This is a genomic window from Novosphingobium sp. RL4, assembly GCF_035658495.1.
Lineage (GTDB): Bacteria > Pseudomonadota > Alphaproteobacteria > Sphingomonadales > Sphingomonadaceae > Novosphingobium.
Genome location: NZ_CP141945.1, coordinates 114,893 through 230,235, shown reverse-complemented (window position 1 = coordinate 230,235; position 115,343 = coordinate 114,893). Strand labels below are relative to the sequence as shown.

Here is a 115,343-nt window from a genome sequence, read left to right as displayed (position 1 = left end):
GGCCCGTTGTTGCGGGTGCCGCCTCCGTTTCAGACGCCCAAGGCATCCTTGCTGATGGCGTCCTGTTCAATTCGGAGCCGGGTTTCGAGGGGGATTATCACAAGGCTGATATCGATTTCAGCGGCGCCGCGCGGTCGCTATCACAAATGGGAAACAGGGGAAGTGGGGCGATGCATATCGTCCCGCGTCTGCACGGATCGCCCAGCCATATCACGGATATGAAACATGCGTCCCCGCCGGCCGATCGGTATCGGGCGTGCCGGCCCCGTGCCACGGCTCTTGCGTGAAAAAGCCTGAACCATCGGAAGAGGTGATCGTGACGACCAGCGGCCAAGCCACCCTGTCCCAGCCTGAACAACCGGCAGCCATCGGCGCATCGCGCGGCGGGCTCGACGCGCTTTTCGCGCCGCGTTCGATCGCACTGGTCGGCGCGTCCGACGATGCCGCGCGTATCGGCGGGCGGCCGCTCAAGTACCTCCGCGCGAGCGGGTTCTCCGGCCCGGTCTATCCCGTCAATCCCAAGCGCGAAACGGTGCAGGGCGAGCCGGCCTACGCTTCGCTTTCGGCCTTGCCGGAAGCGCCGGACCTTGCCCTGCTGGCCGTTCCGGCCGCTGCCACGCGGCAGGCGGTGGAAGATTGCGTGGCGGCAGGCGTGAAGGCGGCGATCGTCTTCGCGGCGGGATTTGCCGAAATGGGCGAAGAAGGGCGGGCCGAGCAGGCGCGGATAGTGGACATAGCGCGGGCGGGGGGGCTGCGGCTGCTGGGTCCGAACTGTCTTGGCGCGGCCGATTCCTCGATCGGTTATTACGGCACCTTTTCCGTCATGCTCGATGACGGTTTCCTGGAGCCGGGCCCGGTTGCCATCGTTTCGCAGAGCGGCGCCTATGGTTCGCATATCGCGCAGCTTGCGCGGTCTCGCGGGCTGGGCATCAGGCACTGGATCACCACCGGGAACGAGTGCGACGTGGACATGGCGGAAGCCCTGCGCTGGGTGGTGGACCGCGAGGGCGTGAAAGTGGTCATGGCCTATGCCGAGGGCGTGCGGAACCGCGCCCTGTTCTTCGAGGCGCTGGATGTGGCGCGTCGGCGCGGTATCGGCGTGGTGCTGCTCAAGGTCGGTCGTTCGGAAGTCGGCGCTCATGCCGTGGGCAGCCATACCGCTGCTCTGGCGGGGTCGGACGCGGTCTTCGATGCAATCTGCCGCCAGTTCGGCGCCCACCGTGCCCGCAGCACTGCAGAGCAGATCGACGTTGCCTATGCCCTTGCCCGGGCCGGGGTGCCGGAAGGCGACAAGCTGGGCATCTTTTCGATGTCGGGCGGGCTGGGTATCCAGATGGCGGACGACGCGGATGAGGCGGGCCTTGCCGTGACCCCCATGCCCGAGGCCGCACAGGCGGAGCTGAAGGCCTTGCTGCCCTATGCCTCGCCGGTAAATCCCATCGACGCGACGGCGCAGGCGATGACCGACTTGCCGTTGATGACCCGTTACATCCGCACGGTGATGGAGCAGGGCGGATACGATATCTTCGTGGCCGTTCTCGGCACCGCGCCGGCTCTGCCGTCCTATTCGGTGCGCCTGGCCGAAGCGCTGGATGCAGCGGCAACGGGGCATGACGGGATCATCAAGGCCGTCACCATGTCGGCCCCGCAGGATGTCGTACGCCGTTATGAGGAGCGTGGTTTCCTCGTGTTCGAGGACAGCGCGGCGCTAACCCGCGCGCTGGGAGCGCTTGTGCACTTCCGGCGGAGTTTTGCCCGGGCGGCCAGCCATGCAGAGCCTGTTCCCCCACTGCCCTCGCCAGTAGAAGCCAGCGGCGCGCTCTCCGAACATGGCGCCAAGCGGGTGCTGGCGGCAGCCGGGATGACATTCCCCGATGAACGGCTGGCCGGCGATGCGGACGACGCCGTGATCGCGGCGCGGGCGATCGGTTTTCCCGTCGTGCTCAAGATCTGTTCGCCCGATATCGCGCACAAGACCGAAGTCGGCGGTGTGGCGGTGAACGTGAAGGACGAAGCCGCCGTTCGTGAGGCTACCGGCCTGTTGATCGAAAGGGCAAGGGCAGCCGTGCCGGGAGCGCGGATAGAGGGCGTTCTGGTGGCGCCGATGATTGCGGGCGGCGTGGAAGTGATTGCCGGTGTCAGCCTGGACCCGACGCTCGGTCCGGTCGTCATGTTCGGTCTGGGCGGTATCCTCGTCGAAGTGCTCAAGGATGTTTCGTTCCGTGCCGTGCCGTTTTCCGCGGATGAGGCGAGGCGGATGATTGCCGAAACCAATGCCGGCAAGGTGTTGCAAGGGGTTCGCGGCGCGCCGCCGTCCGATATCGACGCTCTGGCGGAAACGCTGGCGGCGCTTTCGCGGTTTGCCGCTGCCAACCAGGACCGGCTTGCCGGGGTCGATATCAATCCTATCAGGGTCATGCCAGTGGGTGAAGGCGTGGTTCCGCTTGATGCGTTGGTGCTGCTCTCGCGATGAGCAGTCGTCTGCTCGACCGCGAGTTCCTCGATTTCCTGCTGCATGATTGGCTGGATATCGGCGAAGTGCTGGCGCAGCCGCGCTTCGCGGCACATGGTCGTGAAACGGTGGATGCGGTGATCGACCTTTCGGAAGAGGTCGCGCGGGACATGTTCCTGCCGCACTTCAAGGAAGGAGACGCCGAAGAACCCCGGTTCGGACCGGACGGCGTGCAGATTCACCCGCAGGTTGCCGCAGCCTTGGGGGAATATGCCCGGCTCGGCTTCTTCTCCGCCGGTTTCCCGGAGCACCTTGGAGGTCTCGGCCTGCCGTTCTTGGCCGCGAGCGCATCCTTTGCCTGGTTCGCCGCCGCCAACATCGCCACATCGTCCTATGCAATGCTGACTGTGGCCAACGCGCGGCTGATCGCATCGTTCGGCAGCCCCGCCCAGGTCGAAGCCTTTGCCCGGCCGCAGATCGAGGGCCGATGGTTCGGCACGATGTGCCTGTCAGAACCGCAGGCGGGGTCCGATCTCGGCGCGGTGCGGACCCGCGCCGAATTCCACGGCGAAGACGGCCTCGGCCGCCGCTACCGCCTGACGGGCTCGAAGATGTGGATTTCCGGCGGTGAGCACGATGCCGCGGACAACATCGTCCATCTCGTGCTTGCGAAGGTCGCGCGGGAGGACGGCTCCTTGCCGGATGGAACGGGCGGCCTGTCGCTGTTCATCGTCCCGCGCGTGCTTCCCGATGGTTCGCGTAATGAGATTGCGGTGGCGGGGCTCAATCACAAGATGGGCTATCGGGCGATCCCGAATTGCCTGCTGGCATTCGGCGAACAGGAAGGTGCGGCCGGCTGGCTGGTCGGCGAGGAGGGGCAGGGCCTGCGCCAGATGTTCATGATGATGAACGAGGCGCGCATATCTGTCGGACTGGGGGCGGCGGCCATCGCGTGCCGGGGCTTCGGCCATGCGCTGGGCTATGCGCAGGAGCGTCTGCAGGGACGAATGCGGGGCAGCGGGTCAACAGGCGCGGTTCCCATCATCGCGCATGCCGACGTGCGACGGATGTTGCTGGCCCAGAAGAGCTATGCCGAAGGCGCGCTGGCCCTCTGCCTGTTTGCCGCCCGCCTGGTGGACGAGGAACACGATCCCGAAAGTGCGGCCCTGCTCGCCCTGCTGACACCCGTCGTGAAGACCTTTTCGTCGGAGTTCGGGCTGGAGGCCAATGCCCTCGCCATGCAGGTCCATGGTGGCTACGGCTACACGCGGGATTTCGATGTCGAGCAACTCTATCGCGACAATCGCCTGAACCCGATCCACGAAGGAACGACCGGCATCCAGGCGCTTGACCTGCTTGGCCGAAAACTGCTGCGCGGCGGAGAAGGCGCGGCGGTGCTGACGGCCCGCATCGCCGCAACCGCCAGAAATGCTCGGTGGCTGCCCGAACTGGCGGCGATGGGCGATGCGCTGTCGGCGGCATGGCATGCGATCGAGGCGGCGCTCGATGTGCTGCGCACGATGCCGCAGGAGCAGGCCCTGGCTCGGGCGACGCCGTTTCTCCATGCATTCGGGCACGGCGTTGTCGGATGGGTATGGCTGGATCTTGCGATAGCCGCGCGCGCGGCCTCGCCGCGTCTGCAGTGCGGCACACTGGCGGCCTGCCGGTATTTCTTCGATTGCGAGATACCGCGCATCGCCGCATGGCTCACGCCTTGCACGGCTTCGTCGGACCTGTTTGCGGTGGAGGCCGACTGGCTCTGATGGTGCGGGGCGGCCCAAGCCGCCCCATTCGCGTCAGAGAATACCGTTGGCCAGGCCACCGTCCACGGTAATCATCTGTCCGTTGACGAAGGCGGATTCCTCGGATGCCAGCCACAGTGCGGTATTGGCGATATCCTCCACTTCGCCCAGTCGTCCGAGCGGAATGCGCGCGGCGCGTTCGGCCAGCGCCTCTGCATCCAGCATCGACTTGACCCCTTCGGTCGCCACGGTGGCCGGCGCGATGGCGTTCACCCGGATGCCTTGGGCACCCAGCTCGACCGCAGCGGCACGCGTCAATCCGCCGACGCCCGCCTTGATGCCGCAGTAGAGCAACGCGTTCTTCATGCCCTTGAGCGCCGAGACCGAGGCAATGTTGATGATGGAGGCTCCCTTCGCGCTCATGTGCGGCGCGGCAGCCTGGATCATCCAGACGATCCCGTCGAACCCGACGCCGGACATGCGGGCCAGTGTCTCGGGAGCGATATCGGCTATCGGTTCATAGCGGTTCCACATCGCGCTGCTCACCACCACGTCGAGTCCGCCCAGCTCGTTCACGGTGCGGCTGACGGCGGCTTGTACCGCCTCTCGATCCGATACGTCACAGCCGACCGCGATGCCGCGTCCGCCGCGTGCGACAATCCCGTCCACCACCGTCTGCGCCCAGTGCTCCTTGAGATCGAGCACGGCAACCGCAGCTCCCTGCGCAGCGTAGAGTTCGGCGATAGCCCGTCCCAAACCGCGCGAGGCGCCGGTTACGAGAGCTACCCGTCCTGAAAGTCTTTCCGACATGATCTTCTCCGTCCTTTCCCCCGGCGCTTAATGGCCGGCGTGGGCGCGGCCAAAGCGGGGCGCAGGGCAGGGCGGCTTATCGCATAGGTGATAGGCGGCAGCGGACGGCACCCGCGATTGAGGGCGTCTCCGGCAAATGCTTGGCCCTTATTTCACGACCGTACCACGAAGCCGGCCCGAGACCGGAAGCCATGGGAGAACGCGCAGATGCCATTGCCATCGAGGATCATCGTCATCACGGGCGCAGGAGCCGGGATCGGCCTTGCCACGGCCCGCCTTTTCGCCTCGCGCGGGGATATCGTGGTGCTGGCGGACCGGGACGAAGGCGCCGTATCTAAGGCGGCGCGGGCACTGGGGGCGCCGCATTCCGCCCTGGTCATGGATATGGCGGAGGAGAGCAGCATCGTTGCGGGAATCTCGGCGGTTCTCGCGCGGCATGGCCGGGTGGACGTATTGGTCAACAATGCCGGGATCGTCGATCCGGAAGGCCGGTCCGCGCTTGATATCGACATGGCAACCGCCGAGCGCCTCCTGCGGGTCAACCTGACCGGAAGCTATCTCGCCGCGCGTGAAGCGGGCCGGGCCATGTTGCGGCAGGGAGAGGGTTGCATCATCAATCTCTCTTCGCTGATCGCGTTTCTGACGATCCCCGGGCGCGCTGCCTATGCCATGTCGAAGTCGGCATTGCTGGGCTTCACCCGGGCGCTGGCGTGCGAGTGGGCGCATGGCGGCGTGCGCGTCAACGCGGTGCTCCCGGGCTATGTCGAGACCGAGATCGTCGCCTCTCTGGTGGCGGAAGGCAAAGTCGATACCTCGGCGGTGGCGCGGCGGGTGCCGCTGGGCCGCATGGCCATGCCGGAGGAGATCGGCGAGGCGGTCTACTGGCTGGCGGGAAATCGCTATGTCACCGGCGCAAGCGTGGTCGCCGATGGCGGTTACGGCGTCTACGGCGGTTCCGATGCCGCAGCGACCGGTCCTGCACCGCAAGCTGACCCGCCTTCGCAGCGCGTGGTCGTCATTACAGGGGGCGCGAGGGGCATCGGCGCCGCGACGGCGGATCGCTTCGAAGCCGAAGGCGCCCGGGTCATCGTGCTGGACCGTGACGAGAGCGCTCTTGCCGCGCTGCCGTCCGGGCGCGTGGGCCATGTGCTCGACATTACGGACGGCGAAGCCGTGGAGTCCGCGATCGCCGGGATTGCCGAAAGTCACGGGCGCATCGACGTACTGGTCAACAACGCTGCGATCGCCGACGATTTCCTGCCCACGGTAGACCAGACGCTGGCTGCGTTCGACCTCAGCCTTGCCGTGAACCTCATGGCGCCTTTCCGGTTGGCGCGGGCCGCGGCGAGGGTGATGGCCCGCAATGGTGGCGGCGCAATCATCAACATGTCCTCGATAGCAGCGCGCGGAGGCTTGCCCCGGCGCAATGCTTACTGCGGCGCGAAGGCCGGGGTGGAAGCGATGACGCGTTCCCTGGCCTGCGAATGGGCGGCGAGCGGCGTGCGGGTGAATGCCGTTGCCCCCGGCTATATCGCGACGCCCGGCGTTTCCGCGCTGGAGGCAGAGGGCAAGCGGTCGCTGCGCCCTGTTCGCCGCCGGGTTCCGCTGGGCCGGCTGGGCGATCCTGCGGAGATCGCCGAGGCTATCGCGTTCCTTGCCGGACCACGTGCGTCCTACCTCACCGGAGCGATCGTGCCGGTGGATGGCGGCTGGTCCGCCTTCGGCGACGCCGGTGATGCGGCCGAGGTCGAGTGAACCTTCAATCGCATATGGAATTAACCCGCTCCGCAGGTTCGGAAGCGCGACGGAAGGTGCTGTCCTGCGGTCTGATGGTGGGCGGAACAGAGGATGCTGGAAGATGATCAGACTTGAAGTTGCCGACCATGTCGCCGTGGTCACCATGGACAATGCGCCGGTCAATGCCCAGTCGATGGAGATGATCCACGGTCTTGCCGATGCCTTCGACGAGATCAGCGATCGCGACGACGTGCGCGTCGCCGTGTTGACGGGCGCGGGCAAGTGCTTTTCCGCCGGGGCCGATCTCAAGAACCGCCCCGACCTGTCAGCACCGGGTTCGACCTGGAAGCGGAACCGCGCGGTGCGGGAATCCAGCTATGCGATCATCGAATGCAACAAGCCGGTGATCGCCGCCGTCAATGGCCCGGCTCTGGGCGGCGGACTGGGGCTTGCCGCGAGCTGCGACATCATCGTGGCGTCCGAGAATGCGGTGTTCGGGCTGCCTGAGGTCGACGTGGGCCTGATGGGCGGCGGGAAACATGCCGCGCGTATCCTGCCGCATTCGATGGCCCGCCGCATGATGTTGACCGGCTGGCGGGCGCAAGCCGGCGAACTCTACCGGCGCGGTGTGATCGAGGCCTGCCTGCCGCAGGACGAACTGATGCCCTGGGTCATGGACATGGCCCGGACCATCGCTTCGAAGAGCCCGATGGCAACCCGCCTCGCCAAGGATTCCATGCGCACGATCGAGAACATGACCCTGCGCGACGGCTATCGCTACGAGCAGAACAACACGCACAAGCTTTCGAAGTCGGAAGATTCGAAGGAGGCGATTGCCGCCTTCCGGGAAAAGCGCCAGCCGGTGTTCCAGGGCCGCTAAGGTCGCCCGAAAACGATAAAGAAGATGCGGGAGATCGAGGAAATGACAGCGACGATGACGATCGAAGAGGCGCCGCCAGCGGCATCCGGCCCCAGGACCGCCGGCGCCTACGACTGGTACGTCGTCGCCATTCTCTTCTCGGTTTCGGTGCTCGGCTATATCGACCGGGTGATCCTCAGTTTCCTGGTGGAGGACATCAAGGCCGATCTCTCGCTATCCGATGCGGAACTGGGCGCGGTGACCGGCATGGCCTTCGCCGTGCTTTATGTTTTCGGGGGTGTTTTCATCGGGCGCATGCTCGATCGGGGACGGCGAGTGACGATCCTGGCCGCCTGCATCCTCGTCTGGTCCGTCGCTACGGCTGCGAGCGGCCTCGCCACCGGTTTCGTCACCCTGTTCATTGCCCGCATGTTTGTCGGCGTGGGTGAGGCGGGGCTCAATCCGGCGGCGATCGGCATCATTTCAAGCCGTTTTCCGCAGGACAAGGTGCAGAAGCCGATCGGGCTGTTCACCACCGGGCTCTACGTCGGCGGCGGCATGGCCATGATGCTGGGCGCGCATCTGCTCACCCGGTTTGCCGCAGGCGGGCCATACGACCTGCCCTTCATCGACAGCGCGGAGCCCTGGCGCGTGGTGTTCCTGCTACTGGCCGTGCCGGGGCTGTTCGTGGCGCTGCTGGTCCAGTCATCCGTCAGGGAAGAGCGTGGCGGCGGACAGCGCGCGGCGCCCGCCAAGGGGGAAGCCCTTGCCTTTGCCCGCGCCAACCGCAAGCTCATCGTGCTGCTGGCGCTCGGCATCGTGTCATGGTCGATGAACAACTACGGGTTGCTGAACTGGTACCCGGCGATGCTCATGCGTTCCTACGAAATGACCCCCGGTCTGGTGGCGACCACATATGGTCCCGCCTTCCTGCTGGGCGGCATCGCAGGGTGCCTTGCGGTTCATCCCTATTACAAGTGGCTGCGCTTCCGCTTCGGCGACAGGGCGGCCTACTACCTCAGCTTCTCGTCGATGGCGGTGCTGGCCGTGACCACGCTGGTCGGCCCGATCGTGCCCACGGTGCAGCTTGCAGTGGCGATGTCCTATGTGAACCTGTTCGTGAGTTCGATATCCGTGGCATCGATCTTCGTGCTTATCGTCGCGGTGGTGCCGCCCACCTTGCGAGGGCTCTACACCGGGCTGTACATGGCGCTCGTAAATCTCACCGGCGGGGCATTCGGCTCGGTCATGGTCGGATTGCTCACCGACCATGTCTACGGCGCTCACGGCCTCAATCTCTCGCTGACGACGATGGCGGCGGCCTTCGGACCGCTCGGGGCGCTGTTGATGTGCCTTGCCTCGCGGCAAGGCGGCGCCGGTACACGGATCGCAGCCGATTGACTTGGAACCGGGCTCGGCGCAGTGCTTGTCGTCGCGGGGCGCACGGGCTCTTCGTGAAGGCATGGAGCCCTGATTGTCCATCGATTTCGAGGCGCTCTTCGCGCTTTCTCCCAACCCCTACATCGTCGTTGACCGCAATCTCGATATTGCCTGGCTGAACGATGCCTATTCGCGCTCGACCATGCGGAGCCGGGAGGAACTGACCGGCCTGGGCATTTTCGAGGCTTTCCCGAGCGAGCCGGGGTCGGAAAGTCATGAGATGCTCAAGGCTTCCTTCGAGAGGGTCCTTGAAACGGCCAGTGCCGATGAACTGGCCTTTGTTCGTTACGATATACCACGCGCCGATGGCGGAATGGAGCGTCGCTACTGGAGTGCAACCCACACCCCCCTGTTCGGCAGCGACGGGCAGGTGGCGCATATTCTACAGCACACTGTCGACGTGACCGAACTTCACGGGCTGCGGCAATTGCGGGACGAGAAACATGTCGTCGAGCGCGCCAGGGCAGTGCAGGCCCGTAATCGCGACCTGGCGGCGGAAAGTCAGCGTCTGAAGACGATGTACGATCAGGCACCGGGCTTCATCGCCATCGTCGATGGGCCGGACCACGTCTTCACTATCGCCAACAATGCCTATCGCCAATTGACGGCGGGCCGTCCGATCATCGGCAAGACGGTGGCGGAAGGTTTGCCGGAAGTTGTGGAGCAGGGGTTCGTCGACCTGCTCGACGAGGTCTATCGTACCGGGATCCCCTATATCGGACGCGGTTCCCGGGTCTCTCTGGAGAGCAAGCGGACCGGACGTTTCGAGGATCGATATCTCGATTTCATCTATCAGCCGATCCTCGATGAGCGAGGTTCGGTCGTACAGATTTTCGTCCAGGGTCAGGACGTTACCGAGCAGTTCGAAGCGGTCGAACGGCAGCAATTGCTGATCGACGAACTCAACCACCGGGTCAAGAACACGCTCGCCATCGTGCAGAGCCTTGCCACCCAGTCCTTCCGCGACCCGAAATCCTTTGCCGACGCGAGACTGGTTTTCGAGGGGCGGCTGCGGGCACTCGCCGTCGCGCACGATTTGTTGACCGAACGAAGTTGGCAACCTGCGGAACTGAGCGTGACGGTGCGCGGCACGGTTGCGGCTGCGGTAGGATCGGCCATCGACCGGGTGCGCATCGATGGCCCGTCGGTGCTGCTCGTGCCGCACGCCTCGGTATCGATGGCACTGGCCATGCACGAGCTGGCGACCAATGCCGTGAAATACGGCGCGCTGTCGTCGGTCTCGGGGGAAATCGCGATAAACTGGCGAATTCTGGATGAGGAAGACGGCAGAAGGCTGGTGATCGATTGGCTTGAAAGCGGTGGCCCGATGGTCTCGCCGCCGGTCCGCCGCGGGTTCGGTACCCGTCTGATCGAACGCAGCTTTGCGGCTGACAAGGGCCAGTCGTCGATGGAGTTCGATCCGAAGGGGCTTCGCTGCCGATTTTCGCTCATGCTGCCGCAGGAGCCTGAAGTCGGGGGCAACAACTGAAACAGGAAGTGGCGGCGCTTTCCTTGAGCGCGCCGCCGCTTCCTGAAGGCTGATAGCCTTAACCGGTCGTTCCTTCAGACCATTGTTTCGGGCCGTACCAGCCGGTCGAAAGTCGCGTCGTCCACGAGTTCGAGCTCCAGCGCCGCCTCGCGCAGGGTCTGGCCCTTTGCATGGGCATGCTTGGCGATCTTGGCGGCATTGTCGTAGCCGATCTCGGGCGCAAGCGCGGTCACCAGCATCAGCGAGCGTTCGAGCAGTTCGGAGATACGCGCACGGTTGGGCTCTATCCCGTCCACGCAGCGTTCGGCAAAGCTGGTCATGCCCGTGGAGAGCAGATCGATCGAGCGGATCACCGCCGCGCCAATCATCGGCTTGAACACGTTAAGCTCGAATGCTCCCTGCAGCCCGCCGACGGTAACGGCCTGATGGTTGCCGATGACTTGCGCGGCCACCATCGTCAGCATCTCGCACTGGGTCGGATTGACCTTGCCGGGCATGATCGAACTGCCGGGCTCGTTCGCCGGGAGATCCAGTTCGCCGAGGCCGGAACGCGGGCCTGAACCCAGCAGACGCACATCGTTGGCGATCTTGGTGAGCGCGACGGCGAGGGTGGAGAGTGTGCCGGAAAGCTGGACGAGCGCGTCATTGCTGGCGAGCGCCTCGAATGTATTGGGCGCCTGGACGAAGTTCTTGCCGGTCTGCTCCGCGAGATCGGCGGCGACAGCCAGCCCGAAGCCCTCCGGGGCATTGAGGCCGGTGCCGACCGCCGTACCGCCCTGCGCCAGTCGCAGCACGCCCTTTTCGGCATCGCGGATGCGTTGATAGGCATCGCGAAGCTGCTGCACATAGCCGGAAAATTCCTGCCCGAGGGTGAGCGGGGTGGCATCCTGCAAGTGCGTGCGGCCGATCTTCACGATGTCCTGCCAGCTTTGTGCCTTGGCATCGAGCGACGCGGTAAGCCGGTCCAGCGCGGGCACGAGGTCGTCCTCGATCGACACGACTGCCGCGACATGAAGCGCGGTTGGAAAACTGTCGTTGGAGGACTGTCCGCGATTGACGTGGTCATTGGGATGCACCGGGGACTTGCCGCCGCGCTGGCCGCTGAGGATTTCGTTGGCGCGCCCGGCGATGACCTCGTTGACGTTCATGTTGCTCTGGGTACCGCTGCCGGTTTGCCAGATCACGAGCGGGAACTGGTCGTCGAGCTTGCCCTCCACCACCTCCGCAGCGGCGGCCTCGATGGCATCGGCGAGCCCGCCTTCAAGGCCGTGGGCGCGGTTCACCCGTGCCGCTGCCAGTTTGACGCGCGCAAGGGCGCGCACGATCGCAAGAGGCATGCGCTCGCTGGATGCGAAGGGGAAATTCTCGATGCTGCGCTGCGTTTGCGCACCCCAGTAGGCGGCTGCGGGAACTTCGATTTCACCGATGCTGTCGGATTCGCGACGAATATCCATGGCCGCAGCCTACTCCTCGTTGCCGGGCCGGGAACGTGGCCCTGAGCCGAGTTAGGAGTTCACTGCAAAGGATGCAACCAATTTGCTTTTGATAATCAATATCAAGTTATCGTTTCAAGCAGCATTCGCCACTCCTCTGGCAAGGGCGCCGGCCTACGACTATCGCGATCGACGTAGACATGCGTGAAATGCCCCTCGGCGGCCGCTGCTCCCGAACCTTCCACGAAGATGCCGAGGTGGTAGGTGACACTGCTCGAACCCAGTCTGGCGACGCGGATGCCGACTTCCAGCTTCTGCGGGAACTGCACCGAAGCGGCGTAGCGGCAGCCGGTTTCGACGACGAGGCCGATCGGATTGCCGTTCTCGACATCGAGCAGGCCTGCCTCGATCAACCATGCGTTCACGGCAGTGTCGAACCACGAATAGTAGACCACATTGTTGACGTGGCCGTAGACGTCGTTGTCGTGCCAGCGCGTGGTGATCGGTGTGAAGTGGCGATAGGTTTCGCGCGGGCGCAAGGGTTCGCGGCTCATAGTGCTGCCTCGTAGAGTTGACGCGCATCGTCAAGCGTGATCGGGCGCGGGTTGTTGCGCAGCAGGCGTTCCTGCAACATGGCGTCGGCGGCAAGCCTGTCCAGATCGGCGCGGGAAATGCCCACTTCGGCCAGACGGGATGGCATTCCTGCCGTTTCGGCCATGTTCCGCAGCGCTTCAAGCAGGCCCTGGGCCTGCGCTTGCCCGCCAAGTCCTGCCAGCCCCGGATCGACCAGCGGGCCGAGCTGGGCGTAGAGCGGCAATGCGGCACTCATGTTGAACGCCAGCACATGGGGCAGCATGAGCACGTTGGACAGGCCGTGGGGAACGTGGAACCGGCCTCCGAGAGGATAGGCAAGGGCGTGTACCCCCGCCACCGGGGCATTGGCGAAGGCCACTCCCGCCAGATGCGCGCCGAGCAGCATGGCCTCGCGCGCGGCGATATTGGCGGGCTCGGTACAGGCGGTGAGGAGATTGCCTGCGAGCAGGGTCAGCGCCTCCCGGGCCAGCATGTCTGACAGCGGGTTCTTGAGATGCCGCGAGGTATAGGCTTCTATCGCATGGACCATCGCATCCATGCCGGTGGCGGCCGTCACTGCGCTGGGGAGACCGAGCGTCAACGCGGGGTCGAGCACGGCATTTCCTGCCACCAGCGCGGGTGAGGATACGCCCCGCTTCTCGTCGCCGGGCAGGGTTATGATCGAAACCGGCGTGGCTTCGGAACCGGTGCCGGCAGTCGTCGGGATCAGCACCAGCGGCAGGCCGGTGCCGCGTGCATTGCCCACGCCCCAGATCTTGTCGAGGTCATCGCCCGAGCCGAGCAGATAGGCTGCCAGCTTTGCGACATCCATCGGACTGCCACCGCCGAAACCGACGACACCGGCTGCCGCGATGTCCTGCCCCGCTGCCACGACAGCTTCTAGTGTCGCCCGGGAGGGGTCTGCTTCCACCGCGTCGAAAACCGCGACTGGCCGACCGGAGGTTCTCAGCGCTTCCAGCGCCGGTTCCGCCAGTCCCAGCGACACGATCTGGCGATCGGTGACGAACAGGACCGGGCCGTCGGGCAGCATGTCGGCAACCCGCCTGGCGGTGCCTTCACCGCAGGTCACGCGCGGGCCGTAAGTGAAGCTGAAGGGGGCGCTCATGCGAAGCCTTCCCCGCGCCGGGCAAGGTCGCGCAGCAGGGGCGAGACAGTGAAATCGGCCGGGAGACGGTCTGCGTGGCGGTTAAGCGCCTCGACGATCCTGGCAAGGCCTGTCTCACCGGCCCAGAACATCGGGCCGCCGGTCCAGCGGGGCCAGCCGTAGCCATGGAGCCAGACCACGTCGATATCGGAAGCGCGCTGGGCGATCCTCTCCTCCAGGATTTTTGCCCCCTCATTGACCATCGTGTAGAGCGTGCGCACAACGATTTCCTCGTCTGCAATCTCTCGCGGGACGATGCCCTCGCGCTCTCGAAATTCCTCGATCAGGGCGGTGACGACCGGAGAGTTCGTGCGCTTGCGCTGTTCGTCATAATCATAGAAGCCCGCACCGGTTTTCTGGCCCCAGCGTCCCTGTGCGCAAAGGGCGTCCTTGAGGTTTTCGATCCGGGCGGGATCGCGGTGCCAGCCGATGTCCACCCCGGCGAGGTCGGTCATCTGGAACGGTCCCATGGGCATGCCGAAATCGGTGTGGACCTTGTCCACCTGATCGGGGCTGGCCCCTTCCAGGATCAGGGCCAGGGCATTGTCCTGCCGGGGGATCAGCATGCGATTGCCGATGAAGCCGTAGCAGACCCCCGCAACCACCGGAACTTTCCCGATCCTGCGGCCGAGCGCCATGGCGGTGGCAATCACATCCGGCGCCGTTTTCGCGCCGCGCACCACTTCCACCAGCTTCATCACATTGGCGGGCGAAAAGAAGTGCAGGCCGACCACGTCCTGCGGACGGGAAGTGCTTGCGGCGATTTCATCCACGTCGAGGTAGGACGTGTTGGATGCGAGGATCGCGCCGGGGCGGGCAACCTTGTCCAGCCGTGCGAAAACCTCTTTCTTCACGTCCATGTTCTCGTAGACCGCCTCGATCACGAGATCGCACTGGGCCAGAGCCTCGAAATCCAGGGTCGGCGAAAGTCGGTCCATCGCCGTCTCGACCTGTTCCGGGGTGAGGCGGCCCTTGGCGGCGCTCGCTTCGTAATTGCGGCGGATCACCCCGGTGCCGCGCTCCAATGCTTCGCCATTGGTCTCGACCATGGTGACGGGGATTCCCGCCGACAGGAAGTTCATGGCGATGCCGCCGCCCATCGTGCCTGCGCCGATGATGCCGACGCGGCCGATCTCGCGCAGGGGCGTGTCCTTGGGCAGATCCTCGATCCGTCCGGCGGAGCGCTCGGCAAAAAAGGCGTGGCGCAGCGCGCGGGACTGGTCACCGGCGACGAGATCGAGGAAGAGGCGGCGCTCCACCGCCATGCCTTCGGCAAATGGTAGCGCGGCGGCGGCCCTCACCGCCTCGACACAGGCGGCCGGGGCATGGAGGCCCTTGAACAGTCGGGGGTTGGCCGCCACGAACGCATCCGCGCTTCCCGCTTCGCCGGAGACTTCGCGCAAGCGGGTAGGGCGCGCGGGCAAGCCGGAAGCGGCCAGTTCGCGGGCGGCCGGAAGCAGTTCCGCGTAATCCGCAACCATGTGATCGACGAGCCCGATCCCGGCCGCCTTGGCCGCTGCGATGGGAGAGCCGGAGACGATCATCCGCAGAGCCTCGTCCAGGCCGACGAGACGGGGCAGACGCTGGGTGCCGCCAGCGCCCGGCAGGATGCCCAGGGTCACTTCCGGCAGGCCCAGCTTCGCCTCTTCAAGGGCAATGCGGTAATGGCAGGCGAGCGCGAGTTCGAGACCGCCGCCCAGCGCGGTGCCGTTGATCGCGGCGATCACCGGTTTGGGGCAGGTCTCGATCGCGTCCAGCACATCGGGCAGTTGGGGATCGGCAAGTGGTTTGCCGAACTCGGAAATATCGGCCCCGGCGCTGAACAGCCTGCCCGCGCCGGTCAGGATTATCGCGGTTACCGCGTCGTCCGAGGCGGCACGGGCTACTGCTTCGGAAAGACCCGCGCGCACGGAAGCGCCGAGCGCGTTGACCGGCGGATTGTCCAGGGTGATCTCGAGAATGGTGCCGGAAAGGGCCGTGCGGATCATGGGGAACTCCAGAAGGTAAAGAGCGGGGATCGGGGCAGGAAGGAAGGGCTCAGCCGCCGTTGAACCGGGGCGGGCGCTTCTCGCGAAAGGCGGTCACGGCGTCGCGGTGGTCGCCGGTCTGTCCGAGCAGGGGCTGCATCGTGGCTTCGAAGTCTAGAAAGGTCTCGAAGCTCATCGCGGGAGCTGCGGCGAACTGGCGCTTGGCGAGATGAAGCGCGGTGGCGGGCCCTTCGGCGATATCGCGCGCGAGTTTCATGGCGCGGTCCATCAGGGCATCTCCCGGCAGGACTTCCATGGCAAGGCCGAGCGCGAGGGCTTCTTCGGCACGGACCTCGCGTCCGGAATAGACGATCTCCCGTGCGCGCATCGGATTGACGGTGCGCAGGAAGTGCCAGGCGAGGCCCGCATCCGGAGCATAGCCGATGCGGCGGAAAGTGGCGGCGAAGCGTGCTTCTTCACCGGCGAGCACGATATCGGCGGCGAGGGCGAAGCCCCACGCCGCGCCAATGCAAACGCCGTCCACCGCAGCGATCACCGGAGCGCGGAAGCGGGCTACCGCGCGGGCCATGGCATGAAGGAGATGCATCCGGGCCAGGAAGTCCTCGGGGCCAGTGTCTCCCATTTCGCCGATATCCGCGCCGGAGCAGAAGTTGCCTTCGCTCCCGGTAAGGACGACGGCGCGGACGGAACGATCCGCGTCCAGCGCGGCAAAGGCATCGACGAAATCCCGCCGCATCGCCATGGTGAAGGCATTCTTCGCGCGTGGGCGATCGAAGGCGACAATGGCGACCGGGCCATCGCGGGTGACTGTAATGCTCATGCCCCCGGCTTAGGCTGCCTGTCCTTTCGGCAGGAGGCCAAGTGCGCGGGGGCGGCCATATTCACGGATATGATGGGGCCTTATGCTAGTTTACAACCTGGGGTGCGGGTGCAACGAGCCCGAAAGTACCCCTGGGCGCCTCGAACAGGCCCAGAAAGGCCTTGAGCCGCCCGGCCCGATCCTCGTCCAGCGGATCGACCGGCGGCTTGTTCGTGATCGCGGCGACGAGCTGGGCGTGGGTCATTTCGAGCCGCGGCGCTGCAGGTACGCCCGGCCCGACCGGCTGATGGATCAGTACGCCGCTGCGCACTTCGATGTGCTGCGCTTCCTTCCCGCCATCCAGCGCGAGATCGAGCGTCATCGGCTGCGCGAGGGCGCGTTCCGGGACCAGCCTCACGGCGAGCAGGTTGAGTATCTCGTCCAGCGAAAGTGCGGGGATCGAGCCGGCTACGGAATCGAACCCGGCCTGTTTCACGCCTTCGCGCAGTTCTTTCGCGCCGGAGAGGAAGGCGTTGCGCCACATCGAGCTTGTCGCCTCGTAGCCCTGCTGTTCCAGGCTGTCGGCCAGGGCGAGTTTGGCGGCGCGGTTGTCCGGCTCTGCGAAGACAAGGCGGGAGAGCAGTTCCGATGCCCAGCGATAGTCGCCCCCCTCGATGGCCTTGCGTCCTTGCGCCAGCACCGCGTCCGGCCCGCCCATCGCCGCGACATATTTCGGCGCGGCCGCTTGCGGCGGCAGCGGGTTCAGGTTCGCCGGGTTGCCGTCGTACCATCCCATGTAGCGCTGGTAGACCGCCTTGGCGTTGTGGCTGAGGGTTCCATAATAGCCCTGATTGAACCAGCGATCGGCAAGCGGTGCAGGCAGCTTGAGGTTCTCCGCGATTTCCGTGCCGTTCAGGCCCTGGTTCATCATTCTTACCGACTGGTCGTGCAGGTACTTGTACATGTCCCGGTGAGCAGAGAGGTAGTCCAGGATCTTCGCATTGCCCCAATGCGGCCAGAAATGGGAGGTGATGAGCGTATCCGTACCCGCGCCGTAAAGCCGGATGGATTCGGTGAGGTCGTCCGCCCAGGCCTTTGCATCGCGGACCTGCGCACCTCGCAGGGTCAGGATGTTGTGCAGCGAGGAATTGGCGTTTTCCGCCATGTCCAGCACGCGCAGGCCGGGGAAATAGATCGCCATTTCCGCCGGGGCCTCGGTATTGGGCATGTACTGGAATTCGAGCTGCACGCCATCGATCGTCGCTGTTTCGCCGGTCTTGTGGATTTCGCGCGTGGGCGGGAGCATCCGGACCGTGCCGGTCGCCATGCCGAGGCGGTTGAAGGCCGGGCCGATGCCGTCGCTCACGTCGGCTCTGGCGCCGGTTCCCAGCAGGTGGCCGAAGGCATATGTGGCGCGGCGGCTCATGGCCGGGCCTGCGATCACGTTTTCGGAAATCGCTTCCTTGAGGAATCCGCCGGGCGCGATGATCGGCACTTTTCGGCGCGCGGCTTCTTCGGCGCCGATGACACCCGCAGCGCCGCCGAAATGGTCGATATGGCTATGGGTGTAGATCACCGCGACGACCTGCCGGTCGCCGAGCTTCGCGCGCACGAGGTCCATCGCCGCCTTCGCGCTTTCCACGGTGGTGAGGGTGTCGACGACGATATAGCCGGTCTTCCCCAGCACCACGGTCAGGTTGGCGAGTTCGATCCCGCGCACCTGATAGACGCGGTCCGTCACCTTGAAGAGCCCCGATTGCGACAGGAGCTGCGCGTTGCGCCAGAGGCTGGGATTGACGCTGTCCGGGCGCGGGCCCTTGAACATGTCGAGTTCGGAGAGATCGCGGATCTTGCGGCCGTCTTCCTTCGCGATCACTCTGCCGGGAATGCCCGCGATGAACCCGCGGCTGGCAAGTTCGAAATCCTCCCGGTCGTTCCACGGCAACCGGGATGTGGTTTCCTCGAAGTAGCGCAAGGTGGCGGGCGAGGCGGGTTTCGATTCGGCGGTGCCGGCGTCCTGCGCATGAGCGGTTCCGGCGGCGAAAGCGGCGAGGGAGATCGCGGCAACTACCGCTTTCGAATGTATGCGACGGGTCATGGGCATCCTCTTTGCGACCGGCGCCGGGTGTCGTTCCCCGGCCAGACAGCCGCCGCACTGTCCTCGCGGGCCGGCCACCGGCAAACCCCGCGAGGATCGGCGCGGCGTAATTCCCGGTTGTGATAATGTTTCCGGGGCTCCCGCGTAAGGGGCCGGGGCGAAGGGCGGGTTGCTAGGAGGAGCGGGACCGGATCACCCCGACCCGGGGCCGAGGAACCTGCGCCATGACCAGCCATGCCTTCATCTGCGATGCCGTCCGCACCCCGATCGGGCGCTACGGCGGCGGGCTTGCGGCTGTTCGTGCGGACGACCTGGGCGCGGTGCCGCTGCGAGCCTTGCTCGCGCGCAATCCCGGGCTCGATCCGGCCGCGATCGAGGAAGTGTTCTACGGCTGTGCCAACCAGTCGGGCGAAGACAATCGCAATGTCGCGCGGATGAGCCTGCTGCTGGCGGGCCTGCCGGTGTCCGTCCCCGGAGTGACCGTCAACCGGCTCTGCGCTTCCGGTCTCGAGGCGGTGGGGGCCGCTGCACGCGCGGTGCGGACCGGGGAGATGGAACTCGCTGTCGCCGGAGGGGTAGAGAGCATGACCCGCGCGCCTTTCGTCATGGGCAAGGCCGAAGGCGCGTTCGGGCGTAGCCAGAAGATCGAGGATACGACGATGGGCTGGCGCTTCGTCAATCCCGCGCTCGATGCGCTTCACGGGACCGAAACGATGCCCCGCACCGGTGAGAACGTGGCGCAGCAGTTCGGGATTTCCCGCGCGGATCAGGACGCCTTCGCGCTGCGGAGCCAGAAGCGCGCCGCTGCCGCGCAGGCCGCGAACCGCCTTGCGGCGGAAATCGTGCCGGTCACGGTGCCGGGGCGCAAGCGGGGGGAAAGCGTGGAGATCGCCGTTGACGAGCATCCCCGCGCCGATACCACGGCTGAGGCGCTGGCCAGGCTGAAGCCGCTGTTCGGCCCGGAGGGCACGGTTACCGCAGGCAATGCTTCCGGCATCAACGATGGCGCGGCGGCGCTGGTCATTGCCGGGGAGGCTGCGGCGAAGCGCCATGGCCTGGTGCCGCGCCTGCGCATTTTGGGTATGGCCTCTGCCGGGGTGGAGCCGCGTGTGATGGGCATCGGGCCAGTTCCGGCGACCCGCAAGCTGATGGCGCAACTGGGCCTTTCCATCGCCGATTTCGACGCGATAGAGCTGAACGAGGCTTTCGCCAGCCAGTCGCTCGCGGTGCTGCGCGCGCTTGGCTTGCCTGACGATGCGCCGCATGTGAACGCCGATGGCGGCGCCATCGCTCTCGGCCATCCGCTTGGCATGTCGGGCGCGCGTCTCGCGCTGACGCTGGCGCGGCAACTGGAGGCGGGTGGCGGCAGGCTGGGTCTGGCAACCTTGTGCATCGGCGTGGGCATGGGACTGGCGCTGGCTGTCGAACGCGTTTGACCGCTGCGGCATGGTTGCGCCGGTGGAGCTGCATTGCTATCTAAAATAGCTAAGTTCCGGGAGAGCATCCATGCAGTTCGAGCGCATCAACCCCCTGACCGGCGAGGTCGCCTCCAGTGCGGCAGCGATGACCGCTGCCGAAATGCCGGCCATTGCCGCCCGTGCCGCGGCAGCGCAGCCGTTGTGGGCAGCGCAGGGGCCTGCGGCGCGTCGCGCGGTCCTGATGAAGGCGGCCGATGCGCTGGAGGCGCGCAAGGCCGATTTCGTCGCCGCCATGATGGGCGAGATCGGCGCAACCGCCGGTTGGGCAATGTTCAACCTGACGCTGGCAGCCGGTATCCTGCGCGAAGCGGCCGCCATGACCACGCAGATCGGCGGCGAGGTGATCCCTTCCGACAAGCCGGGCTGCATTGCCATGGCCCTGCGTGAACCGGTGGGCGTCATCCTTGGCATCGCTCCTTGGAATGCGCCGATCATTCTCGGCGTGCGGGCCATCGCCATGCCGCTCGCCTGCGGTAATGCGGTCATCCTCAAGGCCAGCGAGACCTGTCCCCGGACGCATGGCCTGATCGTGGAGGCGCTGGGCGAGGCGGGGTTCCCGGAAGGCGTGGTGAACGTCGTCACCAACGCACCCGCAGATGCCGCAGGGGTGGTGGGCGCCCTGATCGATGCGCCCGAAGTGAAGCGCATCAACTTCACCGGATCCACCGCAGTCGGCCGGATCATCGCGACCCGCGCTGCGGGCCATCTCAAGCCCTGCCTGCTCGAACTGGGCGGCAAGGCGCCGCTGCTCGTTCTGGAGGACGCCGATCTCGACGAGGCGGTGAAGGCGGCCGCGTTCGGGGCCTTCATGAACCAGGGCCAGATCTGCATGTCGACCGAGCGGATCATCGTGGTCGATGCCGTGGCCGATGAATTCGTGGCACGGTTCGCGGCCAGGGTCGCCGGGATGGCAGTGGGCGATCCGCGCGAGGGCGCGACGCCGCTGGGTGCCGTGGTTGACGAGAAGACGGTCGCGCATTGCCGCAGCCTGGTGGAGGATGCCGTGGCGCGAGGGGCGCGCCTTCTGGTAGGCGGCGAAACGACGAACAAGGTTCTCATGCCTGCGCATGTCGTGGACGGGGTAACGCCGGAGATGAAGCTGTTCCGTGACGAGAGCTTCGGCCCGGTGGTGGGCGTGATCCGGGCGCGGGACGAAGACCATGCCGTGGAACTTGCCAACGATACCGAATATGGCCTTTCGGCGGCCGTGTTCACGCGCGATACCGCGCGCGGTCTCGGCATCGCGCGCCGCATTCGTTCGGGCATCTGCCATGTCAACGGACCGACCGTTCACGATGAGGCGCAGATGCCGTTCGGCGGGGTCGGCGCTTCGGGTTATGGCCGCTTCGGCGGCAAGGCCGGGATCGACAGCTTCACCGAACTGCGCTGGATCACCGCCGAGACGCAGCCGGGTCATTTCCCGATCTGACCGCTCGGCTCCAGGGCCCGGCTCGATGCTTGGCGCTTTCCAATCGCGGAAACTCTCGATAGGCTATTTGCGAACAGTTCTCAAATAGCGAGTGAACATGCCGCAGGCCAACGTCTACCGAGTGAGCGAATGGAACGGAAAGAGCGGCGAACGCTGGGTCTCCAACCAGGCGCGTCTCGATGCCATGCTGGAACATTTCGGAGCCGCCGCGATCGAGGCTGCCGTGCCGGTGCCGGGCGAACAGGTGCTGGATATCGGCTGCGGAGCGGGCGCGACGAGCCGCGTGCTCGCCGATCGTGTCGGCCCTGACGGCCACGTCACCGGCATCGACATTTCCGCCGCCCTGATCGAACGCGCCCGTGGGCTTTACCCGGCAGATACAGGGCTCGATTTCGAACTGGAGGATGCGGGCAGTGCCGATCTGGGGGCGGCGCGGTTCGACCTGCTCTATTCGCGTTTCGGCGTCATGTTCTTCGCCGAGCCGGTCGCGGCCTTCACCAATCTGCGTCTGGCGTTGAAACCGGGAGGACGGGCAGCCTTCGTCTGCTGGCGCGGGGCCGACGAGAATGACTGGGTGCGCTTGCCGATGGGGGCGATCAAGGGCATCGTCCCAGCTTCGCCGCCGCCGGAGCCTGATGCACCGGGGCCGTTTTCGTTCGGTGACGGGGAAAGAGTCCGATCGATCCTCTCGCTTGCGGGGTTCACGGATATCGCGATCGCGCCGTTTGACCGCGAAATCCCCTTCGGGCTCGGGACCAGCAGGGAAGGGGCCATCGGCGATGCGGTGGACATGGCCTTCGAGGTCGGCCCGCTGTCCCGCGCTCTGGCGGACGCCGCCCCGGACGTGAGAAAAAGCGCCGCAGCAGCAGTGCGCGATGCTTTCGCCCGGCGTCCGGGCGAGCACTCGGTGATGATCGACGGTGCGGCATGGATCGTGACCGCACGCAACGCATCTTCGTGATGGACAGAAGGGCGCGGCGAAACACCGCGCCCTTCTGTCCGATCAGAAGCGGAAGCGCGTCCCGAGGCCGAAGTAGCGGCCTTCGTAGCGGATGTCGCGCGGGTAGGTCTGGGTCTGGTTGAAGTAGCGGTAGTTGTTGAACGGCTTGCCCAGGATATTGCTGACGTCCGCCGTGATCGTGATTGCCGGGATCACGGTGTAGGACAGGGAATAGTCCAGTCGGGCGATCGCCTTGGTTCCTTCGCCCACGTAGAGATTGCCATTGGCGTCGGGCGAGTAGAAGTTGGTGAACTTCGACCGGTAATTGTACGAAAGACGGGTCGAGAGCTTGCCGCGTTCATAGAACAGCACGGCGTTGTAGCTCCAGTGCGAAACGCCGGGGATGGCCACCATCCTGGTGTCCTGACCAAGCGCGTTGGGCAGTTGGTTCTTTCCGTCAAGATAGGTGACGTTGCCCTGCACCCCGAAGCCGGAAAGCATGCCCGGCAGGAAGTCGAAGAAGCTGTGGAACCCGGCTTCGACGCCCTTGATGCGGCCTGAGCCGGCATTTTCGGGGCGAACCACCTGGATCAGCCCGTAGACCGGGTCCTGCACGTCGCGCGTATAATCGCTGATGAAGCCGTCGAGATCGCGATAGAACAGCGAGACGCCCGCCGCCGCACGCGGGGAGAAGTAGTATTCGAGCGTGGCGTCATAGTTGCGCGAGGTCAGCGGCGCGAGGTCGCGGTTGCCGGCGCGGCCATAAGCGTCATAGCGGCCCGGCGTGCCGCCGGTGTTCTGCGCGCGGGTGATGTTCACGGCCGGATTCAACTGGCCGAACGTCGGACGGGTACGCGTCTTGGTATAGGCCAGGCGGACCTGGAACTTGTCCGTGAAGCGGATGCGCGTGCTGAAGTTGGGCAGCACGTCGACATAGTTCTGGCGCGTTTCCTCGGGCGTCTGCACGCCGTCCACCAGCGATGTGCCCGAATAGCGGCCATCCGTATTGACGATGCGCACGCCGACGAGACCGCCGATCTCCACCCCGCCGATGTCGAAGGCATACTTGCCCTGCGCATAGGCGGCATAGGTCTTTTCGCTCGCATCCCATGAAGCCAGCGGATCGAGCGGAACGTCAACGCTTGACCACCGCTGGATATTGTCGCGGATGCCGGCATCGTTCGGATACATCAGCGCCAGCTGCTGCAATCCGGCAAGCGATATCGCGCGCAGGCCGTCGATATTGCTGCGGACTGCCGAGCGGCTCGGCGCCAGCCACTGGGTGAAGCCCTGCACGCCGCCCCGGAAGGTATTGTCGATGAGCGACATGTCGCCCAGTCCGAGTTCGTTCATCCCGATGCCGAGATCCATCAGGTAGGCATAGCGCGAACCCGAACGCACCGACGAATCCCGTGTCGTCACCCGGCTGCCGACCTGGAGCAGGGGCAGGAAGGGAATGTCGGTTTCCAGCGAGACGTCGCCGCGCCACTGGATGCCGTTGCCCTTGCCCACGTAGATACGGTCGAAGAAGCCGCGGAACTGGTAGTTGGCGGGATCCGTCGCATCGAAGCCGGGAAGTGAGAAGGCCGCGGAGCCCTTCACGTCGAAGGCGGCATCCACCGTCGGCGCGGAAGTGAGGGCGGAGTCCAGGCTCCATTCGGTCTGCTTGAACGTGCTGTCGGTATAGGCGAAGTCGGTCGAGATCGTCGCCTTGCCGGTGGTCCAGACCGCGCCGATCGCACCCTGATAGGTATTGGTGTCGCCATTGACCGTGGAGCGATAGATATCGGGGCGCCAGCCACCCGTCTTGGTCAGGCTGAGAACCTTGTTGGGCTCGTCGGGATCGAGAACGACATTGCTGAGCTGCGCTCCTGCAAAGCGCAGCGAGGTCGCGAAGAAGTCGTTCGCATCACGTCCGCGATAGGCCTGCCACAGGCCATCCACGTAGATTTCCAGATTGGGCGCGGGCTTCCACTGGAGCGACGCATTGATCGACGGGCGCTTGCGGATGCCGCTGTTGTAGAAGACGCCGACCGCTTCCGGGAAGACGAAATCGCGGCCGACCGATTCCGGTTCCACGGTATTGCCGGCATCCGGCGCCAGCACATCGGCGCTGTTCCAGCGCGCTGCGTTGCGGAACTGCTGCTGGGTATAGGCGAAGTTGATGAGCGCGCCGATCTCGCCGATGCCGGTCTGCCAGCGGTCGGTGATCTGGAGATTGGCGTTGGCGGGGTCGTACTTCTTGGACTGGTCGTTGTAAGTGCCGCGAACCGATCCGGCCACTTCGAAGCCCTTGAAGTCGAACGGGCGCCATGTCCGCACGTTGATGAGGCCTGCCAGGCCCGGCTCGATGAGATCGGCGGTGCCGGACTTATAGACTTCCAGCGCGCGCAGGGCGCCGGGAGGGAAGTCCCAAAGCGCCACGCCGCGCGATTCCGCGGTGAAGATGTCGCGACCGTTGAAGGTCGTCGTCAGATCGGGCAGCCCGCGCACGAGCACCTGGTTGGCCTCGTCGCCCGAACGGCTGACCTGGATGCCGGAAACGCGCGCCAGCGATTCCGCCGCGTTGTTGTCCGGCAGCTTGCCGATATCTTCGGCCACGACCGCATCGACGATCGCGTCGGAATCGCGTTTGATCTGGGCTGCGTTGAACAGGCTGGCACGGAACCCGGTGACGATGATGTCTTCCGGCGACACTGCTTCCTTCGCGGCATCGTCTTCCGGAACGGGCTGGACTTCAGGCTTGGCGTCCTTGTCGTTCGATACGGCCTGCCCCCAGGCCGGTGTAGCGAACGCGACGAGTGCGCAGGACAGACTTAGTCTGACTTTATTCACGATTCCCTCTCCCCTGTTCCCCATTGTCGGGGCAACGTCAGCGCAGCGAAGGCGCTAACGTCGGATTATTTATCCGATATCCGGGGAGTTATCGTCGAAGAATGGATTCTACAACAATAAAATAGTCGGACTAATTAAAACTGTTTCCGAAAGGTAATAAGTAGCTCACGTCTTATTTCCGGCGATTGCGCAAACGCGCTCCCTTCCCGCGAAAGGAAGGGAGCGCGTCTGGGTTGAGCCTCAGAAATCCACCGTCGCCGACAGCCAGAGCCGGCGGCCTTCCTGATTGATCGAGTAGGCGGGAGTGTAGACCGTGCTCGTGCCGCTCGCATAAGGCACGTAGACCGCGTAGTCGGTGTCCAGCACGTTGTAGACCGTGGCCGCCAGACGGAAGGCGGGGGTGATCTGGTACGACCCGCCAAGGTGGAACACTTCGTAGCTGCGGAAATCGCCCACCGCTGCCTGCTGGACATTGTTGCCGCGCCAGCGGCCGGAGCGGATCTCGGTCCTGGCCCAGAGGCTCGCTTCTTCGCTGACCTTCCAGCGCAGGTTCCCGTTCAGCATGTGCTTGGGCATGCCCACCAGCGGGAGCCCCTTTTCGCTGCCGCTGAGTTGTTCGGTTTCGGTGTAGGTGTAGTTCACCGAGAGCGAAATCGCCGGTGTGAAGGCGAAGCGGGTGGCCACTTCGACACCGCGGGTCCGGGCCTTGTCGATATTGATCGACTGGCCGAACAGCTCGACATTGGGGAAGTTGCCCACGTCGATGCAGCCCGCTGGAGGGGTGGTATAGCCCGAGAACGTGCAGTTCGGAATGCCGGGTCCGGAGGCGATCTTGTCGTCGAAATCGTTGTTGAACAGGGTGACGTTGCCGCTGAAGAAGCCATGGCTGTCGTAGTAGAGACCGGCTTCGTAGCTGGTGCTGGTCTCGGGCATCAGGTCGGGCGTGCCGATCAGCGGTACGCGGCCCTGGCTGCCGAAACCGATGATGCCGCTGGCGATCTGTTCGACGCGCGGGGTCTTGAAACCACGGCTGACGCCGCCCTTCACGGTCAGGCCATCGTTGATGTTCCAGACCGCATAGGCGCGGGGAGACCACTTGCTGCCGAAGGTGGAATGGTCGTCGTAACGGGCGCCGCCAGTCAGGTTGAACCCGTCGACCACGGTAAGGGTCGCTTCGGCGAAGCCTGCCCACTGGGTGAACTTGAACGGTGCGGGCGCGACGCCGTCCTTCATCTGCGCGCGCCAGTACTGTCCGCCGACCGTGAAGGCAACGGGGCCTGCCTTTCCGGCAAAGCGCGAATCGATGATGTCGTTGCGGGCTTCGAGATTGCGGGCACTCCCGGGCGTCGCACCGGGGGTGCCGTTGGGAATGAGGCGGCCGATCGTCTCGGTATCGTTGCGCGTCAAAGTGGTGTCGAGTGTGCCGAGGCCGGTGCGCCAGCTATGAGCGACCACGTAGTTCGTGCGGTTGAACTGCTGCCTCGGTGAATAGCCGCCCGATCCCAGCGTGCCGAGCTGGCCCTTGCTGTTGTCGTAGGTCTGCTCGTTACGGTCGATCTCCACCCAGAGATCATGGTCGACATGGGGCGTGAAGCTGAGGCGCCCGCCGTAAGTGTAGATATCCGATTCCACCGGGTTGCGGCCAAGCGTGAGCGCAGGATCTCCGGGTATCTCGATATTCGCGCCCTCGCGGTGGAACACGCTGCCGCGCAGGGTCAGGCCGAGAAGATCCTTGACGACGGGTCCTTGCACGAAGCCGTTGATCGACTGGATATTGCCGAACCGATCGTCGCCCTGAACCGTGGTTTCGGCCGATGCCGTGCCGACCCAGCGCGTCCCGACCTTGCGGGTGATGATGTTGACGACGCCGCCCATCGCGTCCGAGCCATAGAGCGTGGACATGGGTCCGCGCACCACTTCGATCCGATCGATCGCGGAGAAGGGTGGCATGAAGCTGGTTGAGGATTCGCCGAAGCCGTTGGGCGTGACGTTGCCCGGGGCGTTCTGGCGGCGGCCGTCGATCAGGATCAGCGTATAGTCGCTGGGCATCCCGCGGATCGAGATGTTGAGGCCCCCGGTCTTGCCGGCCTCACCACCGACATCGACGCCCTGCACATCCTGCAATGCCTCCGCCAGGCTTCCGAAGCGCTTTTCCTGAAGTTCCTCGCGGTCCAGCACAGTGACGCTGGCCGGGGCTACGGTAATGTCCTGCTCATAGCCTGCCGCCGTGACGACGATCGCCGGGCCGGTGTTTTCCTCGGCTTCCGCAGCATGGGCGCCTTGACCTGCAAGGCAGGTAAGAGCGGTGCAGGCGAGCGCGGTCAGGCTGGCTCCGGAAAGGATGCGCGCGCGGCGATAGGACGTGTTCGACAAGACTGATCCCCCTGATGAGTAATGCGAATGCATCGCATTTGCACGGGCCAGTGTGGTCGCTGCTGCAAGCTGTCAATCGGGTCGGATCGGCAAGTCGCTATGGGAAATGAATTATTACGAGGAGCAACATTTCGGCTGCCACCCCGACATGATGCCGCATCGAAGTATTGCAGAAGGACTGTTCGAACCGCTCTTGAACTTCCCTTTTCGGGTTTAGGGTGGCAGCTGTTGAATGGCCCGATGAATTCATGGAAAGCGTTTCGATTCGAAACGGTGCATTAAATGGCGTCGAATTGACCGCGATCGCCCTTGCGTGGAATTTTGCAGTTCGGCAGCATCGTCACGGAAATGCCGCAGAGAGTTCAGCTCCTGCCCCGAAAGTACAAAAAAATGGCCCGAAGGCGTGAAGCCTTCGGGCCAGGAAATGGGGCTGCTCGGTTAGGAGCCGCCTTCGGGTCGCAAGGCTTTTCTAACGGATTGAATCCATATTCCGCGTGACACGGATCACGCACATGCAGCGAATCAGAATTGGTTTGCTGTTCCTCAGGTGCTGTTAAAATCGGTCAGGTCCATGATAGTGGGACGGATGAGGCCGTTCCGGCCTGGGGCAGCAACTGTTGGATATTGAAGAGCAAATCGAGGCAATCGGGGCGATTTTTCGATGCGGCCGGTCATCGGCCGAGTCGCTTTCGCGCGTCCTGATTCCGCAGTTGCTCGGCGCCAAGGAGATCATCGCGCATCAGGGGGAGCCTTCGCAGTACTGCTGGCTGGTGATCGATGGGGCGGTTCGGATCGAGACATTTGGCCTTGAAGGGCAGCGTCAGCAACTCGCCCAGCATGGCCCGGGCGAATTTTTCGGCGCCTATCCGGCTCCGACCGTACATCGCGCGGAAATCGGCACTCTCGCAGAATCGACCCTATTGCGCGCAGAAGCCACAAAGATCGCCGAACTTGTGGCCGCAGATGCGGAAATTGGCGCCGGAATGGCTCGATTATTGGCAAGGCAACTCGATCGGGCGCTGGACCGGATGGTTGCCCGCACGACATACAGCGCGGCCGGGCGCGTCTATGCCGAATTGCTGGCCCTTGCGGATGGCAGGGAACGGATCGCGCCTCCGCCACGCGTGACTACGCTGGCACTAAGCGCCAATACCACTCGCGAGACGGCATCGCGCGCGATCGCGGCGCTGATCCGGCGGGGCATCATCAGCCGTGATGAAGGCCAACTGGTGATCCACGCCCCCCGCATGCTCCATGAACTGGTCTGCTGAACGCGGCCGCCTGTTCAGGCCGACGAAAGCAGCCTGAACAGGCCTATCGCAAAATCGCCCAATGGGGTGACGATGTCTCCGGCAGCCTCGAAACGGTAATCGGGGGCGAGCAGGTCTATGACGGCGATCTGCGGCCAAGGCGCGCAAATGCTTCCCGCGGGCGCCGCCCGTGCGAGCACTATGGCAAGTTCGGCATCTTCCTCCACACCGGATTCCGGCGCGCAGGGGCGGCAATCGAACCCAAGCCGGCTCTCGGGAGCCATGTGCAATATAGCGGCCGCGTGATCCATGGCCATGACGGGATCGCCGAACCGAAGGATCGAGAACCCTTCCTCCGTCAGTTCCGGTGCCCCTACCGACGGGTCGGAACAAGGCGGTAACGGACGTGTCGAGGCAAGGACGGTGCGATCGACTGCTCTGCCGAACCCGGCTCCGCTCGCCGGGACGGAGTAGTCCAGGGTGAGGTCATGGATTTCCAGCCCCTGGGCCCGCCATTCCGCTTCGGCTTGTGCGATCCTGTCCGTTTCCCGGCCGACATGGAGTGCGATGGCCCGCGTTGCGAGCATTCTCGATCGTCGCAGCGCCAGCCCCATCGCGACGCGTGATCCGTTCAGGATCGCGGGAGCAGAGAGGCAGTTCGTCCGGTCAAGCGTTTCCACCAGGTCGGCAGCCTCGATGAGCCGGTCGAACCGCTCGGCCCAATCGCCGCCGTACTGGGAGACGGAGATATGGCGAAAAGCGGGCAGGGAGAGCGGCAGCACGATGTTGAGCCGAGCGCCCCTTGCCTGTGCCATTTCGGCGATGACAATATCTGATCCTGCCGCAAGCGCGCCGAAAACCGCGCCCGGTCGGATATCGTCGAGCAGGACGCCGACTTTCTCGCGGATTTCGTTTTCATCTCCCGGCAGGCCGATGATGCCGCTGAAATAGAGGCTCGGCGGCGGGCGGAGATGATCGAAGAGATCGCTAGGCGCCCCGATCCTTTCGAGTATCTGCCGGAACTGACGCAGCGTGACCGCGTGATCTTCCCATGCCTCGGGCGCCGCCGCGATTGCCAGTTCGAGCGCGGTGCGGCTTGCCTCTGTATTGCCAAGCAGCAAGTGGCCCTCGGCAGCCGTCGCGCCGATCCAGTAGCGCGTTTCCGGTTCATGGTCGCCGCTTTCCAGCAGTTCCAGCACTCTTGTTGCGACGAGAGATGCCTCCTGCGTCTTGCCGTTGAGCAAGGCGATGGTCGCCGCGTTGATGAGCGGATAGGTGGCCCGCCGCTCGCCCGCCGCCTGCATGTAGGCGGCCTGCGCCTGGTCCAGAAGCTGCCTACGCTCGTCGCCCAAGCTGCGCAGGCCGCGGTCCTTGAGCAGCCGGCCCTTGAGGCTGAGAGCATCCGGCGCCTGCGAGGCCAGTAGCCCCGCACTTTCGAACATGCGCCACGCGCGGAGGATATCCCCCGCGCGTGCCGTCTGCCGGATCTGGGCCAGTACCGAAAGGATCACGAATCGATCATCCGCTATTCAGACCTGCGGAGGCGGGTTCTTGATGTCGGGATCGATGGTCAGTCCGATCCAGCGCGGTTCGCAGGCATTTACGTCCTGCAGCAGGTCCACGTTGATGTTGAAGCGGTGGCGCGTGCCGTACTTTCCACCTTGATTGAAGCGCGCGTTGAAGCGGACCGCCTTGTACCGGTCGAGCTTCTCGTCATAGGCGCTGTACTCAAGCCCGCCATAGAAGGACGAGAGGGGTTCCTTGGTGGTGATGGCGTCGAATTCCTTGGAAAACCAGAGCTGGTCCCCGACCAGCGTGATGTCGACGACGCTGTCGCAGGTGATCGCGATATAGTCTTGGCCCGGTGCGGCGGGCTGGTCATATTCCAGGACGATGCGTCCTTCTTCGGCCTTGAGGATGACGTTGAAGACGATCGGCTCTTCGCCCGTCAGTTCGAGGTCGAGCTGGTTCGCCAGACCGTATTGCATGTAGTTCAGGGTCGACATGATGGGTTCCTATTTATCGAGGGGTTTGGTCAGCTTGGCCTTCCACAAGCGCCAATCGTTGTTCTCGGGATCCGATTCGATCAATCGCTCGACATCGCGACGAGCATCCTCTCGCATTTTCTCGGCTCTGTGCCGCTCGCCCAGCGAATTGAGCAATTGCGACATCGAATATCGCGCCAGCATCCAGTCCTGGAGGTAGCTGACGTTCTTCGGATCGTCCTTGAGCAGGCGCTGCACGATCGCCGCCTGCTGCGCGCGTTCATGCAGCGCGTCGACGTTCCTGCCCTGCACGCGCAGGGCATCCGCCATCCAGGCATGGCGGTTGGCGATGTCCGCCTTGACGCTGAGATCGCCGGGGACCATCTTGCCCACGCGCTCCATCGTGGCCAGCGCATCGCTGCATTCCGCGAGCTGCTTTTCCGGGCCGCGCCGCGTGACCGCGATCGTGCAGATGTTGCCCTGGGCATAGGCCAGTTCGCGCCAGTAGGACTGATCGCCCGGGACAAGCCTGACCAATTGCTCGGCAAGTCCGCGATAGGCGATGAAACGCGGCAGGGCCTTTTCATACCGGTAGTCGATGAAATCGACATAGCCCAACCAGAACTCGCTCTGGGCATGGGCGAAGAGCCGTGGCGGATCCTGCGGGCTTGCCGCCAGCAGGGCGCCGGTCACACGGTGCGCTTCGCTGAACTTCGCCAGCGCTCCGGCTACGTCACCACGCTTGTGGTCGTCCTCTCCCATGGCGTGCAGAATTCGGGCGCGGCGTTCGAGCGAGTCGGCCGGCAGGGTCTTGAGGTCGGACTGGTCGGCGTAATAGTCTAGTGCGCGTTTGTTAACGGACTGGAGCACGTCCAGCCGGCCGACGCCTTCCAGCCTCTGCCTGAGGTCGGTCAACATGAATTCTATCAATCCCTCGGCCTGCTGACGTTGATGCTCGGCTTCAATCCGCGCGCGCAACGCGAAGATCAGCATGAGGGCCATCGATAGGGTAAGCAGAACCGTAAGCAGCGTGATGGCGATCACACGGCGCAATTGTCTCTGGGCATCGCGCTGGATAATCTGGTCGAGCGCCACGCCGGTCAGGCCGGCGACGATCTTCAGGCGGGCAAGGCGGGCACCATCGTGGTCGGGCCGGAAATCGGCTGCAATCGGCTCCCGCACCACGCCTTCCGCATCGGGTTCGAGAAGCGCGGAGGGAAAACTGACTGCCGGATCGCCCAGGACCAGAGCCGCGATGATCGGCCGATCGGGGTGGAGACTGCGAAAGAGCGCGATTTCCGCATCGACCCAGCGCGAAGCCCTCGCTGCCGGAGAGCACAGCACGAGCAGCGCGTCGGACTGGGAGAGCGCCTGGCGCACTTCCTCGTCAAGGCTGGATGCCGCCGGGAGTTCCGCGCGATCCCGGAAGATGGGCGAGAGGCGCGGCGGCACATGGCCCATCGGTGTTGCCGAGCCGACCAACCTTGGCGGAATACGATAGGATTCCAGCCATTGATGAAGCTTGCGTGCGAAATGCTCGTCCGCGTGACTATAGCTGAGGAAGGCCCGGAAGCGGCGCTCACCGCCCGGTCCCGGGGTTTCCTCATTCGCCTTCATCGTTGCGAACCGATCATCTGCCTGCGCCCTGCGAGCCCCGGCTTTCTGGCCCCCGGGCAAGTATGCTTACTGGGACAAGCGCGGCGGCGTCCAGCGGGGATGTGGAGTTTTCCCTATCCGGATGAATTCCATGGTGAATTTGGCATGAACGGGACCCGCCGGCGTTAGCTAGTCGTAGACGGCAACGGGGGCGCTCATGCCTTGTAGATGTTTGAGAGCGCCTGAGCCCGCAAGGTCATGTTTTGGAAGGCACGTCGGCATAGAGCGTGACCTGCCCGTGGAGGCCGTCCGTCGAAGACTGGCCGATCCACAGGTCGAACAGGCCGGGTTCCGCAATCCTGCGGTTTCCGGCGCCCACGAATTCAAGGTCCTTGCGCGACAGCGTGAAGCGGACGGTCCGGGATTCCCCCGGTTCGAGCGAAACCCGGGACATGCGCTTCAGTTCGCGGATCGGACGGGTCCGGCTTGCAACACGGTCCCGCATATAGAGTTGCACGACTTCGCTGCCCCGGCGATCGCCCTTGTTCGTGAGGCGCGCGCTGATCTCGATGGTTTCGTTCCAGCGCATGACCTCATCCGAGAGCTTGAACTGATCGAGCGCAAACTGCGTGTAGCTCAGGCCGTGGCCGAACGGGAAGCGCGCGCTGTTGTCGGTTGTCGTGTAGCGGGCGCGATATTCGGTGCGGCTGTCCACAACGGGGCGCCCGGTCGACTTGCGATCGTAGAAGAACGGTTCCTGACCGGATTCCCAAGGGAAACTCACCGGCAATTTGCCGGAAGGGTCAGCCTTCCCGAACACGATATCGGCAATGGCATGGCCGCTTTCCGATCCGAGGAACCAGGTGGCAAGGATCGCCTGCGCATTCGCGACGCTGTCATGAAGGGCCAGCGCCCGGCCATGCCGGAGCAGCACCACGACAGGCTTCCCTGTCGCTCCCACGGCATCGGCCAACGCCTGTTGGGCGGGAGGAATCTCGATAGTGGTGCGGGACTGGGCTTCCCCGGACATCGTCTGGGACTCGCCGATCGCCAGCAGCACGATATCGCAGGCCCTGGCGGCTTCCACGGCCTTGGCAATGCCGCCCGCGACAGGCCCTTCGATGCCGCTGCCCTGAACGACGATCAGGTCGGAGGGATCGGGCAGCGCGGCGCGCAGGCCGCTGGCGATATCCACGCCCTGGCCCGGATCGCCGTAGAAGGCCCATGGGCCATAGACGTTGTCCTTATCTTCGGCGAACGGCCCGATCAGCGCGATCTTTCCGGTCTTGCGGGCATCGATCGGAAGAATGCCGCTGTTCTTGAGCAATACAATGGAACGGGCTGCAGATTCACGGGCCAGCGCGCGGTGAGCGCTGGTACCGATCCGGCTCCGTTCCGCGTTTTCGTCAAGCGATCGCCATGGATTCTCGAAGAGCCCCATCGCCGCCTTGACGTAAAGGATGCGCCGTACGGCGACGTCGACCGTGCCCATCGGCACGGCTCCGCTCTTCACCAGTTCCGGCAAATAGCGGACATAGAGCCCGCTCTGCATGGACATGTCGACACCGGCAAGCACCGCGAGGCGGGCGGCATCGCGCTCGTCCTCGGCGTAGCCGTGAGCGATCAGTTCCTCGTCGGCGGTGTAATCGGAGAAAACGAAGCCGCGAAACTTCATCTCGCCGCGCAGGAGATCGGTGAGCAGCGCGCGATCAGCGGTGGCGGGAACGCCGTTGATCTCGCTGAAGGCTGCCATCGTGGTCAGTGCGCCGGCAGCAAAGGCGGCATTGAAGGGCGGAAGGTGGGTTTCGCGCAGGGTTTCGTCGCTGATATCGACGCTGCCGTACTCCAGCCCGCCGGCCACCGCACCGTAGGCTGCGAAATGCTTTGGGCAGGAAAGCAGCGAATCGTCGCGTCGCAAGTCCCGCCCCTGGAAACCGCGAACCCGCGCGGCGGAAAGCAGCGCGGTCAGCGTCACGTCCTCGCCCGAACCTTCCACCACGCGGCCCCAGCGCTGGTCCCGGGCCACGTCCGCCATCGGCGCAAACGTCAGATGGAGCCCGGCTGCCGTCGCCTCGATGGCCATGGCGCGGGCGGTGCGTTCCGCAAGCAATGGGTCGAAGCTCGCCGCTTCGGCAAGGGGAACCGGGAAGATCGTCTTGAGGCCGTGGATCACGTCTCCGGCGAAGAGCAGGGGGATGCCGAGGCGGCTTTCCTTTACCGCTATCTCCTGCGCCCGGCGGGCTCCGGCAACACCGATGCCATTGAAGAGGCAGCCGACCCGCCCCTTGCGCACTTCCTGCGCCAGCCGCTTCTCGTCCTGGATGCCGGCTTGCGGATTGGGCGGGTTGAAGGGCCGGAAACTGTCGGCAAGGCAGGTCATCTGCCCGGCCTTTTCCTCTATCGTCATCCGCGCGATCAGGTCGTCCACGCGCTGGACATCGTCAGCGCCGAGCGCCGCACGAGGGACAGTGAAAGCGAATGCGCCACCGGCGATGCCGGACAGGATGCTACGGCGATCTAGGTTCATGAAGGAGAGCGAGCAGACCCGGAAATGTGATGGGAGGGAGTAGCTGCAATCCAGTCGTATGGAGTTTGTTGCACTGCGGCAAGGCGAGCCGCCGAAAGGCGGGGCCGACCGGGGCGCCGGCACGACCGGCTGTTGCCTGCAGGCGGGCAGGGCGCGGCCCATAACGCCGGGGCATATCACCATGCCATTATGATGGGTCCAGGATTGCGCTGTATTCCGGGTTCGTAATCCCTGCTGCACATTTCAAATTGGCAGCCGTTCCGGAGCACGCGCATAGGCGCGGGCATCCCTGTCCTGGGCGATCCATCTCTTCCGTCGGCGAACGCCGGTAGAGAGGTCGCGTAATCAGGAGACGCGCCGAGTTCCACTGCTCCGTGCGCGGCATCTGACAAATGGATCGCATAGCCGTTCATGCCCTGAGCGGTTTCATGCATTTGCGTGGCCTTGTTGGCTTCTTTGAGTATAATTGCAGGAAACGAAGGAGGTGCCGGATGCCAGGCACGAAGAACGACGGTAGTCTGCTGACAAGAGCATGGCTTTGGCTGCTCGGCGCGGTGGTGCTGCTAGCAGGGATCTTCTTCACCGCAGGCGGGGCAAAGCTCGCCAGCCTCGGCGGCAGTTTCTACTTCGTGATCGCGGGCCTCGCGCTGCTCGTATCCGGCTTCCTCATCGCTCGCCGACGCCCGGCGGGCGCTCTCGTTTTCGGCGCCACTTTCCTCTGCACGATAGTCTGGGCCTTGTGGGAAGTGGGCCTTTCGTTCTGGCCGCTGATCTCGCGCCTGCTGGCAATGGGCGTCGGCGCGACCGTGATCGCGCTGTCCTATCCGCTGCTGCGCGGTGCCGTTGCCGGCAAACGTGCCTGGGGACCGTCCCTGGCGATCGGGGGCGTGCTGGCCCTGTGTTCCGCGTCCGGCTTTGCCGCGATGTTCGTTGCGCATCCGACCGTGGCATTCTCGGGGGACATGGGCGGACTCGTTCCCGTCGATGCCGCGCATGAGCAGAAGAACTGGGAAGCATACGGCAACACCAGCGGTGGTAGCCGTTTTGTCGCGCTCGATCAGATCAACCGCGACAATGTAAAGGATCTCAAGGTCGCATGGACCTATCGGACCGGCGATGTCGCGGTGAGTGACGGCAACGGCGCCGAAGACCAGAACACGCCGCTTCAGGTCGGCGATACCGTGTTCGTCTGCACGCCGCATAATAACGTGATCGCGCTCGATGCCGATACCGGCAGGGAGAAGTGGAAAACGATCATCAACGCCAAGGCCTCTGTCTGGATGCGTTGCCGCGGTCTGGCCTATTTCGATGCGAAGGCCCCGCTTCGGCAGCCTGACGTGCCGGGCTCAACTCCGGTCCCGGCCGTCACCGTTGCCGAGGGCGCGCTGTGCCAGCGCCGCATCCTGATGAACACCATCAACGCCGAACTGGTCGCTCTCGATGCGGATACCGGGAAGTTCTGTCCGGACTTCGGCAACGGCGGCCGCGTAGACCTCAAGGCTGGCCTCGGCAACGCGCCCGACCCGCAGTACCAGCTCACCTCGGCGCCCACGCTGGCGGGGACGACCGTCGTGATCGGCGGCCGCGTGGCGGACAACGTGCAGGTGGACATGCCTGGCGGCGTTATGCGCGGGTTCGATGTCGTTACCGGCAAGCTGCGCTGGGCATTCGATCCGGGCAACCCCGCGATCACCGGCATGCCTGCCGCAGGAAAGACCTACACCCGCTCCACTCCCAACGTCTGGGCGGCGATGTCCTATGACCCGGCGACGAACGCGGTGATCATGCCGGTGGGCAGTGCCTCGGTCGATCTCTACGGCGTCACCCGCAGCGCGCTCGACCACGAGTACGGCGCTTCGATGCTCGCGCTCGACGCGACGACGGGCAAGGAAAAGTGGCATTTCCAGACCGTTCACAACGATCTCTGGGACTTCGACCTGCCGATGCAGCCGAGCTTCATCGACTTTGCCAAGAACGGCAAGACCGTGCCCGCGCTGGTATTCGGCACCAAGGCAGGCCAGCTCTATGTCCTTGACCGGACCACCGGCAAACCGCTGACGGAAGTCGCGAATGTCAGGGTGAAGGCTGCCAATATCCCGAACGAGCCCTATTCGCTCGTGCAGCCCAAGTCGGTCGGCATGCCGCAGATCGGCGTCGGTCCGCTGACCGAAGCCGACATGTGGGGCGCAACGCCGTTCGACCAGCTGATGTGCCGCATTGCCTTCAAGGGCATGCGTTACGAAGGGCTCTACACCGCGCCGGGCACGGACAAGTCGCTCAGCTTCCCCGGATCGCTCGGCGGGATGAACTGGGGCGGACTTTCGACAGACCCGACCACCGGCACGATCTTTGCCAATGACATGCGTCTCGGCCTTTGGGTGCAGATGTTCCCGCAGACGAAGGAGCAGGCGGGCAAGGCGGGCGCCGCGGGTGAGGCGGTCAATACCGGCATGGGCAGCGTTCCCCTGAAGGGCACGCCCTATTCCGTGGTCAAGGATCGCTTCCTTTCCGCGCTGGGCGTTCCCTGCCAGGCTCCGCCTTTCGGCACGCTGACGGCGATCGACATGAAGACCCGCAAGATCAAGTGGCAGGTTCCGGTCGGCACGGTTCGCGATACCGGCCCGATGGGCATCAAGATGGGCCTGCCGATACCGATCGGTCTGCCCACGCTGGGCGGCACGCTGGCGACGCAGGGCGGTCTCGTGTTCATCGCAGGCACCCAGGACTACTATCTGCGCGCCTTCAATTCGGCGACCGGCAAGGAAATCTGGAAGGCCCGTCTGCCGGTGGGTAGCCAGGGCGGCCCGATGAGCTACAAGTCGCTGAAGACCGGCAAGCAGTACGTGGTCATCACCGCCGGCGGTGCGCGGCAGTCGCCCGATCGCGGTGACTATGTGATCGCCTATAAGCTGCCGTAACGCTTTCGGGGGCGGAACACAGCCTTCCGCCCCCATCCATTCTTCAAGACATATTGGTCCTGCGTCTCTTCCCGAGGCGTCGGGGGAGGAGGGGGCCATGGCCCATCGTTTGGATAGATTCACGCGTCTGGCCGGCTGCGGCCTTATGGTTTCCGCCCCGTTCGCGGCGGTCGATGCCCGTGCCGAGGAAACCGGCGAAGCGCAGCAGACCGCGCAAGTCGCCACCCTTCCGGCAGCGGAAACGCCCGCCCCCCAGCCGGCGGCGCGCGATACGCTCACGGGTGACTGGGGCGGACTGCGCACGCAGCTCAAGACGGCCGGCGTCACGTTCCGGGGCGACTATGTTTCAGAGACTTTTTCAGCGGTGGACGGAGGGCTCAAGCGGGGCACCGCCTATGTCCAGCAGGTCCGCATGGGCGCGGACTTCGACATGGACCGGCTTGCAGGATGGGAAGGTGCGACGCTGCACCTCACGTTCAACGACCGGCGCGGCGTTGGCATTTCCTCGGACTATGTAGGCAACCGGCTGCCCATTCAGGAAGCGGCAGGCGGATACTACGCGCGGCTCACCGAGGCGAGTTGGGAGCAGAACCTCCTGGAGGGCAAGCTCAACCTGCGGATGGGCTATTTTGCGATGGGCAACGATCTGGGCGGCATGCCGATCGGCTGCAACTTCGTGAACGCCGCGTTCTGCGCCCACCCTCTTTCGCTTTCCGGCGACAGCGGATGGTACAATTACCCCAATGCCAGGTGGGGCGCGGCGGTGCGCTACAAGTTGCGTTCGGACATTATCGTCAGGACCGGCGCCTTCCAGGTCAATCCGCGCCTTAACGACGAGGAGAACGCCTTCAACCCCTTCGCGGGAGGAACCACCGGGGTACTTCTGCCGCTGGAAGTCGAATACGATCCCGGCGCGGCGAAGGGCAGCCGTTCGCTGCCCGGCCATTACAAGCTTGGCGTCTACTACGACACTTCGCGTGTGACCCGTCAGGGCGGCGGCGGCACGGTTCGTGGACGTTACGGCGTCTATCTGCTGGCTGACCAGATGATCCTGCGCGAAGGGCAGGGCAATCGAGGACTGTCGATCTTCGGCCAGTTCACCGCCAATCCCGCGATCTCGGGCCAGATCACCCGTTGGTATGCGGCGGGGCTCGTCAAGACGGGCACTTTCCGGGGACGTGATGCGGATTCGATTGCGCTCGGCTTCACGCATGCCGTCGTGGATCCGCGTCTTCGCCGGGCCCATGTCGAAGCCAATCCTCTGCCGGGAGGATATGCCGCGCTGCCCGCCGGGGAGACCGCGATCGAACTGAGCTACGGCCTGCAACTGCGCCGCTGGCTGAGCCTCCGTCCCGACATCCAGTACATCATCGAGCCGGGCGCCTTCGGTTTCCGCAATACGCCCAATGCCCTCGCGCTCGGCTGTCAGGTCAAGATGCAGTTCTGAGAATGCGCTCCGGCATCCGATCGGGGTTCCCGTGCGTTGATCCTTCCGTCGCGCATCGGCAAGGCCGGAACGAGGAACTCTGGAAATGAAGCAACTGGCGTCCGTTCTCCCGATTCTGCTGGGCCTTGCAGTGACGGCGTGCGGATCGCCAGGCGGGCCGGATGGCGCCGATGGCGAGGAGGCGGCGACAAGTTCGGCGCCTCCAACCGCAACCCTGTCCGAGGCGCCGCCGATAACGGAACCATCAAGGACGCAGGCACCAGCGGCTTCCGGCTCCGCGCTGCTGTCCTGTTCGCAGCAGATCGGTGCTGCGGCGGCAGCCCGCCGCGTCGAGGTGTGCCGGTCCGTCTCTCCCGCAACGCATCCGCCTTGCAACGTGTCCAATAGCTGCGCGATGATCGAGGACGAGATTGCGCGGAGCTGCGCTCTGTTCGATGGCAAGGGATCGCCGATGGCCGGCTGCACCCCCGCACCGAAGAGCATGGAAGCCGCAGCCGATGTCGTCAGGCGCTACTATTCGGCGCTCGATGCGCGGGATTACGAAACTGCATGGCAGCAATGGGGCGAGGATGGACCGCCAAGGCAGACGCGCGAAACCTTCAGGGCCGGTTTTGCGCAAACGGTATCCACCAGGGTTACCATCGGCAAGCTCGAACCGGGGGACGCAGGGGCTGGGTCGATCTACCAGCCGGTGCCCGTCACGGTGGATGCGACCCTTGCCGATGGGCGCCACCAGACGTTTCGCGGCAGCTACGTGATAAGGCGTGTCAACGACGTGGACGGCGCGAGCCCCGCCCAGCTGCGCTGGCATATAGACTCCGCCAGCCTCAAGGCCGGTCCGGCCCGTTGAGCCCCTTTTTCGGCATGAGTTTATAATTTCCGCGTAATCCTAATGCATTAGAGGAATTCCCGGCCAAACCTGCGGCGTGAACGCCCGGTGCGGGGCGTGCCCCTTCTATAATGGCACTGCCTCATCTGTCCCGGAATAGGACTTCCATGCGTTTTGCCATTTCGTCAGGGTTCGCCCTGACCCTGTTGTCGTTGCCGATTGCCGCACATGCCCAATCCGATACTCCCGCCTTCACCGTTTCCGGCGGCGCTACCATCATCAGCGACTATCGCTTTCGGGGCATCTCGCTGACGGGAAAAGACCCGGCGGTACAGGCCACCATCAACCTGTCTCATGAGAGCGGCATCTACGTCGGCACCTGGGCCTCCTCCATCGACATGGGCGAACGCTACGGCGCGACCGAGGTGGATCTCTACACCGGGTGGGCGGGAAGCCTGGCGCCCCACACCAGCGTCGATGTGGCCGTGGCCTATTACAGCTATCCCGGCGGCGAGGGTTCCGGGAAGATCGAATACTTCGAAACCACGGCGAAGCTCACGCAGGACCTCGGCCCCATGCAGGCCACTCTGGGCAGCGGCTATAGCTGGGACCAGGCCGCGCTCGGGGGCGATCACCTCTATCTTTACGGAGAAGCGGCGGTGCCGATCCCGCGGACGCCGCTCACGCTTCGTGCCCATGGGGGCCGCAGCAAGGGCGCGATCAGTCCTCGGCCCGGCGGCTATTACGACTGGTCGCTCGGCGCGGATGCGAACCTCGGGCCTGTCACGCTGGGACTATCCTACATCGACACCGATCTCGGCCGGGGAGCCCGGGCCGACGGCGCCGCGCTGTTCTGGGTCAGCGCCGCCTTCTGAAGATTTCTTCTGGAGCTTTTAAATGAAAGACCTGTTCAGTCGCATGCGCATTGCGGGCAAGCTGATGACGGTGGCCGGACTGGCGATCGCCTTGCTGCTCTTGTTCGGCTTTACCGCTGTTGTCGTGGAAACCGGCTCGGTCGTGGGGACACTGTCGGATCAGTCCGCCGTTGCCCAGGCCGATGCGGAGGGCAACCGCGTCAGTACCGATATCGCCACTTTCGAGGCGACGGCGCGTTCCATGGCTTCGGCTCTGGGCAAGATGCATGCCGCCGGAATGCGCGATCGCGGCGCGGCCCTGCTGGTGCTCAAGACGGACCTCCTGGAATCGAAAGTGGCATTGGGAAGCTGGACGATGATCCAGCCCAACCAGTGGGATGGTCCTGACGCCGGCAAGAGCGGGCTTCCCGGCTCCAGCGGAGACGGCAACTTCACGCCATACTGGGTGAAGAGCAACGGCGTGCTGGCGCAAATGCCGAACAACGAGGCCGGAGCTTACGAAAAGCCGTATTTCCGGGCGGCATTCGAAAGCGGAAAGGGCGCGATCGTTGATCCCTATGCCTATGACGTGGACGGCAAGACCATCCTGATGACATCGATCACCGATCCGGTCAGGTCCGGGGACAAGGTTATCGGCGTGGTGGGCGTGGACATGGAGCTGGGCAGCCTCTCCGAGCGTCTTTCAGCGCTCAAGCCGTTTGGGACGGGCCGCGTGATGCTCCTGTCCTCCTCGGCAACATGGGTGGCCAATCCAGATCCTGCCCAGCTCGGCAAGCCCTATGAAGGTGCCGGTCTCGATGAGGTGAAAGCCGCTCTTGCCAGCGGCGAGACCCGCGTGCTCAACGATCTCGACATCGGCGGCGTGCCCACGCGCCGTGTCATTCGCCCGATCGCGCTTCAGGGGCTCAATACCACCTGGGGTCTCGTTCTCGACGTGCCGGAGGCGACCATTTCTGCGCCGGCTCGCTCGATGGCATGGCAACTCGTGATCGGTGGCCTCGTCATCGTGGCGGCGGTCCTCGCCAGCCTGTTCTACGCGGCCGGCAGCATCATCGGCAAACCGATCGCCGGACTGAGCCGCGCTGTCGATCGTCTGGCCAAGGGCGATCACTGCGCCATTCCCGAACTGGACCGTCAGGACGAGATCGGCACGATGGCCCGCGCAGCGGATGTGTTCCGTCAGGCCGCGGAAGATCGGGCGGAAGCCGACCATCGTTCGGCCGAGGAACAGCGTATCGTCACCAGCGCCGTCGGTGCCGGGCTCGACGCGCTGACGCGGGGCGACCTCACGGCAGAGATTTCCGCGCCGTTCCCGGCGGGATATGCCGCACTGAAGGAAAACTTCAACGCCGCCCTTGGCGAATTGCGCCGCATGATCGGTGCCGTAACGAACAGCGCCGTTGGCATTCGCACCGGGTCGGAGGAAATCGCCCAGGCATCGGAAGACCTTGCCCGGCGGACCGAGTCCAACGCCGCCAGCCTTGAGGAAACCTCGGCGGCGCTCGTCCAGATCGACCACCGCCTGAAGGCTTCCGCAACCGCGGCATCGCAGACCGTGCGCCGCGCCGACGAGGCTCTCTCGACCGTTGCCGGTGGCCGCACCGTGGCTGGCGAGGCCGTTCAGGCGATGGACCGCGTGAGCCTGAGCGCAAAGGGCATCGACCAGGTTATCGAAGGCGTAGACAAGATCGCGTTCCAGACCCGCGTCCTCGCCATGAACGCCGCCGTCGAGGCCGGGCGCGCCGGAGATGCCGGGCGCGGTTTCGCGGTCGTCGCCGATCTGGTTTCCGCGCTTGCCATGCGGGCCGAGGAAGAGGCCAAGCGTGCGCGTGACCAGCTTACCGTGACGCAGACGGACATCGTGACCGCCGTTGACGCGGTGCAGCGTGTCGATGCCGCGTTCGAGACCATCTCGGGCGGGGTGGGCGAGGTTCACACCCTGCTCGGACAGATGGCCGAAGACAATCAGGCGCAATCGTCGGCGATCAGCCAGATCACGGTCGCGGTTTCCACCATGGACCAGTCGACCCAGCAGAACGCCGCCATGGTCGAGGAAACTTCGGCCGCGGCACGCAACCTGACGATCGAGGCGATTTCGCTCAACGATCAGGCGGCCCGCTTCGACACGGGCGGCGGCCGGAGCCCGGCTCGCTACACCGCGGCGGCCTGATACGATGAAACGAGGCTCGCGGACCGATCGCAACGATCCGCGGGCCTTTCCTCTTTCGATCATTCCACATTAAAACCGCAGGTTACTGCCTCATTCCGAGGAAATCTCGGCGTTTCCCCCATTTCCGCTATCTGTGGGGGGCCTGAACTGTTACTTTCGGGGACGTGAGCAACGCGATTCCCCACAGCTATCCCATTGGCATCGACCCGGTCGACATCGACTTCATGGGGCATGTCAACAATGCCAGCTATCTGAAGTGGGTGCAGGATGCCGTGCTCGATCATTGGCGGGCGCTTGCGCCCACCGAAGCGGTCGCGCAGCATCTCTGGGTCGCGCTCAAGCACGAAATCACCTATCGCAAGCCGACCTTCATCGACGATGACGTGATCGCCACGGTCCTGCTCGAAAAAGTGCAGGGTGCGCGGGCGTTCTACGAAACCATCATCCGTCGCGGCGAGGAAGTGCTGGCCGAAGTCAAGTCGAGCTGGTGCTGCCTGGATGCTTCCACCATGCGGCCGGCCAGGCTGGCCCGCGAAGTGATCCAGCATTTCTTTGCTCCGGAAAGCCGCGACACCGGCGAATAAGGCCGCCGCAGGCCTCAGTTTCCTGAGGCCTTCTCCTCTGCCAGCGTATCGTCCGCACCAATCGCGCTGTAAACGGTCACGCGGTTGGTGAGGTCCGCCAGAATTGTCGCAATCCGCGTCTGGCGATAGGCATAGAGAGAACGCTGGGCGACGAGCGCGTTCAGGTAGGTATCCGTTCCGGCCCGGTATTGGGCATCCGCCAGATCGTAGCTCTTCTGTGCTGCGGTAACCAGCCGGTCCTGCGCGGTGCGCTGACTGGTGATGGTGCCGCGCCGGGCAAGCGCATCGGCCACGTCCCGGAATGCGGACTGCACCGCCGCCCGGTAAGCGGCAAGGTAGTATTCCTGCTGCGCCTTCGCATATTCAAGGTTGCCCTTGTTCGTGCCGCCAAGGATCGGCAGGCTGGCGCTCGCCGTGCCGCTGGCGCCGAGCGCGCCGCCGGTGAACAGATCTGCCAGCGCAGTGCTGGCAAGGCCAAGAGCGGACGTCAGCGAGATGGTCGGGAAGAACGCGGCGCGGGCCGCGCCGATCTGGGAATATGTGGCCTTGAGCTGATGCTCCGCCTCCACGACGTCGGGTCGCCGCAGGAGGACATCGGACGACAGCCCCGCCGGAACCTGCCCGATGCGCGTGTCGAGTTCCGCCAGCGACGCGGGCAGCAGGGCGTCTTCCACGGGGCCGCCCACCAACAATTCCAGCGCATTGCGGTCCTGCGCGACCAGCGTCGTCTGCGAAGCGACGTCGGAAGTCGCCTGTTCCAGCACCGTCTGCGCGGCAGCCAGGTCTCCCGCTGCGGCAAGGCCCGATTTGAGCAGTCTTTGCGTCAATTCCACCGAACGGCGTCCGCTGTCGCGCGTCTGCTCGGCGAGCGACAGCAGGTCGCGGTCGGACGCGAGTGTTATGTAGGCGGTCGCGGCGTTTGCCACCAGCGTGAGGCGCGCCGCGCGATAGCCGGACTCGGTGGAAAGATAGGTCTCGAGAGCCTCCCGGCTCTGGTTCCTGAGGCGGCCGAACAGGTCCAGTTCGAAAGCGCTGGCACCGATGTTCGCATCGTAGCTCTGGCTATCGCCCTGCGAGCTCTTGAGGCCCCGCGTGGCGCTCGCGCTTGCCGTTCCGGCTAGTGTCGGCAACTGGTACGAACGTTCGACATGATACTGCGCGCGCGCCGAAGCCACGTTGGCAAGACTGGCCTGAAGGTTCCGGTTGTTCGCCAGCGCCCGCTCGATCACCGTTTGCAGGCGGGGATCGGCGAACAGGGCCCGCCAGGGAAGGCCGGCCTCGCCCGCTTCTGCCGGGGCATAGGCGGCGCCTTGCGGCCACTGCAGTGGAGCGGCCGCCTCGGGCTGGACGTAGCGGGGCGCCATGTTGCACCCGGCCAGCGAACCGGCGGCGAGAATGAGCGGGATCAGGGTACGGCGCATCGGATCATTCCTCGATGAAGGCGCCCGGAGCCCCGACCTGAAGGGGCTCCGGGCTTCACCGGCGCGGGAGGGTGCGACTGTTCCGCGCCGGTGAATGTGGGGGAAAGGGGATGTAAACGGGATGCCAAGCCGAATGCCGTCAGCCATCGCCCTCTGATGGGGCGCCCGGAACTTCGGCATGTGACCCTTGCCGCAGGTTCCGGGCAGCGCCGGCGCTCCCGTCAGTCGTGCCTGAGCCCCCTCGGTGGAAGAGCCCGGCAACAATGACGAAGAACATCGGCACATAGAAGATCGCCAGCGCGGTGGCGGTGAACATGCCGCCAAGCACCGCCGTGCCTATGGCGATACGCCCCTGGGCGCCTGCTCCACTGGCGATCGCAAGCGGAATGACGCCGGCCATGAAGGCGATAGAGGTCATCATGATCGGGCGCAGGCGCACGCGGGCCGCCTCCAGCGCCGCATGGAGCATGTCGCGGCCGTCTCGCCACGCCTGCTCGGCAAATTCCACGATCAGGATCGCGTTCTTGGCCGCAAGTCCGATGGTGGTCAGCAGGCCGACCTGGAAGTAGATGTCGTTTTCCAGCCCGCGTACCGCCACCGCCAGCACCGCGCCGATCACGCCGAGCGGGATCACCAGCAGAACCGCCAGCGGCACCGACCAGCTTTCGTAAAGCGCCGCAAGGCACAGGAACACCACGGCGATCGAAAGGGCGTAAAGGTAAACGGCCTGACCGCTGGACTGGTTCTGCTGATAGGACAGGTCGCTCCAGGCATAGCTCGTGCCGGGCGCGAGCTTCTGTTGCAGGGCGACCATCTCCTTCATCGCGTCTCCCGAGCTGTATCCAGACCCGGCATCGCCCTGAATCGTATAGGACGAACGGCCGTTGAAGCGGGAAAGGCTGTTCGGGCCGGTTTCCCAGTTCATCGTCGTGAAGGCCGAGAAGGGAACCATCTTGCTGGTCCCATCGGCATTGGTGGCGGCGGTCGAGCGGACGAACCACTTGTCGAGATCGCTCGGCAGCATTCGCGCGCTTGCCTCTCCCTGTACGTAGACCTTCTTCACCCGTCCGCGATCGATGAAATCGTTGACGTAGGTGCCGCCCCAGGCCGTGCTGAGCGTATCGGTTGCATTGGCCACCGAAAGGCCGAGGACCGACAGCTTGGCATCGTCGTAATTGATGTCGAACTGGGGCGTGTCCGGCAGAGAGGAAGCGCGGACCTGCGAGAGTTTGGAGCTCTGGTTGGCGGCGGCGATCAGCTTGTCCCGCAGGGCGACGAATTTCTCGCGGTCCATGTTCGTCGAATTGAGGAGCTGGAAGGTGAAGCCGTTCGACTGGCCGAGGCCCTGGATCGAAGGCGGGGTCATCACGAAGACTTGCGCATCGCGGATCTTCGCCAGCTTGGCCATGACGCGGCCGCTGATGGCCTGCGCGGACTTTTCGGAGTCCTTGCGATCATCGAAGGGGGCAAGGCTGGCAAAGCCCATGCCTGCGTTCTGGCCGGCTCCATTGAAGCTGAAACCGCCGATGGTGAAGCGCAGGGGCACGTTCGCGCCTTCCGACCTGAAGGCTTGCTCGATCTGTTCGCGAACCTTGTCAGTCCGTTCGGAAGTGGCGCCGGCGGGAAGCTGGTAGACCACCATGACCTGGCCCTGGTCCTCTGTAGGCAGGAAGCCGGTCGGCAGGCGCATGAAGACAATCACGAGTGCCACGATCACCAGTCCATAGACTGCGAGCCAGATACGGCGGCGGGCGATGAGTTTCTCCGTCGTATCGACATAACGGCCGGTCATGCGGTCGAACCAGCGGTTGAAGCTGCCGAACCATCCGTCGAGCCTGTGTTGCAACCGCCGGGGTGCACCGCGCAGGCGAGATGCGGGTTCGCGCTCGGCATCGGCGTGCTCCTTGGCCACGAGCAGGGTCGAGCAGAGCGCGGGCGAGAGGATCAGCGCCGTCAGTACCGAAAGCCCCATGGCCGAGACGATGGTGATCGAGAACTGGCGGTAGATCACCCCGGTCGACCCGCCGAAGAACGCCATCGGCAAGAGCACCGCCGACAGCACCAGCGCGATGCCCACAAGTGCGGAGCCGATCTCGTCCATCGAGCGTACCGTGGCGCCATAGGGGCTGAGCCCATCCTCGTGCATCAGGCGCTCGACATTCTCGACCACGACGATGGCGTCGTCCACCAGCAAGCCGATGGCGAGCACCATTGCGAACAGGGTCAGCGTATTGATCGAGTAGCCCAGCAGCGCGAGGATGCCGAAGGTGCCCATCAGGACAACCGGCACGGCAATTGCCGGCACCAGCGTCGCGCGCCAGCTCTGGAGGAAGGCATACATCACCAGAACGACGAGGATGATGGCGATCACCAGCGTCTCGATCACTTCCTTGATCGAAAGCTTGACGAAGTCGCTGGTGTCGCGGGCATAGGCGAGCTTGTATCCGTCCGGCAGGTCATGCGCGAGTTCGTCCACCCGCGCCTTTACGGCGGCGACGGTCTTGAGGGCATCGGCGCCGGAGGCCAGTTCGATGGCGATACCCGAGGCGGGATGCCCGTTGAGGCGAGCCGAACTGGAATAGCTCTCCTGCCCGAGTTCGACCCGGGCGACATCCGAGAGACGCACGATCGACCCGTCCGACAGCGTCTTGACGACGATCTGGCGGAACTGGGCGGGGGTCTGCAAGCGCGACTTGGCCTTGACGACCGCGTTCAGCATCTGCCCCTTGGCGAGCGGTTCGGCGCCGAGTTGTCCGGCGGACAAGTCAACGTTCTGTGCCGAAATCGCGCTCGTGACGTCGGAGGGGATCAATTGGCGCGCGGCCATCCTGGTGGGATCGAGCCAGATCCTCATCGCATATTGCGCGCCGAAGACCCGCACCCCGCCCACGCCGTTCACGCGGGCAAGATCGTCCTGGAAGTTGGAGACCAGATAATCGGCAACGTCGCTGTCGCTGCTCTTGTCGCTCTGGTCGTAGAGGCCGACGACAAGCAGCATGTCCGAGGCCGACTTGGTGACGGTCAGGCCTTGCTGCTGCACCTGGGTCGGCAGGCGTGAGTTGGCTTGCTGGACCTTGTTCTGGACCTGCACTTGCGCAACGTCCGGATCGGTGCCCTTGGCGAACGTCGCGGTGACGGAGGCCGAACCGGAACTGTCCGAGCTGGATGAGAAGTAGAGCAGGTTGTCGATGCCGGTAAGCTGCTGCTCGATGACCTGCGTCACCGAATTTTCCAGCGTCTGCGCCGAAGCGCCGGGATAGGTGGCGCTGACAGTGACGGAAGGCGGCGCAACGTCGGGATACTGGGCGACGGGAAGGCTCATGATACCGGCGATGCCGGCCATCATGACGATGATGGCGATGACCCAGGCGAAGATCGGCCTGTCAATGAAATAGCGACTGAGGTTCATGGGATCAGTCGCCCTGCTTTACGGTGACGGCCTTGACCCTGGCCCCGGTGCGGGCCTTGTCGGTTCCCTCCACGATCAGGCGGTCGCCTGCCTTCAGTCCGCTGGTTATCAGCCACTTGTTGCCGATAGCCTGGCCGGTCGTGACCTTGCGCTGTTCGACCTTGCCCGCAGCATCGACGACGAGCGCCGTCCCGTCGCCCTTGGCGTCGCGCGAAATCCCCTGCTGCGGGGCAAGAATGCCGTTGCGCACAACGCCTTGCGGCGCGGCCACGTTCACGAACATGCCGGGGAGCAGGAGACCATCGGGATTGGGGAACTTCGCGCGCAGGGTGACCGTGCCTGCCTCGGGATCGACGTTGACTTCGCTGAACTCGATGGTCCCCTGCTGGGGGTAGACGGTGCCATCCTCCAAAGTCAGCGTCACTTTCGCACTGGCCGGAAGCATGTTGCCCTTGGCCAGCGCGCTCCGCAGGCGAAGCAGTTCGGCGGAGGACTGGGTGATATCGACGAAGATCGGGTCGAGTTGCTGGATCGTCGCCATGGCGTCGGTCTGGCTGGCGGTAACAAGCGCGCCCTTCGTCACCGAGGAACGGCCGATACGGCCGGTGATCGGCGCGAGAACGCGGGTGAACTCCAGGTTCACCGCGGCGCTGCGACTGGTTGCCTGATACTGGTGCACCGCAGCCTGTGCGGCGCGGGCGGCGGCGATCGTCTCGTCCTTGTCTTGACCGCTGACCGCTTCGCTATCGCCCAGGGTTCGATAGCGGCGGGCCTTGGCCTCGGCGCTGTAAAGATCGGCCTGCGCGCTTTCCAGCTGTGCACGGGACGTATCGAGAGATGCGCGGTAAAGGCGCGCGTCGATCTGGTACAGAGGCTGGCCGGCATGGACGAGCGAGCCTTCCTCGAAGAGCCGGGACTGGATCACGCCGTCCACCTGTGGTCGAACCTCGGCAACGGTCGTCGCGGCGGTGCGGCCGGAAAGCGTGGTGGAGACTGTTACCGGCTCGGCCGTCAGCATGACCACGCCGACTTCGACGTCCTGCTGCGGCATGGCCTGCTGCTGGCCGCAGCCGCCGAGGCTCATGGCGGACAAAGCAAGCGCCGAGACCATGGCGAGATGTTGGAAGGAGGGGCGCAAGCGGAAGGCTCCTGTGCACAGTTGCAGCTCGGTTTCGCAATTGTGCGCCGCAGCAAGCGGGGGCAAGGATCGACGCGTATCGTCAGGTTGCCGGGCGTAGCCTATTGTTTCATCGTGTATCATCGGGGCAGACTTCGAGGGGCAGCGCGTTTATGACCTCATTCATGATCCCGCAGAGCGATGCGCCGGAGGGGCGCATCATCGTCCTCGAGGACGATCCCGACATTCGCGAACTGATCGCCGCGCAGCTTTCGCGTGAACCGCAGCACGTGGATTCGGTCGGTACGGTCGCGGATCTGCGCGCCATTCTTCAGGGCGATCCGGTCGACCTGCTGATCCTCGATCTCAACCTGCCGGATGGAGACGGCCTCGACATCTGCCGGGACTTGCGCGCTTCCGGGCATCAGGGCGCGATCATGATGGTGACCGCGCGCGAGGGACCTATCGACCGGGTTCTGGGGCTGGAACTGGGCGCCGATGATTATCTGACCAAGCCGTTCGAGCCACGCGAACTGCTGGCACGGGTTCGCAATCTCCTGCGCCGCTCGCGGATATTCGATCACGGCCGGCCGCGCGTTGCCCGTTTCGCCCGGTTTGGTCCATGGCGGCTCGATCTGCACCAGCGCAGACTGGTGACCAATGACGAGCGCCTCGTGATGCTGTCCTCCGCGGAGTACCGCTTGCTCAGCCGTTTCATCGAGGCGCCCAACCAGGTGCTTTCGCGCGAGGAATTGCTGCCGGAACGCAGTGCCACCGTCGCCTTCGATCGCTCGATTGATATCCAGATCAGCCGGTTGCGCCACAAGCTCGCCAGCGAGCCGGGCGGAGACGAACTGATCCTCACCGTCCGCAGCGAAGGCTATGTCCTGCCCGGACCAGTCGAGTTCGAATGACCATGACGGAGCCCGACAGGCCAGGTTTGTTCAAGCGCCTGCGCGACTATCCGCGTTCGCTGGCGGGGCGCCTTACGCTTGTCCTCTCGCTGGGAATGGCCGCTTCGGCCGTTTTGGCCCTGCAGGCCTCGGACAGCCTGCGCCACCGGATGTTCCGCAAGGAGCAGGTCGAAGCCGCCCTGAAAAGCGCAGAGGACATCGCCCACCGCTATGACAGGCAGCCGGAGAAAACCGAGCAGGTGCTTTCGCGCGGACAAGTGCTGGGCGCGCACGGTGCCGGTGCCGAGCTGAAGATGACCTCTTTCGACCCCGCCTTTTCGCGCCGCCTGAGCGAGCGGCTCGGCAGGCCCGCGTTCGTGATGCCGCTGCTGAACGATCAGTGCTTCGCCCAGTTCTCGCGTTTTCCCCATGCTGCCGGCATGAACACCGATCCCTTGCCTGACTGCTGGTTCGTCCGGGTCGAGTCCGGGAAGGGCGCCGAATATCGCTACGTCGTCGATCTCTGGCCCGACCGGAGTTGGGACCGGCACAGCGTGGGGCCGCCCTATCTCGAACTCATCATCGTGGCCGGTGCCCTGCTGGGCCTGCTTGCGGCCAGCCTAGCCACGACGCCGCTGAGGCGGATGGAGCGCGCCGCACGCTCGTTCTCGCTGGTTGGCGATTTCGAGCCGATCCCGGTCAAGGGGCCGAGCGAGGTCCGCGCCGCACTGGAGACCTTCAATCTCGCCCAGGAACGCGTACGCGAAGGGCTGCGCGAACGAACGCAGATACTTGCTTCGGTAACGCACGATCTGCAGACCCCGCTCACCCGTCTGCGCCTGCGCCTTGAACAGGTCGAGGACGAAGCCCTGCGCGACCGGCTCGTGGCGGACCTCGCGATTACGCAGCAGATCGTGCGAAACGGGCTCGATCTGGCCCGCAGCAGCGAAATGCGTGAACCCTGGGCCGTTCTCGATATCGATTCCATCCTCTCCAGCATCGCCGAGGACGCCGGCGAGTTTGGCCACCGCGTGGTCTTCGCGCGCGGCTGCGGGGCGCAGGCCAGGGTCAAGCCGAACGCATTGGCACGCGCACTTGGCAATCTCGTGGACAATGCCCTGAAATATGGCGGCAGCGCCGAACTGAGCTGCCTTTACGCGGGAAACGATCTCCTGATCCGCGTTGCCGATCGCGGTCCCGGGCTGGACGAAGACGAACTGACGCTGGCCTTCCAGCCATTTCGCCGGCTGTCTTCAGGCAAGGGCAGCGGTACGGGTATCGGGCTGGCCATCGCGCAGGCGCAGGTCGGAACCTTCGGTGCAACCCTTGCCTTGCGCAATCGCGACGGGGGAGGGCTCGTGGCCGAGATCGAAATCCCCGGCATCGCCAATCCTCCCGATAGCCCAGGGCAGCCGGGAACCTGATTGCTGCATTTCGGCCGAGGGCCTTGCCGAATTTTCTGATAGGGCTTTGAGGGATACGGGCTTGCGTTGCGTATGCGGCGGGAGAGCGTTTGCTGGGCAAGCGGTTGAAGGTGGGACTGGGCCGATGAACGAACTGGACGAAATGCTGTCGATGCTTCGCGGTGAAGCCTTACCTGAGGGTCTCGGTTCGCTTGATGCCGCCGTGCTTTCAGGCCTTGCTGCGGGGCGCGAGCGCATGGCGGGACGTCGCGGGCTGGTATTGGCGGGCTGCATCGCCGGCTTCGTCGGCTTGTGGGGAGGTCTCGCGCTGCCCACCTCCGCAACGGCGCAAGGCACTTCCCCAAGCGAACCCTTGCTGGCCATTCCTGCAGCGGCGCCTTCTCATCTGCTGGCGCTCTGATCATGGCGAACGCCCATCGTTATATCCTCGTCGCGCTTGTCTCGTTCCTTGTGGCTCTCGGTGCGCTGTGGTTCGGACAGAAGCTGCGCGGGGATGCCCCGGAAGAGAGCCGTATCCACGTATTGCTTCACGGAGAACTCGATCTCGACGCCGGCCAGAAGCGCCGGATCGATGCGCTTGAGCAAGGTTTCGCCGAGCGCCGGGGCCAGTTGGAAGGGGAACTGCAAGCCGCGAACGCCGATCTTGCACGGGCCATCGCTCACGAACACACTTATGGCCCCGACGTCGAGAAAGCGGTGGATCGATCGCATGTGGCGATGGGCGAACTGCAGAAGGCGACGTTGCAGCACGTCTTCGCCATGCGAGCCGTGTTGCGACCGGACCAGACAGCACGCTTCGACAAGGCCGTGGGCCAGGCGCTGACCACCTCCCGGCAGGACTGAATCCGGGTGGCCGGATCGGAGTTGAGCGAGGCCGAAGCGGTCCGGGCCGCGCTCGCCGGGCGACAGGCAGGCTATTCCGCTCTCATGGGCTTCCACCGGGAGGCGGTATTTCGTTTCGCAAGAGCGCATGTCGGCAACGAAGCAGATGCGCTCGACATAACGCAGGAGGCCTTCGTCGCTGCCTTTCTGGCGCTGAGGCGCTATGATCCGGCACGGCCTTTTCGGGCGTGGATTCTGCGGATAGCGCTCAACAAGTGTCACGACTGGGCGCGTCGCCGCAAGGTCCGGCGCTTCTTCTCCTTCGCGCTGCCGATCGAGGAAGCGGCCGGCGTTGCCGATGGCGGGCTCGATCCCGAACAGGGATTGGCCTCGCGCCGACAGGTCGCGCATATCCATGCGGAAATCGCGGCGTTGCCCGATGCGCTGAAGGAACCGCTGCTGCTTTGCGCGCTGGAGGGGCTATCGCAGGATGAAGCCGCATCGATCCTGGGGATCAGCCGCAAGGCGGTGGAAACACGAATTTATCGCGCTCGGCAAAAATTGTCGCATCTCTCCGAGGGGTAGCAGCCCAGACGGCGTATGAAGAGCATGACGCCGCGCGATACTCACCATAGTCACCTGCTCGAACGCAGACGTTTCCTCTCGCTGGGCGGTGCATTCGCCGGGAGCCTTGGCATGGCGGGGCTGTTCCCGGCTTGGGCAAGAAGCGGGACGGCGGGCATTGTCCATGCGAGTAACCAGCCCGGTGTGCTGTCAGGCGATACCATCGCGCTTCAGATCGGCGAGAGCCATTTTGCGACCGGCGGGCGCTCGGGTCATGCGGTGACCGTGAACGGCACACTGCCCGCGCCGCTGCTGCGCCTGCGTGAGGGCGAGACGGTGCGCATCGCCGTCACCAACCACCTGAAGGAGCAGACCTCGATCCATTGGCACGGGCTGCTGGTGCCCTTCCACATGGACGGTGTGCCGGGCGTCAGCTTCCCCGGCATCGATCCGGGCGAAACGTTCGTCTACGAGTTCCCGCTCACCCATTCGGGCACGTTCTGGTACCACTCGCACTCCGGCATGCAGGAGGCGGAAGGGCTGTTCGGCCCGATCGTGATCGACCCCGCCGGCCCCGATACGATCGCTTGCGACCGTGAGCATGTGCTGGTTCTATCGGACTGGAGTCCGATCCATCCGCACGAACAGATGCGCCGCCTGAAGATGATGGGCGGCTACTTCAACCGGCAGCGCCAGACGCTTGCGGGGCTGCTGGCAGGCAAGGACCAGTCGCTGGCCGACCGCCTCGCCTGGGGGAAGATGCGCATGGATGCGACCGATATCTCGGACGTGACCGGATCGACCTACAGCTTCCTCGTCAACGGCCACGGCAATGCCGAGAACTGGACCGGGCTTTTCGCACCGGGCGAGAAAGTACGCCTGCGCGTCATCAACGCCTCGTCGATGACCAACTTCAACTTCCGCATCCCCGGCCTGCCGCTGACCGTGGTGGCAGCGGATGGCAATCCTGTGCAACCGGTCGAGACGGACGAAGTGCAGATCGCGATTGCCGAGACTTACGACTTCATCGTCGAACCCGGCACCGCGGAAAGCTACGGCGTGATCGCCGAGGCCATCGACCGCTCCGGGCTCGTGCGCGCGACACTGGCACAGCGGCCGGGTCTCGTCGGCGAAACGCCGAAGCTACGTGAGCGTCCGGTCCTCACCATGCGCGACATGGGCATGGACATGAGCGGCATGGATATGGGCGAGGGCGGCGAGATCGATCTCAGCAAGCCCGCCATCAGTTCGATGAGCGGCCATTCGATGTCGATGCGCGATCCTTCGGTCGCCGCCGGCGTGAAGATGGGGCCGGGAGTTGCCACGCTCTCGCCGATGCCCGCGGACCGACTTGCCGACCGGCCGACCGGGCTGGAAAGCGTCGATCACCGCGTGCTGACGTACGCCGATCTGCGCTCGCGCGACCCCAATCCCGATCCGCGCGTGCCGAGCCGCCAGATCGACGTGCACCTGACTGCTGCGATGGAGCGGTACATGTGGTCTATGGACGGCGAGGCGATGTCGGAAAACCCGGCACCGATACCGTTCCGTCTGGGCGAGCGCGTGCGCGTCAATCTCATCAACGACACGATGATGCCGCACCCGATCCACATCCACGGCCACTTCTTCGAACTTGTCAGCGGCGAGCCGGGGAACCGCGCGCGCAAGCACACCGTCAACGTGCTGCCGGGCGGCAAGGTCTCGTTCGATCTCACTGCCGATGCAGAGGGTGACTGGGCGTTCCACTGTCACATGCTTCTGCACATGCACGCCGGGATGATGCGCGTGGTGACGGTGCGCCGGGAGGGAGAAGCCTGATGGCAAGACTCTTCCCGATCCTTACCTCGCTCCTGCTGGCCGGTTTTCCGCTTGCAGCACACGCGCAGGAGAGTGAGGCTGCATCCTCACGGGCCGATGAACATGCCGGGATGGACCATGCCAGCATGAACCATTCGCAGATGGACATGTCCGGCATGAACATGAGCGAAGCGGACATGAAAGGCATGGATCACTCCGCCCACGTCATGCCCGCAAGCACCGTCTCCGATGAGCCGGGCGATGCTCCGCCCCCCCCGGTGCCGACCGATTTTCCCGCCGACCGCTTCTTCGCGCCTGACCGCATGGCCGCCTCGCGCGCGGCAATGGTGAAGGAGATGAGGTTCAACACCTTCGCCCTTCAGGTTGATCAACTGGAATTCCGCACCGGCAAGGGCGGCGACGGTTTCGGCTGGGAAGGGCAGGCGTGGTACGGCGGTGATATAGACCGGATCGTGCTGGCCAGCGAGGGTGAGGGCACATTCGGTCAGCGTGCCGAGCGAATTGAGCTTAACGCCTACTGGCGCCACGCGCTGGACCCTTGGTTCAACCTGCAACTCGGTACGCGGCAGGACTTCCGACCCGATCCGCAGCGAACCTACGCGCTGGTTGGCATCGAAGGACTGGCGCCTTACTGGTTCGAGTTGCAAGGTCAGTTGCTCGTCTCGAACAAGGGCGACATTCATGCACGCGGCAAGGCGGGTTACACCCAGCGCATCACGCAGTCACTGGTCGTCGAGCCTGAAGCCGAGATAGATTTCGCGTTTCAGGACGTGCCCGCCCTGAGTGTTGGCGCAGGCTTCGAGCGTCTCGAACTGGGTGCTCGGCTTCGCTACGAACGCAACCGCTCGCTAGCGCCTTACGTTGGCGTCAACTGGGAGCGTAAACTCGGCGGAACGGCAGACCTCGCACGGGCTGCTGGTGAGGATGTTTCCGGTGTTTCAGCGGTATTCGGCGTGCGCGCGATGTTCTGATTTACGCATTTCACGGCTTCCCGCTTCGCGATTTCTGCACGACCCTTTGCAAAGTCGCGAAATCGATGGCGCCGGGAATGAGGTAGTCGCCTATAACCAGCGAAGGCGTTCCTGAGAGACCAAGGGTCTCCGCCAGCCGTCCGGTCCTCTGTAAGGCCGCATCGATGTCATTGCCGTGGAGCTTGAGGTCGGTCTGCAACCGGGGCCAGTCGACACCGGCGCGCGCCGCTGCCTGGCGAATGGTTGTTGCATCGAGCTTGACCGGGCCAGCCATCAGGGCGTCATTGAAGGCAGCGTGCTTGCCCTGATAGCGCGTTGCCATGGCAACGCGAGCGGCCTCGCGCGATAGGCCTCCGAAGATTGGCCAGTCCCTGTAGACGACACGCAGCTTTCGGTCTGAGGCGAGGAGCCGGTTCAGGTCTGCGTGAAACTTGCGGCAGTATGGGCACTGGTAGTCCGAGAAGACGACCACGGTGACATCGTAACCTTGCGGAGCCAGGATTGGGACGCCCGGATCGTTTGCCAGGGCCTCCTTCATGCGGGCGCGCTCCTGAGGAGAGGCGATGGTCTCGGCCCTTGCGTCAAGGGAGCCCTGTCCGCAACCCAGGAATGCGGCGAGCGCAATGGCCAACCCGGAGATGGCCGGTCCCATGCCCAATTTCATATCGTGAATTCCATTCAAAGCTCTTGCGGCGGCGCTGCGCCAGATTGGACGGGACCGCAAGCCCCTATGTAACTGGACATTCCCGCAAACGGATGATGCGCAGACTTGCGCCTTCGGCCGATCTCCGGCCGACGCGGAAAGAATGAACGTCGAGGTTTGACGCATCATCCGGGCCTAGCTACCGCGTGAGACATGATCGTTCTGCTTTCTCCCGCCAAGACCCTCGACTTCGAACGGACGTTGCCCGCGATTGCCGCCACGACGCCGCATTTCACCGAGGAAGCGCATAATCTCGCCAAATCGGCGGCCAACCTCTCGCAGAAGCGTTTGGCGGAGCTGATGCGGATCTCGCCGCGCCTCGCAAAGCTCAATGCGGACCGGTTCCGCGACTTTGCCGAACTGCCCGAGCGACAGGCGCTTTATGCCTTTGCCGGCGATGTCTACACGGGGTTCGAGGTGGACACGCTGGACGAGCCGGGTGTGGACTTTGCACAGGACCATGTGCGAATTCTGTCCGGCCTTTACGGGCTTCTCCGGCCATTGGATGCGATCCGTCCCTATCGCCTGGAAATGGGTACGCGCTGGGCGCCCCGGCACAAGAAGTTGACCGACTGGTGGGGTGACCGCATCGCAGCGCTGTTGCGCCAGCAGGTCGCGGACGAGGGGTCTGGCGTAGTGCTCAATCTGGCCAGCCAGGAGTATTTTGCCGCCGTCGAGAACAAGCTGAAGGGCTTGCGCGTCATTCACGTCGACTTCCGCGAGCCAGGCCCGGACGGCCCCCGTTTCGTGAGCTTCAATGCGAAAAAGGCCCGCGGCATGATGGCGCGGTGGATGTGCGAGCATCACATCGTCGATGCAGATGCGATGCGCGGGTTTGACAGCGACGGATATCGGTTCGCCCCGGACGAAAGTGACGCCGACAATTGGCGCTTCATCCGGTCATGACCGGAAGAGGCGAAGCGTCCGCCGTCGTCGTCGGGGCATCGGGCGGCATCGGTGCCGCTTTCGAAGCTGCGCTGATCGAGGAGGGGGCTTTCAGGGTCGTTCACGGCTTCGCTCGGTCCCGTGGAGGATCGCAGCACCTCGATCTTCTTGACGAGGCAAGCATTGCGGAAGCGGCCGGACACATTGCCAAGGGGCCAGCGCCGACCTTGATAATCGTAGCGACTGGCTTGCTGCACAGGGAGGGTCTCGCCCCGGAAAAGGCGTTGGCGGATCTCGATCCTGCATGGCTTGCAGAAATCCATGCCGTGAACGCCATCGGTCCCGCGCTTATCGCGAAACACTTCCTGCCGCTCATGCCGAAAGGCGGACGAGGGGTATTTGCGGCACTTTCGGCGCGGGTCGGTTCGATAGGGGACAATCGTCTTGGCGGATGGCATGGCTATCGCGCGTCGAAGGCGGCGCTCAACATGCTGGTGCGCAATCTTGCCATCGAGGAACGTCGCCGCAATCCCGGCGCGATCGTTGTTGCCTTGCATCCCGGCACCGTAGACACTGCTCTGTCCCGGCCATTCCAGGGCAATGTGCCGCCCGGGCGGCTGTTCGACCCAGAGCGTGCCGCTCTGCAATTGCTTGACGTCATCGAAGAGCTGAAAGTGCCCGATAGCGGCAAACTGCTCGACTACGAAGCGAACGAGATTCCATTCTAGCCGATACTTCCAGCCGCTTTTCCTGCCAGCCGCTTTTCCTGAGCGCGTCTGTGGCTGGCCGGCGTCAGCGCCGCTGACGTCGCAAATCAGCGATAGCGTCAGGACTACACGAAGTTTTCTGGAACATTACGCCTCTCCTGTCATTCCATGATCGCAGCCGTAAAATGTTTCCGGAGTGTGAATGATGCTGTCTCGAAATGCGCAGCACCGGCCATCGCCGGCGCCAATCGTCCTGGGCAGCATCATTGCAGCGATCGGAGCGATACTGACGATAGGCGGGGTCTGGCTCGCAGGGCTGGGCGGCTCGGCCTACTATATTCTTGCCGGGATCGGCCTGCTCGGTTCGGGAGCGCTGCTTCTGCGCAGGAACATCCTCGGCGGCTGGCTTTACTGCATAATCTTCGTGTTGACGGTTATCTGGGCCCTGGGCGAAGTTGGCACAAACAACTGGGCGCTGGTGCCTCGGGTGGTCGCACCGCTTGTCCTGCTGGTGGCTTGCTTCCTGGTCATGCCAACGCTTTCGGTTCATCCGGCACGCTGGAAATTCGGCCTTGGCGCAGCCGTTGCCGGCATAGCCCTGGCCGGGGTGACCGCGACGATCTTCGCCCGCATGGCCGATCGTGGCCCTCAATCGGCTCTGCCAGATCTGCGTTTCGAGATGAGCGATCCTTCGCTGGCCTCCGCGGGAGACGATTGGCCTGCCTATGGCGGCAGCGAGGCGGCTCGCCGCTTCTCTCCGCTGGGCCAGATCACGGCAGCCAATGTCGGCAAACTCAAGCGAGCCTGGCTCATCCATACCGGCGATACACCGTCGTCCGCAAAGATCGCCAAGACTTACGGCGGCGAGAATACGCCGCTGAAGGTCGGCGACATGCTCTATGTCTGCACGCCTAAGAACATGGTTCTCGCGCTGGATCCAGCCACGGGCAGGCAGCGTTGGAAGTTCGACCCCAAGGTTGCGGACGATGCCATTCCCTACACGGCGGCCTGCCGCGGCGTCAGCTACTTTGCGGTTCCGAATGCGCCGGCCGATCAGCCCTGCGCCCGGCGGATCATCTACGGAACGCTCGATGCCCGCCTCTTTGCGCTTGATGCGCGTACGGGCGCGCGCTGTACGGGCTTCGGCACGAACGGGGAGGTGGATACCAAGATCGGGATGGGCGACACTCCTCCGGGGTATGTTTCCATCAACTCTCCGCCGACCATCGTTCGCGGTGTCGTCGTAACCGGCCATCAGGTGTTGGACGGGCAGGATCGCTGGGCACCTTCCGGTGTGATCCGAGGCTTCGACGCGATCACCGGCAAGCTGCGCTGGGCCTGGGACATGATGCACCCGGACTGGAACGGTTACCCCCCGCAAGGACAGACCTGGGCCCGAGGCACGCCGAACATGTGGACTATCGCCAGCGGCGACGAGCAACTCGGTCTCGTCTACCTGCCGATGGGCAACGCGGCGGCCGACTATTACTCCAGTTTGCGTCGTCCGCCGGAAAGGGACTTTGCCACTTCACTGGTCGCGCTCGACGTGGCAACCGGCAAGCCCAGGTGGAAATTCCAGGCGGTAAGGGATGACGTCTGGGACTACGACTTCGGCGCACAGGCGACGCTGGTGGACTTCAAGGGAACGCCGGCGCTGGTGTTGCCATCGAAGCAGGGCGATATCTACGTGCTGGACCGGCGCACCGGCCAGCCGCTGACACCTGTCGGCACCATCAAGGCGCCGGGAGGTGGGGTCGAGCCGGCGCAGCGGGCACCGGTCCAGCGGGTGTCCCTGTGGCATACCTTGCGCAAGCCGGATCTGACCGAGCGGGACATGTGGGGCATGTCGCCGATCGACCAGATGATCTGCCGTATCCAGTTCCGCAAAGCGAGCTACAAGGGCTTCTTCACCCCGCCGGAAAGCGATCGCCGCTCGATCGAGTATCCCGGCTATAACGGGGGTACCGACTGGGGCGGCATTGCGGTTGATCCGCGCCGGGGTGTGATCATCGCCAATTACAACGACATGCCCAATTACGTGCGCCTCGTTCCTCGCGCGGAGGCGAACAGGAAGGGCTGGGCGCCGCGCGATCAGGCACGAGGCGAGATCGGCGGTGCCGAAGGCGCGGGCGATCCGCAAGCCCACACGCCTTACGCGATTGACGTCAATGCCGGCTGGCGCCTGCCGCTCACCGGCATGCTCTGCAAGCAGCCTCCCTATGGCGGTATCCGCGCCATCGACATGGCGACCGGGCGTACGATCTGGGATCGTCCTCTGGGTGAAGCACGCACCAACGGGCCTTTCGGCATCCCTTCGATGCTTCCATTGACGATCGGGACGCCGAACAACGGCGGCGCTGTCGTAACGGCGGGCGGAGTGATCTTCATTGCGGCCGCGACGGACAACCTGATCCGCGCAATCGACCTGAGGACCGGCAAGGTCCTATGGAAGGACGTGCTGCCTGCCGGCGGCCAGGCCACGCCGATGACTTACATGATGAACGGCAAGCAATACCTGGTGATCGCTCCGGGCGGTCATCACTTCATGGAGACGCCGATCGGCGACGAGGTCATCGCTTATGCATTGCCCTGATGCGGTTGTTGATGACCACGCTCGGTCGAATTCGCTGGAAAATGCGTTTCGTAAGTAAGATGACATTACCGAGGCGATGTCCAAAAATGGCTCCGGGGAAACTTGCCGATGACCGACACCCAGAACGAACGCGGTTCCCTGAAGGGCATCAGTGACTACAAGGGACCGGCAGGGGGCTGGGGGGCTCTGGCGGCCGTTGCCCGGACGGTTCGCGAACAGATGAAGGCAAGCCCGGATACGCGGGCTTTGCTCCAGATGAACCAGCCTGACGGGTTCGACTGTCCGGGATGCGCCTGGCCCGATCCTAAGCATACATCCTCCTTCGAGTTCTGCGAAAACGGCGCCAAGGCGGTAACCTGGGAAGCGACCGTCAAACGCGTAGACCCGGAGTTCTTCGCGCTCCATTCCGCCAGCGAGCTTTGGGAGTGGAGCGACCATCAGCTTGAGGACGCAGGCCGCCTGACGGAGCCGCTTCGCTATGATCCTGAAACCGATCACTTCGTCCCGATCGGTTGGGATGAGGCCTTCATGCGGGCAGGGGCTGCCTTGCAGGCGCTCGACCATCCCGACCAGGCGGAGTTCTATTGCTCGGGCCGTGCCTCGAACGAGGCGGCCTTCCTCTACCAGCTTTTCGCTCGTGAGTTCGGGACCAACAACTTCCCCGACTGTTCGAACATGTGCCACGAAGCCACCAGCACCGGTCTTCCGAAGTCCATCGGCATCGGCAAGGGCACAGTGACGCTGGAGGATTTCGACCACGCCGATGCGATATTCTGCATCGGTCATAACCCCGGCACGAACCATCCCCGGATGCTCTCGACGCTGGCGGCTGCCTCCAAGCGCGGCGCGCAGATCATCGTCGCCAATCCCATGCGCGAACGCGGACTTGAAAGGTTCAAGTCTCCTCAGCACCCGACCGAAATGCTGTCTACGCACGCCACGCCGCTGGCCTCGGCCTATCATCAGGTCCGTATCGGCGGCGACATGGCCATGTTGAAAGGGATGATGAAGGCCCTTTTCGCGATGGAAGAGGCCACGCCGGGAATACTCGACCAGGCCTTCATCTCGGAACATACCGAAGGCTTCGAAGCGCTGCGGGCCGATATCGAAGCAACCTCATGGACGTGGATCGAAGCGGAGTCCCGTTTGGCGCGGGAAGCCATAGAAAGCATGGCGCAAGTCTATGCAGCGGCAGGGCGGGTCATCGTCTGCTATGGCATGGGCATCACCCAGCATCGCCATGGCACCCAGAACGTGCAGGCGATCGCCAATTTGCTGCTGCTCCGCGGCAATTTCGGCAAGGCCGGTGCCGGGATCTGCCCCCTGCGCGGGCACAGCAACGTTCAAGGCGACAGAACCGTCGGCATCACCGAAATTCCCGCAGAGGACATGCTGAAACGGCTTGATGCCGCGTTCGGCATCAAGTCCCCGCGCAAACATGGCCACAACGCGGTGGAAGCCCTGGCGGCGATGCGCGATGGGCATTCCAAAGCGCTGATCGCGCTTGGCGGCAATCTCGCGGTGGCGATGCCGGACCCGGAGGCCTGCTTTGCCGCGGTCCGCAATCTTGACCTCTCGGTGAACATTCTCACCAAGTTCAATCGCACCTGCCTGCTCACAGCCAGGGAAACCCTTGTTCTGCCGTGTCTTGGACGCACCGAACTGGACATGCAGGACGCGGGACCGCAGTGGGTCACGGTGGAAGACAGCATGTCGATGGTTCACGCCTCTCACGGTAAACTCAAGGCACCGGGGCCGATGGTCCGGTCCGAACCCGCGATCGTGGCGGGTCTTGCCAGGGCCGCGATGCCGCAGAGCAGGGTGCCCTGGGACGAACTGGTCGCCGATTACGATCTCATCCGCGACGGGATCGAAGCCGTCTACCCGGACTTCCGCGACTTCAACGTGCGTGTTCGCACGCCCGGCGGATTTCGGCTGACGATCGGACCAAGCGAGCGTGTCTGGCATACCCCAAGCGGGAAGGCGCAGTTCATCACGCATCCTCATGTCGAGGATGCGGCAAGCAAGCCGCTGCTGCTTACGACCATTCGCAGCCACGACCAGTACAACACAACGATCTACAGCCTTGACGATCGCTATCGCGGCGTAACCGGGCGTAGGGATATCATCTTTGCCAACGAAGTCGATCTGGCCATGCTGGGTCTGGCTCACGGCGATGCCGTGGACGTGACTGCGACCGGCGGCAGGACGTTGGAGGGATTTACCGTGGTGAAACACGCCATCGCACGGGGATCGCTGGCAGCTTATTATCCGGAAGCCAACTGCCTCGTTCCGCTTGACGATTATGATCCGGCCAGCGGAACGCCTGCCTACAAATCGATTCCTGTGACGATCCGGGCAGCGAGCTCAGCCTAATTCGGCGAGCAAAGGGCTCGATCATCACTCTTCACGCAGAATCAATGCCAAGATCGATAATGAACATTATGTTAAACCATGCACCGCTGAGCGCGGTGTCACGGGCCCTGACCTAGATTTCCTTGAGATCCGTGACGAACTCGTAGCGATCCCCGCGATAGACCGAGCGCGTGAATTCCACGATCTGCCCATTGGGAACCCTCGTCGTTCGCTCGATCCGCAGCACTTCTGAATTCTGCTGAACACACAGGATGCCGGCCTCTGTCTGTGTGGCCAACGAAGCGCGCACACGCTGGGTGCCGGATGTGGGACGAAAACCGTGCGCTTCCAACGCCTGATAGAGGGAATCTCCCAGACTATCGAGGTCCGGCATGAACTCCGCAGGTATCACGGCATGTTCGATCGCCAGTGGTTCGCCACCGGCAAGGCGCACGCGGCCAAGACGGGCGACACGCGCCGTGGCGGGGACTTCGAGAGCCGCAGCCTCCTCCTCGGTGGGCTGCGCGTAGGACTTGTAGATCCAAACGACGCCGGGGTTCTCGCCACGTGAGCGGGTGTCGTCGCTGAAACTGCTCAACCGCGAGCCCGCCGTTTCGATCCGCCGGGCAACGAACGTGCCGGACCCCTGCTTGCGGACCAGTACGCCTTCATCGATCAGCTGTTCGATGCCCTTTCGCACGGTAACGCGCGAAAGGCCGGCCATTTCGCTGAGATCGCGCTCAGAAGGCAGTGCGCTGCCCGGATCGATCCCGCCGCTGCTGATATGCTCGCGCAGGCTGCGGGCGAGTTGCAGATAGAGCGGCGTCCCTTCCTCGCTTCGCGTCCAGGCAATGTCACGCATCTTCGGTCAATCTCGCTTTTCCAGCACCTGCATGACTTCGCGCAGACTGCCCTTGTGTGCATCGAGCAGTTCCTGCCCTTCTTCGGCCGAAACACCGAGCGCGACAATGACGCCGAGCCGGATTTCGTTGTCTGCCGCTTCGAGAGCGCGTGCCGCAACGTCGGCATCGACCCCGGCGATATCCTGAACCATGCCCCTGCCCCGTTGCAAGAGCTTCTCATTCGATATGCGCATGGCGACCATGCGGCCCTGATAGACGAGGCCCAGGCGGATCATGATCGCGGTGGAGAGCAGGTTGAGTATCGCTTTCTGCGCCGTTCCCGCCTTCATGCGCGTCGAACCGGCGACGATCTCGCTCCCGGTCACCGCCAGAATGGCGTGCTCGGCCTTCTCCAGCAGGACCGAACCGGGATTGTTGGCAATCCCGATGGTCAACGCGCCCACTGCCCGCGCCTGTTCGATTGCGGCAACGGTATAGGGCGTGCGGCCGCTGGCGGCGACGCCGATCACGATGTCGGAAGGCCCGATCCCGCAATTGCCGATATCGGCGCGTCCGGCCTCCACATCGTCCTCGGCTCCTTCATAGGCTTCCGTAAGCGCGCTGGTGCCGCCGGCCATGAGGAACACCATGCGGCTCATGGGCCAGCCATATGTCGGGTAGAGTTCCGTACCGTCCTGCACCGCAAGGCGGCCAGAGGTGCCGGCGCCGACGAAGACGAGGCGGCCGGTTTCGCCAAGGCGCCCGGCTGCTGCTTCCGCGGCGCGGGCGATGGCGACGGTCTGCGACTGGATCGCCGCTATGGCCGCCATCTGGCCTTCGAGCATGGCTTCCACCGCCAGTTCGGTCGGCCAGAGGTCGAGATCGACGTAACGGGGGTCGAGCGCTTCAGTTTTCATGTTGTCCTTTGTCCCTGTCCGGTGACGTTTATCTGGCCGGGGATCATTATTCGGCCGGGGCCATGTGCTTGCCCGAACCTGCAGGAGCGGCGCAGACGAGGAAGGCCACGACCGTGCCGATGCAGAGCTGGAACGGGAACGACAGCCCATTGAGGATCGGCGGAAGGCCGATGGCGTGCGCGATACCGGGCTGAAGCAGCAGAATGGTAACAAAGCCGACAAGCAGTGCCGCGATGACCGAGCCCGTGGTGCCCCGCCCCGTAAACAGCGCGGTGAAATAGACACCCAGCAGGCCGGCATATGTAAATACCATGACTTGCAGCGCGAACTCCAGCAGTCCCATGTCGCTGTAACGCTGCCAGTAGAACGAAACCACCGCCATCACGAACATGGCAAAGCCGATCACGCCCATGCCGGCGCGTCCGGCCGAAACGAAATGGCGTTCCGGCGCCGGGCCGCGCTTTTCGCGCCAGGGACGATAGAAGTCCTGCACCAGCACCGATGACATCGCGTTGAGCGCCGAATTGGTGGTCGCCACTGCGGCAGCGCAGATGCCCACGGTTACGAGACCGCGCAGGCCGCCGGGAAGCTGGGTGAGGATGTAGTGCATGAAGATGCTGATCTTCTCGCCGCCGAACTCGTTTCCTGCCGCCGCCGTGGCGCCGCCCATCAGGTCTGGCCGGTCATAGAAGACATAAAGCAGGAGGCCGATGACGATGAACATGCCCACCACCGGAATGGTGGCCAGAACCGAAAGGTAGAGGCTGCGCGCGCCGGTCTTGGCGTCCTTGCACGAAAGCAGGCGCTGGGTCGTGTCCTGATCCATGCCCGCATTGGCGATATAGAGCAGCGACAGACCGGTGATGATCGCGAGCATCGAGAACGGGCGTGAAAGGTCGAGCGAAAAATCGAAGAACTTGAGCTTGTTGACACCCTCGGGGGTATTGGCGAGGCCCTGGATGATATCGCCGGTGGTGGCCGGGATCGACATGCGCAGGAACACCAGGACGGCTATGGCCGAACCGAGGTAGACGACGAACTGGATAAGATCGTTCCAGAGGACCGACTTGAGGCCGCCCACGAACGTGAACAGCACGCTCGCGACGACGAGAACGGCTGCCGCGATCATGATGCCTTGCGCATCGACGCCGCCGGTGATGACCATGGCAAGGGCGATCGCGGCCAGATAAACACGCGCACCGCCCGCGAATACACGGCCGACGAGGAACATGCCCCCTGCCCAGCGTGTCGCCTTCTCGCTGAAGCGCAAGGTCAGCATTTCGTAGGCCGTAGTCGCCTTGATGGCGTAGAAGCGCGGGATCATGACGTGGGCGACGAAGATCGCGCCGATCAGTCCGCCGATATTGCCGCTGAGATAGGTCAGGTCGCCGTGATAGCCATAATCCGGGCCACCGAGAAATGTCGCTGCCGACTGGGTCGCCGACAGTACCGAAATCGCCGCGAGCCAGGCCGGAACGCTGCCGCCCGCGAGAAAGTATTCATGCGCGGATTCGGTCTTGCGCGGCGTGAAGATCCAGCCCCCCGCAACCAGCAGCAGCAGGTAGGCGGCTATCACCAGCCAGTCTGCCATCGAGAAAGGGAGCGTCATCGAATTCATCTCCGAACCCGGCCCTGAACGGGATTCCCGTTATCAGAGCCTTGCAAAAAAGCGGGCGCCCGGCCGGAGGAGGAGGTTGACCGGGCGCCGCGCAGGGTGGGTTTTCCTCAGATATGCGCGGTCAGCGAGAAGCCGATCGTGCGTCCGAGGATGTCGTATGTGTCGGGGAAGGTGTTGAAGACACCGCCCGTCGACACATAAGGGGGATTCTTGTCGAAGAGGTTGTAGACGCCGGCGCTGAAGGTGATCGCGTCGGTAAACTCATACGAGGCGGACAGATCGAAGGTGTTCTGGGCCGAGATCGTCTCGGTAGACCCGACGGTGCTGGACCGGACCTTGCCGATGCGCTGCCAGTCGAACTGGACCACGCCCTTGTCGAACAGCCAGGAGAGGCCGACCGTGTGGCGATAGTCCGGCTGCACCAGCGTGGTGCCGTCGCTGGAGCAGGTGGCGCCGAAGGTGCCCTTGCACTGGACCGCCGAAACCGTCGAGTTTGCCTGGATCAGGTACGAGGTGACGATGTTGCCCTGATAGCTCAGGCGCACACCTTCGCCCGGCAGGAATGCCGGATGCAGGGTGTAGCTCGCCGAGATGTCGAAGCCGCGCTGCAGCAGACGGCCCAGGTTCTGGTTGTTGACGTAGGCGTCCTTGAAGGTGCCGTCCGCGTTGCGCGTCACCAGCGAGCACAGCGGGTTGCTGGCGGTCGGATTGGTGACGTAGCAGCTCGTGATCGCCGCGATCGGCTGGATCACGCCCACGGCGCCGCGCAGGTCAAGCTCGTACCAGTCTACGGTCAGGTTCAGGCCCGGAAGGAAGGTCGGTGTGAACACGGCGCCAAGCGTCGTGGTGTAGCCGGTTTCCGGCTTGATGTCCGGATTGCCGCCGTAATAGTAGTTGCCGGTCAGGTAGCTGGCAGACGTGGAATCCGCAGAGCCGACGGCCGGCGCACCGAAGCGGGCGCACTGGGCGGCGTCGCCGGTGCCCAGCACGCACGGATCGCCGCCGTAGCGCGGCTTCAGGCGGTCGACCGTCACGAGGTTGCTGAACGGCAGCGACGAGGTGCTGGCTGCGAACTCACCGAAGTTCGGCGTGCGCAGGACGCGCTGGTATGTGCCGCGCAGGCGCAGGTTGCGATCGACTTCCCAGTTGCCCTCGACCTTCCAGGTGCCGTGCGTGCCGAACATGTTGTAGTCCGACAGACGGTAGGCGCCGCCCACGTCGAGCTTGCGGATCAGCGGCAGGTCCCGAAGGATCGGCACCAGGACTTCGCCGTAGAGTTCCTTGACGTCGAACGAGCCGCTGTAGGCAGCCTGGACGCCCTGGCGGTAGGTATTGCCGGTCAGAAGCGCCGTATCCTGGTCGATGCTGGCGGTTTCGCGGCGATATTCGACGCCGACGGCGAAGCCGATCGGACCGGCAGGCAGCGAAAACAGCTCTTCCAGAGTGCCGCTCAGGGTTGCCGCCGTGACGAACTGGTCACGCTTGCGGTTGAACCCGTTGATCGAGCTGCCAAGGGCATCGGCGAGTTCGGTCTGGTTCGGGCCGAAGATGTTGACGCTGTTGACGATCGAAGCGAAGTTGTTGGCGCCGGTCGAGCTGGTGACGAGGCCATCGCCGGTAATCAGCGTGTTTTCGGTCGAACGGCCGTACTGGGCGTAGACGTTCCACTTCACCGCACTGGTCAAGGGACCGCGCAGGCCGGTCTGGAGCTGAAGCGTGTTCCGCTCGGTTTCGTAGTTGATGAGGCCGAGTTCGGCGAGCGAACGCGAAACGTTCACCTGCGCCGCTCCGTTGACGAAAGTCAGCTGGTTGCGGATGTCGTCGGTGAGGTACGGATTGCTCTCGCTGATCGAGACAGTGCGGTTCACAGAGGCCGGGGTTGCGCCGGGGGTGCCGGTCTCTTCGGTGCGCGAATTGGTATACATCGCGCGGCCGTAGACTTCGACCTGGGGCGTGATTTCATACTTGAACAGCGCCGCGACGTTGATGCGCTTGAGCGGCGATACCAGCGGGTAGCGGTCCGAGATGTTCGAGGTGGCCGAGGGGCTGGTCGTGAAGTCGCCGCTGTCGGTGAAGCCGAACTTGCGGCCGCTGGCCACGTCGGTGAAGACGCCGCCGATGCTGGGGATGGTCTGGTTGGGGGTTTCCGCCCAGTCCCGCTGTCCCGAGCGGATCAGGTCGCGCTGGGTGTAGTCTGCCGCGATGACGATGTGGCCGCGATCGCCAAGGCCGGTGCCCATCATGATCGAGCCGCCGTAAGTGGCGCCGCCATGTTCGGACAGGCGGCTGGTGGCCGTGCCGCGAATGCCCTCGAAATCATCGTTCAGGATGAAGTTCACGACACCGGCGACCGCATCTGCGCCGTAAACTGCGGCAGCGCCGCCGGTCAGCACGTCAACGCGCTTGATCAGCGAGGCGGGAATGGCGTTGACGTCGGCCGAGTTGCGGAAGCTGAACGGCGTTGCGCGGGTGCCGTCGATCAGGACGAGCGAGCGGCTCTGGCCGAAGTTGCGCAGTTCGAGAACCTGCGCGCCGAAGGCGTCGCTGCCCTGCGAACCCTGGCGAACGCCGCCGGAAAGCTGCGGAAGCTTGGTGGAGAAGTCTTCAACGGTGAGCGCCGACTGCAGCTTGATCTGCTCTTCGCCGGTCGAGGCGACGGGGCTGCTGGACGTCAGGCCGGCTACCGCAATGCGGGTGCCGGTGACGACGATGTCCGCGGTGGTGTTTGCGTCTTCGCCCGAATCGGCTGCCTGCGCGAAAGCGGTACCCGGCGCCTGCGAAAGCGCGATGGCGAGAGCTGCGATTGCCACGGTATGTCGTTGAGACTTAACCATTTATGACTTCCTCATTTTCGTTTCCCTGGACCCAGATCCCGTCGTTTCTGGTGCGACCCGAAGACTCGACGGCGTGCCTTTTTAGCGTTTTTGCACCATGCATACCTGTCATGGATATGTAAAGGTGTGGTATTCAAGTGGTGATATAAAATTTGGCAGGATATCAGACCAATTCGAGCGCGGCCGGTTCCGGGCGCCAGATCGTGCCCCCGGTGAGCGGGCGGGCGACCCCGGTCGTGCCGGGGAAGGTGAGCGGCAGGCCGCGCAGGCTGCGCGCCGCCAGGAAAGCCATCGCCTCGGCTTCGACGAAGTCGCTCCGAAGGCCAACTTCGTCCGCCGTCCGGCAGTCTCCAAGCCGATCGCGCAGGGCCTGCATCAGCGTGGGATTGTGGCTCCCGCCCCCGCAGACGACCCAGACTTTCGGCGCCTGCGGCAAGGTGCGGAGCGACAGTGCAACCGCTTCCGCCGTGAAGGCCGTGAGCGTTGCCGCCGCGTCCTCCAGCGAACAGGCCTCGGCCCATTCGAGAGGAAAGTCGTATCGGTCAAGCGACTTCGGGCCTTCTCCCCGGAAATGCGCGTGCGAAAGCAGGTCCGTCAGCACATCCCGATTGACCGTGCCTGCCGCCGCGATCCGGCCGCCATCGTCGTAGCGACCGGCGCCATGCGCCTGAACCACCTGATCGATAAGACCATTTCCCGGCCCCGTGTCGAACGCCACCAGCGATCCGTCTGCTCCGATCCAGGTGAGGTTGGCCACGCCGCCAAGGTTGAGGAAAGCCACCGGCCCATCGAGCCCGATCCGATCTGCCAGCGCGGCATGATAGGCCGGGACCAGCGGAGCCCCCTGCCCGCCCGCCATGAGATCGTCCTGCCGCATCTGCGCCACGACTGAAATTCCCAGCGCATCGGCCAGCACCTGCGGGTCGCCGATTTGCACGGAAAGCTTGCGCTCCGGGCGATGGAGCAGGGTCTGCCCATGGAATCCGATCAGGTCCGGCCGCCGCCCGGCCCGCGCGATCACGTCGAAACCGGCGCGGACATGCGCGCCCTCGATCACATCCGCCGCCAGCGCGAAGGATCGGGGCTCTTCACCCTGCCCGTCCCACGCCAGCGCCTCATGCGTGGCCCGTTCGAGCACGGCGCGTTCGGTCGCCGAAAAGGCGATCATCGCCGACGGCCCGAAAGCATCGATCCGCTCTCCATCGGTTTCGATCAGGGCGACATCGACACCGTCGAGCGAGGTTCCGCTCATGTATCCCATGACCAGCATCAGCGCGCATCCTCCCAGCTACAGACAACAAGGCTGGCATCGTCGCGCGGCTTCACGCGGGCAAAACGATGCAGCGAATCGGGCTCGTCCTCGAGATCGCGCAGCAGCCCAAGCCAGCGCGCCCAGTCCTCCTGCCCGGAAATGGCGAGGAGATCGGCCGGTGCCGCCGCGCCGAACAGTTCGACGAGGCGCAGAAAACCGTCACTGGCGATGGCGAATCTCTGGCCGGGCCGCACGGGCATCCGCACTTGCCAGAGATGATCCGCAGCGGCCGGCTGGGTGCCGAGCACCCAGTAGCCGCCATCGCGGTTCATCAACCGGCGATTGGCGCGCAGCCCCGGCATCAACCGGGCCTTGAGCGCCTCGAAACCGAGATCGCCCTCTTCCGCGACAATCGCCTTCATCGCCTCGATCGTGCGGGCCTCGATCGCATCGAGCGCGGAACTGCCGAACAACCGGGCGCCGCCGCCGCTTTCGCATGCCGCGATTCGGCAGTCGGCCAGGGTCGTGAATTCCGCCTCGCCGCCGATGATCCGCACCATCGCGAAGGCCGCCGAGGGGTGCTCGTGCGGGCCGTCCGCAGGCCTGACCTGTTCGCGTGCCAGCGCTTCGGCGCATCCGGCCATGACCTGGCGGAGCAGTTCCACGGTCGGAATTTCCGGCGCTTGCGCTAGCGTGTCGGCCAGGAGGTCGCCGGCCTTGCGCGCCAGCCAGGAAGCGTCGCTCGGCGCGCCGAGCAGCGATGGCCCGATGCCGGTGGCACCGTCGATCACCCATGCCGCATCGCCCTGATAGCCGAAGCGGTCCTCATTGACTTCACCTTGCCCATCGGAGGCGGCAATCTCGATCCTGAGCATCGGATTCTCCCGTCACAATTCACTTGCGATGTAAGACCGGTATCACGACGACGGTAAAATATAAAACCACTTTAATGCCACTTGTACCAAAAATCGAAACTGGTATCTGTCCTCGACATGACTCTAGCGACACCTAAAGAGACCAGAGCGGCACCTGAGGCAGGTACGCAGATGGCCCGCGAAGCCCATGAGGCTCCCCAGCGCTGCGTCGAGCAGCTTCGGCTCAATGCCGATCTCGTTCGCGAGGCCGGACGGCAACTCCGCGCGCTGGCACCGCCTTTCGCCGCCACCCTTGCGCGCGGAAGTTCCGACCAGGCAGCCGCTTTCGCCAAGTTCCTGCTGGAAACCCATGCCGGCGTTCCCACGCTGAGCCATGCACCTTCGGTGGGTTCGCTCTATCATGCCACTTCGCCGCGTTTCGAAGGCGTGCCGCTGATCGCGATCTCGCAGTCCGGCCGCAGCCCCGACCTGCTGGCGGCGGCGCAGGATGCGCGCGAAAAGGGCGCGGTGGTGATCGCGGTGGTCAATGACGCCGAATCGCCGCTCGCCGAACTGGCGCAGATCGTCATTCCCGTCCACGCCGGACCCGAAACCAGCGTGGCCGCCACCAAGAGCTTCGTCTGCACGCTCGTCGCCCTCACCCATCTCGTGGCCGAGTGGAGCCAGGACGAAGCGCTGCTTGCCGCGCTCGAGACGACAGGCGAAGTGCTGGAAGAAGCCGCGAATGCGGACTGGACCGCGGCGGTCGAACTGCTCAGGGACGCCGGCGAGATGCTGGTGCTCGGCCGAGGCCCCACGCTTCCCATCGCGGGCGAGGCCGCGCTCAAGCTGAAAGAAACCTCCAGCCTGCACGCCGAAGCCTTCAGCAGCGCCGAAGTGGCCCATGGCCCGATGACGCTGGTGGGCGAAGGCGATCCGGTGCTGGTGCTCGCCCCGCTCGACGTGGCCCGCACCGGCCTGCGCGAACGGCTTGAGGACTTCGCGGCACGCGGCGCGCGGGTGATCGCCGCCGGGCTTGCCGAGGACATCGCCCCGGCAGCGCTGGTCCTGCCTTCGCGGACGGACGTTCATCCGGTACTGGGCGCCATCGGGCAGATCCAGAGTTTCTACAGCCTCGCCAACGAACTCTCGCTGGCGCGCGGTCGCAATCCGGACAACCCTCCGCACCTCAACAAGGTAACGCGCACGCTATGACCCTTACAGCCCTTATCGGAGCGCGCATCGTCCTTGCCGACCGCGTGGTGGAAGGCGAGGCGCTGATCCTGGACGGCGCGCGCATCCACGGCCTTGCCGCGCCCGGCGCCCTGCCGGAAGACTGCACGGTCGTCGACCTTGGCGGCGGCTACCTGCTGCCCGGCTTCATCGATACCCAGGTGAACGGCGGCGGTGACGTGCTGTTCAACGACATGCCCTGCATCGAGGGCATTCGCGCGATCGCCAAGGCACATCGCCGCTATGGCACCACCGGCCTGCTGCCCACGCTCATCAGCGATTACCCGCAAGTGGTGGAAGCCGCGATCGCAGCGGGCGAAGCCGCGCTGGCGGAAGGCGTTCCCGGGGTTCTGGGCGTCCATATCGAGGGGCCGCACCTCAACGTCGCCAAGAAGGGCATTCACGACCAGAACCGCTTCACGCGGGTCGATCCCGAAGTGATCGCACGGCTTTCCGCACCCACCGCCGGTCGCCGGGTGGTGACGCTGGCACCCGAACTCGCCGCCGAGGGCACGGTGCGCGCGCTTGCCGAGGCGGGCGTTCTCGTCTGCGCCGGACACAGCCTGGCCGATTACGACCAGGCCCGCGCGGCGCTGGCCGAAGGGCTGGCCGGCTTCACGCACCTGTTCAACGCGATGACGCAGTTCCTCAGCCGCGATCCCGGCATGGTCGGCGCCGCGCTGGAGGACCGCGCCAGCCACTTCGGCCTGATCGTGGACGGGTTCCACGTCCACCCCGCCGCCATGCGCGTGGCGGTTTCAGCCCGCGGCGATGAAGGCGTGATGCTCGTCACCGACGCCATGCCGCCGGTGGGCGGCACGCTGGGGCAGTTCACGCTGATGGATCAGGACATCAAGGTCGCCAATGGCATGTGCACCGGCCCGGACGGCACGCTGGCAGGCTCAGCGCTCACCATGGCGCAGGCCCTGCGCAACGCGATGGACATGATCGGCTGCGACATCGTGACCGCATCGCGCATGGCGAGCGGCAATCCCGCCCGTTTCCTGCGGCTGGATCATGAAACCGGCGCCATCGCGCCCGGCCTTCGCGCCGATCTCGTCCACCTGGGCGATGACCGTCTGGTCCGCTCGACCTGGATCGGCGGCGCCCGCGAGGATCACCGGGAATGACCCGGCAAGCTCCTGCCGCCAAGCCCGTGCTTCAGCCGGAACTGGGCCTGATCGAGGGGCGCTTCGGCCGTATCTGGAACGAGGCCGAGCGCAGCTACGTGGTGAGGACGCTGGCGGAGGCCGGTTACGGCTTCTACCACTACGGCCCCAAGGCGGACCGCTCGCTGCGGCGCGAATGGCGAAAGTCGCATGACGCCGCGCAGGCCGAATCCCTCGCCCGCCTTTCCGCCGAGTGCCGGGGCGCCGGGATGCGTTTCGGCATGGCGATCACGCCGGTCGGCTCCACGCACCCCTTCGACGATGCCGCCCGCGCCGACCTGACGCGCCGCGTCGCCGAGCTTGACGCCATCGGCATAGACGACCTTGCAGTGCTGTTCGATGACCTTCGCGGCGACATGCCGGAACTTGCGGAGCGTCAGGCCGAAGTGGTCAACTTCTGCGCCGGGCTCACCCGGGCCACGCGGGTCTATACCTGCCCGACGTACTATTCCGACGATCCGGTGCTGGACCTCGTCTTCGCGGACCGCCCGGCGGACTATCTCGGCAAGCTCGGCCGCCTGCTCGATCCGGCCGTGCAGGTCTACTGGACGGGCGAGGAAGTCTGCGCGAAGGAAATCGGCCCGGCCCATCTCGAACGCGTGGCGGGCGAACTGGGCCGCAAGGTCTGCCTGTGGGACAACTGGCCCGTCAACGACGGCGCGCGCATGTCGCGCTTCCTGCACTTGCGCGCCTTCACCGGCCGCCCGGCAGGTATCGCGGAGCATGTTTCCGGCCATGCGATCAACCCGGCGATCCAGGCCCATCTCGGCTGCATCCCGGCGCTGACGCTGCCGATGGTCTATGCCCAGGGCGGCGACTATGCCTATGGCGCCGCCTTCGCCGCCGCCGCGCGCCGGCTTCTCGGAGATGAATTCGCCGTAATGTTGCAGCAGGACCTTCCGGCCCTCCAGGACGTGGGCTACGAGCGGCTCGGCGTTCGCGGCGGCCGTCTGCGCGCGCGCTACGAAGGCATCGACCATCCCGCCGCGCGCGAGATCCTGCACTGGCTCGACGGCGCCGACCTGATGACCGACGACGAGGTCCAGACCCAGTAACCGGGGAAAGAACCATGGCAGCGAGCATCACCACACGGGACAAGGCGCTTCTGGCCGCCCTTCGCGGCGCGGTCGGCAAGCGTGACGTGCTCACCTCTCCCCGCGCCACGGCGCGCTTCCGCAAGGGCTATCGCACCGGCGAGGGCCCGGCCATCGCGGTGGTGCGCCCCGGCACCCTGGTGGAGCTGTGGCGCGCGGTGCAGGCCTGCGTGGCGGCGGACGTGTCGATCATCATGCAGGCGTCGAACACCGGGCTTACCGGCGGTTCCACCCCCGATGGCGACGACTATCCCGGCGGTCTCGTCATCATCAGCACCACGCGGCTCTCCGCGCTCAAGGTGATCCAGCGCGGCACCCAGGTGCTTTGCATGCCCGGCACCACGCTTTACAAGCTGGAGCAGGCGCTGCGCCCCTTCGGGCGCGAGCCGCATTCGGTGATCGGCTCATCCTGCCTCGGGGCCTCGGTCGTGGGCGGGGTCTGCAACAATTCGGGCGGTTCGCTGATCCGGCGCGGGCCTGCCTATACCCAGCTCGCGCTTTATGCGCAGGTCCAGGCCGACGGTTCGCTGCGCCTGTTCAACCACCTCGGCATCGATCTTGGCGACGAGCCCGAGACCATGCTCTCCCGCCTCGACCGCGAACAGTATACCGAGGCCGACATCGACCCCGCCGGCGACAAGTGGGCGCACGACCATGCCTATGCCCGGCACGTCCGCGATATCGAGAGCGAGGTGCCCGCCCGCTTCAACGCCGATCCGCGCTGCCTGTTCGAGGCGGCGGGAAGCGCGGGCAAGCTGATCGTCTTCGCCGTCCGCCTCGACACTTTCGCGCGCGAGGACGAGACGACCACGTTCTACATCGGCACCCGCGATCCCGACCGGCTGACCGACCTGCGCCGCACCATGCTGCGCGATTTCGATACCCTGCCGATTGCGGGCGAATACATGCACGCCGAGGCTTTCGACGTGGCGGACCGCTACGGCCGCGACATGTTCTACGCCATCGAGCGGCTCGGCACCGATCGCCTGCCCGCGCTGTTCGCGGCCAAGTCCCGCTTCGACGGGCTGTTCGGCGGCGGCCTTGCCGACCGGCTGATGCAATGGGCAAGCCGGTTCATCCCCGAGCACCTCCCGCCCCGCATGCGCGAATACCGCGCCCGCTTCGCGCATCACCTGATCCTCAAGGTGCCGCGCGATCAGGTAGAGGCGGCGCGCGCGCTGCTCGGCGCGCTGTTCCCCGGCGGTGCCGATGGCGATCATTTCGAATGCACGCCGCAGGAAAGCGCCAAGGCCTTCCTCCACCGCTTCGTCGCGGCGGGGGCGGCGGTGCGCTACCGCGCTGTCCATCGCCGCGAAGTGGAGGACATCGTCGCGCTCGATGTGGCCCTGCCCCGCAATACCCGCGAATGGGTGGAGCAGCTTCCCGCCGATCTTGCCGCGCGCACGATCCACACGCTCTATTACGGCCATTTCTTCTGCCAGGTGTTCCACCAGGACTACATCGTGAAGAAGGGCACGGACCCGCTCGGCTTCGAGCACGCGCTCTGGGCGCTGCTCGACGCGCGCGGCGCCCGTTATCCGGCCGAGCACAACGTCGGCCACCTCTATGTCGCGCGGCCCGAACTGGCGGAATTCTACCGCGAGATCGACCCGCGCAACCAGCTCAACCCCGGCATCGGCCATACCCCCCGTGGCCGCGACTGGACGGGGACTCACGGAGAACACCCATGACCTATTTCCTCGGCATCGACGCAGGCGGCAGCAATTGCCGCGCCCGGCTGGTCGACGCGCAGGGCAAGGAGATCGGCCATGGCAGGTCCGGCACCGCCAATGCGCGGATCGGCATGGAAGCGCTTTACGAAACGCTCAAGGATACGGTCGATCAGGCCGTGGCCGAAGCCGGGCTGACCGATGGGCAGCGCGCCGCCATCCATGCCGGCATGGGCATCGCCGGGATCACCCGCCCCGGCGTGCGCGATGCGCTGGCCGAACTCGATTTCGGCTTCGCTTCGGTGAACTATGCCACGGACGCGCAGATCGCCAACCTCGGCGCGCACGCCGGACAGGACGGTGCAATCCTCATCATCGGCACCGGCAGCGCCGCGCAGGTGCGGGTGGACGGCCGCGATTTCACCATCGGCGGCTACGGCTTCCCGATCTCGGACGAAGGGAGCGGCGCCGCGCTCGGCCTTTCCGCGATGCGCCACGCCTTGCGCGCGCTGGACGGGCGCACCCGCAAGACCCCGCTCAGCGCCGCCGTGACCGAACGGTTCGAGCATGACACTGCACGGGCCATCGCCTGGATGGACCATGCAAGCCCGCGCGATTACGGCACCTTCGCGCCGCTGGTGATGGACTATGCCGAGGCCGACGACGCCATCGCCCGCTCCATCGTCGAACACGCGGCAGGCCATATCGAGCGCTTCATCGAGACCATCTTCGAACGCGGCGCCACGCGCTGCACGCTCGTCGGCGGTCTCGCCCCGCGGATGCAGCCGTGGCTACGTTCGCGCACGGTAGAGCGTCTGAGCCCTGCCCTCGGAGATTCGCTGGACGGCGCGCTGCGCCTTGCCGGTTTCGTGCCTGCCTGAGCTTACGGCAGCCGATCGGGCGCTTCGCGGCTGTCGAGCGTGAGCTGAAGAAAGGCGAGGTCCAGCCAGTTTCCGAACTTGCAGCCGACCTCTATCAACAGGCCCACGGATTCGAAGCCGAGCTTTTCGTGAAGGCGGATCGAGCCCTCGTTGCGGGCCTCGATCCCCGCGACCATGGCGTGCTTGCCGATGGCCCGCGCCCGTTCGATCAGGGCAATCATCAGGTTCATTCCGATCCCGCCGCCGCGCCGGTCCGCGCGGACGTAGACCGAATGCTCGACGGTGTGGCGATAGCCGTCGAATGCGCGCCAGTCCCCGAAGGAGGCATAGCCCAGCACCGTCCCGGATTCGTCGAGCGACACCAGCACGGGATAGCCCGCCTGCCTGCGGTCGGCCAGCCAGGCGAGCCGGTTGGCGGTGTCGACGGCGGTTTCGTTCCAGATCGCGGTCGTGTTCAGCACGGCGTCGTTGTAGATGGCCGTGATCCCTTCGATATCCGCCGGTACGGCATCACGAATGGTCAAACATGCTCCACCGAGGTGCCGGTCGATATCGTCAGCTTGCGTCATCCCGGCACTATAGTGGACGGCTCGGTCCCCGCAAGCAGCCCCCCCGAACGCGAAGCTTCCCCAGGCGGAAAATTATGACGGCCAAGCGCCCGGCCGGGGCCGCGGCTTTCCTATAAAGCATTGACGCAAAGGATTTCATTACGGCCGGCGAGCCGCCGCCGCACGGGAGATCAAATTGACAGTCAAGACGATCGAGGAACGGCTGGAATTCCTCGAGTTCGACCCTGCGCAGCGCCGCGTTCTCGCGGCGGCGCAGCCCCTGCTTCGCAAGTGCATTCCCCCCGCGCTCGACCATTTCTACGCACGTGTCCGCGCCACGCCGCAAATGGCGCGCATGTTCACCAGCGACCGGCACATCGATTCCGCCAAGAGCGCCCAGCTCGGGCACTGGATGGGCATCGCCACCGGCCGCTTCGACGAGAGCTACCACGCCGCCGTCAGCCGCATCGGGAAGGTCCATGCCCGGATCGGCCTTGAGCCCCGCTGGTACATCGGCGGCTATGCGCTCGTGCTTGAGGAAATCATGCGCGCGGTGGAGCGCAGCGCAAGCCCGTGGAAGCGGATGCTCGGCCTCTCGCGCCCCGGCAAGCTCAGCCGGGCGCTGATGAAGGCGGCCATGCTCGACATGGACCTGTCGATCTCGATCTACTTCGAAGAAGCCGAGGCAGAGCGGAACCAGGCCATCGCCGCGCTGGACCGCGCGATGTCTCGGCTGGCTGGCGGCGATCTCATCCATGACATCGACGACCTGCCCGGCGGCTTCCTCTCGCTCAAGCAGTCCTACAACGGCAGCCTCGCGAACCTGCGCGGCACGATCGGCTCGGTGGTGCGGACGTCGGAGGCGATCTACGGCGAATCCGGCGCGATCGCCCGCGCGTCCGAGGATCTTGCACGCCGCACCGAAAGCAGCGCCGCCAATCTCGAAGAGACCGCCGCCACCCTTGTGCGAGTGGAGGAACGGGTGAAGGCCACTGCCGGCGGCGCGCAGGAAACCCTCGGCATTGCAGGCGGCGCGCTTTCCGTCGTGCAGCAGGGCCGCGCCGTGGCCGAAGATGCGGTGCAGGCCATGCAAGTGGTCCACGAAAGCGCGCGCGGGATCGACGAGGTGATCGAGGGGGTGGACAAGATCGCCTTCCAGACCCGCGTCCTTGCCATGAACGCCGCCGTCGAGGCGGGGCGTGCCGGAAACGCCGGGCGCGGTTTCGCGGTCGTGGCCGACCTCGTCAGTTCGCTGGCCATGCGCGCCGAGGAAGAGGCCCGCAAGGCCCGCAACGGCCTTTCGGCCACCCGCTCCGAGATCGACCGGGCGGTAGAGACGGTATCGCGGGTGGACCGCTCGCTGGAACGGATCGCCGGAGAAGTCGACCGGGTTCACCACCTCGTCGAAACCATGGCGCGGGACAACGACGCGCAGGCCTCGGCGATTTCCGAAGTGAGCGTTGCCGTGGGCATGATGGACCGCACCACCCAGCAGAACGCCGCGATGGTCGAGCAGACGTCCGCTGCCGCCCGCACGCTGATCTCCGACGCGACCACCCTTGCCGAACATGCCAGGCGCTTCCAGATCGGCGAAGCACCCGGCGGCCTGAAGCCCAGGTTGCAGGCGGTCTGAGCGAAGCGGGGCCGGGTGCGGAAAGGACAATCCTTGCACCCGGCTCCCCCTTCGCCCCATTTTTCGCCCCTCTTCAAAGTTTAACTTTCGACACTTTGCCCGCCGGTAAAGTGTCACGGCCGACAAAGCGCAGAATTGCGAAAGATCAGGGATTCTCACGATTCGCGATCTGTGCTCTATAGATTCCCGTTATGTTTCTCGCGCCGACCGATCCCGCCCGCCGCGCTCCCGCCAGCGACATGGCAGCCCTGCTAGATCAGGTCGCTCATGCCAGCAGCCGGCCCCGCTATGCCTTCATGGTGCTCAGCCTGATCGCCGAGATCGCCCGCCCGGACGGCAGCGCCGGGCCCTTCATCGCCCATCGCGGCCAGTCCATCCTGCTGCGGGACTGGCTCTGCGACGCGCTGACACCGATGGGCGGGCGCGATCCCAAGCGACAGGCGCTGATGATGAAAGTGCGCGCGGAGCTGGAACGGACGGGAAAACTCCCGCAGCAGCCCACTGCCGCCGAAGCCGCGATCGAGGCCGAAGTGCGCGAGCGTGTGCGCAGTTCGGGCAAGACCAACCTCAGCCGGGCAACCACCGAACTGGTCAAGGCGGGCCTGATCCAGCGTCATTATCAGGGCTTTCGCGTGGACCATCACAACCGGGGGGCGCAGCGGCACGTCGTCTACACCCTGACCGGCCGGGCGCGCTGCCTGATGGGACGCTCCGGCCCCATCTCGGGCGATCGCAGGCAGGGCGAACTCGCGCTCAACTGAAAACACGCGGGGCGCCCCCTCCGCTTCCCGGCGCTCGGCAAAGTGTCACGCGGGACAGGCACGCGCACCAGTCAATCTGCCCGAAGTGACGACAGGATATTGCCGAAAAGCGGCACTGTGGGCATTGACGTTTCGCGCCGCCTGGTGAACGGCTCCCGCTCCCCAACGCAGGAGCGATATCCAGTGAGCAACCAGAAGACCGGCAACGCCACCATCGCCGGCATTGCCTGCGGCGCCGGTGCGGGCGCGTTCTGGGGGCTCGTGTTCCTGGCGCCCGAACTGGCCGGAGACTTCACGCCGCTGCAGCTCACTGCCGGGCGCTACCTGTTCTACGGCGCGCTCTCGCTGCTTCTGCTCCTGCCGCGCTGGCGGCAGCTCGGCCCGCATGTGACCCGGCGCGAATGGCTGGCGCTGGGCTGGCTCGCCTTCACCGGCAACACGCTCTATTTCATCCTGCTATCAAGCGCGGTCCAGAACGGCGGCGTCGCGCTAACCGCCCTTGTCGTGGGGTTCCTGCCGGTTGCCGTAACCATCATCGGCAGCCGCGACCATGGCGCCGTGCCGCTGCGGCGGCTGATCCCCTCGCTGCTGCTCTGCATGGCCGGCGCGATCTGCATCGGCTGGCAGGCCGTTGTCGATCCCTCTTCCGGCACGGTGGAGCAGCAACTGATCGGCCTGGGCTGTGCGGTAGGCGCGCTCATCTCGTGGACCGGCTTCGCGGTGGGCAATTCCCGCTGGCTGGCGCGGCTCGACCATGTTTCCCCGCATGACTGGAACCTGCTGACCGGCCTCGTGACCGGCGCGCAGAGCCTGCTGCTGCTGCCTTTCGCGCTGCTGCTCGATACCGCGCACCATACCGATGCCGCGTGGCTGCGCCTCGGGGCGATCTCGCTGGGCGTGGCGGTGCTCGCCTCGATCCTCGGCAATGCGCTGTGGAACCGCATGAGCCGCCTGCTTCCGCTGACGCTCGCCGGGCAGATGATCCTGTTCGAAACGCTGTTCGCGCTCGTCTATGCCTTCGTCTGGGAACGGCGCCTGCCCACCCCGATGGAGGCCGCCGCCTTCGCCCTGCTGGTGCCCAGCGTGATCTCCTGCATCGCCGCCCATCGCAAGCCCGGGACGGTGCCGGTAAGCGACGGAGACACCCTGCACCCCTGATCGCCGCGCTCTCCCGCTGCTCGCCCGCATTTGACTCCGGAATATAGGTCGCATACTACTTATATTCGTTGAGGCGGTACCCGTTCGTCCGAACCGGGAGCCTGCCTGTGTTGGAGAGGATGAGACGATGCAATTTCACCTGAACGGATTCCGCACCGGCGACCCGGCCGTTTCCGAACCCGTCCCCCACCTCGCCGCGGCCCCCACCCTCGCACTTGGGAGCGACAGGCCCTCCGGCGCGCCGGACGATGTGGACGTGCTGATCGTCGGTTGCGGCCCCGCCGGGCTGACGCTGGCCGCGCAGCTTGCGCGGTTCCCCTCGATCCGCACCCGCATCGTCGAGCGCAAGGACGGTCCGCTCGCGCTCGGTCAGGCGGACGGCATCGCCTGCCGCACGATGGAGATGTTCAACGCCTTCGGTTTTGCCGACCGCGTGGCGCGGGAAGCCTACTGGGTCAACGAAACCACGTTCTGGAAGCCGGACGACAGCGAAGCGCGCCGGATTTCCCGCCACGGCCGCATTGCCGATACCGAGGATGGGCTTTCGGAATTCCCCCACGTCATCCTCAATCAGGCCCGCGTCCATGACTTCTACCTTGAAGCGATGCGCAATGCGCCGACCCGCCTTGTTCCGGACTACGCCATGGAAGTGGCGGACCTGACCATACCGGAAGACCCGGCCGAGCCGGTCCTCGCAAGGCTGCGGCGCGTGGGCGCAGAGGGAGAGGAAGGCACCGAACTGGTGCGGGCGCGCTATGTCGTGGGCTGCGACGGCGCCCGCAGCCAGGTCCGCCGGGCGATCGGCCGCGAACTGATCGGGGAATCCGCCAACCAGGCCTGGGGCGTCATGGATGTGCTCGCCTACAGCGACTTTCCCGATATCCGCCTCAAGAGCGCGATCCATTCCGCGAACGAGGGCAACATCCTCATCATCCCGCGCGAAGGCGGCTATCTGGTGCGCCTCTACATCGAACTGGACAAGCTCGGCCGGGACGAGCGGGTGGCGGCGCGGAACATCACGCGCGAACAGCTCATCGACGCCGCCCGGCGCATCCTCCATCCTTACGTGCTCGACGTGAAGGAAGTGGCGTGGTGGTCCGTCTACGAGATCGGCCAGCGCCTTTGCGACAAGTTCGACGATGTGCCCGCCGGAGCGGAGCAGCGCAGCCTCCCCCGCGTCTTCATCGCGGGCGATGCCTGCCACACGCACAGCCCCAAGGCCGGACAGGGCATGAACGTGTCCATGCAGGACGCCTTCAACCTCGGCTGGAAGCTTGCTGCCGTGCTGCGCGGGCAGGCCGGGCCGGAACTGCTGCACAGCTATTCGGCCGAGCGGCAGACGATCGCGCAGGAGCTGATCGATTTCGACCGCGAATTCGCCGCGATGTTCAGTGCGAAGCCGAAAACCGCCGAGGACGAGGACGGTGTCGATCCCGCCGAATTCCAGCGCTATTTCGTGAAGCAGGGTCGCTTCACGGCAGGAACCGCCACGCAGTATCGCCGCTCCGCCTTGACCGGCAGCGGCGAGCACCAGCACCTTGCGGAAGGTTTCAGGGTCGGGATGCGCTTCCATTCGGCGCCCGTCGTGCGCCTTGCCGATGCAAAGCCGATGCACCTCGGGCACGCCGCCGAGGCGGACGGGCGCTGGCGGATCTACCTCTTTGCGGGTCGTGACGGTCTCCAGCCCGGCTCCCGCCTTGCCCGGCTGTGCCGCACGCTGGAAACCGACCCAGCCTCGCCTCTGCTTCGCCACACGCCGAAGGGCGCCGATGCTGACGCCCTGTTCGACTTGCGGGCGGTATTCCAGCAATCGCACCGGTCGCTGTCGATGGACGAGCTTCCCGGTCTGCTCTGGCCGCGCAAGGGCGAACTGGGCCTGCGCGACTACGAAAAGGCGTTCTGCGCCGATCCGGGCGCGGGCGACATCTACGACATGCGCGGCGTGAACCGGGAGGAAGGCTGCATGATCGTGGTCCGCCCGGACCAGTACATCGCGCAGGTGCTTCCGCTTGACGGCACGCGGGAACTGGCAGCCTACTTCGCCTCCAACCTGACCGCCGCCCGCATTCCCGAACCGGCGGGCTGAACCTTCGGGCCGAGGTCGGCCATGGCAGCACACGGGAGGCTTGAGCAGGCGGGCGTTATCAAGCTAGGTGGCTGTCATGAGCGACCTCGAGACCATGCCCGGCCACCTGATCCGCCGCCTTCAGCAGATTTCCGTGGCGCGCTTCACATCGCGCATGACCGAGGCCGGGCTTGACCTGACCTCGGTCCAATATGCGGCGATGCTGACCCTGCGCGATCATCCGGGGCTGGACCAGCAGACGCTGGCGGGCATGATCGCCTATGACCGGGTGACGATCGGCGGCGTGATCGACCGGCTCGTGCAGAAAGGGCTGGTCGAACGCGAGGTCAGCCCGACCGACCGCCGCGCCCGCGTGCTGATGCTGAGCCGGCAGGGCGGCGAGGCTCTGGCCGCGGCAACGCCATGGGTGGACCAGGTGCAGGACGACATCGTCTCTCATCTCACATCAGAAGAACAGGATATCTTCCTGAAACTTCTGAAGAAGACCACGCGCGCCGGTAACGAGCTGAGCCGCGCGCCGCTGCGCCCGGCGCCCACGGGGGCAGGCAACCGGAGCGAGTGAGCAAGCCTTCAGGGAGGCAGGCCGTGCTCAGGCCGATTGGCGCCTGAGCACGCGCTCCGCCCATAGTCCGAAAGCCAGTCCGATGGTGGCCCACAGCACGAGCTGCGTTCCCATCGAGGCGAGCCGGAAGTTCCAGAGCAATACCGCCGGGAAATCGGCAGGCACTTCGTTGATCGCGGGAAGCAGGAACTGGCCTAGGCCGACCATCCCGAGATAGACCACGAAAGCCAGCAGGGTGGCATCGAAGCCCCTGCCCGGCCGCGCCAGCCTGCCGCGAAGGCGCCCGGCAACCACGGCCGCGCCGAGCGACAGCGCGATCATGCCGAAATAGGCAGCCGTGCGCAGCGCCACCGTCTCGTGCTTGCCTACGGCCGGCGGGGTCTGCGGATACTTGATCGCGGGAACCACCACCACCAGCACGAAAGTCAGCGCCGCCAGAAGCAGTGCGAAGCTGCGCGGGCCGAGATGGCCCATCCTGCCATAGCCGTATGCGAAGACCAGCGAGAAGATGCCCCCCACCGCCGCGCCGTAAAGCGCCAGCGCGGTAACGAGGCCGGCCCCCTTCTGGGTATCGCGGCTGACGAGTTCCTCTTCGTCCGCCGGATGCGGGTGTGCGAGCGGCGCAGATGCCATCGCCATTCCAGCATGATCGGGCGCCGGGTGATCGGGCAGAGCGCCGTGGGCCGCATGATCTTCCTCGTAACCGATCGCGAGGTCGATCTGCGGTTCCGCGAAACCGCGTGCGAAAAGCGTGGCCAGAAGCGCGCCCAGAATGCCGGCAAGCATTCCGCGCCAAAGCAATTGACGGGTCATGACGTTACCTCAGTGGCAGGGAAAACCGAGGAGGTGCCGGCCGTCGTGGACGAATTCGTGAACGTACATGCCCTGGAACAGGGAGAAAGCGCCCTGCTCGGTGCTCACGAAATAGAGGAAGATAAGGGCCAGCAGCGTGCCCAGCACGGCCCAGGGAGCGATGTCCTCGATCGGGATGGCGCTGCCGCCTTCGACCGGAATGAAGGTATCATCGAAAATTGCGGCGGAAACAGCCATGCTCATGCTCCTTGGCGGGATTGCGCGTCCCCGGAAAATCTGTGCCAAGGCGGAAGGTCTGGCTCTCGACGGGGAAGTTCCCGTTCGATTACAGTGGCGCGACCGCGCCGGAATTCCACCGGCTTCTTCAATCCTCGACGCCTTCCCTTAGGACCGGGTTACCGGCGGCGTCAACGACCTCGATGGAATTCAGGCCTTGGCGACGACCCTCCTGCTGATCTGCATCGCCGCCACGGCCCCGGCCCGTCACGGCGGCTTTGCAGGGCCTGACGAACCGCTGGACGAGGGCGGGCTGCGCGATGCGGCGCGCACCGCGCTGAACGATCGCTTCCGCGATAGCACCTTCACCAGCCCCGCCATCGCCGCTGCCGAGACCGCAGGGGCGATGGGCATTATCGGGCGGACGGAACCCGCGCTGGCCGATATCGATCATGGCCGCTGGTCCGGCCGCGCCTTTGCGCAAGTGCACCAGGAGGAACCCGGCGCGTTCTCGGCATGGATCGCAGACCCGCTTGGCGGCGCTCCGGGGGGAGAATCGATGGAAACCGCCCGGCAGCGGATCGGCCGATGGATGGACGAGATCGCCCGTCACGACGGCCCGGCCTGCGGGATCACGCACCCGATGATCGTGCGCGCGGCGCTTTCCCATGCGCTCTGCCTGCCGCTTTCCACCACGCTCGCGATAGACATCGCGCCGCTTTCGCATACCGTGTTTTCGTTCAGCGGCAGGTGGCGGCTGCAATCGCTTGGCCTTGCCGGGGGGCTTGCGGGCAGCGGCCTGCCCGGCTAATCGCCGCAGGGCCCGTTTCGCCCTTCAGGACGCCGCGGGCAAAGATCGCGCCGGTGCCCCGCAAGGGGCTTAATACGGGAACCCGGTAGAGTTTTGCTCGAAAGAGTTTGCTCGATTCCGGGGCTGTCCCTGCAACTGTAAGCGGTGAGCGCGATGCACATTCGCGGCGGGACAATCGCTTCCCGACGCAGCCACTGGGCCGGACGCTAAATCCTGCGAGGCCTGGGAAGGCCGTGCATCCCGCCCTGACCCGCGAGCCAGGATACCTGCCTGCGTCGATGTCGCTCTTGCCCGGGTCCAGGGGATGGCCAAGGCACGGTAACTCTTCCGTCTGAGCGACGTGATGCATGCGGCCGGGGCCGCAGCGGCATGCCGTGTCGGGCGCCCGTGCGCCGGTCCGACGCGGCACGCCGCAATCGTCGCAGGTCGCGGCGGAAAGCCCCGCCGCTTCAGGTCGCTGGCGCGCGGGAGACGACACATGAGCAAAGTTCCCACCACCGTCATCACCGGCTTTCTGGGCGCCGGCAAGACCACGCTGATCCGCCACCTGCTGCAAAACGCCAAGGGCCGCCGCCTTGCCCTCATCATCAACGAATTCGGCGATGTCGGCGTGGACGGCGAACTGGTGAAGGGCTGCAACGACGAAGCCTGCCCGGAAGACGATATCGTCGAACTGGCCAACGGCTGCATCTGCTGCACCGTCGCCGACGATTTCCTGCCGACCATGCAGAAGCTGCTGGACCGCGAGAACAGGCCCGATCACATCATCATCGAGACCAGCGGCCTTGCCCTGCCCAAGCCGCTGGTGAAGGCCTTCCAGTGGCCCGACATCCGCACCCGCGCCACGGTTGACGGCGTGGTCGCCCTGATCGACGCCGATGCCGTCGCGGCCGGCCGTTTCGCCACTGACGAGGCAGCACTGGCAGCCGCCCGCGCGGCCGATCCGATGCTGGACCACGAAAGCCCGCTGGAAGAACTGTTCGAGGAACAGCTGGGCTGCGCCGACATGGTCGTGCTCAACAAGACCGACTTGGTGGATGCCGATGCCCTTGCCCATGTCGAAACGCTGGTGCTGGCCGAAACGCGCCCCGGCGTGAAGATCGTGCGCGCCGATCACGGCGCCGTCGACATCGCCGCGCTGCTGGGTATCACTGCCGCGGCCGAGGACGATCTCGATTCCCGCCCCTCGCACATCGACGGGCTGGACGAGGATCACGACCATGACGACTTCGACAGCTTCGTCGTTTCCGGCGGCGATGTGGCCGATCTCGACGCCCTTCTCGCCCGTTTAAACGGCCTGATCGCAGAGCACGACATTCTGCGCGTGAAAGGCATGGTCGCGGTCGGCGGCAAGCCGAGCCGCCTTGTCGTGCAGGCCGTCGGTCCGCGCATCCAGCACTTCTACGACCGCGCCTGGCTGCCGCAGGAACTGCGCCGCACCCAGCTTGTCGTCATCGGCCAGAAGGGGCTGGACCGCACCGCCATCGAAGCAGGGCTTGCCGGGGTTCTCGGCCCCGTGGCCACTACAGCAGACGCCTGATGCACCTGCTGTCCGCCACGCCGGGGACGATCTCCAACGGCGAGGAGGCGATCGACCTCGACCAGTCTCCCGGCGACATGGTGATCCTCACCGTGGCGGACAGCGAACTCGCCTGCTTCGCGGGCGCGGCGGCGCGTTTGCCGGAAGGTGGGCCGAGCGTTCGCCTCGCCAATCTGCTGCAACTGCGCCATCCCTACTCGATCGACCTCTATGTCGAGAAAGTGATCGCGAAGGCCAGATTCGTCTGCGTGATCCTGCTCGGCGGCAAGAGCTACTGGGGCTACGGGATCGACGAGATCGCCCGTGTCGCGCGGGAGAACGGCATTGCCTTCGCCGCCATCGCCGATGGGCGCGAGGCCGATCCCGCACTCGACCGCGCCTCCACCTTGACCGCCGAGGTCCGCGAGCGGATGCGCGACTATCTCCGGCAGGGCGGCATGGCCAATGCCCTCTCGTTCCTGCGCACCGCCGCGCGGACCATCGGCCATGACGCAGGCGAACCGGACGATCCGGTGCCCGTGGCCGATGCCGGGCTCTACCTTGCAGGCACCGAGCGCGCCGGGCTTGCCGAAGTGCAGGCAGGCTGGACCGAAGGCCGCCCGCTCGCCCTGCTGGTGTTCTACCGCGCGCTGATGATCGCGGGCACGCTGGACGCCGTGGACGCGATGATCGCGGCGCTGCAGGAGCGCGGCTTCAACGTCGCCGCCGTTCACGTTCGCGCCTTGCGGGAACCTTTCGCGGTGGACTGGCTGGGCGGATTGCTGGGCGAGGTCGCGCCCGATGTGATCGTCAACGCCACCAGCTTCGCCTCGTCCTCCGCAGGTGACGATCGCAAGCCGGGCATTCTCGAAAAGGCGGACTGCCCGATCCTGCAAGTCGCCTTTGCGGGTGTCCTGGAAAGCGAGTGGCAGAGCGCCGCACGCGGCCTTGGCCCGCGCGACCTTGCGATGAATGTGGCGCTGCCCGAAGTGGACGGCCGCATTTTCACCCGCGCCGTCGCCTTCAAGGCGGCCGAGCGTTTCGACGACGTGACCCAGTGCGGCATCGTCGTCCCTCGCGTCGCGCCGGACCGGGTGGCCTTCGTCGCCGATCTGGCCGCCAACTGGGCGCGCCTGCGCCGCACGCCGTCCACCGAGCGCCGTGTGGCGCTGGTGCTGGCGAACTACCCCAACCGCGATGGACGCATCGGCAATGGCGTGGGCCTCGACACCCCTGCCAGCACCGCTGCGATCGTCGCCGCGCTGGCCGAGGCGGGCTACGACACCGGCAAGGCTCCGCAAGACGGCGCCGCACTGATGCGCGTGATGACCGGCGGCGTGACCAACGATCTGACATCGCTGGAACGCGCGGGCGAAGTTTCGCTGCCGCTTTCGGCCTACGAATCCGCCTTCGCAATGGTGCCCGAAAACGCGCGCAAGGCGATGGTCGAGCGCTGGGGCGCGCCATCCGCCGATCCCTTCGTGCGGGATAGCGCCTTCCGCCTGCCGGTCCACCGTTTCGGCAATCTCGCCGTCGCCGTGCAGCCCGCGCGCGGCTACAACATCGATCCCAAGGCCAGCTATCACGATCCGGCCCTGCCGCCGCCGCACGCCTATCTCGCCTTCCACGTCTGGCTGGCGCAGGACTTCGGCGCGCAGGCGGTGGTTCATGTCGGCAAGCACGGCAATCTGGAATGGTTGCCCGGCAATGCCATCTCGCTCTCGCGCGAGTGCTTCCCGGAGATCTGCGCCGGGCCGCTGCCGCAGCTCTACCCCTTCATCGTCAACGACCCCGGCGAAGGCACACAGGCCAAACGCCGGATCGGCGCGGTGGTGATCGACCACCTCACCCCGCCCCTGACCCGCGCCGAGACCTATGGCCCGCTCAAGCAGCTTGAGGCGCTGGTGGACGAATACTACCTCGCCGCCGGGATGGACCCGCGCCGCCTCGACCGCTTGCGGCGGGACATTCTCGATCTGGCGCGCAGCCACGGCCTCGACCGCGATGCCGGGGCCAGCGGAGACGATGACGACGCGCTTTCGGCCATCGACAACTACTTGTGCGAACTGAAGGAATTGCAGATCCGCGACGGTCTGCATGTCTTCACCCGGTCACCCGAAGGCCGCTTGCGGCGCGACCTGCTGGTGGCGCTGGCCCGCACGCCGCGCGGCTATGACCATGCCGGACAGGCCTCGCTCTTGCGCGCGATGGCTATCGACTTAGGCCTCGACTTCGATCCGCTCGATTGCCGCATGGGCGATCGCTGGGACGGCGCGCGGCCCGAGGCGCTGGCGGCGATTTCGGGCGAGCCTTGGCGCACGCATGGCGATACCGTCGAGCGGCTCGAACTGCTGGCAGCCGAGATGGTCGATACGCCCAGCGGCAACCTCGGCAGCGAAACCGCCGCCGTCCTTCACGCCATCCGCACCGACCTCGCCCCCCGCATTGACCTGTGCGGCCCGCGCGAGGCCGAGGCCCTGCTGGCCGGTCTGAACGGCCGCTTCGTTCTGCCCGGCCCCTCCGGCGCGCCAACGCGCGGGCGGCCGGACGTGCTGCCCACGGGGCGCAACTTCTACTCGGTCGACACCCGCGCCGTGCCCACCGCCGTTGCCTGGGAACTCGGCCGCAAGTCCGCCGATCTGCTGGTGGAAGACTACCTCCAGCGCGAGGGCGAATACCCCAAGGCCATGGCGCTTTCCGCATGGGGCACCGCCAACATGCGCACCGGCGGCGACGACATCGCGCAGGCCCTCGCGCTGATGGGCGTGCGCCCGCGCTGGGACTGGGCTTCGGGCCGCGTGGTCGGCTTCGAGGTGATGACCGTGGCCGAAATCGGCCGCCCGCGCGTGGACGTGACCTTGCGCGTCTCCGGCTTCTTCCGCGACGCCTTCCCCGAACAGATCGACCTGATCGACAGCGCCGCGCGCGCGGTTATGGCGCTCGACGAACCGCTGGGCGACAACCCCGCCGCCGAGCGCCACCGCGCCGAAACCGCGGGGCTCATCGAAAGCGGCGAGGCGGAAACGCAGGCCACCCGCCGCGCCGGAACGCGCGTGTTCGGATCGAAACCGGGTGCCTACGGCGCCGGACTTCAGGCCATGATCGACGAGAAGATCTGGCACGAACGTAGCGATCTGGCCGATGTCTATCTCGACTGGGGCAGCTACGCCTATGGCGGCGGCGTGGAGGGTGATGCCGAGCGCGGCCTTTTCGCCGCGCGCCTCGCCTCGGTCGATGCCGTGGTGCAGAATCAGGACAACCGCGAGCACGACCTGCTCGACAGCGACGATTACTACCAGTTCGAAGGCGGCATCGCCGCTGCCGTCGAGCATCTGAAAGGCCGCGCGCCGATCAGCTATCACAACGACCACAGCCGCCCGGAACGCCCGGTCGTCCGCACGCTGGAGGATGAGATCGGCCGCATCGTGCGCGGGCGCGTCACCAATCCCAAGTGGATCGCCGGCGTCATGCGCCACGGCTACAAGGGCGCGTTCGAGATCGCCGCCTCGGTAGATTACCTCTTCGCCTTCGCCGCCACGACCCACGCGGTGAAGGACCACCATTTCGACGCCGTCCACGCCGCCTTCATCGAGGACGAGGCGGTGCGTGATTTCATGGCCAAGGCCAATCCCGCCGCCTTGCGCGAAACCGCCGCACGCCTTGCCGAGGCGCTCGAACGCGGCCTCTGGAAACCCCGATCGAACAGCGCGGGCCTGACGCTCGCGGCCCTCTCAGGAGCATGACCATGGTGCAACGCAGTGACGAACAGCACGCCGAGAAGATGAAGAAGAAGCAGGCCGCGCATGACAAGATCATGGCCGGAAAGACGGTCGAAAAGGGCCTGCTGATCGTCCACACCGGCAAGGGCAAGGGCAAGACGACCGCCGCGCTCGGAATGGTGGTGCGCGCCATCGGCCACGGCAAGAAAGTGGGCGTCGTCCAGTTCGTGAAAGGCGCGATGACCACCGGCGAGAAGGTCGTCTTCGATGCCTTCCCGGATCAGGTCGAATTCAAGCCGATGGGCGAAGGCTTCACCTGGAACACGCAGGACCGCGCCCGCGACATCGAACTCTCGCGCGAGGCGTGGGAGGAAGTGAAGCGGATGGTCGCCGATCCGGGCTATGACATGGTGCTGGCGGACGAACTCAATATCGTGCTGCGCTATGACTATCTGCCGCTGGACGAAGTGCTGGACGTACTGACCGCGCGCGGCGAGATGAAGCATGTGCTCGTCACCGGCCGCAACGCCCCCGAAGCGCTGATGGAAGCCGCTGATCTCGTGACCGAGATGACGCTGGTGAAGCATCCGTTCCGTTCGGGCGTGAAGGCACAGGCCGGCATCGAATTCTGAAGATGCCGCCGCGCTTCGGCTCCGAATTCCGGGAGCAGCTGGGCGAGCTGCTGGCATGGCGGCGTGATGTCCGCCATTTCCGCAGCGATCCGCTGGGTGAAAGCGTGGTGGCCGAACTGCTGGCGGCGGCGCAGCTTGCGCCGTCGGTGGGCAACTCGCAGCCCTGGCGGTTCGTGCGCGTCCGCTCGGCGGACTTGCGCGAAACACTGGCGGAGCATGCCGATACCGAAAAGGCCGCCGCCGGATCGGGCCTGGCAGACCCGGCCCGGCGTGCCGCCTATGCCTCGCTCAAGCTCCACGGCCTGCGCGAGGCGCCGGAGATCATTGCGGTATTCTGCGACGAAGGCGCCGCTGAGGGCGGCGGCCTCGGCGCGGCGACAATGCCGGAGACGCGGGCCTATTCGGTGGTGCTTGCCGTCCATACGCTTTGGCTGGCGGCACGGGCGAAAGGGCTGGGGCTGGGCTGGATATCCATCGTCGAGCCCGATTTCGTCACCGCGCTCCTGGGCGTGCCGCCGCGCTGGCGTTTCATCGCATTGCTGTGCCTGGGCCACCCCGAGGAACCGGACATGGTCCCCGAACTCCAGCGGCGGGGCTGGCAGGCGCGGCTCGACTGGCGAACGAACGTCAGCGAGCGTTGACCTGCCGCGCAAGGCTGCGCGCCGCCTTGACGTAGGCGGGACCGCCGCAAACCGTCCAGGCCTGCGGGATCGCGACGCGCGGAATGTCGCGCAGGATCGGATGATGGATCATCTCGGTGCCCTGATCCGAGACCTTCTGCGTGGCGCTGTCGATTACGATGTAGTCCGGACGCGCCATCGCCATTTCCTCCAGGCTCATCTGCGAAAGCGACGGTTTTCCTAGCTGTCCTGCCAGATTGACGAGGCCGACCCGCACCATCAGGTCGTCGATCAGCGTGCCGGTGCCGGTGAGATAGCCCCGGCGCTGGTAATAGGCCGCAACCTTGCCGCCGCGCGCGCGGGGAATTCCGGCGAGATCGGCGTTCATTCGCGCAATCAGTGCCTCTCCGCGCTGCGGATGTCCCACCGCCCGCGCCACGTCGCGTATGGAGGCGACTATCTCGTCATAGTCATGCGCCGACTTGAGATCGAGCGAGCGATAATGGCGGTTCCGCAGCACCGCGATGGCCGGATTGCGTCTTGCCGGCATGCCCACCACGAGATCGGGATCCGCCGCCATGACCTCCTCCGCCGACCCTCCGAAAACGGGCAGCCCCTTCGCTTGAGACGCCACGGCGGACATTTCGGGATCGGAAGCATAGCGCGTAAGTCCGGCGATCTGGTCACGGTCGGCCAGAGCCACCAGCAACTGGTCGGCGCAAAGATTGAGCGATACGATGCGATGCGGAACCGCGCCCTTGTTTGCCGCGGCAGGAGGGGCATTCCCGGTCGCCGCGCACGGAAGGAGCGCGAACATGACCCCGGCAACGACGCCGAGATTCCGATGCCGGGCAAACTCCTTCATCGCACCACGCAATTTCATAGACTTGTTCGCCAATCCTGAGACGCTATCGAGATTCTTTCGGTGATGCTCTCCCACCCGAAATCCCCTGACGAAAGGCGATTATGGGATCACCGGCGCCATGGCAACGCCCTATTCCCCTGCCGCATTTCCCGCCGTTCAGCAGGGCGCCCGGTACGACGGCAGAGTTAGCGCAAACGAATAGCCTATCGTCAGGCGGTGGGTTTCAAAATGCTGCATTGCACCTATATGGTCGGCACCGGTACGCCCGCACAGAAGATGGACGGCCTTGGATTTGGGGGGACGTCCTTGTCAGTACGCCAACCGGAAACATGCCCATGATCCAGCTTGCCAATCTCCCCGAGGCCCCATGCTGAGGCCCAGGCGGCGCGGTATCGCCTCCGTCAACGCGGAAGTGCGTGACGGCATCGTCCCGGCCGCCGGCTCCATCGCCAAGACCCGCGATCTCGGCCCAGCCGAATCCGGAGCGAACTACCGGCTCGTCGCGCTCATCATCGCGTCGGCACTGTTCATGGAATTCGTGGACGCCACGGTGCTCGCCACCGCCCTTCCCACCATGGCCCGCGATTTCAGCGTCCGCCCGCAAGAGATGAGCGTGGCGCTGACCTCTTACCTGCTAGCGCTTGCCGTATTCATTCCGGCTTCCGGCTCGCTGGCCGACCGCTTCGGATCGCGAACGGTGTTTCGTGCCGCGATCGTGCTGTTCGTGCTGGGCAGCCTTGCTTGCGGCCAGTCCCGATCGCTGGAAATGATGGTCGCCTCCCGCTTCGTGCAGGGGATCGGCGGCGCGATGATGATTCCGGTGGGGCGGCTCGTGCTGCTGCGCTCGGTCGCCAAGCAGGACATGGTCAATGCCATGTCCTGGCTGCTGGTGCCCGCGCTAATCGGGCCGATCGTGGGGCCGCCGCTCGGCGGGTTCATCGTGACCTATCTCGACTGGCGCTGGATCTTCTACATCAACCTGCCGATGGGCATGCTCGGGTTCTGGCTGACCAGCCGCTACATCGCCAATATCCGCGAGGACGAACCCGGTCGGTTCGATACCCTTGGTTTCATCCTCAGCGGTATTTCGCTCGGCTGCCTGCTGTTCGGCTTCGAAATGGTGAGCCGTCCCGGCGAAGGCGCCATCGCGGCGGGACTGATCGCCGTCGGCGTCGTGGCCGGGTTCTTCTATATCCTCCACGCCCGCCGGCACGAAGGCTCGATCCTCGATCTCGCCCTGCTCAAGGACGATACGTTCCGGCTTTCCGTGATCGCAGGTTCGATCACCCGCATCACGCAGGGCGCCCAGCCCTTCCTGCTGCCCCTGATGATGCAGGTCGGCTTCGGCTTTTCCGCCGCGCGCAGCGGCACGATCACGGTGGCAACCGCGATAGGTTCGCTGGCCATGAAGAGCTTCGCGCCCCGCCTGCTGCGCCGCTTCGGCTTTCGCCGCGCGCTGATCTGGAACGGCGTGATCGCCACCGCAGGCTATGCGATCTGCGGCCTGTTCCGCCCAAGCTGGCCGGTGTGGACGATGTTCTGCGTGCTGGCGCTGTCCGGCTTCTTCATGTCGTTCCAGTTCACCGCCTACAACACCATCGCCTATGACGGCGTGGACAAGCGCCACATGAGCAGCGCGACCGCGTTCTATTCGACCTTCCAGCAGCTCATGCTTTCGCTGGGCATCTGCGTGGCGGCGATCGCGCTGCACCTTGCCATGCTCGCCAGCGGGAACGAGACGCCCTCCCTTGGCGACTTTTCGGCGGCATTCTGGGTGGTGACCTCCATTTCGCTGACGGCAACGCTCTGGAACCTGCGCTTCGCGCCCGAGGCGGGCGGCGAGATCAGCGGACATGTCCAGTCCGAGCCGGACGGCGAAACGAAGCGCGAACCCGCCTAGGCGGCGGAAAGCGCGGTATCCCCGCCGATCCGGCCGAGCATGGCCTCTATCTCTGCCGCCACCACCAGCGCGGCGGGTGAGCGGGAGCGCCCTCGCCGCAGGAGCATGCAGATCTCGCTGTCGATCGGCGCCAGATCGCTTACCGCCAGCCGGACAAGGCTGCCTTGCTCAAGCTCCCCCGCCACGAAGGCGGGCGAGGACAGCCAGACACAATCGGTCCTGAGCACCAAGTCGCGCAGGACGTGGAAGTTGTCGCAGACGAACGATCCCCCGCGCCCGCCGAAACCGCCGGAGGACAGCTCAACGGCGCTTGCGGTGGGATAGCCGTCGAGATCCGGCGTGGACACCGCAGTCCGGCCCGCCAGCGGATGGCCCGCGCGGACCATCACCTCCAGCCGCACCCTGCCCAGATCGCGCTTTTCCGTGCCGGGAACGTGGCTCATCTTCCAGTTGTTGCCGACGATCATCTCGATCCGGTCGTCCAGCAGTTCGGGCAGCAATTGCTCCGGGGGGCGGGTGACGGTCACGATCCTCAGCCCCGGCCGCGCCCGGAGCAGCGCCTGCCCGAGATCGGGAAGCAGCAGGCTTGCCAGCATCGGGCCGAGCCCGAAGGCGACGCGGCCGACATCGCCCGTGCCATAGAGCCGCAGGCTGCGTTCCAGATCGTCTGCGGCGGCGAGCAGGGTCCGCGCCTGCTCGATCACCAGTTCGCCTGCCGGGGTCGGCCGCGCGCCGCCGCGCCCGCGATCGAAGAGGATCACCGCGTGGCGCTGTTCGAACGCGGCGATGCTGCGGCTGAGGGCGGGCTGGGTGATCCGCTCTTCCTCGGCCGCGCGCGAAAAGCTGCCCGTACGCGCGACCGCGAGGATATGGCGAAGACGGACATGTTCCAAGGCAGCGCTCCCTTTCCATTACCATAAGGCATGGAATATCGCATTGATATGCATTGGACGTGATGGCGCGCCAAGCCCAAACACGCCGCTTGAAACAATAGCGGGCAAGAGGGCGGGCAATGGGAAATCGATGGATGGGGTGGCTGCTGGCGGCCACCGTGCTTTCGGGCGGGACGGCGAATGCGCAGGAGGAAACCGGGCGAGCGGTGCTGCCCGTGCCGACCGCGCCGTTCGACGGCACATTCGCCGAAAACGTCCTTGACGCGCGGCCGGGCACGGCAAGACCCGTCAGCGCTCCTGTCGGCGCGCCGAACATGTTCGTGATGATGAGCGACGACGTGGGCTTCGCCATGTCGAGCGCATTCGGCGGCCCGGTGCCGACACCCAATTTCGAGCGGGTCGCCGCGCAGGGCCAGCGCTACAACCGCTTTCACACCACCGGCATCTGCTCCCCCTCGCGCGCGGCGCTGCTGACCGGGCGCAACCACCATGCCGCAGGCGTGGGCTGGCTGAGCGACGTTCCCTCCCCCTACCCCGGTTATGGCGGAAAGATCCTGCCCGAAACCGCCACCGTCGCGCAGATCCTGCGGCTCAACGGCTACAGCACGGCCATGTTCGGCAAGCACCACAACACCCCGTCGAACGAACGCAGCGAGGCAGGCCCGTTCGATGCATGGCCCACGGGCCTTGGCTTCGAATATTTCTACGGCTTCGTCAGCGGCGACAGCGACCAGTATTCGCCGATGCTCTATCGCGGCGTCCAGCGCGCCGATCCGCAGGATGGCCCGCGCGAACTGCTGGACAAGCGGCTGGCGGACGACATGATCCGCTGGATTCACAACCAGAAGGCCGGAGCGCCGGACAAGCCGTTCCTCGCCTATCTCGCCCCCGGCTCCACGCATGCGCCGCATCAGGCGCCGCCCGCCTACATCGCGCGCTTCAAGGGCAAGTTCGACCAGGGCTGGGACAAAGTGCGCGAAGAGACCTTCCGCCGCCAGGTCGCGATGGGCATCGTTCCCGAAGGAACCCGGCTGACGCCCCGCCCGCCGGAAATTCCCGCGTGGGACACGCTCACCCCGGCGCAGAAGGCCTTTGCGGCGCGAACCATGGAAGTGGCCGCAGCGCAGCTCGTGTTCCAGGACGAGCAGGTGGGCCGGGTGCTGGACGAACTCCAGCGGATGGGCCAGCTGGACAACACCATCGTCGCGATCATCGAGGGGGACAACGGCGCCAGCGCCGAGGCCGGCCCGCGCGGCACGATCAACGAGATGCGCAGCATGGGCCGCCATGATGAGGCCGAAGCCTGGATGACGGCCAATCTCGACCGGCTCGGCGGGCCGGATACTTACGAAAGCTATCCGGCGGGCTGGACCTGGGCAATGAACACGCCGCTGCGCTGGACCAAGCAATATGCCTCCATGCTGGGCGGCATCCGCAACGGGATGATCCTGTCGTGGAAGGGCCACGTCGCCCGTCCCGGCAGCATCTGCGGGCAGTTCAGCCATCTGGTGGACATGGCGCCGACCCTGCTGGATGCCGCGCACGTGCCGATGCCGGCGAACGTGCTCGGCTCGGCGCAGAAGCCGCTCGACGGCCGCAGCCTCCTGCCCGGCCTCGCTTCCTGCGATCCGGCCATGCCGCGCACCCAATATTTCGAGATCGGCGGAAAGGTCGGCCTCTATCACGACGGCTGGTTCCTCTCGGGCGACGATGGCCGGATGGCCTGGGAGAACCTGCCGCCCGAAGGGCCCCGGCCCCGCATGCAATGGTCGCTCTACAATCTCTCGAAGGATTTCTCGCAGTCCACCGATCTTGCCGCGAAGGAGCCGGAAAGGCTGAAACGGATGTTGGAGCTGTGGCAGCAGGAAGCACGGCGCAACAACGTCTTCCCGCTCGATCACCGCTTCGCCATGGCCCGCGCCGTGGCGGCCATGCGCCCCAGCGGGCGCAAGCAGTTCACGTTCTGGGGCAAGGACGTGTCGATCCCCTCCACCACGGAACCCGTGCTGATCGGTCGTTCCTTCACGCTGGATGCGGACTTGAGGCTGGACACCGCCTCGGCCTCCGGTGCCGTCGTGGCGCTGGGAAGCCGCTTCGGCGGCTGGAGCCTCTACCTCGATCGCGGAGTGCCGACATTCGTCTGGGCCCGCTCCACCGACCCGGACGAGATCGTCAGGGTCCGCGCCGCCCATGCGCTGCCGCAGGGGGCCACGACCCTGCGTCTTCGCTTCGCCGTGGCAAAACCGGGCGGCCCGGCCGAAATCGCACTGAGCACCGGCGGTGAGGAACTGGCGCGCGGCTCACTGCCCACCAGTATCCTGACCCCGGCGGGCGGCGGCGAGACGCTGGACATCGGGCGCGACCTCGGCGTCACCGTCACGGATTATCCCGTGCCTCATGGCGCGATCGAGGGAGACATTCCGCGCATCTCCATCACGTTCGACTGAGGCGGGCGGGGGCAGACCTTCAGCCAAGCAGCGCCCGCGTCCAGTCCACGATAGCCCGCTCCGGCATGGCGCCGGACTGGCGCCCGATCTCCCGGCCCTGCGAAAACAGGATGAGCGTGGGGATCGAGCGTATGCCATAGCGCCCGGCAATCGCGCTTTCCGCCTCGGTATCGAGCTTGCCGAGGCGGACCTGCGGCTCCAGCAGCCGGGCCGAGGCCGCAAAGGCAGGCGCCATCTGCCGGCATGGCCCGCACCAGCTCGCCCAGAAATCGACGAGCAGCGGGATGCCCGAGCGCGCGGCATGAGCATCGAAATTGGCCGAAGTCAGCGTGATCGGCACGCCGGCGAAAAGCGGCTGGCCGCAGCGCCCGCATTTTCCGCCCGCGGCAAGCCGATCGGACGGCACCCGGTTGCGCGCCGCACAGTGCGGGCAGGCGATCAGCAGGGCATCGCCCCTGTCGGTGGGCATGGTCTTTCCCTTTTTCCGTAAGCTTTGCTCTTCCCTTTATCCCGCCAGCGGATCAATGCCAGAGATTGGTCCGCGCCAGATCGACGATCTCGTCACCCCGGCCGCTCATCACGGCCTTGACCATGTAGAGGGTGAAGCCCTTGGCCATCTCGGCATTGATCTTGGGCGGAATGGGCAGTTCCGTCCGCGCGACGACCGCGTCGATCAGGACCGGGCCGTCATGCTCGAACGCACGGCGGATCCCCTGCTCGACATCGGCAGGGTCTTCGAGACGAATGCCCTTGATGCCGATCGCCTCGGCCATGGCGGCAAAGTCGGGATTGTCGAGATCGGTTCCGAACGGCAGGAAACCGGTCGATTTCTGCTCCACCTCCACGAAACCGAGCGTGCCGTTGTTGAAGACCACGATCTTCGCCGGGAGCCGGTTCTGCCGCAGGGTTAGCAGGTCTCCCATCAGCATGGCCAGCCCGCCATCGCCCGATAGCGAGATCACCTGCCGGCCGGGAAAGGCGCTCTGGGCGCCGATGGCCATCGGCATCGCATTGGCCATGGAGCCATGCCACAGCGAACCGATCAGTCTCCGCCTGCCGTTCATCCGCAAGTAGCGGGCGGCCCATACGGTAGGCAGCCCGACATCGAAGGTGAACACCGCATCGTCCGCCGCAAGATCGCTGATCGCCCTGGCGACCTGCTGCGGATGGATCGGCGTCTTGCCGGGACGGCCTACCGCCTGCGAATCGAGGTCCTCGCGGGCGCGGCGATAATGCTTGAGCGCCTTTTCCAGATGCCTGCCATCCGTCCTTGCCCGCAGGCGGGGCAGCAAGGCCCGCACCGTAGCGCCGACATCGCCCACCACCCCGAGGTCCAGCGAAGTGCGGCGGCCGAGCTGGCCGGGCCGGATATCGACCTGCACGGTCCGCACGCCGCTGCCCGCCGGATAGAACTGGCGATAGGGAAAGTCCGTGCCCAGCATCAGCAGCACGTCGGTATCCATCATCGCATAGTAGCCCGAGGAAAATCCGATCAGGCCGGTCATGCCCACGTCGTAGGGGTTGTCGTATTCGACATGTTCCTTCCCCCGCAGCGCATGGACGATGGGCGCCTGGAGCCGCTCGGCCAGGGCCACCACTTCCGCGTGAGCGCCGGCGCAGCCCGAGCCGCACAGGATCGTGACACGGCTCTCGTCGTCGAACATCGCCGCCAGCGCCGCGAGGTCCGGCTCGTCCGGGACCACCACGGGCGGTCGGGGCAGGAGCGAGGCGGGCGGGGGCTCGGCAGCGGCGGTCGCCGGTTGCAAGGCCACGTCTCCGGGAATGACGACAACGGAGACGCCCTTTTCCCCGATCGCGGTGCGAATGGCGATTTCAAGGCTGCGCGGCATTTGCGACGGATCGGACACGAGTTCGCAGTAATGACTGCACTCGCGGAAGAGGTCCTGCGGCCGGGTTTCCTGGAAATAGCCGGAGCCGATTTCCGGCGAGGGAATATGGGCGGCGATGGCCAGCACCGGCACGCGCGAGCGATGACAGTCGAACAGTCCGTTGATGAGGTGGAGGTTGCCCGGGCCGCAGCTTCCCGCGCAAACCGCGATGCTTCCGGTGAGATGCGCCTCGGCCCCGGCGGCGAAGGCGGCGACTTCCTCATGGCGGACATGGATCCATTCGATGGTGCCGCGAGCCCTGATGGCATCGGTCAGTCCGTTCAGACTGTCTCCGACGAGACCGTAGATCCGCTTCACGCCCGCTGCCTCCAGCGTGGCGATGAACTGGTCCGCTACGTTCCTGGCCATCTGCAACTCCTCGTCGTTCGCCGCGCGCGGCTGTTGGGAAACCTTCTGAACGGTCAGAGGCCGCGGAAGTGCCGTGCGATCCCTGCAACCCCGGTTTCAGAACGCGCGCTTTCCCGGCGCAGGGCAACCCTGACCAAAGTATGAGCCGGTCGCATTGTCTCCATGCGGGAATCAGTCTGTCTCGATCATCCCCGATTATCCGCCTGTTGTTCGAGGGCCATATCGCTCCTGTCCGATCCGGACATGAATCAGGGAACAAGACAATGAACAGGATTATCGCAGGGATCATGGCCGCAGCTTCCGTGATGGCGGCTTCCCCCGCCTTCGCCGAAACGTTCGACGGCCCCTATGTCGGCGTTCAGGCCGGCCTGAACCACGACCGCGCGCGCGGCGCGGATACCGACATCGGCGAAGTCAACGTGCGCGATTCCCGCGACAGCTTCATCGGCGGCGCCTTTGCAGGCTATAACTACAGGCTCACGCCCCATGTCGTGATCGGCGCGGAAGGCAGCTTCGACATCGGCGCCGACGATGCCCTGCGCAGCGGCGCAGCCGTGATCGACCCGAACCATTCCTTCGACCTGTCGGCCCGCGCCGGCTACCTCGTGACCCCGGAAACGCTGCTCTATGTGCGTGGCGGCTACGAGAACATGCGCGCCCGCATTTCGGATGGCACGGCGACCGGTCATGATACGTTCGATGGATGGAGTGTGGGCGGCGGCGTGGAGCGCGCGATCCTGCAGAACGTAACGGCCCGCATCGAGTATCGTTATTCCGATCTCGGCAACAACGACCATGACTTCGACCGCCATCAGGCGCTTGTCGGCGTAGCCTACCACTTCTGACCGCACCGCCTGGCGGGGCTGCCGGACCGGCGGCCCCCGGGCGACATCGCGGCAATTCCGGTTGCCGATCGAAGCCGCGAATGAAAAAGGACTTCACCCCGGCCCGCGTTCTCCCCATCTAGGGCGCCAAGGAGAACGATCCATGCCGACCTACAAGAAAACCGACGAGGCGATCGCACGCCTGACCCCCGAGCAGTTCCACGTAACCCAGCACAGCGGGACCGAGCGCCCCGGCTCAGGCGAATACCTTGGCAACAAGCGCGCCGGAATCTACGTGGACATCGTTTCGGGCGAGCCGCTGTTCGCCTCCTCGGACAAGTACGAGTCCGGCTGCGGCTGGCCGAGCTTCACCAAGCCCATCGAACCGGCCAACGTCAGCGAGTTGCGCGACACCAGCCATGGCATGATCCGCACCGAAGTGCGCTCCGCACACGGCGACAGCCACCTCGGCCACGTGTTCGAGGACGGGCCGCGCGATCGGGGCGGATTGCGGTATTGCATCAATTCGGCCGCCCTGCGGTTCGTGCCGCGTGAAGACATGGAAACAGAGGGTTACGGCGATTATCTCGATCAGGTCGAGGAAATCGGCCACCGCGGCTGACGCCTTGATGCAGGCGCGGCCCGAGCCCTGTGGCCGGGCCGCTCGCCGCTGCGGCGCAACCGAAATCCCGAAAAACGCAAGGAACAACTCGTCCACCGAGCCATTGCAAGACGTTGAGCCCTGACCGTCTTGCACGGTAAGGCCGTTCGCATGTCGGCATGCCGCGATATCGGCGGCAGCCACGGTCGCCGAAACGAACATGGATTGAGCGCAGGATGAGCACCCCCACTTCCCCCCCGAGCCCCAGCCCCGGCGCCCACGCGATGCCGGACGTGGCCACGCAGGTCCATAACCTGTCGAGCGCCACGGTCTCGTGGTTCCAGACCTACTGGCTCCAGATCATCGTCGCCGGACTGATCGCCATTGCCATAACCTCCGGCCTCTATGCCCTTCGCGGATTGGGCAATCGCCTCTGCCGGGCGGAACGCGGCAGGGGTGCCTGGCTGACCGTGATCGGCCGCGCCGTGACCAAGACCACGAACTACTTCATCGTCATGGTCGCGATCCGCGTGGTGGACGGCTATGCACAGACGCCGCCCGCGCTCGACGGTCTGGTAACGTTCCTGTTCACGATCGCAGCGGTCCTGCAAGGCGCGATCTGGGCGCGCGAACTGATCCTCGGCGCAATCGAACACCGCACCTCCGCCGAACATTTCCAGGGCGAGGCGATCATCAATGCGATGGGCCTGATCCGCCTCCTCGTCAGCGTGGTGGTCTTCGCCGTCGCGGCGGTGGTGCTGCTCGATAACCTCGGGGTCAACGTGACGGGTCTGGTCGCGGGTCTCGGCGTTGGCGGCATAGCCATCGGCCTTGCTGCGCAGGGAATCTTCGCGGATCTGTTCGCGGCGCTGGCCATCATCTTCGACCGCCCCTTCAGCAAGGGGGATGCAATCAGCTTCGGCACCAGCACCGGGACTATCGAAGCCATCGGCCTGAAGTCCACGCGCATCCGCGCCTATTCAGGTGAATTGCGAGTAATTTCCAACAAGAGTTTGCTTGATAAGGAAATTCTCAACGTCACGCGGCGCGATCATATCCGCCTGCAGTTCACCATCGGTGTCGCTTACGAAACCCCGCCCGACACGCTCGCCCGCATACCGGGCATCCTGTCCGAACTGGTCGAAGCCGAAGGCGGCAAGGCTGCTCGCGCCGGGTTCGAGGCGTTCGGAGCGAGTTCGCTGGACTTCACCCTGCTGGTGGACGTGCCCGGTGCGGACTGGTCGGTCGCGCATCCGCTGCGCGACCGGCTGCTGGTGTCGATCATGCGGCGCTTCGCCGCCGAGGGCATCTCCATCCCCTATCCGACCCAGACGACCTACACCGCCTCACCCGACGGTAAGCTCATCATGCCCTACCCCGATCACTCGGTAGAAAACCATCCTGCTCCGACACGGAACGTTCCCGCACAGGAGGCCTGATGAATCACCGGTTCCGCGCCCTCCCTCATTCCGGCGGCAACGGGCGCGGAACCGGCACTTCGGCGGATTGCCCCTGCCATGTCCGCCTGACGATCCATTCCCGCTTTGCGGCGCGAAGTTCATAGCTCCCTCTCGCGAAAAGTTCGGGCGCGGATTTCCGTAAAGCCAGCAAACGGGCGGTGAGCGAGAACTTCCGTTCCGGGAGCGAGCCGGCGGCGTGTTCGGCCCGGCGATCCACGGCGCGGCGGTTGTCCGGATCGGTGAGGTTTGCCGAGACCCACTCCGTGCCCTGATAGACGTCCGGGATGCCCGGCGCGGTGATCTGGAGCGCGACCTGAGCCAGGATCACCGCATCGAGCACCTCATGGAACGACGCTTCCTCCTTCCCGCTCCAGATGCCATCCCCGGCGAGTTCCTCCAGCAGCCCGGCAGCGAGCGCGCCGAGCTTCCGCTCGGCACCTTCATCCGGGTTCTCATAGCTGGACAAGTCCTTGGCCTCGCGCGCTGCCTTCGTCATGTGCTGCATCAGGCGGGCCTGCGCATCGGGTTCCTCCCGCATGGCGAGTGCCGTCTGAAGTGCATAGATGCCCCAGCGCGGCGCCAGCCCGCACGCAGAAGCACACTCACCCGCATGAGCGTAAAAGCGGCTGGCGAGCGCGGGAAAATATGAGAGCGCGACGATCGTCGCGCGCGCATCGGCCGAGCGCTTGGTATCGTGCGTCGAAAGCGCGTTGAGCCCGTAAGGCGTCCGCGCCGCGCGCCGGTTCATCAAGGCTTCGAACGCACTCCTCGAAATGGTCTGAAGTTCGGGTTCGGCGCCCACCTCGCAGAACGGCAGGTAGGATACCGCACGGAAGAAGACGGTATCCTCCTCGGACTTGGCGGTGAGCGCTCCGGTCAACTGCTCGAACCGGGCTGCGAACTGCCGGGCCTGCGGATCTCCGGCAGCCGCTTGCAGCAAGTCCAGCAATGCCCCCGCCATCCCACCGGCAGAGCGCAGCCCCGCGAATTCCGGCGAGAGCGGCAGACCGTCGGCCGTGTAGGAACGGTAGACCGGCCAGACCAGCGCAAGTGCTTCCACCGCCTGCTCGACCGCACCCCGCAGCGCCTCGGTACAGCCTAGCGCCGCCATGGCCGCATCGACGACGCGCGCGTGCTCGGGCACGAAAGTGCCGTGCAGCAGCTCCCGCCTGACGTTCCGCACTTCATCCGCCATATCTTCAGGCACGGCATGGCGGGCCGCTGCCCGCATCGCCGCAAGCCCATCCGGCTGCGTGAGGAACTGCGTGACCGGGGTCATGAACTCGTAACCGCTCATGCCCTGTACCGGCCAGTCCGGGATATCCTCGCCTTCCTTGGCGATCTTCTCCACCCACACGGGCACATCCGGTCCCACAAGCTCGCGCAGGTGCGCAAGGTAGCCGCCGGGCCGCGCCAGACCATCGATGTGATCGACCCGAAGCCCCTGAATTCGGCCGGCTTCGACTTGCCGCGAAATCCAGCGATGGGTAAGCCGGAATACTCCTATATTTTCCTGACGAATACCGATCAAACTACTGATATTAAAAAATCTTCTGTGATTTATGGATTGAGCGGACTGCCGCCAGTCCCCGATGGACCAGCATTGCTCCGCCAGCAGGTCGGCAAGCGCTGACGCATCCAGTTCACCGCGCTCCGCAAGCTCCCGCGACACGGGCGTATCGGCGAGCGGATAGCTCTGACCGTAGACCTCCAGCACGGCATCATCGCCCAATCGCCCCATCGCGATCTGCCCTGCGGCAAGGACTTCGTCCGGCGTGCCGTCAAGCACCGCGAAATGCAGCGGCCCCTTGGCCCAGTCGATATCGAAAATCTCACTGGAGGCGCTATCGCGGCCGCCCTTCATGAGGTCATACAGCAGCGGGTTTTCCGGTACGCAGGCCATATGGTTCGGCACGATATCCAGAACCACCCCGATCCCGGCAATCCTTGCTGCGTCGCTCAGGCGGATGAAGGCTTCCTCCCCGCCCAGCACTGGGTCCACCTCGTTGGGATCGATCACGTCGTAACCATGGGTAGAGCCAGTCGCTGCCCTGAAAAGCGGCGAGAGATAGAGATGGCTGACGCCAAGCGCACCCAGTGCAGGAAGCAGCGCGCGCGCGTCATCAAGGCTCACACCGTTTCGCAGCTGCACTCTGTATGTAGCTGTTATATCATATGAATAATTGGATACGATAACCATGTAAGTCATCCGTTCCCAAGCGCTGCGGAGAATGCGAAGCGGCTTGCCCCGCCTCCCACTTCGATGAGCGGATCATCGTGCGGCACAAACGTCCCGCTGCCGAGGGAGGCGCGCATCAGCAGCCGGCGCTCGGTGAAAGTCCAGGCTACGTCGATCGCGCCGCCGTCCCGCATCACTTTCACTTGAGGATGTGCGTCCGCGGCGAGCAGCGGCACGATCCGGTTCCGGCGCAGCGCCAGGAGGTCGCGCACGAAAGCCTCATGCGAGACCTGATCTGCGCCAACGGCATGGCCGATCTTCGAGGCGAGGAAGGTGTCCGGCGAGATCGGGTCCGGAACCTCCCCGCCGAACGCCGTGAAACCGGCAAACTCCTCGGCCCGCCCCGTCCGTACCGCTGCGGCGAGATCGCCGGTGAAGTCGGCAAAGAACTGGAACGGCGCACTCGTGAGAAATTCGTCGCCCATGAAGATCATCGGCACGGAAGGCGAAAGCAGCGTCATCGCCGTAACCACGCGAAGCGCGTTCCGGTCTCGGACGAGATGGTGCAGCCGCTCGCCCCTTGCCCGGTTGCCCACCTGATCGTGATTGCCGAGGAAATTGATGAAGGCGGTTCGCGCCATCCCGGCGGAAGGTTCCCCGCGCGGATGAGAGGCCCCCTTGCGAGGCTGGCCCTGCTCTACATAACCGTCGCGCAGCGCGGTTTCGATATCGGCCAGCGGGTCGACGGCGAAAGAGGCATAATAGGCCTCGTCCTCGCCGGTGAGCAGGCAATGCAGCGCGTGGTGCCAGTCGTCGTTCCACGTCGCGTCGAAAGGTGCTCCCGGCCCGAAGCCGGACGCGGGATTACGCTCGTCCTCGGTGACCAGATGAACCGGGCGGCCCCATTCCACCGCGCGTACCCGTTCGGCCAGTTCGTCCAGGAAATGAACCTCGGAGCGATCCTCGATCGCATGGACCGCATCGAGGCGCAGGCCGTCCAGCCGGTATTCGTCCAGCCAGTAGAGCGCGTTCTCGATGAAGTAGTCGCGGACCGCGCGCTGCTCATAGGCGATGCCCCGTCCCCAGGGCGAGCGGCGGTCGGCATGAAAGAACGAAGGCGCCCACGCGGCAAGGTAGTTACCGGAGGGCCCCAGGTGGTTGTAGACCACGTCCAGCAGGACACCCATGCCAAGACCGTGCGCCTTGTCCACGAAGCGCCTGAAATCGCCGGGCGATCCATAGGCGTTGTGGGGCGCATAGGGCAGGACGCCGTCGTAGCCCCAGCCCCGCTCGCCGTCGAACTGGGCCACCGGCATCACTTCCACTATCGTCACCCCGAGATCGCGCAAATGGCGCAGCTTCCCGGCGGCGGCGGCGAAAGTGCCTTCTTCGGTGAACGTGCCGAGGTGCAGCTCGTAGATGACCGCCTGCGACCACGGGATGCCCCGCCACTCCGCCTGCCAAGCATATGTCGCCGGATCGACCAGAACCGAGGCCCCGTGAACATCGCCTTCTTGCGCGCGGGCGGCCGGATCGGGAAAGGCCGCGTCGTCCAGCCGAAACCGGTATGTATCCCCGCAGGCGGCCCGGGTGTCGATGCTCCACCAACCGCCCTCCCCGCGCTCCAGCGGCATAAGGCCATCGGCGAGTTCCACCGCCACCATTCCCGCGTCCGGCGCCCAGAGCCTGAACCGCCAGTTGCCGCCGCCAAGGGGCCGCGCTCCCCACGTCCAGTCGAGATCCTGCGGCATCGCCAATTCCGGCCCCGTCATTCCGGTGCGAAGACGCAGACGCTGGCCGGCGGAATGGTCGCCGCCTCTCCTTCGACCGGCTCAGGCTCGAAAGCGAGATCGCGCGAGGTGTCCAGCACGCGGTGCCATTTCGAAACCCCGTTATGTGCCGGGAGGACGAAGTCCACGGCATCGCCCGCGTTCAGGACGATGAACAGCGGCCGCTCGCCTTCTACGAAGGCCTCCTGCGCCGAATAGCTCAGGACGAAGCCCAGGATGCGCAGTTCGGCCTGCCCCCATAGCTCCGCGTCCATCTGCCGCCCGTCGGGCTGGTGCCACGCGATCTCCACGCGGCCGTCCTCGGCAGGCTCGCCGTTGAGGAAGTTGTCCTGAGAGAGCACGGGATGGTCCCGGCGGAACCCGATCATCCGCGCACAGAACTCCAGCAGGGCGTCATCCCGGCACGGCCAGTCGATCCAGGCCGTCTCGTTGTCCTGGCAGTAGACGTTGTTGTTGCCCTGCTGGCTGTTGCCGATCTCGTCCCCGGCCAGGATCATCGGCACGCCCTGGCTGAGCAGCAGGGTTGCCAGCATGGCGCGGCGGCGGCGCGCGCGGGCGGCGTTGATGGCTTCATCCCCGGTCGCGCCTTCGGCGCCCATGTCGTCGGACAGGTTGTTGTCATGGCCATCGGCCCCGCCCTCGCCGTTCGCCTCGTTATGGCGATCGTTGAAGGAAACCGTGTCAAGCAGAGTGAAGCCGTCATGGGCGGCGAGGAAGTTGACCGAGGACGTCGCCCCCCGATCGGAATGGTTGAACTGTTCGGGCGAACCGATCAGGTGGTTGGCCAGATCGCCCACGAGCGCCGGATCGCCTCGCCAGAAGCCGCGTGCCGTATCGCGGAACTTGTCGTTCCATTCGCGGAACGGATAAGGGAAACCGCCCACCTGATAGCCGCCGCTGCCCACGTCCCATGGCTCCGCGATCAGTTTCACGCCGGAGAGGATCGGGTCCTGCCTGATCGCGTCGAAGAAGCCGCCTTCCCTGTCGAAACCCATGGCCTCGCGGCCGAGGGTGGAGGCGAGGTCGAAGCGGAACCCGTCGACGTGCATCGCCTGTACCCAGTAGCGCAGCGAATCCAGCACCATGCGGATGACCATCGGATGGGCCACGCTGAGCGTGTTGCCGGTACCGGTCTGGTCGAAGCTGTAGCGCGGGTTTTCCGGGGAGAGCTGGTAGTAGCTGGCATTGTCCAGCCCGCGAAAACACAATGTCGGACCGCGCTCGGAACCCTCGGCCGTGTGGTTGTAGACCACGTCCATGATCACTTCGATCCCGGCCCGGTGAAAACGCTTCACCATGTCCTTGAACTGGCGGATCGCCGGCGCCTTGCCCCGCTTGGGTCCGAGATAGCGGGGCTCCGGCGCGAAGTAGCCCAGCGTCTGGTAGCCCCAGTAGTTGGAGAGCCCCTTGTCCAGCAGCATCCGGTCGTCGAGGAAATACTGGCAGGGCAGCAGTTCGATCGCCGATACGCCCAGCTGGCGCAAATGATCGAGGATGGGCTCGCTGACCATGCCGGCATAAGTGCCCCGCAATTCCTCGGGCACGTCGGGATGGGACATGGTCAGTCCGCGGACGTGGGCTTCGTAGACCACGGTTTCATTCCATGGGTGGCGGATGGAATTGTCACCCTCCCAGTCGAATTCAGGGTCCTGAACCACGCCCTTGACCATGAACGGCGCGGAATCGCGGATGTCGAAAGTCATGTCGTCGCCCGAGGCGAGGTCGTAGCCCCAGAGCGCGTCGTCCCATTCCAGGCTGCCGGCGATCTCGCGGGCGTAGGGATCGAGAAGAAGCTTGTTGGGGTTGAAGCGGTGGCCCTGTTCCGGCGCATAGGGGCCGTGCGCGCGGTAACCGTAGAGTTGGCCGGGCCGCACCCCCGGAACGTAGCCGGAGAAGATCGCCCCCTCCCGGCTCGGCATTTCCAGCCTCGCCAGTTCCTCGTCGCCATCGTCCGAATAGAGGCAGAGCTCGATCGCCTCGGCATTTTCGGAGAAGACCGCGAAGTGCGTTCCGTCCCCCGTGAATTCCGCGCCGAGTTCATGGTACTGGCGGTCGGGCTTGGCGAATGCAAATGTCATCGGTTCCCCTTGCGGGTAGGAGGATGGATGCCGGTCAGGATAACAGGCACGTAGGCCGATATGTGGGAGTGTATCTGCAGGCGGAGTCCGGCCGGAAGGAGCGCGTTTGCGCCGGGCACGGTTCCGCGCCGGTGGGCGCCGGGGCAATCTTGCAGGATCGTCGGCCGGAAATCACACCGTGCATTAGGCCCCCGGATCGGAAACGTCGTGATCGGCAGCGTAAAATCGCGAACGGCGGCCGGGTTCCGGCTTCCCGGAACGGCAGGATCAAAAAGGCCGGATAGATCTCAGCTTTCTGGTGAAGTATCTCCGCCAAGTGCCTGATAGACCTGCACTTGTGTCACCAGTTGATTATAGCGGTTCTGGATCAGGCCGGTACGGGCGCTGCGCAGGCGTTCCTGCGCGTCCAGCCAGTCGCGCAAAGGGATTGCCCCGGCCCGGTACTGCCGTTCATAAAGCCTTTCGGCGTCACGCGCGGCAGCGTAGTTCGCCTCCAAGAAGCCTGCCTGCTTCAGATATTGCTCCCGCGCCGAGAGGGAGACCTGCGTATCGCGCAAGGCATCGTAGAAGGTCTGGCGGAAATCCTGCACCGCGATTTCGTAATCGGCCCGGGCGATGCCGGTGCCGAGGCGGATTTTCTCCGGGTTGAGTTCGGCAAGTGACAGCACCGCGCCAAGGCTGGCTGCGGGATCGCTGAAGAACCCCAGCAGCGCCGAGCTGGCCGTGCCTAGTCCGCCCGTCAGGCTGAAGCTGGGGTAATAGCCGGCGACGGTGGCATCGCTGGCGGCCAGCGTCTTGCGCAGGCGCAGTTCGGCGGCGGCGAGGTCAGGACGGCGAGACAGCAGCGAGGCCGGCGCCTCTGCGGCGATTTGCGGCAGCGGTTGCCGGGGAAGTGCCTGAAGCTCGGTCCCTTCGTAGGATTGGCGGTTCACCAGCGCGGCGATCGTCTTCAATGCCGAGACACGCGCCTGCACGAGCTGGGTCTGCGAGGCTTCCTGCGCCGCGACCGATTGCTGGGCATCGCGCAGTTCGAGGCGTGACACCGCGCCCGCATCGTACTGGCGCTGCACGAGGTCCAGCGCACGGCGGACATAGCCCAGGCTTTCCTCGCCTATGGCGATCTGTTCGTTGGCATAGCCGAGCTGCCACCAGGCCTGCGCCGCCGTGCCGATCAGCGAGAGCCGCGTTTCGGCCAGATCCTGCGCGCTAGCCTGTTCTTCCCACTTCGCGGCATCGGCAGTGGCGCCAAGGCGGCCGAAAAGGTCCAGTTCCCACGACACGCCGAGCGAGGCGGCGCTCGATTTCGTCCAACCCGCCCCGCCGTCCAGCGCTTTCGAGCCGCTGGACGAGAGGCTGGCAGTGCCGCTCGGGAACAGGCCCTGCCGCGCCTGTTCGGCGGAAAGGCGGGCCTGCTTCAGCCGCAAGCCTGCCGCCGCCAGATCGGCATTTGCGGCCAGCACCTGATCGACAAGCGCGCTCAGCGCCGGATCGCCGAATTCGTTCCACCACGGGGCGCCCGCCGTTCGGGCCGCGCCTTGCGAGGGCTGGTCCCATGCATCCGCGATCGGCAGTTCCGGGGCGGCATAGCGAGAACGCGTCACACCCGCGCAGCCGCCGGTGCCCAGCGCGAGCGCCAGCGTGGCCAGCAGGACAGGGCGGAAGGGCTTGGTCTGCTGGGGCACGGGGTCAGTCTCTCGAAAGGGCATCGACCGGGTCGAGCCGGGCCGCGCGGCGGGCGGGCAGGAAGCCGAAGATCACGCCGATGAGCGTGGAACAGGCAAAGGCGGCGACGATCGAAGTGACCGAATAGGCCATGCGAAAGTCGATCGGCGTAAAGGAGATCGCAACGCCGACCGCGAGCGACAGGCCCACCCCGATCACGCCGCCGATCAGGCAGACCAGCACCGCCTCGATCAGGAACTGCTGGAGAATGTCCGACTGGCGCGCGCCCACGGCCATGCGCACGCCGATCTCGGCGGTACGCTCGGTCACGGAAACGAGCATGATGTTCATCACCCCGATCCCGCCGACGATCAGCGCGATCACCGCGATGGCGGCGATCAGCAGCGTCATCGTGTTGGTGGCGTTCGTGATGGTCTCGCGGATATCGTCGGAATTGCTGATGAAGAAGTCCGTGGTCCCGTGCCGTTTGGCGAGAAGCTGCGTCACCGCCGATTCCGCCGCCGCCGTGGAGGTATCGTCGTTCACGCGCACGGTGATGCTGGACAGGTAGGTCTGGCCGAGCATCCGGCTCATCGCCGTGGTGTAGGGCACATAGGCGGTCAGGCTGTCGCTGCCGCCGAAGCCCTGCTGCTGGGTGCCGACCACGCCGACGATCCGCGCGGGCACTTTGCCCAGCAGCACGACCTTGCCGAGCGGGTCCTCGCCATTGGGGAACAGGGTATCGCGCGAATTCTCGTCGATCACCACGTCCTGCGCCAGTTCGCGCACGCTCTGGGCATCGAACAGGCCGCCCGAGATCAGTTCCAGCCCGCGCACGCGAAAGTAGTCGGCACCGACGCCGCTGACCTGCGCGGTCGCCGCGACATTGCGATAGCGGGCGGTCACGCTGGTCGAGACGCTGGGGGTGACGCTGTCGACGTAAGGCAACTGGCCGAGCGCATCGGCATCGGCATCCTTGAGCGTCTCGATCCTGGCCGACCGCATGTCGCCGAAGCTCTTGCCCGGATAGATCGTCAGCGTGTTGGTGCCCAGGCTGCTGATATCGGAGAGGATTTTCTCCTGCGCGCCGCCGCCCAGCGCCACTACCGAAACCACCGAGGCAATGCCGATGATGATGCCCAGCATCGTCAGGAACGTGCGAAGCTTGTGGGCGGACATCGCCAGCACCGCCATGCGGAAGGCTTCGCGGAAGCGGTCTGCCACCTGCTGGAAGCCGCTGGCGACCGGCGCGGCCTTCTGCACGGCCGGGCGCACCGCGTTTTCGCGGGTGCGGCGGTCATCGATGATCTCGCCGTCGCGGATCTCGATGATCCGGTCCGCGTGCTCGGCCACTTTCATATCGTGCGTGACGATAATGACGGTGTGGCCCTCGGCATGAAGCTCGCCTAGGATGGCCATGACTTCCACGCCGCTGGCGGAATCGAGCGCGCCGGTCGGTTCGTCGGCGAAGATCACCTCGCCGCCGTTCATCAGGGCGCGGGCGATAGAGACACGCTGCTGCTGGCCGCCCGAAAGCTGCCCCGGCCGGTGGCCGGTACGCTCGGCAAGGCCGAGACGGGCGAGTATCTCGCGGGCCCGCCCTGCCCGCTCCCCGCGCGCGCGGCCGGCATAGACGGCGGGCACCTCGACATTGCCGAGGGCCGACAGGTCGGTCAGCAAGTGGTAGCGCTGGAAGATGAAGCCGAAATGCTCCCGGCGCAGCGCGGCCAGTTCGTCGGGTTCGAGGTCTCCGGTGTCCCGCCCGTTGATGCGGTAGGACCCCGAAGTCGGCCGGTCGAGGCAGCCCAGGATGTTCATCAGGGTAGACTTGCCCGAGCCGGACTGGCCGACGATGGCAACCATCTCTCCTGCCTCGATCGACAGGTCGATGTCCTTGAGCGCCGCGAAGACACCGTCGCCCGAGGGATACTCGCGCCGGACGTGCGACAGGGTGATGAGCGGGGTGCGGGTCATCGAACGGGCCGGCGGCTCAGACCGGGGGCGGGCCCATCGGCCCCTGATTGGTCTTGGCCGCGGTGCTGGCCTCGCCCACCACCACGGATTCGCCCTCCTTCAGGCCCGAGAGCACTTCGGCGCTGATATTGTTGTCGATGCCGATGCGCACCTTGCGGGCGGCGATCTTGCCGTCCTCGCCCTTCACGCGGACGGAATATGTGCCGTCCTTGGCCTTGGCGCCGAGCGCGGTCGAAGGGATCATCAGCGCATTGGCGCGCTTGGCCAGAACGATGCTGACCTTGGCGGTCATCAGCGCGCGCAACCTGCCGTCCTCGTTGGGAACCTCGAACAGGGCGTTGTAGTAGATCGCCGAATCCGTGGTACTGCTGGACGAGGTGGTCGACGAGGAATCCACTTCGTTGACGATCGATTCCGGTGCCGGTTCGATCAGCCGCAGCTTCGCCTCGTAGCGCTTGTCAGGATCGCCCAGGATCGTGAAATAGACGGGCAGGTCCGGTTTCACGTCGATCACGTCGGCCTCGGAAACTTCGGCCTTCACCGTCATCACGTCCAGCTTGGCGAGGATGACGATGGTGGGAGCCGACTGGTTGGCGTTGACCGTCTGCCCCTGCTTGGTGACGACCGAAACCACCACCCCGTCCATGGGCGCGGTGATCTTGGTGTAGCCAAGCTGGACCTGCGCGGTATCGACGCTGACCCCGGCCGCGCGGATCTGCGCCTGAAAGGCATCGAAGCTGGCCTGCGCCGACTGGAGCTCGGCCCGCGCAGCCTCGAAATCGGCCTGGGAGGTCGCCTCGCCCGCGCCGAGCGCCTGCTGGCGCCGGAACGCCAGTTGCGCCTTGGCGAGCGTGGCTTTCGCTCCGGCAAGCTGGGCCTGCATGTTGGAAAGGTCGGCCCTGGCGGTTTCGAGGCTGTTGGTCTGCGTGCGGGGATCGATCAGGCCGATAAGGTCGCCCTGATGCACGACGTCGCCCACCGCGACGTTGAGCTGTTCGAGCCGCCCGGAAACCTGCGCGCCCACGCTGACCAGTTCCTTGGGCTCCAGCGTGCCGGTCGCCTCGACGGTCTGCTCCATCGTGCCGCGCGTCACTTTCGCGGTGGCGACGACGGGTTCGGCCGGTCCCGAGAAGAGCTTCCAGACAAGGAGCAGGGCAAGGGCGGCGGCAACGAGAATGCCCCCGATCACGAGACGGCGCTTGGTCGACATGCCCTGCGGTATGGCGAGGGACGAGGCGGTTGTGGGTAAAGAGTTCGAAAGCGAACTGTAAAGTTATCGCAAGGAAAGGGTTGCGAAGTATTGCTGGACCGTCATCGCGCCTTGCCGCCGGTCATCCCCGGAAAATGCCCGCCTTCAGAAATGCTTGAGCGCCATTTCCATGTCGGCCAGCGCCAGGTCGATGAGCTTGCGCATGGCACGCCGTGCACGGCCGGGGCTGTGATCGGCGATATGCCGGTGGAGTTCGC

At 65.3% G+C, this 115,343-nt stretch carries 85 protein-coding genes and 2 riboswitches (1 of these 87 cut by a window edge); of the genes, 48 read left to right on the top strand and 37 right to left on the bottom strand.

Features of this window, described 5'->3' with window-relative positions:
- Window positions 1–316 precede the first annotated feature (316 nt).
- Both U9J33_RS18375 and U9J33_RS18370 read left to right on the top strand, forming a co-directional pair.
- A complete protein-coding gene (locus tag U9J33_RS18375; RefSeq protein WP_221937308.1) occupies window positions 317–2,473 on the top strand; it encodes an acetate--CoA ligase family protein in 2,157 nt (718 codons plus the stop codon).
- Window positions 2,470–4,215, top strand: coding sequence for an acyl-CoA dehydrogenase (locus tag U9J33_RS18370; RefSeq protein WP_185999726.1), 1,746 nt, complete (start codon window positions 2,470–2,472; stop codon window positions 4,213–4,215). Before U9J33_RS18375 ends, U9J33_RS18370 begins: the two co-directional genes overlap by 4 nt.
- Window positions 4,216–4,248: 33 nt before the next feature.
- Here U9J33_RS18370 and U9J33_RS18365 read toward each other — a convergent pair whose 3' ends face one another.
- The gene (locus tag U9J33_RS18365; RefSeq protein WP_185999725.1) at window positions 4,249–5,004 is read right to left on the bottom strand and encodes an SDR family NAD(P)-dependent oxidoreductase; all 756 of its coding nucleotides are present in this window, start codon (window positions 5,002–5,004) and stop codon (window positions 4,249–4,251) included.
- A 207-nt stretch (window positions 5,005–5,211) separates the two neighbouring features.
- On the opposite strand from U9J33_RS18365, the gene U9J33_RS18360 reads away from it, so the two are divergent.
- From U9J33_RS18360 to U9J33_RS18345, 4 genes are all read left to right on the top strand, one after another.
- Window positions 5,212–6,759, top strand: coding sequence for an SDR family oxidoreductase (locus tag U9J33_RS18360; RefSeq protein WP_185999724.1), 1,548 nt, complete (start codon window positions 5,212–5,214; stop codon window positions 6,757–6,759).
- Window positions 6,760–6,862: 103 nt separating this feature from the next.
- Window positions 6,863–7,621, top strand: coding sequence for an enoyl-CoA hydratase/isomerase family protein (locus tag U9J33_RS18355; RefSeq protein WP_185999723.1), 759 nt, complete (start codon window positions 6,863–6,865; stop codon window positions 7,619–7,621).
- Window positions 7,622–7,663: 42 nt separating this feature from the next.
- Window positions 7,664–9,001 carry an MFS transporter gene (locus U9J33_RS18350; protein ID WP_185999722.1) on the top strand — a complete coding sequence of 446 codons (1,338 nt, stop codon included), beginning with the start codon at window positions 7,664–7,666 and terminating at the stop codon, window positions 8,999–9,001.
- A 73-nt stretch (window positions 9,002–9,074) separates the two neighbouring features.
- The gene (locus tag U9J33_RS18345) at window positions 9,075–10,529 is read left to right on the top strand and encodes a sensor histidine kinase (RefSeq protein WP_185999721.1); all 1,455 of its coding nucleotides are present in this window, start codon (window positions 9,075–9,077) and stop codon (window positions 10,527–10,529) included.
- A gap of 74 nt (window positions 10,530–10,603) precedes the next feature.
- Here U9J33_RS18345 and fumC read toward each other — a convergent pair whose 3' ends face one another.
- The 6 genes from fumC to U9J33_RS18315 all read right to left on the bottom strand — a co-directional run bounded on the left by fumC (window position 10,604) and on the right by U9J33_RS18315 (window position 18,585).
- A complete protein-coding gene (gene fumC, locus U9J33_RS18340) occupies window positions 10,604–11,983 on the bottom strand; it encodes a class II fumarate hydratase (RefSeq protein ID WP_185999720.1) in 1,380 nt (459 codons plus the stop codon).
- A 101-nt stretch (window positions 11,984–12,084) separates the two neighbouring features.
- Window positions 12,085–12,516 carry an acyl-CoA thioesterase gene (locus U9J33_RS18335; protein WP_185999719.1) on the bottom strand — a complete coding sequence of 144 codons (432 nt, stop codon included), beginning with the start codon at window positions 12,514–12,516 and terminating at the stop codon, window positions 12,085–12,087.
- Window positions 12,513–13,661 (bottom strand): iron-containing alcohol dehydrogenase, encoded by a 1,149-nt coding sequence (locus tag U9J33_RS18330; RefSeq protein ID WP_185999718.1) that lies wholly within the window; start codon window positions 13,659–13,661, stop codon window positions 12,513–12,515. Before U9J33_RS18330 ends, U9J33_RS18335 begins: the two co-directional genes overlap by 4 nt.
- Window positions 13,658–15,688, bottom strand: coding sequence for a 3-hydroxyacyl-CoA dehydrogenase NAD-binding domain-containing protein (locus U9J33_RS18325; RefSeq protein WP_185999717.1), 2,031 nt, complete (start codon window positions 15,686–15,688; stop codon window positions 13,658–13,660). The genes U9J33_RS18330 and U9J33_RS18325 overlap by 4 nt, the downstream gene beginning before the upstream one ends.
- A 49-nt stretch (window positions 15,689–15,737) precedes the next feature.
- Window positions 15,738–16,508, bottom strand: a complete 771-nt coding sequence (locus tag U9J33_RS18320; RefSeq protein ID WP_185999716.1) for an enoyl-CoA hydratase/isomerase family protein — start codon at window positions 16,506–16,508, stop codon at window positions 15,738–15,740.
- An 85-nt stretch (window positions 16,509–16,593) separates the two neighbouring features.
- A complete protein-coding gene (locus U9J33_RS18315) occupies window positions 16,594–18,585 on the bottom strand; it encodes an alkyl/aryl-sulfatase (protein ID WP_185999715.1) in 1,992 nt (663 codons plus the stop codon).
- Window positions 18,586–18,809: 224 nt separating this feature from the next.
- Here U9J33_RS18315 and pcaF point away from each other — a divergent pair, with 224 nt between their 5' ends.
- The 3 genes from pcaF (at window position 18,810) to U9J33_RS18300 (ending at window position 22,453) form a co-directional block, all read left to right on the top strand.
- The gene (gene pcaF / locus U9J33_RS18310; RefSeq protein WP_185999714.1) at window positions 18,810–20,021 is read left to right on the top strand and encodes a 3-oxoadipyl-CoA thiolase; all 1,212 of its coding nucleotides are present in this window, start codon (window positions 18,810–18,812) and stop codon (window positions 20,019–20,021) included.
- Between the two features lie 70 nt (window positions 20,022–20,091).
- The gene (locus U9J33_RS18305; RefSeq protein WP_185999713.1) at window positions 20,092–21,492 is read left to right on the top strand and encodes an aldehyde dehydrogenase; all 1,401 of its coding nucleotides are present in this window, start codon (window positions 20,092–20,094) and stop codon (window positions 21,490–21,492) included.
- Between the two features lie 97 nt (window positions 21,493–21,589).
- Window positions 21,590–22,453 (top strand): class I SAM-dependent methyltransferase, encoded by an 864-nt coding sequence (locus U9J33_RS18300; protein WP_324699942.1) that lies wholly within the window; start codon window positions 21,590–21,592, stop codon window positions 22,451–22,453.
- 42 nt (window positions 22,454–22,495) lie between these two features.
- On the opposite strand, the gene U9J33_RS18295 is transcribed toward U9J33_RS18300, so the two are convergent.
- Window positions 22,496–25,267 carry a TonB-dependent receptor gene (locus U9J33_RS18295; RefSeq protein ID WP_231636264.1) on the bottom strand — a complete coding sequence of 924 codons (2,772 nt, stop codon included), beginning with the start codon at window positions 25,265–25,267 and terminating at the stop codon, window positions 22,496–22,498.
- Between the two features lie 240 nt (window positions 25,268–25,507).
- Window positions 25,508–27,673, bottom strand: coding sequence for a TonB-dependent receptor domain-containing protein (locus tag U9J33_RS18290; RefSeq protein ID WP_185999711.1), 2,166 nt, complete (start codon window positions 27,671–27,673; stop codon window positions 25,508–25,510).
- Between the two features lie 185 nt (window positions 27,674–27,858).
- On the opposite strand from U9J33_RS18290, the gene U9J33_RS18285 reads away from it, so the two are divergent.
- Together U9J33_RS18285 and U9J33_RS18280 are read left to right on the top strand one after the other, a co-directional pair.
- On the top strand, window positions 27,859–28,047 hold the full coding sequence (locus U9J33_RS18285) for a hypothetical protein (RefSeq protein WP_292636109.1): 189 nt from the start codon (window positions 27,859–27,861) through the stop codon (window positions 28,045–28,047).
- Window positions 28,048–28,350: 303 nt separating this feature from the next.
- Window positions 28,351–28,911: a Crp/Fnr family transcriptional regulator gene (locus tag U9J33_RS18280; RefSeq protein WP_324699637.1), complete on the top strand. Its 561-nt coding sequence runs from the start codon at window positions 28,351–28,353 to the stop codon at window positions 28,909–28,911.
- 14 nt (window positions 28,912–28,925) lie between these two features.
- On the opposite strand, the gene U9J33_RS18275 is transcribed toward U9J33_RS18280, so the two are convergent.
- From U9J33_RS18275 to U9J33_RS18260, 4 genes are all read right to left on the bottom strand, one after another.
- Window positions 28,926–30,401 carry a TRAFs-binding domain-containing protein gene (locus tag U9J33_RS18275; protein ID WP_185999709.1) on the bottom strand — a complete coding sequence of 492 codons (1,476 nt, stop codon included), beginning with the start codon at window positions 30,399–30,401 and terminating at the stop codon, window positions 28,926–28,928.
- 18 nt (window positions 30,402–30,419) lie between these two features.
- Window positions 30,420–30,896, bottom strand: a complete 477-nt coding sequence (locus tag U9J33_RS18270; protein WP_185999708.1) for a nucleotide synthetase — start codon at window positions 30,894–30,896, stop codon at window positions 30,420–30,422.
- Between the two features lie 9 nt (window positions 30,897–30,905).
- Window positions 30,906–32,492 carry a toll/interleukin-1 receptor domain-containing protein gene (locus U9J33_RS18265; RefSeq protein ID WP_324699636.1) on the bottom strand — a complete coding sequence of 529 codons (1,587 nt, stop codon included), beginning with the start codon at window positions 32,490–32,492 and terminating at the stop codon, window positions 30,906–30,908.
- Between the two features lie 235 nt (window positions 32,493–32,727).
- The gene (locus U9J33_RS18260) at window positions 32,728–34,998 is read right to left on the bottom strand and encodes a glycoside hydrolase family 3 N-terminal domain-containing protein (RefSeq protein ID WP_185999706.1); all 2,271 of its coding nucleotides are present in this window, start codon (window positions 34,996–34,998) and stop codon (window positions 32,728–32,730) included.
- 491 nt (window positions 34,999–35,489) lie between these two features.
- Here U9J33_RS18260 and U9J33_RS18255 point away from each other — a divergent pair, with 491 nt between their 5' ends.
- The 6 genes from U9J33_RS18255 (at window position 35,490) to U9J33_RS18230 (ending at window position 43,821) form a co-directional block, all read left to right on the top strand.
- Window positions 35,490–37,916, top strand: coding sequence for a glucose/quinate/shikimate family membrane-bound PQQ-dependent dehydrogenase (locus U9J33_RS18255; RefSeq protein ID WP_185999705.1), 2,427 nt, complete (start codon window positions 35,490–35,492; stop codon window positions 37,914–37,916).
- 97 nt (window positions 37,917–38,013) lie between these two features.
- Window positions 38,014–39,363: a carbohydrate porin gene (locus tag U9J33_RS18250; protein ID WP_324699635.1), complete on the top strand. Its 1,350-nt coding sequence runs from the start codon at window positions 38,014–38,016 to the stop codon at window positions 39,361–39,363.
- Window positions 39,364–39,448: 85 nt separating this feature from the next.
- On the top strand, window positions 39,449–40,213 hold the full coding sequence (locus U9J33_RS18245; RefSeq protein WP_185999704.1) for a nuclear transport factor 2 family protein: 765 nt from the start codon (window positions 39,449–39,451) through the stop codon (window positions 40,211–40,213).
- A gap of 146 nt (window positions 40,214–40,359) precedes the next feature.
- The gene (locus U9J33_RS18240; RefSeq protein WP_185999703.1) at window positions 40,360–41,067 is read left to right on the top strand and encodes a TorF family putative porin; all 708 of its coding nucleotides are present in this window, start codon (window positions 40,360–40,362) and stop codon (window positions 41,065–41,067) included.
- A 22-nt stretch (window positions 41,068–41,089) separates the two neighbouring features.
- Entirely contained in the window at window positions 41,090–43,237 is a 2,148-nt protein-coding gene (locus U9J33_RS18235) for a methyl-accepting chemotaxis protein (RefSeq protein ID WP_185999702.1), read from the top strand.
- 164 nt (window positions 43,238–43,401) lie between these two features.
- Window positions 43,402–43,821, top strand: a complete 420-nt coding sequence (locus U9J33_RS18230; RefSeq protein ID WP_132468833.1) for an acyl-CoA thioesterase — start codon at window positions 43,402–43,404, stop codon at window positions 43,819–43,821.
- A 14-nt stretch (window positions 43,822–43,835) separates the two neighbouring features.
- On the opposite strand, the gene U9J33_RS18225 is transcribed toward U9J33_RS18230, so the two are convergent.
- From U9J33_RS18225 to U9J33_RS18215, 3 genes are all read right to left on the bottom strand, one after another.
- Window positions 43,836–45,242 (bottom strand): efflux transporter outer membrane subunit, encoded by a 1,407-nt coding sequence (locus U9J33_RS18225; protein WP_324699634.1) that lies wholly within the window; start codon window positions 45,240–45,242, stop codon window positions 43,836–43,838.
- Window positions 45,243–45,381: 139 nt separating this feature from the next.
- Window positions 45,382–48,651: an efflux RND transporter permease subunit gene (locus U9J33_RS18220; protein ID WP_185999700.1), complete on the bottom strand. Its 3,270-nt coding sequence runs from the start codon at window positions 48,649–48,651 to the stop codon at window positions 45,382–45,384.
- Between the two features lie 4 nt (window positions 48,652–48,655).
- Entirely contained in the window at window positions 48,656–49,735 is a 1,080-nt protein-coding gene (locus tag U9J33_RS18215; RefSeq protein ID WP_292636157.1) for an efflux RND transporter periplasmic adaptor subunit, read from the bottom strand.
- Between the two features lie 218 nt (window positions 49,736–49,953).
- Between U9J33_RS18215 and U9J33_RS18210 the strand changes: the two genes are divergently transcribed.
- From U9J33_RS18210 to U9J33_RS18180, 7 genes are all read left to right on the top strand, one after another.
- On the top strand, window positions 49,954–50,682 hold the full coding sequence (locus U9J33_RS18210) for a response regulator transcription factor (protein ID WP_186000143.1): 729 nt from the start codon (window positions 49,954–49,956) through the stop codon (window positions 50,680–50,682).
- Complete coding sequence (locus tag U9J33_RS18205) at window positions 50,679–52,085, top strand: ATP-binding protein (RefSeq protein WP_292636114.1); 1,407 nt, start codon at window positions 50,679–50,681, stop codon at window positions 52,083–52,085. The genes U9J33_RS18210 and U9J33_RS18205 overlap by 4 nt, the downstream gene beginning before the upstream one ends.
- A gap of 124 nt (window positions 52,086–52,209) precedes the next feature.
- Entirely contained in the window at window positions 52,210–52,485 is a 276-nt protein-coding gene (locus U9J33_RS18200; RefSeq protein ID WP_054441940.1) for a hypothetical protein, read from the top strand.
- Window positions 52,486–52,487: 2 nt separating this feature from the next.
- Window positions 52,488–52,928: a periplasmic heavy metal sensor gene (locus U9J33_RS18195; RefSeq protein ID WP_132468835.1), complete on the top strand. Its 441-nt coding sequence runs from the start codon at window positions 52,488–52,490 to the stop codon at window positions 52,926–52,928.
- 6 nt (window positions 52,929–52,934) lie between these two features.
- Window positions 52,935–53,492, top strand: coding sequence for an RNA polymerase sigma factor (locus U9J33_RS18190; protein ID WP_054441939.1), 558 nt, complete (start codon window positions 52,935–52,937; stop codon window positions 53,490–53,492).
- Between the two features lie 24 nt (window positions 53,493–53,516).
- On the top strand, window positions 53,517–55,289 hold the full coding sequence (locus U9J33_RS18185) for a copper resistance system multicopper oxidase (protein WP_185999699.1): 1,773 nt from the start codon (window positions 53,517–53,519) through the stop codon (window positions 55,287–55,289).
- The gene (locus U9J33_RS18180) at window positions 55,289–56,260 is read left to right on the top strand and encodes a copper resistance protein B (protein WP_185999698.1); all 972 of its coding nucleotides are present in this window, start codon (window positions 55,289–55,291) and stop codon (window positions 56,258–56,260) included. Before U9J33_RS18185 ends, U9J33_RS18180 begins: the two co-directional genes overlap by 1 nt.
- A 10-nt stretch (window positions 56,261–56,270) precedes the next feature.
- Here U9J33_RS18180 and U9J33_RS18175 read toward each other — a convergent pair whose 3' ends face one another.
- Window positions 56,271–56,798: a DsbA family protein gene (locus U9J33_RS18175; RefSeq protein WP_324699632.1), complete on the bottom strand. Its 528-nt coding sequence runs from the start codon at window positions 56,796–56,798 to the stop codon at window positions 56,271–56,273.
- Between the two features lie 318 nt (window positions 56,799–57,116).
- Here U9J33_RS18175 and yaaA point away from each other — a divergent pair, with 318 nt between their 5' ends.
- The 4 genes from yaaA (at window position 57,117) to U9J33_RS18155 (ending at window position 63,524) form a co-directional block, all read left to right on the top strand.
- Window positions 57,117–57,869 carry a peroxide stress protein YaaA gene (gene yaaA, locus U9J33_RS18170; protein WP_054441937.1) on the top strand — a complete coding sequence of 251 codons (753 nt, stop codon included), beginning with the start codon at window positions 57,117–57,119 and terminating at the stop codon, window positions 57,867–57,869.
- A complete protein-coding gene (locus U9J33_RS18165; RefSeq protein WP_054441989.1) occupies window positions 57,866–58,576 on the top strand; it encodes an SDR family NAD(P)-dependent oxidoreductase in 711 nt (236 codons plus the stop codon). The genes yaaA and U9J33_RS18165 overlap by 4 nt, the downstream gene beginning before the upstream one ends.
- A gap of 184 nt (window positions 58,577–58,760) precedes the next feature.
- On the top strand, window positions 58,761–61,148 hold the full coding sequence (locus tag U9J33_RS18160; RefSeq protein WP_132468916.1) for a membrane-bound PQQ-dependent dehydrogenase, glucose/quinate/shikimate family: 2,388 nt from the start codon (window positions 58,761–58,763) through the stop codon (window positions 61,146–61,148).
- A 108-nt stretch (window positions 61,149–61,256) separates the two neighbouring features.
- The gene (locus U9J33_RS18155; RefSeq protein ID WP_185999697.1) at window positions 61,257–63,524 is read left to right on the top strand and encodes an FdhF/YdeP family oxidoreductase; all 2,268 of its coding nucleotides are present in this window, start codon (window positions 61,257–61,259) and stop codon (window positions 63,522–63,524) included.
- Window positions 63,525–63,636: 112 nt separating this feature from the next.
- On the opposite strand, the gene U9J33_RS18150 is transcribed toward U9J33_RS18155, so the two are convergent.
- The 6 genes from U9J33_RS18150 to U9J33_RS18125 all read right to left on the bottom strand — a co-directional run bounded on the left by U9J33_RS18150 (window position 63,637) and on the right by U9J33_RS18125 (window position 71,841).
- Entirely contained in the window at window positions 63,637–64,365 is a 729-nt protein-coding gene (locus U9J33_RS18150; protein WP_054441935.1) for a GntR family transcriptional regulator, read from the bottom strand.
- A gap of 6 nt (window positions 64,366–64,371) precedes the next feature.
- A complete protein-coding gene (locus U9J33_RS18145) occupies window positions 64,372–65,262 on the bottom strand; it encodes an N-acetylmuramic acid 6-phosphate etherase (protein WP_185999695.1) in 891 nt (296 codons plus the stop codon).
- Window positions 65,263–65,308: 46 nt separating this feature from the next.
- A complete protein-coding gene (locus U9J33_RS18140) occupies window positions 65,309–66,871 on the bottom strand; it encodes a sodium:solute symporter (protein WP_185999694.1) in 1,563 nt (520 codons plus the stop codon).
- A 116-nt stretch (window positions 66,872–66,987) separates the two neighbouring features.
- Complete coding sequence (locus U9J33_RS18135; protein WP_185999693.1) at window positions 66,988–69,714, bottom strand: TonB-dependent receptor domain-containing protein; 2,727 nt, start codon at window positions 69,712–69,714, stop codon at window positions 66,988–66,990.
- Window positions 69,715–69,877: 163 nt separating this feature from the next.
- Window positions 69,878–70,984: an anhydro-N-acetylmuramic acid kinase gene (locus U9J33_RS18130; RefSeq protein ID WP_324699631.1), complete on the bottom strand. Its 1,107-nt coding sequence runs from the start codon at window positions 70,982–70,984 to the stop codon at window positions 69,878–69,880.
- Window positions 70,984–71,841 carry a protein phosphatase 2C domain-containing protein gene (locus U9J33_RS18125; RefSeq protein WP_185999691.1) on the bottom strand — a complete coding sequence of 286 codons (858 nt, stop codon included), beginning with the start codon at window positions 71,839–71,841 and terminating at the stop codon, window positions 70,984–70,986. The genes U9J33_RS18130 and U9J33_RS18125 overlap by 1 nt, the downstream gene beginning before the upstream one ends.
- A 117-nt stretch (window positions 71,842–71,958) precedes the next feature.
- On the opposite strand from U9J33_RS18125, the gene U9J33_RS18120 reads away from it, so the two are divergent.
- From U9J33_RS18120 to U9J33_RS18100, 5 genes are read left to right on the top strand one after another with little or no spacing between them, the layout of a single operon-like run.
- Entirely contained in the window at window positions 71,959–73,035 is a 1,077-nt protein-coding gene (locus U9J33_RS18120; RefSeq protein ID WP_324699630.1) for an SIS domain-containing protein, read from the top strand.
- Complete coding sequence (nagA, locus tag U9J33_RS18115) at window positions 73,032–74,183, top strand: N-acetylglucosamine-6-phosphate deacetylase (RefSeq protein WP_324699629.1); 1,152 nt, start codon at window positions 73,032–73,034, stop codon at window positions 74,181–74,183. Before U9J33_RS18120 ends, nagA begins: the two co-directional genes overlap by 4 nt.
- The gene (locus U9J33_RS18110) at window positions 74,180–75,277 is read left to right on the top strand and encodes a beta-N-acetylglucosaminidase domain-containing protein (protein WP_324699628.1); all 1,098 of its coding nucleotides are present in this window, start codon (window positions 74,180–74,182) and stop codon (window positions 75,275–75,277) included. Before nagA ends, U9J33_RS18110 begins: the two co-directional genes overlap by 4 nt.
- A 14-nt stretch (window positions 75,278–75,291) precedes the next feature.
- Window positions 75,292–77,007 carry a D-lactate dehydrogenase gene (gene dld, locus U9J33_RS18105; RefSeq protein WP_324699627.1) on the top strand — a complete coding sequence of 572 codons (1,716 nt, stop codon included), beginning with the start codon at window positions 75,292–75,294 and terminating at the stop codon, window positions 77,005–77,007.
- A complete protein-coding gene (locus U9J33_RS18100) occupies window positions 77,004–77,867 on the top strand; it encodes a BadF/BadG/BcrA/BcrD ATPase family protein (protein WP_324699626.1) in 864 nt (287 codons plus the stop codon). The genes dld and U9J33_RS18100 overlap by 4 nt, the downstream gene beginning before the upstream one ends.
- Before the next feature lie 2 nt (window positions 77,868–77,869).
- Here U9J33_RS18100 and U9J33_RS18095 read toward each other — a convergent pair whose 3' ends face one another.
- Window positions 77,870–78,391, bottom strand: a complete 522-nt coding sequence (locus tag U9J33_RS18095; RefSeq protein WP_324699939.1) for a GNAT family N-acetyltransferase — start codon at window positions 78,389–78,391, stop codon at window positions 77,870–77,872.
- Between the two features lie 220 nt (window positions 78,392–78,611).
- On the opposite strand from U9J33_RS18095, the gene U9J33_RS18090 reads away from it, so the two are divergent.
- From U9J33_RS18090 to U9J33_RS18070, 5 genes are all read left to right on the top strand, one after another.
- Window positions 78,612–80,048 carry a globin-coupled sensor protein gene (locus tag U9J33_RS18090; protein WP_221937306.1) on the top strand — a complete coding sequence of 479 codons (1,437 nt, stop codon included), beginning with the start codon at window positions 78,612–78,614 and terminating at the stop codon, window positions 80,046–80,048.
- A gap of 191 nt (window positions 80,049–80,239) precedes the next feature.
- The gene (locus U9J33_RS18085; RefSeq protein WP_324699625.1) at window positions 80,240–80,809 is read left to right on the top strand and encodes a hypothetical protein; all 570 of its coding nucleotides are present in this window, start codon (window positions 80,240–80,242) and stop codon (window positions 80,807–80,809) included.
- A 183-nt stretch (window positions 80,810–80,992) separates the two neighbouring features.
- Window positions 80,993–81,967 carry a DMT family transporter gene (locus U9J33_RS18080; RefSeq protein ID WP_324699624.1) on the top strand — a complete coding sequence of 325 codons (975 nt, stop codon included), beginning with the start codon at window positions 80,993–80,995 and terminating at the stop codon, window positions 81,965–81,967.
- Between the two features lie 127 nt (window positions 81,968–82,094).
- Window positions 82,095–84,053, top strand: coding sequence for an FAD-binding monooxygenase (locus U9J33_RS18075; protein ID WP_324699623.1), 1,959 nt, complete (start codon window positions 82,095–82,097; stop codon window positions 84,051–84,053).
- Between the two features lie 76 nt (window positions 84,054–84,129).
- Entirely contained in the window at window positions 84,130–84,615 is a 486-nt protein-coding gene (locus tag U9J33_RS18070) for a MarR family winged helix-turn-helix transcriptional regulator (RefSeq protein WP_324699622.1), read from the top strand.
- A 27-nt stretch (window positions 84,616–84,642) separates the two neighbouring features.
- Here the strand turns inward: U9J33_RS18070 and U9J33_RS18065 are convergent, their stop codons facing one another.
- Together U9J33_RS18065 and U9J33_RS18060 are read right to left on the bottom strand one after the other, a co-directional pair.
- The gene (locus tag U9J33_RS18065; protein ID WP_185999683.1) at window positions 84,643–85,428 is read right to left on the bottom strand and encodes a CbtA family protein; all 786 of its coding nucleotides are present in this window, start codon (window positions 85,426–85,428) and stop codon (window positions 84,643–84,645) included.
- Between the two features lie 9 nt (window positions 85,429–85,437).
- The gene (locus U9J33_RS18060) at window positions 85,438–85,647 is read right to left on the bottom strand and encodes a CbtB domain-containing protein (protein ID WP_054441987.1); all 210 of its coding nucleotides are present in this window, start codon (window positions 85,645–85,647) and stop codon (window positions 85,438–85,440) included.
- A 54-nt stretch (window positions 85,648–85,701) separates the two neighbouring features.
- Window positions 85,702–85,826: riboswitch (cobalamin riboswitch) on the bottom strand.
- A 35-nt stretch (window positions 85,827–85,861) separates the two neighbouring features.
- Here U9J33_RS18060 and U9J33_RS18055 point away from each other — a divergent pair.
- From U9J33_RS18055 to bluB, 5 genes are all read left to right on the top strand, one after another.
- Window positions 85,862–86,455 (top strand): histidine phosphatase family protein, encoded by a 594-nt coding sequence (locus U9J33_RS18055; RefSeq protein ID WP_324699621.1) that lies wholly within the window; start codon window positions 85,862–85,864, stop codon window positions 86,453–86,455.
- 34 nt (window positions 86,456–86,489) lie between these two features.
- A riboswitch (cobalamin riboswitch) is annotated at window positions 86,490–86,744 on the top strand.
- A gap of 189 nt (window positions 86,745–86,933) precedes the next feature.
- Window positions 86,934–87,995, top strand: coding sequence for a cobalamin biosynthesis protein CobW (cobW, locus tag U9J33_RS18050; protein ID WP_054441920.1), 1,062 nt, complete (start codon window positions 86,934–86,936; stop codon window positions 87,993–87,995).
- Window positions 87,995–91,717, top strand: coding sequence for a cobaltochelatase subunit CobN (cobN, locus tag U9J33_RS18045; RefSeq protein WP_324699620.1), 3,723 nt, complete (start codon window positions 87,995–87,997; stop codon window positions 91,715–91,717). The genes cobW and cobN overlap by 1 nt, the downstream gene beginning before the upstream one ends.
- Before the next feature lie 2 nt (window positions 91,718–91,719).
- The gene (gene cobO / locus U9J33_RS18040; protein WP_054441918.1) at window positions 91,720–92,325 is read left to right on the top strand and encodes a cob(I)yrinic acid a,c-diamide adenosyltransferase; all 606 of its coding nucleotides are present in this window, start codon (window positions 91,720–91,722) and stop codon (window positions 92,323–92,325) included.
- A gap of 2 nt (window positions 92,326–92,327) precedes the next feature.
- Window positions 92,328–92,966 (top strand): 5,6-dimethylbenzimidazole synthase, encoded by a 639-nt coding sequence (gene bluB, locus U9J33_RS18035; RefSeq protein WP_132468839.1) that lies wholly within the window; start codon window positions 92,328–92,330, stop codon window positions 92,964–92,966.
- Here bluB and U9J33_RS18030 read toward each other — a convergent pair.
- Window positions 92,953–93,762, bottom strand: a complete 810-nt coding sequence (locus U9J33_RS18030; protein WP_324699619.1) for an ABC transporter substrate-binding protein — start codon at window positions 93,760–93,762, stop codon at window positions 92,953–92,955. The two genes, bluB and U9J33_RS18030, sit on opposite strands and share 14 nt — an antisense overlap.
- 415 nt (window positions 93,763–94,177) lie before the next feature.
- On the opposite strand from U9J33_RS18030, the gene U9J33_RS18025 reads away from it, so the two are divergent.
- On the top strand, window positions 94,178–95,710 hold the full coding sequence (locus U9J33_RS18025) for a DHA2 family efflux MFS transporter permease subunit (protein WP_324699618.1): 1,533 nt from the start codon (window positions 94,178–94,180) through the stop codon (window positions 95,708–95,710).
- Here U9J33_RS18025 and U9J33_RS18020 read toward each other — a convergent pair.
- Window positions 95,707–96,603 (bottom strand): LysR family transcriptional regulator, encoded by an 897-nt coding sequence (locus U9J33_RS18020; protein ID WP_132468841.1) that lies wholly within the window; start codon window positions 96,601–96,603, stop codon window positions 95,707–95,709. The genes U9J33_RS18025 and U9J33_RS18020 overlap by 4 nt on opposite strands.
- A 134-nt stretch (window positions 96,604–96,737) precedes the next feature.
- On the opposite strand from U9J33_RS18020, the gene U9J33_RS18015 reads away from it, so the two are divergent.
- Window positions 96,738–99,050: an arylsulfatase gene (locus U9J33_RS18015; protein ID WP_324699617.1), complete on the top strand. Its 2,313-nt coding sequence runs from the start codon at window positions 96,738–96,740 to the stop codon at window positions 99,048–99,050.
- A 19-nt stretch (window positions 99,051–99,069) separates the two neighbouring features.
- Here the strand turns inward: U9J33_RS18015 and trxC are convergent, their stop codons facing one another.
- Both trxC and poxB read right to left on the bottom strand, forming a co-directional pair.
- Window positions 99,070–99,519 carry a thioredoxin TrxC gene (trxC, locus tag U9J33_RS18010; protein WP_324699616.1) on the bottom strand — a complete coding sequence of 150 codons (450 nt, stop codon included), beginning with the start codon at window positions 99,517–99,519 and terminating at the stop codon, window positions 99,070–99,072.
- A 52-nt stretch (window positions 99,520–99,571) separates the two neighbouring features.
- Window positions 99,572–101,308: a ubiquinone-dependent pyruvate dehydrogenase gene (poxB, locus tag U9J33_RS18005; protein WP_324699615.1), complete on the bottom strand. Its 1,737-nt coding sequence runs from the start codon at window positions 101,306–101,308 to the stop codon at window positions 99,572–99,574.
- A 263-nt stretch (window positions 101,309–101,571) separates the two neighbouring features.
- On the opposite strand from poxB, the gene U9J33_RS18000 reads away from it, so the two are divergent.
- From U9J33_RS18000 to U9J33_RS17990, 3 genes are all read left to right on the top strand, one after another.
- A complete protein-coding gene (locus U9J33_RS18000; protein ID WP_185999673.1) occupies window positions 101,572–102,153 on the top strand; it encodes an outer membrane protein in 582 nt (193 codons plus the stop codon).
- A 142-nt stretch (window positions 102,154–102,295) separates the two neighbouring features.
- Window positions 102,296–102,754, top strand: coding sequence for a peptide-methionine (R)-S-oxide reductase MsrB (gene msrB, locus U9J33_RS17995; protein ID WP_324699614.1), 459 nt, complete (start codon window positions 102,296–102,298; stop codon window positions 102,752–102,754).
- A gap of 215 nt (window positions 102,755–102,969) precedes the next feature.
- On the top strand, window positions 102,970–104,172 hold the full coding sequence (locus U9J33_RS17990) for a mechanosensitive ion channel family protein (RefSeq protein ID WP_324699613.1): 1,203 nt from the start codon (window positions 102,970–102,972) through the stop codon (window positions 104,170–104,172).
- A 25-nt stretch (window positions 104,173–104,197) separates the two neighbouring features.
- On the opposite strand, the gene treY is transcribed toward U9J33_RS17990, so the two are convergent.
- From treY to U9J33_RS17955, 7 genes are all read right to left on the bottom strand, one after another.
- Complete coding sequence (treY, locus tag U9J33_RS17985) at window positions 104,198–106,393, bottom strand: malto-oligosyltrehalose synthase (protein ID WP_420719910.1); 2,196 nt, start codon at window positions 106,391–106,393, stop codon at window positions 104,198–104,200.
- A 5-nt stretch (window positions 106,394–106,398) separates the two neighbouring features.
- On the bottom strand, window positions 106,399–108,123 hold the full coding sequence (treZ, locus tag U9J33_RS17980; protein WP_324699611.1) for a malto-oligosyltrehalose trehalohydrolase: 1,725 nt from the start codon (window positions 108,121–108,123) through the stop codon (window positions 106,399–106,401).
- 17 nt (window positions 108,124–108,140) lie between these two features.
- A complete protein-coding gene (glgX, locus tag U9J33_RS17975) occupies window positions 108,141–110,240 on the bottom strand; it encodes a glycogen debranching protein GlgX (RefSeq protein WP_324699610.1) in 2,100 nt (699 codons plus the stop codon).
- A 287-nt stretch (window positions 110,241–110,527) separates the two neighbouring features.
- Window positions 110,528–111,922: an efflux transporter outer membrane subunit gene (locus tag U9J33_RS17970; RefSeq protein WP_324699609.1), complete on the bottom strand. Its 1,395-nt coding sequence runs from the start codon at window positions 111,920–111,922 to the stop codon at window positions 110,528–110,530.
- A gap of 4 nt (window positions 111,923–111,926) precedes the next feature.
- Window positions 111,927–113,876, bottom strand: coding sequence for a MacB family efflux pump subunit (locus tag U9J33_RS17965; protein WP_324699608.1), 1,950 nt, complete (start codon window positions 113,874–113,876; stop codon window positions 111,927–111,929).
- A gap of 16 nt (window positions 113,877–113,892) precedes the next feature.
- Window positions 113,893–115,086: an efflux RND transporter periplasmic adaptor subunit gene (locus tag U9J33_RS17960; RefSeq protein ID WP_324699607.1), complete on the bottom strand. Its 1,194-nt coding sequence runs from the start codon at window positions 115,084–115,086 to the stop codon at window positions 113,893–113,895.
- Between the two features lie 144 nt (window positions 115,087–115,230).
- Window positions 115,231–115,343, bottom strand: partial view of a FadR/GntR family transcriptional regulator gene (locus tag U9J33_RS17955; protein ID WP_324699606.1) — the end only. The gene runs 637 nt beyond the window's last position; the window shows 113 of its 750 coding nt (coding positions 638–750); the start codon falls outside the window, past its right edge; it ends in the stop codon at window positions 115,231–115,233.

What these genes read in the sequence shown, in the direction of transcription:
- U9J33_RS18265 (WP_324699636.1), bottom strand. Translation starts at nt 32,492, where the DNA reads ATGAAGGCGAATGAGGAAACCCCGGGACCGGGCGGTGAGCGCCGCTTC.
- cobN (WP_324699620.1), top strand. Translation starts at nt 87,995, where the DNA reads ATGCACCTGCTGTCCGCCACGCCGGGGACGATCTCCAACGGCGAGGAG.
- U9J33_RS18215 (WP_292636157.1), bottom strand. Translation starts at nt 49,735, where the DNA reads ATGAGCCTCGGCGGCTGCGGCCAGCAGCAGGCCATGCCGCAGCAGGAC.
- U9J33_RS18225 (WP_324699634.1), bottom strand. Translation starts at nt 45,242, where the DNA reads ATGCGCCGTACCCTGATCCCGCTCATTCTCGCCGCCGGTTCGCTGGCC.
- U9J33_RS18200 (WP_054441940.1), top strand. Translation starts at nt 52,210, where the DNA reads ATGAACGAACTGGACGAAATGCTGTCGATGCTTCGCGGTGAAGCCTTA.
- U9J33_RS18100 (WP_324699626.1), top strand. Translation starts at nt 77,004, where the DNA reads ATGACCTATTTCCTCGGCATCGACGCAGGCGGCAGCAATTGCCGCGCC.
- U9J33_RS17965 (WP_324699608.1), bottom strand. Translation starts at nt 113,876, where the DNA reads ATGACCCGCACCCCGCTCATCACCCTGTCGCACGTCCGGCGCGAGTAT.
- U9J33_RS18155 (WP_185999697.1), top strand. Translation starts at nt 61,257, where the DNA reads ATGACCGACACCCAGAACGAACGCGGTTCCCTGAAGGGCATCAGTGAC.
- dld (WP_324699627.1), top strand. Translation starts at nt 75,292, where the DNA reads ATGGCAGCGAGCATCACCACACGGGACAAGGCGCTTCTGGCCGCCCTT.
- U9J33_RS18185 (WP_185999699.1), top strand. Translation starts at nt 53,517, where the DNA reads ATGACGCCGCGCGATACTCACCATAGTCACCTGCTCGAACGCAGACGT.
- cobO (WP_054441918.1), top strand. Translation starts at nt 91,720, where the DNA reads ATGGTGCAACGCAGTGACGAACAGCACGCCGAGAAGATGAAGAAGAAG.
- U9J33_RS18135 (WP_185999693.1), bottom strand. Translation starts at nt 69,714, where the DNA reads ATGGTTAAGTCTCAACGACATACCGTGGCAATCGCAGCTCTCGCCATC.
- U9J33_RS18245 (WP_185999704.1), top strand. Translation starts at nt 39,449, where the DNA reads ATGAAGCAACTGGCGTCCGTTCTCCCGATTCTGCTGGGCCTTGCAGTG.
- U9J33_RS18360 (WP_185999724.1), top strand. Translation starts at nt 5,212, where the DNA reads ATGCCATTGCCATCGAGGATCATCGTCATCACGGGCGCAGGAGCCGGG.
- U9J33_RS18145 (WP_185999695.1), bottom strand. Translation starts at nt 65,262, where the DNA reads ATGAAAACTGAAGCGCTCGACCCCCGTTACGTCGATCTCGACCTCTGG.
- U9J33_RS18305 (WP_185999713.1), top strand. Translation starts at nt 20,092, where the DNA reads ATGCAGTTCGAGCGCATCAACCCCCTGACCGGCGAGGTCGCCTCCAGT.
- bluB (WP_132468839.1), top strand. Translation starts at nt 92,328, where the DNA reads ATGCCGCCGCGCTTCGGCTCCGAATTCCGGGAGCAGCTGGGCGAGCTG.
- U9J33_RS18150 (WP_054441935.1), bottom strand. Translation starts at nt 64,365, where the DNA reads ATGCGTGACATTGCCTGGACGCGAAGCGAGGAAGGGACGCCGCTCTAT.
- U9J33_RS18195 (WP_132468835.1), top strand. Translation starts at nt 52,488, where the DNA reads ATGGCGAACGCCCATCGTTATATCCTCGTCGCGCTTGTCTCGTTCCTT.
- yaaA (WP_054441937.1), top strand. Translation starts at nt 57,117, where the DNA reads ATGATCGTTCTGCTTTCTCCCGCCAAGACCCTCGACTTCGAACGGACG.
- U9J33_RS18085 (WP_324699625.1), top strand. Translation starts at nt 80,240, where the DNA reads ATGTTTCTCGCGCCGACCGATCCCGCCCGCCGCGCTCCCGCCAGCGAC.
- poxB (WP_324699615.1), bottom strand. Translation starts at nt 101,308, where the DNA reads ATGGCCAGGAACGTAGCGGACCAGTTCATCGCCACGCTGGAGGCAGCG.
- U9J33_RS18370 (WP_185999726.1), top strand. Translation starts at nt 2,470, where the DNA reads ATGAGCAGTCGTCTGCTCGACCGCGAGTTCCTCGATTTCCTGCTGCAT.
- pcaF (WP_185999714.1), top strand. Translation starts at nt 18,810, where the DNA reads ATGACCAGCCATGCCTTCATCTGCGATGCCGTCCGCACCCCGATCGGG.
- U9J33_RS18070 (WP_324699622.1), top strand. Translation starts at nt 84,130, where the DNA reads ATGAGCGACCTCGAGACCATGCCCGGCCACCTGATCCGCCGCCTTCAG.
- U9J33_RS17990 (WP_324699613.1), top strand. Translation starts at nt 102,970, where the DNA reads ATGAGCACCCCCACTTCCCCCCCGAGCCCCAGCCCCGGCGCCCACGCG.
- U9J33_RS18180 (WP_185999698.1), top strand. Translation starts at nt 55,289, where the DNA reads ATGGCAAGACTCTTCCCGATCCTTACCTCGCTCCTGCTGGCCGGTTTT.
- U9J33_RS18175 (WP_324699632.1), bottom strand. Translation starts at nt 56,798, where the DNA reads ATGAAGGAGGCCCTGGCAAACGATCCGGGCGTCCCAATCCTGGCTCCG.
- U9J33_RS18350 (WP_185999722.1), top strand. Translation starts at nt 7,664, where the DNA reads ATGACAGCGACGATGACGATCGAAGAGGCGCCGCCAGCGGCATCCGGC.
- U9J33_RS18260 (WP_185999706.1), bottom strand. Translation starts at nt 34,998, where the DNA reads ATGAACCTAGATCGCCGTAGCATCCTGTCCGGCATCGCCGGTGGCGCA.
- U9J33_RS18015 (WP_324699617.1), top strand. Translation starts at nt 96,738, where the DNA reads ATGGGGTGGCTGCTGGCGGCCACCGTGCTTTCGGGCGGGACGGCGAAT.
- U9J33_RS18025 (WP_324699618.1), top strand. Translation starts at nt 94,178, where the DNA reads ATGCTGAGGCCCAGGCGGCGCGGTATCGCCTCCGTCAACGCGGAAGTG.
- U9J33_RS18240 (WP_185999703.1), top strand. Translation starts at nt 40,360, where the DNA reads ATGCGTTTTGCCATTTCGTCAGGGTTCGCCCTGACCCTGTTGTCGTTG.
- U9J33_RS18075 (WP_324699623.1), top strand. Translation starts at nt 82,095, where the DNA reads ATGCAATTTCACCTGAACGGATTCCGCACCGGCGACCCGGCCGTTTCC.
- U9J33_RS18365 (WP_185999725.1), bottom strand. Translation starts at nt 5,004, where the DNA reads ATGTCGGAAAGACTTTCAGGACGGGTAGCTCTCGTAACCGGCGCCTCG.
- msrB (WP_324699614.1), top strand. Translation starts at nt 102,296, where the DNA reads ATGCCGACCTACAAGAAAACCGACGAGGCGATCGCACGCCTGACCCCC.
- U9J33_RS18325 (WP_185999717.1), bottom strand. Translation starts at nt 15,688, where the DNA reads ATGATCCGCACGGCCCTTTCCGGCACCATTCTCGAGATCACCCTGGAC.
- cobW (WP_054441920.1), top strand. Translation starts at nt 86,934, where the DNA reads ATGAGCAAAGTTCCCACCACCGTCATCACCGGCTTTCTGGGCGCCGGC.
- U9J33_RS18320 (WP_185999716.1), bottom strand. Translation starts at nt 16,508, where the DNA reads ATGAGCATTACAGTCACCCGCGATGGCCCGGTCGCCATTGTCGCCTTC.
- glgX (WP_324699610.1), bottom strand. Translation starts at nt 110,240, where the DNA reads ATGACATTTGCATTCGCCAAGCCCGACCGCCAGTACCATGAACTCGGC.
- U9J33_RS18355 (WP_185999723.1), top strand. Translation starts at nt 6,863, where the DNA reads ATGATCAGACTTGAAGTTGCCGACCATGTCGCCGTGGTCACCATGGAC.
- U9J33_RS18220 (WP_185999700.1), bottom strand. Translation starts at nt 48,651, where the DNA reads ATGAACCTCAGTCGCTATTTCATTGACAGGCCGATCTTCGCCTGGGTC.
- U9J33_RS18140 (WP_185999694.1), bottom strand. Translation starts at nt 66,871, where the DNA reads ATGACGCTCCCTTTCTCGATGGCAGACTGGCTGGTGATAGCCGCCTAC.
- nagA (WP_324699629.1), top strand. Translation starts at nt 73,032, where the DNA reads ATGACCCTTACAGCCCTTATCGGAGCGCGCATCGTCCTTGCCGACCGC.
- U9J33_RS18255 (WP_185999705.1), top strand. Translation starts at nt 35,490, where the DNA reads ATGCCAGGCACGAAGAACGACGGTAGTCTGCTGACAAGAGCATGGCTT.
- U9J33_RS18210 (WP_186000143.1), top strand. Translation starts at nt 49,954, where the DNA reads ATGATCCCGCAGAGCGATGCGCCGGAGGGGCGCATCATCGTCCTCGAG.
- U9J33_RS18165 (WP_054441989.1), top strand. Translation starts at nt 57,866, where the DNA reads ATGACCGGAAGAGGCGAAGCGTCCGCCGTCGTCGTCGGGGCATCGGGC.
- U9J33_RS18330 (WP_185999718.1), bottom strand. Translation starts at nt 13,661, where the DNA reads ATGAGCGCCCCCTTCAGCTTCACTTACGGCCCGCGCGTGACCTGCGGT.
- U9J33_RS18110 (WP_324699628.1), top strand. Translation starts at nt 74,180, where the DNA reads ATGACCCGGCAAGCTCCTGCCGCCAAGCCCGTGCTTCAGCCGGAACTG.
- U9J33_RS18270 (WP_185999708.1), bottom strand. Translation starts at nt 30,896, where the DNA reads ATGTCGACCCTGAACTACATGCAATACGGTCTGGCGAACCAGCTCGAC.
- U9J33_RS18000 (WP_185999673.1), top strand. Translation starts at nt 101,572, where the DNA reads ATGAACAGGATTATCGCAGGGATCATGGCCGCAGCTTCCGTGATGGCG.
- U9J33_RS18235 (WP_185999702.1), top strand. Translation starts at nt 41,090, where the DNA reads ATGAAAGACCTGTTCAGTCGCATGCGCATTGCGGGCAAGCTGATGACG.
- U9J33_RS18125 (WP_185999691.1), bottom strand. Translation starts at nt 71,841, where the DNA reads ATGCTCAGGATCGAGATTGCCGCCTCCGATGGGCAAGGTGAAGTCAAT.
- fumC (WP_185999720.1), bottom strand. Translation starts at nt 11,983, where the DNA reads ATGGATATTCGTCGCGAATCCGACAGCATCGGTGAAATCGAAGTTCCC.
- U9J33_RS18290 (WP_185999711.1), bottom strand. Translation starts at nt 27,673, where the DNA reads ATGCATTCGCATTACTCATCAGGGGGATCAGTCTTGTCGAACACGTCC.
- U9J33_RS17960 (WP_324699607.1), bottom strand. Translation starts at nt 115,086, where the DNA reads ATGTCGACCAAGCGCCGTCTCGTGATCGGGGGCATTCTCGTTGCCGCC.
- treZ (WP_324699611.1), bottom strand. Translation starts at nt 108,123, where the DNA reads ATGCCGCAGGATCTCGACTGGACGTGGGGAGCGCGGCCCCTTGGCGGC.
- U9J33_RS18205 (WP_292636114.1), top strand. Translation starts at nt 50,679, where the DNA reads ATGACCATGACGGAGCCCGACAGGCCAGGTTTGTTCAAGCGCCTGCGC.
- U9J33_RS18120 (WP_324699630.1), top strand. Translation starts at nt 71,959, where the DNA reads ATGACTCTAGCGACACCTAAAGAGACCAGAGCGGCACCTGAGGCAGGT.
- U9J33_RS18335 (WP_185999719.1), bottom strand. Translation starts at nt 12,516, where the DNA reads ATGAGCCGCGAACCCTTGCGCCCGCGCGAAACCTATCGCCACTTCACA.
- U9J33_RS18030 (WP_324699619.1), bottom strand. Translation starts at nt 93,762, where the DNA reads ATGTTCGCGCTCCTTCCGTGCGCGGCGACCGGGAATGCCCCTCCTGCC.
- U9J33_RS18130 (WP_324699631.1), bottom strand. Translation starts at nt 70,984, where the DNA reads ATGCTGGTCATGGGATACATGAGCGGAACCTCGCTCGACGGTGTCGAT.
- trxC (WP_324699616.1), bottom strand. Translation starts at nt 99,519, where the DNA reads ATGCCCACCGACAGGGGCGATGCCCTGCTGATCGCCTGCCCGCACTGT.
- U9J33_RS18315 (WP_185999715.1), bottom strand. Translation starts at nt 18,585, where the DNA reads ATGACCCGTCGCATACATTCGAAAGCGGTAGTTGCCGCGATCTCCCTC.
- U9J33_RS18300 (WP_324699942.1), top strand. Translation starts at nt 21,590, where the DNA reads ATGCCGCAGGCCAACGTCTACCGAGTGAGCGAATGGAACGGAAAGAGC.
- U9J33_RS18250 (WP_324699635.1), top strand. Translation starts at nt 38,014, where the DNA reads ATGGCCCATCGTTTGGATAGATTCACGCGTCTGGCCGGCTGCGGCCTT.
- treY (WP_420719910.1), bottom strand. Translation starts at nt 106,393, where the DNA reads ATGGTTATCGTATCCAATTATTCATATGATATAACAGCTACATACAGA.
- U9J33_RS18160 (WP_132468916.1), top strand. Translation starts at nt 58,761, where the DNA reads ATGCTGTCTCGAAATGCGCAGCACCGGCCATCGCCGGCGCCAATCGTC.
- U9J33_RS18065 (WP_185999683.1), bottom strand. Translation starts at nt 85,428, where the DNA reads ATGACCCGTCAATTGCTTTGGCGCGGAATGCTTGCCGGCATTCTGGGC.